A 115343-nucleotide genomic window follows, 5' to 3' on the forward strand; every position below is an offset into this window, starting at 1 on the left:
TTCGCTGCGGCTCCAGCTCTTCACTTTAACCTTGCATGCTAACGTAACTCGCCGGTTCATTCTACAAAAGGCACGCCATCACCCATTAAACGGGCTCTGACTTCTTGTAAGCACACGGTTTCAGGTTCTATTTCACTCCCCTCCCGGGGTCCTTTTCACCTTTCCCTCACGGTACTGCTTCACTATCGGTCGCTAGGGAGTATTTAGCCTTGGCAGATGGTCCTGCCAGATTCATACGGGGTTTCACGTGCCCCGCACTACTCGGGATCCACTCCGGAGAGAATGATTTTTTAGTTACAGGACTTTTACCCTCTTTGGTTCGCCTTTCCAGACGCTTCACCTAAATCATTCCTTTGTAACTCCATGTGGAGTGTCCCACAACCCCAACAGGCAAGCCTGTTGGTTTGGGCTAATCCGCGTTCGCTCGCCGCTACTGACGGAATCACTTTTGTTTTCTCTTCCTCAGGGTACTTAGATGTTTCAGTTCCCCTGGTCTGCCTCCGCTAGACCTATGTATTCAGTCTAGGGTACGTACCTATTACAGTACGTGGGTTCCCCCATTCGGACATCCCCGGATCGAGGTCTGCTTACGACTCCCCGAGGCATTTCGTTGTTCGCCACGTCCTTCTTCGGCTCCTAGCGCCTAGGCATCCTCCGTGTGCTCTTAATAGCTTAACCATTAAGTTCGATGTTTTATATGATCACTCATAATTGAGAATTCCATTTGCTAATTAATGCTTCTTTGCTTTCGCTATCTAGTTTTCAAGGAACATCAGTCGCTTGATCCACCTTTGTGGTGTTTTTTGCGACAAAAAATATCTTACCACATCTGCTTTTCTTCAGTCAACCGTTTTTTCAAACCATTTCTTGAAGTTTTTGCCTCTATGGTGGAGCCAAGCGGGATCGAACCGCTGACCTCCTGCGTGCAAAGCAGGCGCTCTCCCAGCTGAGCTATGGCCCCATACTGAATCCCAAAAAATGGACTACACCGCAGCCAATTTCGTTGGGTTTATTTTGATGGATATAAGCACCATCAAAACTGAACAAAATGAATTCGATATATTCTCCATAGAAAGGAGGTGATCCAGCCGCACCTTCCGATACGGCTACCTTGTTACGACTTCACCCCAATCATCTACCCCACCTTCGGCGGCTGGCTCCCCAAGGGGTTACCTCACCGACTTCGGGTGTTGTAAACTCTCGTGGTGTGACGGGCGGTGTGTACAAGACCCGGGAACGTATTCACCGCGGCATGCTGATCCGCGATTACTAGCAATTCCGACTTCATGCAGGCGAGTTGCAGCCTGCAATCCGAACTGAGATCGGCTTTGTTGGGATTGGCTCCACCTCGCGGCTTCGCTGCCCTTTGTACCGACCATTGTAGTACGTGTGTAGCCCAGGTCATAAGGGGCATGATGATTTGACGTCATCCCCACCTTCCTCCGGTTTGTCACCGGCAGTCACCTTAGAGTGCCCAACTTCACTTGCTGGCAACTAAGATTAAGGGTTGCGCTCGTTGCGGGACTTAACCCAACATCTCACGACACGAGCTGACGACAACCATGCACCACCTGTCTCCTTTGTCCCGAAGGAAAGCCATATCTCTACAGCGTTCAAAGGGATGTCAAGACCTGGTAAGGTTCTTCGCGTTGCTTCGAATTAAACCACATACTCCACTGCTTGTGCGGGTCCCCGTCAATTCCTTTGAGTTTCAGTCTTGCGACCGTACTCCCCAGGCGGAATGCTTAATGTGTTAACTTCGGCACCAAGGGTATCGAAACCCCTAACACCTAGCATTCATCGTTTACGGCGTGGACTACCAGGGTATCTAATCCTGTTCGCTCCCCACGCTTTCGCGCCTCAGCGTCAGTTACAGACCAGAGAGTCGCCTTCGCCACTGGTGTTCCTCCACATCTCTACGCATTTCACCGCTACACGTGGAATTCCACTCTCCTCTTCTGCACTCAAGCTCACCAGTTTCCAGTGCGACTCGGAGTTGAGCTCCGAGTTTAAACACCAGACTTAATGGGCCGCCTGCGCGCCCTTTACGCCCAATAATTCCGGACAACGCTTGCCCCCTACGTATTACCGCGGCTGCTGGCACGTAGTTAGCCGGGGCTTTCTTCTCAGGTACCGTCTAAGCAAATGCAGTTAACATCTGCCTTCTCTTCCCTGGCAACAGAGCTTTACGATCCGAAAACCTTCTTCACTCACGCGGCGTTGCTCCGTCAGACTTTCGTCCATTGCGGAAGATTCCCTACTGCTGCCTCCCGTAGGAGTCTGGGCCGTGTCTCAGTCCCAGTGTGGCCGATCACCCTCTCAGGTCGGCTACGCATCGTCGCCTTGGTGAGCCCTTACCTCACCAACTAGCTAATGCGCCGCAGGTCCATCTCTAAGCGAGAGCTTACACCCTCTTTCTTCATCTCATCATGCGATGAAACGACCTTATCCGGTATTAGCTAATGTTTCCACTAGTTATCCCAGGCTTATAGGCAGGTTACCTACGTGTTACTCACCCGTCCGCCACTAAGAACATTAAAAAGCAAGCTTTTTAATCTCTTCGTTCGACTTGCATGTATTAGGCACGCCGCCAGCGTTCGTCCTGAGCCAGGATCAAACTCTCCATTAAAGGTTGCAATCTCTCGATTACAACTATGTTAGAGCGCTTGGCTCATTCTTGCTGTGCTTCCAAATTATATTTGGAATATATCCGGGTTGAAAAATAATTCTCATTACTTTTCAATGTAATTATCGATTCATTTTGTTCAGTTTTCAAGGAACTTATTTTCGCGACATTTCCACATAAAATCTTTTGTAGAATTTTGTCGTGACAAGAAACAATATACCATGAATGATCTCTTCAATGCAATGAGAAATTATTCCAATAAGAGTTTTTATATTGAACTAAAAAACTTTATTAGTCATTTTTTCTAAAAACATCTTTAAAATTGGCAGTTCTTTCAATATAATAAGTATATGCATAAAAACTTTAAGAATAAGGAAAGTGAATATATATGCTTGAACTCTCACATCATGAAGATGTTGTAGGTGCTAAAACTGTAGTCCCTGCCATAGGTTTTCACGTAAATGTTTATTTTTACATGATAGATGGTTTATTGGTGGATACAGGACCACGCAGAGGAAAAAAAGATACTATTCCTTTTTTAAAGCAAAACAATATAAATCAAGTCATTATTACTCATCATCATGAGGACCATACTGGTTTAGCTCCTTGGATCGCCAAAGACAAACAAATTCCAGTATATGCTCACCAATCAGGACTGAAGCTATGTAGTAAAAAAGGAAAGATGCCATATTACCGAAGATATTTTTGGGGGAAACGAGCGGGATTTAATGCGTCAAAACTTAATTCAACCTTTGAAACAGACAAATATAAATATAAAGTGATTCATACGCCTGGGCATGCTGATGATCATATCGTACTTTTGGATGAGGAAAACGGACGGTTATTTAGTGGAGATATGTATGTATTAGCTAAACCACAAAGTATATGGAACTTTGAAAATATGCCTCTATTAATGGATTCTTTAAGAAAGCTTCTAACATATGACTTTTCTACAGTTTTTTGCGGTCATGCTGGGATATTGAAAGATGGCAAACATAAACTGCAATTAAAACTCAACTATTTAGAAGAATCCCAAGCAAAAATAAAGGAACTGCATAAGGAAGGAAAGAGCAATAAAGAAATAGCCAACGAGCTTTTTCCTCATAAAAATATGTTAAACTATTTTTCCTTTTTTGATACCTCTCCCATGCATTTAGTCAGATCCATGCTTTCCTAAAATACGAACTAAAACCGAATGCAGTGATCTGCATTCGGTTTAAATTTCATATAAACATTATTAGTCATTCGAACACTTATCCTCTTCTTCTAAATGACCTGAACGTTTTATTTTTGTCTCAAGATAGTTCTCATTAAACTCCGAAACATCTCCCCATAGCGGTTTCCTTGCTGAAACCTCTAGACCAGCATTTCTCAACGCCTCTAGTTTTTTAGGATTGTTTGTCATTAGTGTAACGGGTTTTGATCTTAACGCTTTAAGTACTAGTATAGCATCATCATAATTTCTTGAGTCATCAACAAAACCTAAACTTTCATTCGCATCAACAGTATCGTATTCATTTTCTTGCAAAATATAAGCCATGGCCTTACTGAATAAACCAATTCCTCTTCCTTCATGATTAGCTAAATAAAATAAAGCACCTGTTCCATTATCTACAATCAATTTCATAGACTGTTTTAATTGAAATCCACAGTCACATCTTTTACTTCCAAATATATCTCCAGTATGGCAAATTGAATGCAATCTTACCATTGCATCATCACCATATGAAAAGTCACCATAGACCAAAACACTTGATTGCTGAAACTCAGCTAAATTAACAGAAGATAATTTCTCAATAATTCGCTCATAGCTTTCCGTTGCTTCTTCACAATTTAGCCAGCAATACCATTGAAACGTCACTGTCTCTCCATAAAGATTAATAGGCAACTGAATTGGACCGACTAAATAAACAGCCCCTTTTTTAGTTTTGATCATTTGAATTTTATCTTCAAGTATAGATAGAACTTTAGATTGCAATTTTGATTGCACTTTCGTTTGTGTCATAAGTTACCCTCTTTCTACACATTGTGTTTAAATGTCTTATCTGATGTTTACATTTAATAAGAGTAATGTAATATTGTTTACACGAATTTAGGATTTATGTTCATATTTTATCTGTTCCAAAAACTCTATTTCATTTAGGATTTGAATGCCTAGATCCGTTGCTTTCTTTAGCTTACTTCCAGCTTTCTCACCTGCAATTAAAAAGTCTGTATTTTTAGAAACACTTCCTGTAACTTTAGCTCCAAGCTTCTCTAATTCCTCTGCTGCTTCTTTACGACCTAACTCATGTAATGTTCCTGTGATGACAATCGTTTTGTCTTTAAAAATGTTATCTATAATCTCTCCCGTTTGTTCCACTTCTAATTCAGGATTTACGCCTGAATCAAGCATTCTCTCAATACTTGATTTAATAATTGGATTTTGAAAAAACGAAACAATACTATCTGCTACAATATCACCTATATCATGCAGTTCCACCAACTGTTCTTGTGTAGCACTCATTACATTTTCTAAACTTTTATAATGCTCAGCAATTAATTTGGTCGTCGTAATCCCCGTGTTTGGAATCCCTAATGCATATAAAAAATGTATTAAATTTTTTGTTTTACTATCTTCAATCGCTTCTAATAAATTATTAGCTTTCTTTTCCCCAAATCGTTCTAAATCAATTAAATCATCAAATGACAAATCATATAAATCTGCTGGGTCACGAACTTCACGTTCCTCATATAACTGAGTGATTGTTTTTATGCTTAATGTATCGATGTCCATTGCATCTCTTGAAGCAAAATGTCTCATTCGTCCAATTAACTGTGGTTTACAACCTAATTGATTCTCACAAAACAAATGAGCTCCTTTCTTCACCAATAAAGTACCACACGAAGGACAATGTTCTGGGATGATGATTTCAGCACCGTCATTTTCTTCTGATACTTTGCCTAGAATTTCAGGAATGACATCGTTAGATCTTCGAATATACACTTCAGATCCAAGAGCATATTTCAATCCTTTTCTTTCTATATCACCTTCATTGTTTAAAGTTGCCCTTTGTACCGTCACTCCTCCAATATCTACAGCACTTACTTTTGCAACGGGAGTAATTTTACCTGTACGTCCAACCTCCCACATCACTTCTTCAAGTGTAGTAGTTGCTTCCTCAGCTTTAAATTTATATGCAATTGCCCATCGAGGAAACTTCTCAGTATATCCCAACACTTCTCTTGTTCTCATATCCGCTATTTTAATTACGGCACCATCAATTAAATAATCTAATGTAGATTTCAATTGATCGATATTTTCTAATTCATTAATCACATCATCCAAACGATCTATAAAATGAATATATGGGTTTACCTTAAATTGATTTTCTTTTAAAAAGCTAACCATCTCTTGGTGGTCCTCAAACTGAATTTGTTCCGCATAACCTACATTATATATAAACGCATCTAAATTACGCCTTGCAGTGACCTGTGGATTTAAGTTTCTTAATGCACCTGCTGCTGCATTTCTTGCATTTTTTAAAGGCTCATCCGCTGTTTCATTATATTTTTCCAACACAGAGAGATACATTAGTCCTTCCCCTTGAATTTCTAGACGCCCGTCTCTATAAGGAATTTGTAATGGAATTGTTTTTATTGTTTTTACTTGTGCAAGTATACTCTCACCAACCACACCATTTCCTCTCGTTGAAGCTTGAACTAATTGTCCTTGATCATAAGTTAGGTTTAATGTGAGTCCATCAAATTTCAACTCCAAAACAAATGAAGGCTCAGGAAGTAATTGATCAGAATTTTTTTCATTATATTCATTTACAAGTTTCATCACTCGTTTATACCATGCTTGTAAATCCTCGTGGGTTTGTGCTTTATCCAAACTCCACAATCGATTGATATGTCGATGTTCACTAAATCCCTTTAGAATTTCTCCTCCCACTCGTTGTGTTGGAGAGTAAGGATAGACAACGCCTAACTCTTTTTCTAAAGCAACAAGCTGATCATATAGTCGATCATATTCCTGATCACTTATTAGTGGTTGATCTAATGTATAGTAGTGAACATTATATTTATTAATTTCATCGATGAGTTTTTCCATCTTTTTTAATTGATCAGCCATTGAATTGAATTCCCTCGTTTCATTTATATGGAATAAATACTTAGTAGCTAAATCTTAGTAATAGGTGCGAACTTAGCTAGTAATCTTTTCACACCTACTGGAGCAGGGAATGCGATTTGCAATTCCGTATCATCCCCAGTTCCTTTAATAGCAACTACTGTACCTGTACCCCACTTTTTATGTGATACTTTATCCCCAATGCTAAAATTGCCAACAGGTTTTTCTGATGCAATGACATGTGAAGACTGTTTTTGGCGCTGAAAAGTAGTTGATCCTGAATTTTGAAATGAATTCGTTCGATATTGTGACTGCGTACCATAAGAGGACTGGCTAAATGAATTATATTCTCTTATAGGTGATTGATCTACAATTAACTCTTCAGGTATTTCCTGCAAAAATCTTGAAGGTGCATTTGAGTTCGTTCTACCGTATAACATTCTCATTTTCGCACATGTCAAAAACAGTTGTTTTTCCGCTCTAGTAATTCCCACATAAGCTAAACGTCTTTCCTCCTCCAGCTCTTCATCGTCTTCAAAAGTACGACTATGTGGAAATACACCTTCCTCCATACCTGCTACAAATACATAAGGAAATTCCAGACCTTTTGCACTATGCATTGTCATTAAAGTGACGGCAGAGACATCTTCGTTATCTGATGGACTTTCATCTAACGTATCAATATCAGCAATCAAGGCTAAATCTGTTAAAAAAGCAACTAATGAATGGTCATCATTTCGTTTTTCAAATTCCATCGTTACAGAAAGAAACTCATCTATGTTTTCCAATCTGGATTTAGATTCAATGGTGTTCTCACGTATAAAAGGTTCTCTATACTGAGTCATTTCCAACATCTTTTCAGTTAATTCAGTTACAGATAAATAATCCGTCATAGAACTTAAGTTATCTATTAGTATTTTAAACTGTTGCAATGCATTTTTGGCTCTTGAACTAAGATCTACAGCACTTAAATCTTCCAGCAATGTAAAAATGGATTTGCCCTCCATCGCTGCTTGTGCTTCCAGTTTGTCCAGCGAAGCGGCACCTATACCCCGTTTTGGTACATTTACAATTCTCTGAAAACTTATATCATCATTGGGGTTGGATATTAAGCGAAGATAAGCTAATATGTCCTTAATTTCTTTTCGATCATAGAATTTAATTCCACCAATAATCTGGTATTGAATATCTGATTTAATTAATATTTCCTCAATCACACGTGATTGAGCATTTGTACGATATAAAATAGCGTGATCTTTATATTTGATGCCTTTTTCATGATTTTGTTTAATTTCATTTGCAATAAAATAACCTTCGTCATGCTCAGAATCTGCCTTATACAGGTGGATTTTTTCACCTTCGCCTTGATCTGTCCAAAGCTTTTTAGGTTTACGTCCTTTATTGTTGTTAATGACTTCATTCGCTGCATTTAAAATATTGGCTGTAGAGCGATAATTCTGCTCTAATAATATGACTTTTGCATCTGGATAATCTTTTTCAAAGTTTAAAATATTCGTAATATCTGCACCTCTCCATCTATAAATGGATTGGTCGCTATCTCCAACAACACATATCCGTTGATGCAGATCTGCAATCATTTGACATAACAAATATTGCGCACGGTTTGTATCCTGATACTCGTCCACATGAATATATTGAAATTTATATTGATAGTACTCTAGTACTTCCTTTTCCTTTTGAAATAACTCAATGGTTTTCATGATTAAATCATCAAAATCTAGAGAGTTATTCTTTTTTAATTTTTTCTGGTATAACGTATACACATTTGAAATTACACCTTGATAATAATCTCCAATTGTACTCTCATATCTTTCAGGTGAAATGAGTTCATTTTTAGCTGTACTAATAGCAGATAAAACTGCTCTAGGTTCATATTTTTTGCTATCTATATTTAATTCCTTCATACAACTTTTCACTGCGGATAACTGATCTGTAGAATCTAAAATTGTAAAATTAGAAGTGAAACCGATCTTTTCTATATCCTTGCGTAAAATTCTTACACACATTGAATGGAAAGTGGAAACCCAAATGTCATTGGCTGTAGGGCCTACCAAACTTTCTACCCTATCTTTCATTTCTCTAGCAGCTTTATTAGTAAATGTGATGGCAAGGATGTTCCAAGGTGCTACTTTTGTTGAGGCAATTAAATAGGCAATGCGGTGAGTAAGCACTCTTGTTTTACCACTCCCAGCGCCTGCCATAATTAATAATGGTTCTTCTATTGTTTCAACTGCTTTTTTTTGCTGTTCATTTAAACTTTCTATCGATTTAAATATATCAAAAGTTTCATTCATTTATATATTCAGACCTTCCTAATTGGATATTTAACGTCCAAATTGGACTTTCTCCCTTATACTGTTTGTGTTCATTTTTAAGACGGACGTATCTATATTTATTATAACACATGCAAGCGAATGCACGTTCTTGTATTTTTGAAGGTATTACTTTGAACTTTCCTCTTTAATTTTCACAGTTTCTATCGCTAACTCTATATCTTGATAAATGACATTTCCAACAATGATCGTATCCGCAGCTTCGGCTGCCTTTTGTGCTTTTTGTACAGTATTTATTCCGCCACCATAAAAAAACTGTGTTTTGTTTAAAACCCTCTTTACTTTTTTCAACATCTCTATATTTCCAAATACACCACTATATTCAGCATAAAAAATAGGCATATGAAGTAATTGCTCTGCACATCTAGCGTAAGCGAGTACATCCTCTTCATCTAAATCTGTAGAGGCATTTGTTACTTTTGTAACTGTAGCGTCTGGATTTAAAGAAACATAGGCTTCTGTCAAAATATCTTCCCATGGAATGATATCTCCGTACTTTTTAATTGCTTTTTGATGATTGCCAATAATCCAATCTGGATCAGAAGCATTTAAAACAATAGGAATCATATAAAGATCAAAACCTATAACAATTGCATCTTGATTTGAAATTTCTAATATAGAAGGTATAGGATACTGCTGAATTCTAGAAAATAGGTCATATGTATTATCGTAAGTGATTCCAGTTGACCCCCCAACGATGATTGCATCGGTTCCAGAAAAGCATATTTTTTCCAAATGATCATCAGATATTTTTTTATCAGGATCTAATTTAAAAATGTGTTTCCAATTTTTAATTGTGTCTATCAAAATGAACCTCCAAAAGTGAAGATTTGTTTGTTTTTCCCTAAAATTCAGTCTAAAGTACCCGCTCTACCGTGTCAAACACATACATCATGAGTGAAAGATTAAGATACATTTAATGTGTTAAAGGAAGAGTCGTTGATTGAGGAACGTACAAAAAACACCCTGAAATGAAAAAAATTCAGAGTGTTTAAAAATCACGATTTATTTAAAAATACAAAGGTTAAATTAAGTATTTTTTATTGCCTACTCTCATTTGAGGACTTTCTGATTGATTAATATTTGCACTTGTTGTACTTATTGTGGATGAAGCAGCTCCTGGTGGCATCGTACCCATTGCTCCGAAGTTTGAAGTGTTTTGTTCCATACGCATTTGGGTCGATGGTTGATAAGGCTGATTTGAAGAAGCCATCATACCAGATGACTGTCCGCCGCCTAAATATTGCTGCATAAACTGTTGTGTTTCATAACCACATTGATTAAATTTTTGCTGCTCTTTTTCAATTTCCTGCATGGATGCTGGAGTCGCATTATACATACCCTGTTGACTCATAATTTGGAATAATTGTGCCTGATCTGCAAGTGTCTTCTGAAGTAATTGGTTAAAATTTTGATGAACCATTGGATTTGCAGATTCCAGACATGCTGTCGTATATTCTCTTGCCATTCTTTTAAGTTCTGACAAAGCTAGATTTGCCATATCTTTATCTGGTAAAGCAACATGTTGCTGTCCCATTTGTTGACTCATATTCGTTGTAGGTTGATGATACATTTAATAGTCCTCCTTTTCTTTTGATTTATGAATATTGGTTATGATTTAATACATTCATTAATTGTCCAAAATCCTGAAAACGTTCATGTGATAGATTATTAAAGAACTGTTTCAACTGTGGGTTTTGACATTCTATCGCTCCATGTACACTAAGTTTCACAATTGATTCCTCATTCTTCAAAGAATCGCATATGTAAGATAGCTCTTTGGTTGAAATGGATCCAGTATGCACTGACTTCCCCCCTTTCCCCTCATTGATCCATATTAGCTTGCCACATTTTTTTGTTTTTATTTATCCCGTATTTTTTAGGGAGTATTTTATTTTTGATATTTACCATTTACAATTGCAATTATCTTTATTTTTTAGATAAATTCTTTTTGCACTCATGTCACTCAGTCCATTATACTTAAAATATTAGTGCGTTTTACCCCTATTAACAGTGAACTCGTTTAAGCTTTGCTTAAACATCGAGAAATGAGATGGAGACTCTACTCCACCTGATTTGGAGATCCCACACATATAGAGGTGGGCGTACGTACGCAAAATATTTTTGGATCAAGAATAATTGCTTGTAATGAACCTGACATTACATTGATATGTAAGGACGTGAAATGAATGGTAAACGAAAAAAACATACAAAAATTAACGACATTAAAGGTCATTTTACAAACGATAAATCAAGTAACCGATCTTAATAAGATGCTGCAATCCGTCTTAAAAGAACTTATTCATATAATGGACTTAAAAACAGGCTGGATCTATTTCATTGATGCGGATGGAAATTTTAAACTAGTGACAGATTATGACCTCCCACCTGCTTTATGTCACGAAGATAAAAAGCATATGTGTGAAGGTAGCTGCTGGTGTATTGATCGATATCATGATGGAAGATTGGATAAAGCAGCCAATATTATAGAATGTAAAAGAATTGATGACGCGATAAAATATGAGTGGGGAGATACTGAAGACGTCACCCATCACGCTACAGTTCCTTTAAAAGCGGGCAACGAAAAATTCGGGTTATTAAATGTTGCATCACCTAACAAATTGGAATTTAATGAAGAAGAGTTAGCATTATTAGAATCCGTAGCCATTCAAATCGGAACTGCGATAAAACGATTAAACTTTATGAATCGAGATCAAAAAAGAGCCTCTATGTTCCAGAAATTAGGAGAAGTCACTACCGCCTTACATGGAGACCGTAATGAAAATTATAGATTAGAATATTCCGCTTCATTAATACAAATTAAATTTCAATATAACCGGGTCCAGATTGAATGCAATGAAAAAAAACATGAGGAAAAAATAGGTTCCAGTAAAAAAATGACAACCATTACTCAGCCCTTTAATCTTGGAGAAACTTCAGGGAGTGTTAGTATTTCAAACCCCTCTTTAGACGATATTGATCGAGATATTATTGAACAGCTCAGCCAACATTTAGCCATTGTATTCGAACATGCACGTTTAAACCAAAAAGGGCACGAACTTGCATTAATACAAGAACGTAATAGATTAGCTAGAGACTTACATGATTCAGTCAATCAACTTCTATTTTCTTTAGTACTGACGGTCAGGGGAACAAAAGAAATGACTGAGGATCAAGACATTCATGAAATGTTAAATTACATGCAGGAGCTTTCCCAAGATGCGTTAAAGGAAATGCGTGCACTAATATGGCAACTCCGTCCTCAAGATTTAGAGGAAGGTATTGTTTGCGCACTAATGGCATATGGGAAAGTATTAGATTTAAATGTATCTGCTGATGTTCATGGTGTAGGAGAGCTTCCTAGTATAATGGAAGAATGTTTATGGCGGATCGGTCAAGAAGCATTGAACAATATTAAAAAACATGCTGAAACGACTGAAGTATGGATTGAATTTAACCGTGATAATAAAAACGTTGAGATGAATATTCGTGATGAAGGTATCGGATTTAATTTAAACAACGAACAGCATAGTCCATCTCTTGGTCTAAAAAGTATGTGTGAAAGAGCTGAATTGTTTGGAGGAACAGTGATCATTCAAAGTGTCTCAGGAAAAGGAACACTGCTAAAGGTGAGGCTTCCTATGACAAAAACCTATATCGATACACATTCAGTAAAATGAAGAAACGAAAGGTTGGGGAACAACTTGGGTATTAAAGTATTAATCGCTGATGACCATAAAGTCGTAAGAAGAGGGTTATATTTTTTTCTACGCACACAAGAAGATATCGAAATTCTAGGGGAAGCAGAAAATGGGAAAGAAGCTGTTGAACTAGCAAATGAATTGCAGCCAGATATTATTTTAATGGATGTGATGATGCCCGTTATGAACGGTATTGAAGCAACAAAGGCCATCAAAGAACAAAATCCACATATGAAAATTATAATTTTAACAAGCTTTTCAGATCAAGACCATGTCATTCCAGCCATTAAATCTGGTGCAACTGGTTATCAATTAAAAGACGTTGAGCCAGACGAACTTGTAAGAACGATTCGCAATGTGCATCTTGGACAAAACCATGTCCATCCTAAAGCAATGTCACACATGATGTCCCATATGACAGATCAAAAAAAAGAGAATAACTTGGTTGAGCAGTTAACTAAACGAGAAAGGGAAGTTTTATCTGAAATTACGAATGGTAAAAGCAATAAGGAGATTGCAGACTGTTTAAATATCACAGAAAAAACAGTCAAAACACACGTATCCAACATTTTGTCAAAACTTCATTTAGCGGATCGAACACAAGCTGCTCTATTTGCGGTAAAGCATAAACTTTAATAACCCACAATCTACTACGACTAAAGTCGTAGAATAATATAAACCATTATAATGAGGTTAAAATATACAGAATGATTTATAATAGTTAATACAATGAGATCCTTTTTAAGATGTCGTTATAAAAAAATTATTTTAAAGTTAATTTAAGGAGAGAAATGAATATGAAAATATTAGTCATTAATGGAACCCCTAGAAAGTTTGGTAGAACTGGTGTGATAGGGAAGTACATTTCTCAAAAATACAATGCGGATTTGATAGATTTAAGCGATGGTAGTATTCCAATGTATAACGGTGAGGAAGATCAGGATGAAATCAACTCTGTAAAACAATTAAGAAAATTAGCTTATGACGCTGATGGTGTCGTACTAACATCCCCTGAGTATCATAGTGGTATGAGTGGTGCATTGAAAAACGCTATTGATTTCTTGGGAAGTTCACAATTCGAACATAAACCAGTCGCACTCATTGCAGTTGGTGGCGGAGGAAAAGGCGGAATTAATGCATTAAGTAATATGCGTACTGTTGCAAGGGGTATATATGCAAATGTTATTCCTAAACAATTAGTTTTAGATCCAGATCGATTTGATATGGAAAACAAACAATTGACAGCACAAGGTATGAATCAAGTGGATGATGTGATGAAAGAACTCCAAGTATATATGCAGCATAGTGTACAAAGAAGTACTAGACAATGAGTTTGATTGTTCAAGATAAACGTTTCCTGAAAATATTAACTGCGAATATTTTTTCATCCATAGGATCAGGCATTACTGTGATTGCGATCCCGTGGATGATTGTTACTGGAGAAAATGGGGCTAGTACCTTTGGACTTGTATCACTGTCACTAACCATTTTTTAGAAATAATAACAATATTACTTAGTTTCCTAGCACTACTCCCCTCTTAATTGTTTGCTTGTTTTCATTTCCATTAAAGATGTAATGAGTGCACTAATCATACATAGGGCATAACCAGTACCAGCCACAAACCCTAAGAATATATAATCTTGTCCAAAAGTTACTCCAAGTGCAATGAATAGAATGGAAATGATCAATAACCCGTTTGTAAAAATACGACATTTTCTTCCAACATGATGTTCTTTTTTACCAGACTTGTACTTTTTCATACGGTATTTTTTCCTTTTAGAAATAATAAATAATAGGGTCAAGATAGGAATTTGTACAACAATAGCAATAGAAAATGAACTCATATTAAAAGAAAAAATTTCTGTAATATTTTCAAAAGATACAACCGTTGTAGCGAGCACAAACCAACCAATAGAGAATGAATATACACTATAATCACCGCGTTTGGAAAAGCTGCTTAAACCAATGAGTACAGAAATAAACATGACTACCATACTGATCATATAAGAAAACGTATATACACTTTCCACAATAACTTCCATCCGTTCCAGAAAATCTATAATTTCGATTTGTCCAGCTAACATATAAAATGGAAACGTTAATTTACCTGCGACTGATGGACCTAATACAACAATTTCTAACACTGTAATTAATGTAATCATAACAAAGGAAAGAATCCCCCCAAAACGAATAGCTGAATGAATTTGTCTTGGTACGGAAAGAGCATGTAACAATGCCCCTAAGATAAAGATTTCAGAGAACCCTCCGATAAATAAAAAATTTGATTTTATTAAAGGCATTGCTCCATCTGTTAATATCGGTGTCAAGCGAGAAAAGTCAATTTTATTTGAAAGTAAGATAGGTAATGCCATAGTTACAATTAAAGTCATTGGAAATAGAATATCATTCACTCTGAGAATTGCCTCAAAACTCGTTCTCCCAAAGTATATAAATACTAAAATGACTAATAAATAAATCATGATTTGAGGAGTAAGTTCAAGTAAGGAGGAATCAATAAAAGCTGATTGAAAAGCCACATGACGAATTAACATTAACCAAATATATATGATGATAATTACATTAATGATACCTCCTCCTATATTACCCAATACTTCAAAGGATATATGAAATATATTTTTACCTGGGAATGCTTTTGCTAATTCATAAAATATAAATGTAATGAAAAATACGTAAATTAGAGGGAGTATGTATGTGAACCAAGCGTTTTGATGTGTAATAAAAAAAGTGAGTCGCGGATGACTGCTAGTAATTATGATAGTTGCAACGATCCACGCTAATTGTCTCATATTAATAATTTGTTGATAATTCATTATTCTCCCTCCTTTTATTTTATTCCATCCAAGACGAAATCCATGGCGAAACGATATAGATAAAAAAATCAGTTAGAGCTGGAATCTCAATATTAAAATATTGAGTCACAAATATAATCATAATCGTTACATGTATGCCAATAAAAATGTATCTTTCAATTTTTTGAAGCTGTTTAAAAAACTTTATTTCGAAAATGATAGTAATCAAATAAAAAATTGTAATTAGTAGTACTACATTTGAACTGTTCATTAAAATTCTTCCTTTTGAGTAATATCTTCAGTTACATGCCCTGTTTCTATAACATTTGCTTGAACATTTATAGAAAATTCTAATTTGGGAATCTTTTCATTCCAATATTTACTATATTTTTCTTTCCATTCTCTAGGATATTTTCTTTTTAATTTTAAACCCAGTTCTGCTGAATCTGCTTTGTTTTTTTTAATGATGTCAATGGATTCTTGAATAGCAACTTTAATATGATTCCCTAGCTTTTGATTTAACCTGTTTATATTTTTAGTCTTTGTAATATCTGCTCCTGAAGAATCTTCAATTAAACTCGCATTGCACCAAACATCTACTTTATAGTGGATTTTCTCATTTCTAATTATTGGTTCGATATTCGTTGTCCCATTTTTTATAGAATAAGTTACATAATCATCTTCGGATATTTTAAGTATGACACTATAAGATGAAATCTTATTTTTAAGCCATATTAATCCATGTGCTGCTTCCGCTTCAAATTTGCCTACCATTTTATCATCACGAAATTGAGCATAACCTAATATCTGAACTTCTTCTGATTGTGAAAATTTTATTTTCTTTGTTCCCATATAAGGTAAAACAAGATCACTGCCAACTAAACTTATTGCTTGTGCTGCTCCTAGGAAATTTAATGAGAAGATATCATTCACTTCATCTAAACGATCTAAAGTCTCTCCAGAATAACTCTCAAACATTGGTTTTGCGTTTAATAGGTTGTAAGCCTTTCCTTTTGTTACTATTAGAGATGCTGATAATTGGTTTCTAGGTCTTCGGGTCGGTCCATCAAGTACATCTCTAATGCCTTTATTTTTTGCTAATTCTTCACCGATTAACAATACACGGCGGTGTGCAAAAGTGAGTTTTTGTGACAATCTTCTTTGTGTCTTGGATTCGGTTTCTCTAAGTATTCGACCTGTGTCAGACTCGATGTATGATGTATCACTAGAACTTTGACTTGTATTTGGCTCTCTTATGAATTTTGGAACTGCTATTTGTATAGATGATCGGTACATATTGTTCTCTTCTAAATCAATTGCAGATCCTAGTACAATGGCAAGGTCATTAAGATCAGTTACATCCCAACACCCAATAAGGAAAAAAAGCTGAGAAAATATAAAAAAAATAAGGGTTATTTTTTTAAATTTATGGTGTTTCTTTGTATTATTCATTCTTTTTTTTGATTCCACCTTGTTTCTTGATGATTTCTGTTAGTTGATCCCCCATTCTTTTTTCATCTTGTACCGTTAAATATTGTGGCCGGGTTTTCATGAATGGCCACGGTGAAGCAATATAGGTATCTTTTAAGTCTTTAAAAGATAAGGGAGCTGCAGGAGCAAGGTAAGGAATACCTAGTGAACGTAACTGGGCTAAATGACCAAGTAAAATTAATATACATAAATAAATTCCAAACAAACCAAATAATGCTGCAACAAACATAATTGGAAAACGTAGAATTCGCAATGAGACACTAGCATTATACGCGGGAATCATAAAGGAGGAAATTCCTGTTAAAGATACAACAATTACTATAGGTGCTGAAACAATCCCAGCACTAACAGCAGCTTCACCTACAACTAGAGCACCTATAATACTAACAGCCTGACCAATGGTTTTAGGCAAACGTACACTCGCTTCTCTTAAAGCTTCAAAAGTAATTTCCATGATCAATGCTTCTATGACTATGGGAAATGGAATAGCTTCACGTGCAGCTACAATACTTAGTAATAAACTAGTAGGAATAACATCTTCATGAAATGTTGTTAGTGCAATATAAAAAGCAGGTAATGTTAATGCAAAGAATAGAAATAAATATCTTAACCAACGAACTAAAGTGGACATAATAAATGGTTGATAATAATCTTCACTCGCTTGTATAAAATTCATAAAAACTTCAGGAGCAATAATCACATTTGGAGATCCATCGACTATACAGGCAATTTTGCCTTCTAATAATGCTCCTGCAACAGTATCTGGTCTCTCAGTAACCTTAAATTGAGGAAATGGAGAGTATGTATGATCTTGAATCATTTCCTCTATATAATGGCTGTCTAATATCCCATCAATATCTATTAAATTTAATCTTCGATCCATTTCCTTAACTAAACTTGGATCAATAATATCATCTATATAAATTAATGCTACATCAGTGTTCGTGCGACGACCAATTTGATATTTCTTTACTTTTAAGTGAGGGTTTTTAATCTTTCTAGTTATCATGGATGTATTAATTCTTAAATCTTCAATAAAACCTTCACGTGGTCCGCGTATAGTAGCTTCATTTACTGGTTCACTGATGGTTCTAATTTCCGCATCACCAACTCCTAGAGTTATTCCAGAATTTTGATTTTCAATCAAAATCCCCATATCTCCGCTTAAGATTTGTAGTATAAAATCACCCATATTTTCACTTTCATGAACTGGACAGAAAGGAAGTACTGATGATTTCAGTTCTTTTATATTGGAACAATTAGAGTTCATTATAGATGACATCGTATTATATACTAATTCAGGGTTTGCCAACCCAGAGATCATCACAACAAACGCTCTAATTTTGCTATTCATTTGGAATTCTTCTAGGGTTATGTCTGAACGATCACTTAGAATGGTCTTTAATTTTTTTTTATTTTCATCAAATGAAATGGAGATAAGTTCATTTTGTAATTCACTCATAAACGTATAGTTTAAGTATGATATCTTCTCATTTTTTTTATTTTTTGAATATACCATTATACCCTCCAGTGTATTTTACAAGTTAAAAGGATCATAGTACGAAATATTGTCTCCAAATGTAAACATATTATGTATTATTTGGATACTGATAAGCTGAAAAAATCACCTTCTATTAATACAGTTAGGTAAAATATTACTATGTAATACTTTGTCAAATGTTTTCAGGAAAAGTCCTTTATAAGAGGGAAATAAAACGAGGATACCTGCTGCTCCATCTATATTCTTGCTAAGCTGGATCATTCCACCAACCGTCGCCTGATAGTTTTCAGACACTGCATTCTGATCGGGAAGCATGAAGGTCGGCATGACACTTCCAATTCCAAATCCCGTTAGGAAAGCAAAGAAATAAATGAAAATTACTCCAATATCAGTAAAGATTAAGCTGATAGAAAAAAGGGCGACAGAAGTAAGAAGCCACCCTCTTACCGCCAACTTCTTATAAGGATGCTTTTGCATCATTCTACCCGAGAGGATGACGCCGATGCTTATCCCAATCATTAGTGGCAACAGTAGACGCAAGCTGTTCTCCGTTCCTTCAAATAAAGCGACAGATAATAGTGGAAAAATGGAATCGCACCATAGTTGATAGTACCCAATAGAAAAGCGCTTATATTGGTAAGGAAAACATTTTTTATTTTAATCGGTTGCTGTGGCAAAATAGCCTCCGGATGACGCCTGTCCTGATGGATGAACAACAATATTAGACAAAGGCTTCCTCTTATGAATGATCCATAAACCTTTCTTCTTGCTGAACTTTGTCACCTCTTACATTTATACCTGTTATAGAAATGTTAATCCCACTCGCCTGTACCGCCGGGAACTATTTTTATTTTCAACCGCTATCAATCTGTCCAAAAAAATTACCATTTCCATTCGAAGCTTTATTCAAAATGATTTCTTGTGTATAATTAAAATAATTTTAAATAATTTATTATAATTATATTGATGATGAAAAATATTAATGATAGGAAGGATGTGACAATAAATGGATCATCATTTACATATCTTTATTGCTGTAGCTGAAAAAAAGAATTTTACCCGTGCGGCTGAAGAACTACATCTAACTCAGTCTGCAGTAAGTATCCATATAAAAACACTAGAAGAAAAGTTCGAAATTAAATTATTTGAACGAACAAATAAATTCGTAAGGTTAACTAAAGCAGGAGAAATTTTATATTTCCATGCTAAAAATATTATAAATCAATATGCTCATGTCCAGAGATTAATAGATGATTTAAAACTTATCCCTAGCGGTCCCCTTCATATTGGTTCTGGTTATACTTTTGGAGAGTATCACTTGCCTAAAATCATTTCACGATTCACAGAAAAACACACTATGGTTACACCTCATATTACAATTAAAAACTCACAAGACATTGTTAACCATGTCATTAATCATGAAATAGAGCTTGGTATCGTTGAAGATCATATTGATTTTACTGAGTTAGAATCATTTACATTATCAAAAGATGAATTAGTTGTTATCGTTTCCTCTAAACATCCATTAGCTCAACAAAAGGAAGTTGAATTTGAGCAGCTGCATAATGAACAATGGATTTTAAGAAAGCCAGGTTCAGGGACTAGAAATACAGTAGATAAGGTATTTAATGATTTTCAATTCTCACCAAAATCAGTCATGGAATTCGGCACATCCCAAATCATAAAAGAATCGGTAGAAGCAGGTTTAGGAATTTCGATCATTTCAAAATCAGCAATTCAAAAAGAAATCATTTTAAACACAATCACACCAATCAAACTCAAAAACTATCCTATCGAGAGAGAGTTTATATGCATAACACACTCGACTATTTTGAAAACAAGAACAGCAGAGTTATTTTTACAATTTCTCCATGATCAAAATTAAATCTAATACTGATTGTAGGGATCTCGGTTTCTCTAATGTCGGTAGGGCTATGACCACCAAAAGAACTTTAAGGGGCAACATATGTAAAAAATCCATGGAAGGTATATATCCACAAAACTCCTATAAACCGTTTGTTTGAAGATTACTTTCATATTCTTTAATTAATTTATAGAAAGTAGTTTTTTTAATTTAAGATTTTAAATGCTTCTACGGCAGTGATCTCACCACTTTTCCATTCACGATAAATGTTTTCAAAGTTTTTTGGAAATTGCACTTTTAGTCTACCGAAACATTTATAAAATAGTTCAAAAAGGTCAAGATTACGAACGTTCAGTAATAACCTTATTAGAAAGAATGACATTGAATTTAGCCACTGACTGAAGTCATGAGAGTGCGTAGCGGGACTTCAACAAAATGCCCTGTTTGTTAGTAGATGAGAGTAACGGAGACATAACATTAAAAAGGATAGATAAGACTAATAATTCTACTTTATTTATCCTTTAACTTATTGTGTTTATAAAGTTAATAAAAGATAAATAGACTCGCATTTATTTTAACTGTTTCAATAAAATGCCAAGGATATACACGTTCTATCTTCTATTGAGACTAAAACCTACAGCTTAATGCGACTATTGTACAAAATCCATTGTGACGTCTGGTCTACCAATCGATAATATTAACAGATTGTTTCACATTTTCTTATATTGGGTCAATAAATTTTGCTTGCTTCAATTTTCGCCTGTATTTCTTCAAACTCTTTTTCATATCCATATTTTAGTTATCACCATGATATGATGCAGTTGAAAGTATTAAAGATTATTTGGTTATTAAGCTACTCAATGCGTATAATGTGATGTTCTTTCTTTAAATTCACAATCTATGGAGTAAGCTGGATTTAATATAAGTGTACTATTTATTTAATTCGTCTCTTTATTCTTACATTCTTTAATTAATTTCCTTCATAGTTTACTAAGTTCATCCTGTATTTCTTCAATCGTTTTACCATCGGTTTCAATACCTGCTGCTCCTGCATCTTCTAGTAATGTTTCAGTAAACCTAGGGTCAAGAGAATTTTCATCAATGACTGCCAGTTAATTCTTCAAGCGTTTTACCATCGGTTTCAATACCTAACTCTTCTGCTTGTTTTACTAATTGTAATTTGCGAACTTCTTCATCTAATTGTCCAGCCGTTTTACCTGCTGTATCTATACCTAGCTCTTTTGCCTGCTTAAGAAATAATGCATCATTTACTTCTTGCATTACTTGGTTCAACGTTTTACCTACTGTATCTATATCTAGCTCTTTTGCCTGCTTAAGTGCTTGTGCTTCTGCTTCCATTTTTCTTGCTTCTGCTTCTGTTGCTCTTGCCGCGTCAGTAATTGCTTCAATTTCTACATTTATTTCTTCAAGCGTTTTACCATCGGTTTCAATACCTAATTCTTCTGCTTGTTTAAGTATTATTTCTTCGTTAAATATTTGTGGACCTGCTAAAGCACTCGTTAACCCCACTAAACCCATTCCTACGGTTAATGCAGTAGTCGCAACAGATTTTTTAAATGATGTTTTTTTAAACATTGCAATTCTCATTATTCTTCTTTGTATTGTTGTTTTATTGTTTGCTATTCCCATCGTTACAGGCATCAAATTTGGTTTTGATAATTTTGTTAAGAAATTAAGAATTGTTTTCCCATATTCAACATGCTCGGATTTCTTAAGATGAGCTAAAACAGATGCATCACATGACTCTTCTGCCTCTTCACGCATTTTATAAAAAGCATACCAAACCAAAGGGTTGAACCAGTTAATCACTTGAACGTATAAAGCAATCCAGTTAATAAAAATATCTTTCCTTTTTAAATGTGCAAGCTCATGTAGAAAGACATATCTTTTCTCTTCATATGATAATTGATGCATGATTTCTTTTGGCAGTAATAATTTGGGACGAATCAATCCCGTGATGGAAGGAGTGTTTGTTGTATCAACATAAATCATGGTAATCTTATTTCTCAACTTCATTTCATTTTTGCAATTCTCTAAAAGTTGAATGAATTCAACCTCTTTGCATCTTGGTTGTTTTCTAAGTTTCCAATGAAAACGTATATTTACAATGAGAATTGTTAACATTAAAGTGACTACACCTATAATCCAAATGATGCCTAATATCTCGTAATTCAATTTAAAGGCTCCATTTTCTTGATCTATATGAAAAGGTTGTGGGTCATGTACTTGAATAATTTCATTCGTATCTGGTATTATAGAATTTGTGACTCCATCATCGTATACATTTGCTGTATTACTTATATCTTGTATGGAATCAATCTCTTGGGGTACTTGCGGAAATAAATTGAAAATACTCATTGAACTTTCTGGTGTATACGGAATGATGAGTCTTAAAATAACAAGAAACCAAATATAGTAATGCCAATGGGGATTCAGCTTATCTTTAAAAATTAATTTAACCAATAATATGATTCCTATGACAACACTGCCCATCAAAGATAAGTTTAAAATGGTTTTAAATAATAATGTTATATCCATTGGTTAGCCTCCCTTTAATGGGGATGTTACCTCTTTTTTTCTTCCAGTATGCGTTCTAATTCTTCAATCTCTTCTTGAGATAGTTTTTCATCTTTTATGAAGTTAGCAATAAACATTTTAACGGAGCCAGAATATACCTTTTCCAAAAATGATTTTGCTTCTAAACTCTTACACTCCTCTTCAGTAACAAGAGGGGAAAATAACTTGAATCGGGAACCTTTTTTCACGCCAATCGCTTCTTTTTTGACTAATCGACTAATGAGTGTATGAATTGTTTTAGGGCTCCAACTCGTATCTTTTTTTAATGCTTCGATGATTTCAGCTGAAGTTAATGGTGAAACTCTCCATAATACTTTCATGATTTTCCATTCAGCTTCTGATATTTTTATAAAATCTTTCATTGAAATCACCTCCTTATATTGTTTACAGCAATGGTTTACAGAGCTAAATACTACATCTATAGTATGTGATAACATCTTACAATAATAGTACGTATTAATCAATAGAAATAAATGGTTTTAAGATTAGGGTGTTTTTGTCCATCCCCTTTTTAATAAACGGTACAGAAATATTTGAGTTCATTCCTCTTTTAACAGTTGCACCTGAAAAGAATTGTTCTGTATGAAAAGTTTTGAATGTCTGTTGATGTATAAAAATCTATTGTTTGGTGTATCAATTTATAATTCTGATAAAATTAAATTGATATAAGAAAAAGGACAGACTCACCAATATTAGGTGAAGTCTGCCCAAACTCATGATAATATATTCTGTTCGTATAGCATAATTCGTAAAATCAAAGCGATCTCTGGTTATTAGATTCTATTCCATTATTGAATATTGAACCAGTTCGTTACGGTGCCATAATAACGGGTGCTCGATCTTTATATACCCTTATAGAAGATAATGTATTATCCCTTATTGGCTCACCATCATCACCAATGTAACCATGAATAATATTTTTATCAATCTCATGAGCTGAACTTGTATCAAAGTTATAATTTTCGAACCAATCATACTTATAATCAGGTGTTAGAAACATTGAAGATGCTCTGTTATTAAAGCTATGATCCATTAAATTATCATAGTCTCCAACTCCAAGTCTCACCATATCTCCTTTCCACGCTCTGTCATCAAATAAAAATAATCCATCTTTGAAAACTTTAATAGACGATACTCTATTGTGCATGGGGTAGTCAGGTAGATCGGCTAATTCATTGAAGTTGTTACTGGTAGCAAAACGAGTTCCGTTGTAATCATGCGCATCATATAATGCAGCTCCATAATCTTCACCAATGAACAGGATAGAACTCAACGTATCATTAGGGATAGTATTTAACCTTGGAATTTGTTTAATATGTTGACCTGGATCGACGGCTATATGACCAAAATCATAGGAATGATCATAATGACTACCATTAAATAGCCACACCCCTTCCCCTTTCCATAACATTATACCATCTGCAAAGTTATCGCAAGTACCACTGCTGCAAGTTTCCGCCGATAGATCTTCTACAGAATGTGAGAATGCTTTTCGAGTTGTTATATCATTTCCTTTCTGAAGTATGGGTGCTAAGTCCCCTACAATTTTGAATGAAGATAATGCATCATCAGGTATACCAAAATCAGTTATCCATCTATGACCATCATATGGAGTGTAAATAAGATTATAATATCCAGTATAAGACGGTCCCGTGAATAGATACACCCCATCTAATTTTTCTCTTACAATAAGAGAGGACACCGCATTATCTCCTGGACCTAAAACGTCTTCCAAAAATTGATGTGCCTTAAAAATAGTCTTAATTCTACTAGGAGGACTGTCCTGATCGATATCATCGTAAACTGTAACATAATAATCACCAGCTATGAGTATAGAAGATAACTCATCATTTGGAAAATCTAGATCAGATACGTTATAAATTCCTACATCAGCTCTGATACATTCACCTGTAAAATCTCCATTGGTGAATAAATATGCTCCATCTGGTATATTAACTGTAATACGATTTGTACTAGATGCTAATGTAGATGTGAGAGAGTCCCCGGCGTATATGACTTCTTTTATTACCCAAAATTCTGAATTGGGTGAATTCATTATGGTTTGATCAACGTAATTGATACCCGTTTCACTCGCCGTTTTAAGAATTAGAGTTTCAGTTTCTGTGTCTAAGTCTCTATGCCATAACTGATATAAGGTTTGCTCCCCTACTTTTCTAGTTGCAGGATCAGTCCAAGAAAAATTTATACCGCAAGAACCTTGCACTGATGTGAAATTTACTACTCTATTTACTTTAAGATTTGCTGGATCTATTAAACTTTTATTGGACATTTTATTTCCTAATACAGGATCATCTTTGTAAGTTCTAACATAATAATTAGTATTATACGAATTAGGTCTTATTCCATAATCTTTCCACTTTGTTTTACCTTGACTAATAATTAAATCTGAACTATTTTTATCTACAATGGCTATTAAGTGATCAGCACCCCCCGGCACTTCTTTAAAAATCTTATATCCATCAATTCGATTTAAATCACCTTCAACAAGTGTATCCCATTTAAGTGTTACACTTACTTGATCGCGATATCCTGTTGCTGAAAAATCATGTACTATTGGTAAGCTTGGATCTATTGCAGGCTGTTCTGGTATTTCCACCGCAGCCAAAGTTCCAGTTTGATAAGTCATATTAAAGTCCTGTACATCTTCTTGGTGAATAAAATAATCAATATCTTGTCCCAATTCTACAAAATTGTACGAAGTATTATAATTCGTATAATATCTAGTTATCCATTCATAAAGTCCAAAAACATAAGGAGTACCTCCAGATATTTCTCCAAAATTAAAATGCTTACTTAATGAGGTTGACTGGGTTAATGTCTGTTCCCATGTTCGACTCCCCTGGTGGCCAACACTAAGGGTGAATGTAGTCCCAGAACCAAACATTTGTGTTTTCACTGCTGCTTCTAACCCTACTGACCAACCCAACTCTAAACTATAACCTTCGGTTATTCCTCGTGTTTCCATAAAACGATATTGCGATCTACCACCATGTGTTGCAAAATCCTGGGTATATAAATCCCACCAGTTTTCAACCTTTACAGTAATACCTTGAGCATAATATGAGTTTTTATTTAATAGAAGTATCAATGTATCAGGAGGGTTAGGAGGGAAAGTTTGAACAACATTTCCTGTATCTGGGTCATAAATGCCAATAAAAGTGTCTATACTAGGATCTTTTTTATTAAGCCTATCATTTATTTTAAACAAATCCTCTGTATCTAAATAGGTAGCATACTCACTATCTTCGACTTTAAATTTGACAGGTATAAAGTCAACATGATCTAGCCCTTGCAACGTAGTTCTAGAATTATAGGTATTAGAAGGAAAACCTTCTTCATAGGAATTAAGTGGGAGAAAATCCTCTAGTGGGGGTCTGCTTGAAATTGACTCCGACATGATTCCACTTTCGCTTTCGACAGTCTCAACTAATTCTCCAGTGTTAAAGTCAGGTTCAAAATATTTTATTCTAAGATCTTGATCTGGATTTGTTTCAGCTAAACCTGTTCCAGATTGAATGAAAAATAAACCAACAGCAATCATCAACATAATAAATAGATAAAAAAGTGGTTTATTCAAAGTTTTCACATTAGTCATTTTTGTTTCTCCTCTCTTATTGGATTCTTTCAATTTAGAACATTTTTAATTCTGATAATTTAGGTCATGCTTAGAGATATTTCATAGATTATTCTCCTGTAAACTTGTTAAAAGAAAAAGACAAAAATAGATGCTGTTCATAACATTGATAAAATTGGGCTCTTTATGTCAGGTTCATTGAGCGAGTTTATCTGCTTCTTTTAAAATAGTATTAATTAGATCGTCCTGTTTCATTATTTTGATACTAGGAAAATGAGAGCGTGTTCGATAAACCTTGACTTGTGCTGCATGTACTAGTAGTTATCTAAAAATTCTTGTGTCATAATCTATATCTTGTAAGTGTACATTCTATGATTCTAGTTACAATAAATCTAGTTCGTTTAAACTAAAACTCACCATTTTAATCACCTCCTTGTTTTAATATGATGATGAAAATACATTTTAATAACATCGTGTGACAGACAAAGACAAATCATTATTGATGTCAATAGAATGAAAAAAGAATAGGTGTTGATTCATCAGAAACACATGTTACATTTCCTTATTTATTGCTGTTATTAACCACCTGATCTAGTTTCTTTTCTAATTCTCGAAAGCGTCCTTCTGAATATAACTTTTTAAAATAGGTTCGATGTTTCTTTTTCTGCCTTTTGATGAATCGAATCTGCTTCTTCTTAATAGAACCCTCCATTTTACACACCTCCTTAAAGCGTTTACATTACTTTGGTAAATTTGTTTAAAAAACTCAAATTGAAAGGATAATTGGAACAATTAATAGATCTGATAGTTAATTATTTACAACTAACTTACTATAAATAGCGAACATATTCTTTATTGATTGGAACAGTGGAGTAGACTGTTTCTGTATTCTCTTCCTAACGATTATTATTGGTGATGGCTTGTTCATATTTTAATGGAAGGTCTCATAAAGAATCTGAATGAAAAATAATGGGAATTTTACTAGTTCGATTAAAATCGTGACTGAAACATGCTAAAGGAAAGACTTATAAAGAAGTATATTTAAACACATCCTACATATATAGTACATCCTACATATATAGTACATCCTACATATATAGTACATGTTAGTCAATAGTAAATAATGGCAAGTTCTTATTTCTCATTAACCAGAATGAGAACATGACTATAAGGAGTAACTCTATTCATGACTTATGCACTTCGTTTAATAAATTGGGAATTACGAGATTTAATGTGTGAGTGAATTCACCACCAAGACATTTAAAGAGGTGATTTTATGTCATTAACAAAAAAATATTCGGTATGGGGTTAGGAAGTATAGTTGGTATATTATTAATTTTGTCGTTCCACAATGGTTTGGTGTTGCAAAAATATACTTCTCACAATTCAATGATGTTGAAAAATATTGAACAAGCTTAATTGTCAGTTATTTCTATTGACTACCACGTACTATAACTGTAATATTGAATTTCATACTATAGTTGTAGTATTCAATAATATAGATATAAATGAGATATGTAGGTGATTTCATTAAAGATTTCATAAAAGTTCATAAGCTGAAAGGCATAGACACAAGAAGGGAAAACAATTCTTAATTTCTTAACAATTATCAAAACCAAATTTGATGCCTTTGAGGATCTACGATATGTTCTAAGTTTTCAACTTGGAATCAGAAAAGTTTCGTAGTAGTGGATGAGATGGTAACCTAAATAATTAAATTTACAATTATTACTATTGATAAACAAAGACTACATATGTAGGATGTAATTGTAGACTACAGTTGTATGTTGCAACACAAAAAAAATGAAGAAAGAGGATGATTATAATGCTAAAAAAACCATCATTAAAAAAATCTGTTACGGCTACTGTATTAGCTGTAGGAATTGGCTTAGTAGGAGTATCGAGTGTTTTAGCAGGTTCACAAATATCTAATAACAATCTTAAACAAGCAGAAGAATTAGGTATTGATACCAATGGAAAAACAGTTGAAGAAATAAATGTAGAAATTGAAGCAATTACTGACGCGGCAAGAGCAAACGCAGCAGCAGTAACAGCAGTAGCAGCAGATAAAGAGGCTGCAACACTTAAACAAGCAAAAGAATTAGATATTGATACCAATGGAAAAACAGTTGAAGAAATAAATGTAGAAATTGAAGCAATTACTGACGCGGCAAGAAAATGAAGCAGCAGTAGCAGCTGACAATGAGGCTGCAACACTTAAACAAGCAAAAGAATTAGATATTAATACCGATGGTAAAACGATTGAAGAAATACAGGATGAACTAAAAATCAAGAAGATTTGAATCAAAAGTTAGAGATTCACATTACAGAACTCAACTCAAGATGTTAAAAAACATGAACAAATTGAAATTAAAATATCCATTTTCAACTCATATAAAGATAAAGATGGTTCAATTTACACTTATTCTTGGTACTTACTAACTTAGTAAGTACTTCTTTTTTTATAATCTAGTGAGTAAAAGACTACAGATTTTAAATAGAGATCAGTAGTTCTATACTTGTTTGGGTTCAGTGCCTTGATTAGAGGTGTAGTTTGTACTAGTTCTTCTTTTCTGGTTAAAATTAAAGTGAAACAATGAGTATTGAAAATCAAATTTTCTGTTGGAAACTCATTGTTAAGAAAACGAGGATCATAGTAAACTTCACCTTCATAAACAGAATACCAGTTTCTATCTTCTTTTATATACCAAGTTTTTAATTTTAATTCTCCCACCTGTTCTGTAGTCAATCCTTTCACAAAGATTGTCTTTTAAAATTACCTTTTTATGGAATTATTACTTAGTATTTAATTATTTAACTCAGATTTTTCAATAACAATAACTTCACCGTTTGAATCTACACCAAAATATGTGAATTCTTCAAAATCTTCATTACTTAATATAGAGATTAGTGACATCCTATAGTTAAAAAAGCTAACCGTACACTTACGGTTAGCTTAAGAGTACTATTAAGGAGTTTGCCTAAAAAGGTAGTGTACTCATGGTCTAAATATTCTAAAAGACCTTGTATTATATTGAATAGCCTCATGATTTAGATCTGGTGCACTTGCATCCGACCATACTTTATAATCGATAATGGCCCCGGTCATTGCATCTTCAGATAGTTCTAGTGAATAAGATCTTATCGTATAATTATGGGATTCATAAGGTACAACTCCGTATTCTATAAATTCAGTTTGGTTTCTTCCGTGTATTTTCCCTAATATCTCACCGTCCTTCAAGATAAAGTACCCGTCAATATCTTCATCAACTGAAGCATCCCAAGTGAATGTTAGGGTTAAGTTAATTGCACTTCTTGATACTTGAAAATTTGTTGGTGTATTTATTGTTGGATAATATGAAGCATACAAATCATCGGCGACATGAGACATTTCGACAGCCTCAATATAGTTTACCTCCAAATTTGCTACATTGACATAAGTCTTATTTAAGGTTAAACCAAACTCAGGTATATCAGATGAAAAAACATCATCGAGTAATTTGAAGTTGGTTGAAGTTGCATAATCTGTTTTTATTATGCCAACTAATTTATAAAATCCCCAGTAATATGAATCATAAGGGTGTGGGTGTTGTCCAAAAAAATGTGTGTCTGTTACCGATACAGCATTAGTAAATTCTCTTGACCATGTACGACCTTCCATGATGCTAGAAGATAATTCATGGGTGTATGACGCTTCAACACCAATTCCGAAAGGCTCTGCACTAATTGTTGCTGTTCCACTTTGGATAGTTCCAGTTGTTGTAGCTATTTCGGTTGCTTCAGCCGTGGATGTTTCAGTAGAAGTATTATATTCTCTTGAACGAGCAACATTTTTGATGGTTATACTCGTGCTTGAGGCTACTCGAAGAATTTTGGGGCTGCCCCTTATGATCCTTGCGCATATATTTATGGGTTACGCATTAATTGGATATAAATCCACACCTTTTTTAGATGGCATTATTCCTGAGGCTATTATTCATGCAGGTTATGATATTCAGGCTTTAGTGACAAAACTGAATACAAACCTTGGAATTTTCGGCATACCGATTTACGTTTCTTCAACGTATGTCATCATTTTTGTTTTGTTCGGTGCTTTTTTTGATGTTACAGGTGCTGGTCGTATGTTTATTAATGCGGCGTTGTCAATTTTAGGACCATTTCGTGGTGGGCCTGCTAAAGCGGCCGTTATCGGCAGTGGTGTCATGGGGTCTATTTCAGGCAGTTCTGTTGCAAATGTAGTTACTACAGGTACGTTTACGATACCTCTAATGAAAAGAGTAGGATTTAGATCAAAAACAGCAGGAGGGATCGAGGTTGCAGCTTCCTCAAGTGGACAACTTCTTCCACCGATCATGGGTGCTGCAGCTTTTATTATGGCGGAAACAACAGGAATTCCTTATTGTACATCGCCAAGTCTGCTTTAATTCCTTCAATTCTTGCATATACAGCGATTCTATTGCTGGTTCTTATTGAAGCTTTGAAGCAAAAAACTTTTGGAATTCCTAAAAAAGAGCTTATTCCTATCAAAGTTGTTTTGATGGAACGAGGTTATATGATATTACCTATTTTGGGTTTAATTTATTACCTTTCCCAAGGTAGCACTCCAACTAAAGCAGCATTCATTGCGGTATTGATGATTATTGGAATTACCATATTTTCTTCCTTTATGGAAAATATGCAACGTTATTCGGGGTATATCCTGTCATTTATTATCGTAGCATTAGCCTGGGGTATTAACCAATTCGGTTTATTTGGATTGTTTGGCATTAACTGTATGCCGTTAGAATTTGTTTACATCGGCTTAATATGTGCGGGCATTGCTCTCATTGGTGTTGCGCTCAGATCAAAAGTGAAAGAGAAGGCAAAAATCCAGTTTGGTGGAAAAGAGTTTGTACAGGCATTAGAATTAGGTGCTAAAAATGGAATCAGTGTAGCCATTGCTTGTGCAACGGCTGAGATTTTAGTTGGGGTAGTTACAATGACAGGATTAGGCTCTAATCTTTCTTCTATTATATTAAATTTATCTGAATCCGGAATATTTTTCGGTATCAATCCGATTTACCCTGTGCTACTTGCAGCGATGATAGCTTCTATGATTATGGGTATGGGGCTTCCAACGACAGCTACTTATATCGTGCTCGCAGCAGTCATGGCACCTCCATTAGTAGAAGTTGGACTGTCATTGATGGCGGCTCATTTATTTGTATTTTATTATGGAATTTTGGTAGATGATACGCCTCCTATTAACTTGCCAGCATATGCTGCATCTGGAATAGCAAAGTCTGAACCAGTTCAGACGGGGCTGCAGGGTTTTAAATATGATGCTGGAGCATTGCTCCTTCCATTTGCATTTGCTACTAATCCATATTTATTATTGATGGCGGAGGGTGGATCTGTATTACAAACAATTTGGGTGATATTCACTGCACTTGTGGGAATCATAGCCTTCTCAACTTTCATCCAAAATTATATGATAGATCACTATCGCTGGTATGAACGGTTGATGGCTTTAATATCTGCTCTATTATTGATTCATTCCAGTACGTTAACAGATGTATTAGGTATTGGGATGAGTTCGATCAGATAAGGTGTGGCTTTTGCTGCATCAAGTAACTGAAAATATGCTAACCTCATCGTATAAACAAGAACAAGTCTCTAAAAGGATTATGTGTTCATTGAAAATTGGATATATATATCATTTATTTTTTTAATGATCATTATATTTATAATTAATTTTACAAATTTATACGAGTGGCATATGATAATAAATGTATACTCATAATACTTTGCATTGGAGGTGCGTTCATGGACTTAACAGCATACCCTCGACGTATTTATACAGATTTTGCAACCCCTATACAACACCTTGAAAAACTATCTAATATGTTAGGTGGGCCTAATATTTATGTAAAAAGAGATGATTTACTTGGTTTAACAGGTGGTGGAAATAAAACAAGAAAACTTGAATTTTTAGTAGCAGATGCTTTAAAACAAGATGTTGATACACTAATTACTACTGGGGGAGTTCAATCGAACCACTGTCGAATGACTTTGGCAGCTGCGGTTAAGGAAGGGTTAAAATGTCGTCTGGTCATTGAAGAGAGAAATCACTTATACAATCCAAAGGAAAATGGAAATGTCTTTTTATACAATTTGCTGGGTGCAGAACAAATAAAGGTTGTTCCAGACGGTACAGATGTTGTGAAAGAGATGGAAATAGTTAATGAAGAGTTAAACAAAGAAGGAAGAAAAGGTTATATCGTTGCTGAAGGCGGTGGTAATGACCTCGGAGCTCTTGGTTATGTTAGCGGTTCTCAAGAAATTTTAAAACAAACTTCTGAAATGGGAATTTCGCTAGACCATATCATTTCACCGAGTGGTAGTGGTGGGACTCATGCTGGTTTAGTGACTGGATTTTGTGCTAGTGGAATTGGAATTCCTGTCACAGGAATTAATGTCCGAAGAGATAAAGCTGCTCAAGAAGAAAAGGTTTATAACATTGTGAATCTAGCTAGGCAGCGTATAGGTTTTAATGAAGAAATTCCTAAAGAAACAGTTAAAAATTTTGATGACTACTTAGGTCCTGGATATGCAATACCAACTGATAAAACCTTTGAAGCTATTCAACTGCTGGCACAAACAGAAGGAATTTTACTTGATCCCGTCTATACTGGCAAAACAATGGCAGGATTAATAGATCTAGTGCAAAAAGGCTATTTTGAAGGACAGAAAAATATTTTATTTCTTCATACAGGAGGAACACCATCAATTTACGCCAATGCATCAAATATTTTAGAGCATAGTAATCTTTATTTAGACGTAAATTAACTGATGTTTCAACTGGTATTTCAATTAAAGTACACCCAGTAGAAAATGCATAATTAACTCGAAAGCGAGAGAGATAATGGACAATTGGATGATTTTGATCTTTATCGTTTTTTTTACTTCACTTTTACAATCTAGTACGGGATTTGGTTTTTCAATAGTAGGTACACCGTTTCTATTATTGATTTACCCCCCCCAAAGCGCAATTCAAATTAACATTATACTATCACTTTGTCTATCCATCATAATGATCTATAAGATAAAAAATGAAGTGAATTATCCCTTACTAAAGAAACTAGTATTAGGAAGCCTCATTGGAATTGTTCCTGGTTTGTTAATGTATCTGTTTTTAAATATGGACATCTTTAAAGTAATAGTTGGAGTGCTGATTATTATATTAACCATACTCCTTTTTGCAAAAGTAACAATCAGACAAACAGACAAAAGGGACTTTGCTGCAGGTACTATGTCCGGACTACTAACAACAAGTATCGGGGTGCCAGGTCCACCGCTTCTGCTTTATTTTTCAAGTACAAGCATGGATAAAATGACACTGCGAAGTACTACATTAGCTTATTATTTATTTATCTATTTGGTTAGTTTGATCATGCAAGTTTCTTTTGGTGGGAGTTATTTAGAAGTTTGGACTTCGTCCCTCATTGCTCTTATTCCTTTGTTAGCTGGTATCATACTAGGACAACTTTTATTTAAAAGGATTAACCAAAGAGTTTTTAGAATGATCACTTATGTGATACTTCTTTTTACAGGCTTTTATATGTTAGTCGCTTCGTAAGATAGTTATCAAGTTTTAAATATAAAATTATAAAATATTAGAGGATTAGAGAGGAGTAGATCATCATATGAACATCATTAATACTAAAAAATGCACCTCAAGCTATAGGTCCATACTCACAAAGAATGATAGTTAACAATTTATTTTACAGCTCAGGACAATTTCCATTAACAGCTGGTGGAGATTTGGTTGAAGGTGGGGTTGTAGAACAAACCCATCAAGTTTTTAAAAACTTAAAAACTGTTTTAGAAGAAGCAACTGCTTCATTAGACACAGTAGTGTATACCTATTAATAAATCATTGAATAATAAGTTTATTTGTCATTATTTACTATTGACAATAATGTACTATAGATGTAGTATACATGTACTATAGATGTAGTATCTATTTAAATATACTTTATATAAGTCTTTCCTTTAACATGTTTCAGTCTCGACAGATTCTGATATTTTTATGAAACCTTTCATTAAAATATGAACAAGCCTTCACCAATAATAATCGTTAAGAAGAGAATACAGAAACAGGTCTACTCCACTGTTCCAATCAATAAAGAATGATGTTCACTATTTATAGTAAGTTAGTTGTAAATAATTAACTATCACATCTATAAATCGTTTCATTATCCGTTCATTTTGAGTTTTTTTCAACAAATGTACCAAAGTAATGTAAACGCTTTAAGAAATAGCAGATGCAGAAGGATTTTATGACATCGAGTGGGTTCAAGCCAATATTGGTAATGATAACATTAAGTCTGTCAGGATAGTCGGTGATTATGGAGTTACCTTGTTCAATGGTGGTACTCCAAGTTATCATCCATAGAGATCAACATATTCAAGTAATGTTAATAATGGTTATGACAGGGACTTAGGTAATAATGAAATTGCTATAATACCTCATCTTTACAAATATATGAAGCAGGTGTCCATTTATTTCCTGTGAAGAAAGATATTTTGGCGAGCCTGCATCAGTGAATACTAAAGGATTCTATGGTAACGAATCGGTTGAGACAAATATTAGACAAATTAATTCTGTCTTGATAGTTGGAGATTATGGAGTTACATTATCTGAGTCAGGTCATATGTCTAGTTCCATTGATACAAGGTTCACATATACTAGTAATGAAAATTCAAGCACTGCGACTACTCCGGATATGGGTCAAGTTAACTCTCTTCGAGTTTATGAAGCAGGTGTCCATTTATTATCTATGAATAATTTCGGTGGGAGATATGCCTTAATGGATACTATGGGAGATTATGACGGTACTTGGGTTAATGATCATATTGGAAATAATAACACTAACTCTATCCTTGTAATCGGGAAATATAATGCTACAATATACGATAATGGAGACTTTACTGGGAATAACAAATCATTTGAATTCGATAGCGATCCATCCAGTCCTAATTTATCATCAGAAATTAACTGGGGAGTCTCTACAATTAGATTATTTCCTTAAAGAAAAGAGGAATTTAACAGAAATTAGTATATCAACTAAATATGTTTAGGCTAATCGTACACTTACGGTTAGCTTTTTTTCTTATCCTCACATTCAGGTATGTTTAAAAATCATCTATCGCCCCACCAGCTACCTAAGCCAATGTAGCACACTCAATTCTGTACTATATTCTTTGCACCACTCCATAACCCACAAGCTGCTAACCCCAACACAATACCACTAAAATAGCTTGTTTTGGATCACCTGGAGCCACATAAAAAATACCAGTTGCTATCCCCAATACGAGAGAAAAAACTGGTAATAATTTAGCCCCTAATCCTAATTGTTTTGCTAAGTGAATAAATGCAACATTGGGATGAGAAATATAACTTGTAGTGAATTTTGGTATTATTAACAGTCCATTAATTCCCTCAAATAATGGACTGTTTTTAAAGGAGTATAGTAATTAAAGTTGGTGATTACTATACAATATTATGCTATCAGAATAGTTAATGAATTGACAATTAAAAATAATCATTCTTACTATTGGAAAAATTCATAATAAGAAGACCCGTTACATAAGCCTATGGAGATTAATTCTCTATATCAATTTATTTTTATAGACTTATAAACTGATACATCAAACAATAGGGACGTGATAACATCAACAGACAATCAAGACTTTTCATACAGAACAATCCTTTTCAGGTCCTCTGTACATTTTTTTACACCTGCATGGCGTATTTTTGAAGTTATCTGCCATCTGAAATTGATGATAAATTGAAAAACATACAGATAAATCGAGGGGATCTTGCTGTACTTTTTACAAACACACTTGGTCAATATATATCTAATGTAGATGAAGCTATCCAATATTTGCTGGATAATGGGATTTCGCAAGGAAAAACGGATGTACTCTGGTTCATGAATGATACATATCCATTTGAAAATTTTTAAATTATAACAACAAAAAAACACCCTTTAAAGGGTGTTTTTTTATGTATTTTCAATTTTTAATGGATTTAAGCTTACAAACCACCAGTCCAAGCTATAACAATTAATACATCCATAATAACAAATACACCTAAACAAACAAGTGCAAAACCAATTGCAAATAAATTTTTTTCCTTAGCTAATACTAATCGAACAAAACCTATTGCAATGATTACTGAGAACAAAATCATAATAAGGTCAAAATAAGAGAATTGACCTACTTTTTCAACAGCTTCTTCTGCAAGAAACATGAAGGTACCCCCTTTTACGCATAACACATTAATTATATAATACTTTTGTTCTGAACTGAATACAAGTCATTATATAATAAGTTAACAACTTTGTCACGATTAAGCGAACAAATGAAATTAACTTAATGAGACTCTAACATTGTATAATCTTTCCCTATGTTATTTATAATTATTATTTATAATTAATTATTTCTTTTATGATTTACGATTATTCTTTAATATGTTACTATCAAAATAGATTATTCATACTAAATTTATCGGAATTATACAGTTAGGAGGAATTAAGCATGGCTTATGAAGCTAAGTGGGCTGATGATCCATCTAAACTAAATAAAACAGAGCTAATGAAATTAGAAAAAGATGGTTTAGATATTATTAGAACGATTATTGAGAAATATGCCAATGAAGGTTATGAATCGATTCCAGAGGATGAATTGCTTCGATTTAAATGGGCAGGCGTATACGAGCAGAAACCAAAGGACGGACACTTCATGATGCGGGTTAGAATCAATTCCGGGATTATGACCGCTGACCAAGTTAGAGCCCTAGCAAGCATTGCTCATGATTATGGAAGAGATTTAGTAGATGTTACAACTCGACAAGCGATCCAATTTCACTGGTTAAAGGTTGAAAACTTACCGGATATTTTTAAACGTTTAGAGGACGTAGGATTGTATTCATTCGAAGCATGTGGAGATTGCCCTAGAACGATTGTAGGTAATCCCTTGGCTGGAATTGATCCTAATGAATTAATGGATACAACAGATATTGTCAATGAGGTTAATGACTTTTTCTTAATGAATAAAGATTTTTCAAACTTACCTCGAAAATATAAAATGTCCATCTCATCCAATATTTATAATACAGCACATGCTCAAATAAACTGTTTGGCCTTTACTCCTGCTACGAAAATCATTGATGGAAAAGAAGTTATTGGTTTCCATGTATGGGTAGGTGGAGGATTATCTGCAAAACCTTTCTTAGCACAACAACTAGATATTTTTGTTCGTCCTGAAGAAGTGTTAAAAGTTTCAGAGGCGATCACGATTATTTATCGAGATCATGGGTTCCGTGCAAAACGTCATCAATCAAGGATTAAATTCTTAGTAGCAGATTGGGGTGTGGAAAAATTTCGTGAAGAACTAGTAAAGCAATATGGGGAACTGCCAACAAGAGGAGAAGATAAAACGAAAGCTTGGAATGCAGCATATTTTGACGGTGTTCATCCTCAAAAACAGGAAGGTTATAGCTTTGTTGGGTTAAACTTACCTGTAGGAAGGTTAAATGCACAAGAATTTACTGAGCTAGCTCGGTTAGCAGATGAATATGGGGATGGAACACTTCGCTCAACTATGGCACAAAACTTGATTCTCACTGGTGTGAAAAATGAAAAAGTTGAGGGATTATTGCAAGAAAAAGTGTTAGAAAGACTGACTCCAAACCCAAAACGTTTTATGAGCCGCACCGTTTCTTGTACTGGAAATGAATTTTGTAATCTGGCTATTGTAGAAACGAAAAAAAGAGCGGTGGATGTAGCTCAATATTTAGATGATCACATCGACATGGAAGAGCCTGTTCGCATTCATTTTATCGGATGTCCTAACTCTTGTGGTCAGAAACACATTGCAGATATCGGCCTTCAAGGTTCACTTGTAAAAACACCTGAAGGTATGGTTGATGCGTTTGACATTGCTGTAGGTGGAACACTTGAAGGCAATGGTGAGTTTAACCATAAATTAAAAGGAAGAGTTAAAGGGGACGATGTCGCTCCTGTGTTACAACAACTTATTGAATTCTATAACGATAATCGTTCTGATGAAGAAACATTCCATCAATATGTTCATCGTGTTGGTGTTCCTGCATTCCAGGAAAAATTAAATGGGCTTTTAGCTTAAAAATAATTTGAATTAGAAAAGAAAAAGGAGGGGATAATCATTCCTCTCCTTTTTCATTTGTTATACAATCGTTATTGGGACATTCCTATTATTTTAATTGATCTAAAGGGTAAAAAATAAGATCGATTGGGAACGCAGAACCTGCAGGAGGCGTAAATTCAATTTCTAATGTTTTCTCTTCGCCTGTAGTTCTTTTAATTATATGAACACCACTTAAATGTGTAAGCGTTCCAGAGTTTGGTACCATAACTAATTCCCCGTTTATTTTTATAGGACCTTTAAAAATACCTGCTCTTGCACGTAATAATATGACAACTTCCCCAGGATTATCAATAGATATATGATAAACCATACCATAATGTCCTTTATTTAAAGCCACACTATCATTGTCAAAAACGTCAACACCTTGAATAGAAGGATAAATCGTCTGATCACCAATGGATAGTCGGTACGGTTGTGTGAAAGGTATTCCACTTTGATTTGCTTCTATATAAATCTCTGAAGATGGAAAGGTCCCACGAACATGCCCATCACCCTCAAGAGGAGCGTAAACTCCTTTTTCAAAGTCATCAATATTTACATCATCCATGGCAACAAATGAAAAAGTTAGTTCCCCATCCGTTTCAACATCGTAAAATGTATTTACACCATATTGAGGCAGAAAATCAGGATAGATTTTATAAAAAATAGTTTCATTTGGTTTCACAATACTTTGTGAGTCAGCAGCTTCATCTAATAAAAAGTCCACAGAAGCAATATGTCCCATCAAATTAACTAGAGGGGTAGGCTTCACCTCACCACTGTTCGTCGTTTTAATTTTAATATCCTCATCAGTATCATTCGTTGCTAGTATAGCAAAAGTTACATTTTGATCCATCACATTTAAATGATTTGCATATAAACGACCTTTCCCATTGATCGTATCTTGATATAAAATACCAAATTCTTTTATCATCTCAGGGCTATCACTTATCAGCAGTTTTCTTTCAAAATCATATTCCATTTCATGCGGAATCTGGTCTAATGTCAACAAACTCAAATTCGTATGAAAAGAGGTCCCTTCTTCTTGAAAGTATAAAGGATAGTGTTGTCTTGTTAAATATACATCATCTACAATCGTTATATATTTTGTATAAGGTTCACTTTCAATCCCACTACCATCTGTAACTGTTAAAGTAATAGGATACGTCCCAGCTGTAAAATAGGCTTCTTCTTTCCCCATCCAACTTCTTGCTAAATTTTCTCCATCTGGGTCATAACTTAAATCAACTAATTTGATGGGTTCACCAATTCGATAATGAGATTTTGATGATGTAAATCTAGCCACAGGTTTGGCATGATTCCCATCCGTAAATGTATAAGGCAGGTTTGAATAATTAATCTCAATTTTTTTATTTATACTATCATATTGATAATGAGCACCCACTGTATCAAGAATCCAGCCCATATGTATTAATGAGTTCCCTTTGTCAATAAATACTTTATCATCAAAAGGAATCTTAGTACCGTTCTCTGTAATGGTCATTTCTTTTAAATTAACTTCAATATAAGCGTCGGACGGTTCCAAAATGATCGTTTTACTCTCAGCAATCCACTGAACATTAAACCCCAAAGCTTCTCCTAAAAATTTAGCAGGTAAAAATGTTCTTCCATGAACAGCAACAGGAGCTGTATCTAATGTTACAGTTTCAAAATTTACAAAGGCATCTGTTTCATTTAAATATAAAATAATTTGTTTTGTCGCTGGTGAAGCTGCATTTGTGCTTACAGGAGTAGAAATAACTAACAACGCTGCGACTAAAAACATAGCTAACGATTTCTTTAACATTTTCATTTCATCCTCTCAGTTGTACTTATTTTATGATTTCACTTATCCCACAGTATTATTAGACCCGCTTTTCTATAAAAAGTTTCATATAATTTAAAAAAAGGAAGAAATAACGTTTAATCAATTAAAAGTATTATCTTACTCAAAATATGAAAAAACTATTTGACATAGTTCGCTTAAGTTAGAAAAAAGGAAATGGATTAACCTCAAATGGTTAATCCATTTCCTTCATATACGTCATTGTAGAGCTATAAAATTAAATCTGGCATTTCATCAAAAATCATTTAAGTGTCTGTAGTTGATAATTTGAGGATTCTCGAACTAACAAAGTTGAAGAAACTTTAAAAGTTCTTGAAGAAGTATATTTATTTTCGTTCATTTGATCAATAAGCTTTTCTGTCATCAATGCTCCCATAGAATACTTTGGTTGCGCTACCGTACTTAATTTAGGACTGACATAACTACATACTCTTATGTTATCAACTCCTACTACAGCAACCTGGTCTGGGATTTTGATATTTATTTCTTTGAAAGCATGATAAACTCCTAATGCCATTTCATCATTTGCTGCGAAAACTGCAGTAAACTTTTTATCTCTTTTTATGATTCTCTTTATGGCTTCATATCCCCCATACTCTGAAAAGTCTCCATTATCAACAAGTTCAGGGACAAATGGAATACCATGCCTTTTTAAAGCATCCACATAACCTTCTAAACGTTCATGACTATCTACTGCATCTTTCAAACCACTTATAAACGCAATCTCTTTATGACCATTCTGTACTAGATGATCTATTACTTCTTGGACTGCTTTAATGTTATCGTTATATACACAGGATACTAGATCATTGTCTATATTCCTTCCAATTACACCAATGTTATATCCTTGTTCCGCAATTTTAATGATCTCTTGATCTGTTAACGTAGACGTCACAAGGATCATCCCATCAATAGTACGATTATATAATAAATTTAAGTAATCAATTTCTTTTTCTTTCTGATCTTGTGCATCACAAATGATAATTTTATAGTTCAGGGAATTTGCCATATTTTCTATGCCTTTAATAATATCCGCATTATATGAAACCAAAATGTCTGTGACAATAACACCAATGGTCATCGTTTTTTTTGAGCGCAGGTTTTTAGCAGAGGCATTTGGAATGTATCCCATTTCTTCTATTACTCTTAATACTTTTCTTTTTGTTTTTTCATTTACTAATTTACTATTATTTAGCACTCTAGAAACGGTTGTGGGAGACACTCCTGCTTTTGCGGATACATCTTTTATTTTGTTCGTCATTGATATCTACCTCTTCCCATTGATACTCTCTAAACATTTTAGACATTATGATCAATTAATGCGTTTTATTGTCACATTTATTTTAACACATCTATAAAAAATGTGTACTTTTTGTTGAACAAGTGAAAAAAATGGGAGATAATAGGAAACTTATAAACACTTGTTAAAAAAATAACCCTCCATGCTCTGCATAGAGGGTTTACTTATAGCATTAGTTTAAAACTGTTCTGTTAGAATTATTATTTTAAAAGCTTTACCAATTCTTTATTAACTAGTTTCACATACTTAGCTTGATCAAAGTTCTTTTTATTAGGTTTATTCAAGTCTTTCAACATACGATCTAAATCTCTTTCAATATGGTCTGTTGTATTTTCTACATGTTTAATGACCTTATGATCTGAAACATTAGTTAAAAAGACTTCTTTTAGTAAAGTAGTTATTTCATTTGAACTAAATTCTCCAGAAACAACTTTAGAAACGATTAGTTCAGCAACTTCTTGAGTTGAAACTGCTTTATTCTTTAATTTATCAAACACATTTGTTAAATCTCTTACTGGATCATTAAAGTCAATTTGAATCATTACTGGATCATGATCACTAGTACGGCCATGCTCTTCAGTAAAGTCCGCATTCATGTTTACAATGTCAGCCACTGTTTGATCTAGTAAATTGTTGCTTACCAAAATGTGGTCTAATACTTGAGAATTTCCTTGATAATTGTACGTGTATCTTTCTTCAACTGGAAGCTGATCAATCATATTAACTAGTTCATTACCTTTTAATACATTTAAAGGATTAGAGAATTCAAAGTCGTTCATATCTCCTAAAACAACAATGTTTGCTTCAGGATTTACTGTAAATACGTCTTTAATAAAACCATTAACAGCTTTAGCCATTTCTAAACGTTGTGGTTCACTTCCTAAAACTACTGGTTGTTCACTGCCGAATGGAGCACCATCACCACGTTTTGAATTAAAGTGGTTTGCAATTACGATTACTCTTTCACCATTAAATTCAAATTCTGCTGCTAATGATTTACGAGAACTTGCAAAAGCTTCGTTAGTTGGATCAATACGACCTGGATTTAATGTTAATCCATTTTCATCATATCCTACAGCAGTAGTAGCGTCTCCTGCTTGTTTTTCAACAAGGCTTACACGTTCAGGATTGTAAATATATCCTACACGGATGTTACCACCTGGTTGACCACCGTCTGTTTTATCAATCGGTGCAATTTCAGTAAATTTATACGTTGGACCTCCATGAGCTTCTATCGCTGCAATCAATGCTTCATAGCTCTGGCTAGCATCCGTCACACCACTATCTGTTGGACCATCATTATCTTGTACTTCAACAAGTCCAATAATGTCTGGTGTATTTAAATTTGTAATGATTGATTCTGCTATTGTATTTATTTTCTCTTGTCCACTTTTAATTGAAAAGTTTTCAACATTGTATGATGCTACGGTTAATTTGTCCTCAGTAGGTTGAATCGTTGACACTTCACGTTCAGTACCCCCACCAATCACCTCTGGCAAATCTTCAGTAGCTAGTAACTTATAATTACTGTAATCATAACTAAAAACACCTGTAATGGTTCCATCAAAACGATCTCCCACTTTTACAGTTGGTTCGTTTGATACTTTAACCATAATACGTTCAGGATTTAATTCATCTTCCGAAATTAATATTCCACCAGCTGGAGTGCGGTTTGCATCCACTGATCCTTCAAGTACAACTGGGATCTCATCATATTTAGGTGGAGCAATTACGGAAGCATTACTTATAGTGACTCTCATTCCTTCTAAACTTTCATAGAAGTCAATACCGTCTTCTTCTGGATCAAAAACACTAAATGCATCATTATCAATAACTGAAGTTGGAATCATGCGATCTACACCAAGCTCAATTGGTGTTGATAATGGTTGATCACTTGCAACCACTTCTAAAGAGCTTGCACTAATTTCAGTTGTTAATAAATCAGCTGCATCATCATATCCATCTTCTTGGTATTCAACTACTTCCCCTGTTACAGAAACCAAATCTCCAACTTGCACATTTGAGTTTCGCATATATACTTTGATACCTTCTGATGTACGAATATCATCATCAGCTACAACAGACTCCATGAAAAACACGGACGATCCATCTAAATGTGTCACAATTCCAGGTACATCTTTTACAATTAAACCTTCATATAACGAAGTATGAGATGCTCCTTGTATATCATGAATTTTTAAAGAATCTAAAGGTAAAACTACAGTGTATTCAAATGTAACAACATCACTTACATTGCTATTTTCTACTACAATAGCTTTGATCGTTGTATCTTCATTGATTTGAATTGGTTGATCATATACATTGCTTTCCGAAGTTGGTTCAGATCCATCTAATGTATAATAAATCGTACCATTTTCAACTAAAGTCATTAATGAAACTGCATTTCCTTTTTCAATTTTACCCGCTCCAGGTTGAGCGTATACTGTAAAGTACTCTTCAATAACATCTAATGAAAAACGTGGTACTATTTTATATTCGCTATAATTGTAATTTACAACACCTATAATTTGCTCATAAGTTTTCCCTACTTCTAATAAACTTTCATCTTCAGGATATAATTTAAAAGTTCCATTCCCATCTACTGCTGTAAAATTACCAAAGTTATCTACTTCTTGAATTGTAATGTTTTTAATTGTTACAAGCTCAGCTTCTACTGCTTCACCATTTTCACTTGTAAGATCAGTTGATATCACAATTTGTGGTTCTGGTGTACCTTCATTTTGTGCAGTTATTACAATTTCATCAACTTCAAATTGAGACATGCCATAATATTCACTAACTACACCTTCGGCAGTAATTTTATCGCCAATTGAAGCAGCTAATCCACTACCCCTTACAATAATACCTGCACTATTATCTTGTACATATAGGTTTGTTTTTCCTCCTGCTTCAAAAGAAGCAGTTACAATACCTTCAATTTTGGCTTCCATGCCAACATTACTTCTCACATCTAAAATGTTACTTAATGCTAATGGTGGTTTCACTGTATAATCAAATGAAGCAACCTCACTTGAATCAAGTCCATCTTTCATTGCAATCGCTTTGATGGATAATGATTCTTCAACAACAATTGGATTTTCATACAAAGTACTTTCAACCGTTGGCTCAGAGCCATCTAACGTGTAATAAATTTGTGCATCTGCTGTTGAAGTAGAAAGAGCTACTTCAGTCCCCACTGTTACTTCACCCGCTGCTGGAGAAGATTTCACAGGAGAAACTTGTGTAATATCACCATCAAAACTTGTCCATGTAATGTTGTCAATCACAACTTGTTTCGCAGTTGTGTTAACGATTTTAATTTCTACATCTCCAGCTACATTAATTTCATCCACTGCAAATGTATGAACATCAGTATCATCGAAAGCCTCAGATGTTCCTTTTGACTCCCCATTTATAAATAACTCAACTTGACGATTTCCAGCTCCCGTAAATGCTTTTTTTAGATTCACTGAGAATGAACCAATACCATCTGGAATGACTTCTGAAACGATACTACTGTTTGATTCAGCATTTCTTAACATTAAACCGTTTTCATTAATCTCGTAACCAGACTCGTCACGTGCTGCTACGTAAGACCATGTAATACCGTTGTCACCTACAAAAGATCCGTCAGCATAGGTGTTCCCTGGTGCATCTGAGTTACTTAAGGTTTCAATAAATGTTTGCTGCTCCGCGGAGCTAATGTTCATAATGCTTGTACTGAATAAGCTGATTACTAAAACAAATGCCATGAAAATAGATACACTTTTTTTCATATACATTATGTTTCCTCCCCCATAGTTATAATAGTTTGTGCATTGTTAGAACAAGATAAGCAGTAGCGATACTTCTTTTCAGTAAAAATTATAACCCCATGAAGAAATATCTGAAACAGGGTCTTTCAGACTATAAACAAGGGTAAAGTATATCATTATACTGTATGATTAGTAGCATTAATAATGCTGACTTGTCCAACACTACATAACCATTGTAATACTAAATTCAAAGAAAATACATAGTATCTTATTACAAAATTTACTGTTATTTCCGATCTGTTTGTGGAATCTACTAAAAGGAAAAAAGCACCTCAAAATGAGATGCTTTTTTTCTTGAATAATTATCATTTTTTATTTATAAAACAACACTTTCACTCACATCTATATTATCATTACTTGTTATCCGACCTGTATCTCTTTTCAACACAGGTGCTAAATATTTGCCTGTATATGACTTTTTCACTTTAATAAGTTCTTCAGGTGATCCAGCTGCAATGATTTGTCCTCCGCCTTTTCCACCTTCAGGTCCTAAATCGATAATATAATCCGCTGTTTTTATGACATCTAAGTTGTGTTCAATTACCAATACACTGTCCCCATTATCCACTAATCGATGTAATACCTTTAACAGACGATCTATATCATGTACATGCAAACCTGTAGTTGGTTCATCTAATATATATATGGTTTTGCCAGTACTTCTTCTGTAAAGTTCAGAGGCTAGTTTTACCCTTTGAGCTTCTCCCCCAGAAAGAGTTGTTGCTGGTTGACCTAGATCCATATATCCTAACCCTACATCAAGTAATGTTTGTAATTTTCTTTGGATTCTAGGAATATTTTTAAAGAACTCACAGGCATCCTCTATCGTCAGATCCAAAATGTCAGATATATTTTTCCCTTTGTACTTCACTTCTAAAGTTTCACGATTGTATCGTTTTCCTTTACATATTTCACAAGGTACATAAACGTCAGGTAAAAAGTGCATTTCAATTTTAATAATTCCATCACCGCGACAGGCTTCACAACGTCCACCCTTTACATTAAAACTGAATCTTCCTTTTTTATACCCTCTTACCTTAGCTTCTGAAGTAGCAGCAAACACATCTCTTATATCATCAAATACCCCTGTATAAGTTGCTGGGTTTGATCTCGGTGTTCTGCCAATTGGAGATTGATTAATGTCAACAACCTTTTCCACATGTTCTAAACCATTGATTTCTTTATATTTCCCTGGTCTTACTTTACTCGCTTTGTGTAACTCTCTTGCTAATGTTTTATATAAGATTTCGTTAATTAAAGTACTTTTACCAGATCCTGAAACTCCGGTTACACAGCTGAACACACCTAGTGGAAATTTGGCATTTATATTTCTCAAGTTGTTTTCCTTTGCTCCTTTTACTTCTAACCATTTTCCATTCGGTGTTCTTCTATTTGCGGGAACCGGAATGAACTTTCTACCACTCAAGTAATTACCAGTTAAAGAATTCTCATCTTCCATCACTTGCTCAGGTGTACCTTGAGAAACGATTGTTCCGCCATGTATACCTGCTCCTGGTCCTATATCAATAATGTAATCGGCTTCCTTCATCGTATCTTCATCATGTTCAACAACAACAAGTGTATTCCCTATATCACGCATATGTTTTAAGGTTTGTAATAAACGATCATTATCTCTCTGATGCAATCCAATACTTGGTTCATCTAATATATATAAAACACCCATCAAACTTGATCCGATTTGGGTAGCTAATCGAATTCGTTGTGCTTCACCACCAGATAACGTACCTGCAGCTCTGCTTAAGGTTAAATAATCCAACCCTACATTATTAAGAAAACCTAATCTAGCGTTGATTTCTTTTAAAATCAATTGAGCAATTTTGATTTCTTTTTCCGTCAATGTTAAAGAATCAAAGAAATCACAGGCTTCACTGATGGATAGGCTCGTTGCATAACCAATGTTTTTGTCATTAATCGTAACAGCCAAGCTTTCAGGTTTTAAACGTTGGCCTTTACACTTATTACATTGCTTCGCACTCATAAAACCTTCAATGTGCTCACGAATCCCATTAGAAGCTGTATCTCTATATCTTCGCTCTAAATTATTAATAATCCCTTCAAATGGAACAATCGCTTCCCGACGTTTCCCAAAATCATTTTCATAAACAAATTTAACTTTTTCCTCACCTGTTCCGTATAACAACGTGTTCATTTGCTCTTCTGAAAGCTCTGCAACAGGTACATCCATAGGAATGTTAAAATGTGCACATACAGCAGCTAAAAATTGTGGGTAATAATTAGATGTACTTCCAGTCCATGCTTCAAATGCACCTTCACTTATTGATTTATCTTTATTTGGAACTAATAGGTCTGGATCTACAATCATCTTTAACCCTAATCCATCACATTCAGCACACGCACCATAAGGACTATTAAATGAAAACATACGTGGTGACAATTCCTCTAAACTAAATCCACACTCAGGACAAGCAAGATTCGAATTAAACATCAATTCCTTTTGCCCAATAATATCAATAATGACCTGTCCTTCAGATAATTTCAAAGCTGTTTCAATGGAGTCTGCCAGTCTTGTTTGAATTTGATCTTTAATCACAATGCGGTCAATGACGACCTCAATATGATGTTTTTTATTCTTTTCTAACTTGATGGTTTCAGACAAATCTTTGATATCCCCATCAACACGTACACGGACAAACCCTTGTTTGCGAATATCTTCTAACAACTTCACATGCTCACCTTTACGACCAGAAACAAGAGGTGCTAATACTTGCAGTTTGGTTTTGTGAGGGTATTCTAATATTCGATCTACCATTTGCTCTACAGTCTGAGACGTAATTTCAATTCCATGTTTGGGGCAATGGGGTCTGCCTATACGTGCATATAACAAACGAAGATAATCATAAATTTCAGTAACCGTCCCTACTGTAGACCTCGGATTACGGCTGGTTGTTTTTTGGTCAATAGAAATAGCCGGAGATAATCCTTCAATAGAATCTACATCCGGTTTATCCATCTGTCCTAGAAACTGTCTTGCATAGGCAGACAATGATTCAACGTATCTTCTTTGTCCTTCAGCATATATCGTATCAAAAGCTAGCGAGGATTTCCCTGACCCACTTAATCCAGTAAGTACAACGAAGCTATCTCTAGGAATCGATACATCTATATTTTTTAAATTATGAGCACGTGCCCCTTTAATTACGATATGATCCTTTGACATTGTTTTAAACGCTCCTTTTAATCAATCCTGTGCTTTTAATTCTAATACAGCATCGCGAAGTTCCGCTGCTCTTTCAAACTGCAAGTTTTTTGCAGCCTCTTTCATGTCTGATTCCAAACGTTCAATTAATGTCTTCCGATCTTTCTTGGACATCTTACTTGTTTGTTTATCAGTAATATAATCTGCTTTCTGTTCTGCAACTTTACTCGTTTCAATAACATCTCTAATTTTTTTACGTATCGTTTTTGGCGTTATGCCATGTTTTTCATTATACGCCAATTGAATTTCTCGTCTTCGCTCTGTTTCTTTTATGGCTTTATCCATTGAATCTGTGATCTTATCTCCATACATAATCACCGATCCATCCACATTCCGTGCCGCTCTACCAATCGTCTGAATAAGCGAGCGCTCTGATCTTAAAAAGCCTTCTTTATCTGCATCTAAAATCGTTACTAACGATACTTCTGGTAAATCGAGACCTTCTCTTAGAAGGTTAATTCCTACCAATACATCAAAGGTACCTAAACGTAAATCTCTAATGATTTGCATACGTTCTAGTGTTTTAATATCTGAATGCAAATACCTTACTTTAATTCCTATTTCTTTTAAATAGTCGGTTAAATCTTCCGCCATTTTCTTTGTTAGTGTTGTAACTAGCACCCGCTCTTCCTTTTCAATACGTTCTTGTATCTCATTAATGAGGTCATCCACCTGACCTTTTGTAGGTCTGACTTCAATTTTAGGATCAATCAATCCTGTCGGTCGTATAATTTGTTGGATCATTTCCGGAGTATGTTCCAGTTCATAAGGGCCAGGTGTTGCTGAAACATGAATAATCTGATTAATCTTTTTTTCAAATTCCTCAAATCGTAAAGGACGGTTATCCAAAGCAGATGGAAGACGAAAACCGTGATCTACTAACATGTTTTTCCTAGCTCTATCCCCGTTATACATTCCACGTATTTGCGGCAGGGTAACATGGGACTCATCTACTACAATCAACATGTCTTTAGGGAAATAATCAAATAGAGTATAAGGAGTAGCTCCTCTTTCTCTAAAGGTAAGCGGACCAGAATAGTTTTCGATTCCAGAACAGAAACCCATCTCTGCCATCATTTCAATATCATATCTAGTTCGTTGCTCTAAACGCTGAGCTTCAAGCAATTTACCTTGAGCGCGAAATTCCTCTAATCGCTCCTCTAATTCCCGTTCAATGTTTTTCAAAGCCACTTTCATCGTCTCTTCATGTGTCACAAAGTGAGAAGCTGGGAATATGGCAACATGCTCTCTTTCACCCATTATTTCACCTGTTAATACATCAATTTCCGTTATTTTTTCAATCTCATCTCCGAACATTTCGATTCGAATCGCTTGTTCAATCCCAGATGCAGGGAATATCTCTACTACATCTCCACGCACACGGAAAGTGCCTCGAATGAAGTTGATATCATTCCTTTGATACTGGATGTCTACTAACCTGTGTAAAATTTCATCTCTAGACCTTTCCATGCCTACCTTTAAATCCAAAACTAAATTACGGTATTCTTTTGGAGATCCAAGGCCGTAAATACAAGAAACACTAGCTACAATAATAACATCCCTTCTTTCGAATAAGGAGCTTGTAGCTGAGTGTCGAAGCTGATCTATTTCATCGTTAATGCTCGAATCTTTTTCTATATACGTATCTGAAGCTGGCATATACGCTTCAGGTTGATAATAATCATAATAACTAACAAAATAATCAACAGAGTTGTTAGGAAAAAACTCCTTAAACTCGCTGCACAGTTGGGCTGCAAGTGTCTTATTATGTGCAATGACAAGCGTAGGGCGATTTAATTTAGCAATAGTTTGGGCAATCGTAAATGTTTTACCTGTACCCGTTGCTCCTAATAATGTTTGGTGTTTCTTTCCTGCTTGAATTCCTTCAACAAGCTGTTCAATCGCTTGTGGTTGATCACCTTGTGGAGAATATTCTGAAATCAGCTCAAACTTTTTATCACTTTGAACCATATCACTCATGTAGACACCTGCCTAATTTATATTCATAGGAATATTTGTTCCCATTTCATATTATAACTTGAAATTTATGTTGATGCAAATGGAACTAAAGCCCACTTCATTCATCTAATTTCATTCCAATTGCGCATTATATTTAATATAACATTTAATTACGTCAGGTACTGTCGTAATTAAATGTTCACTGACTCCAGTTCATTCAAGATCGTCGTTACCTGAGAATTATAATGCAAAAAAAGCCTTTGGGTTTAATGCCAAAGACTCAACGAAAGTTACTTAGATTTATTAGTGGTAGCTAATCAGAAAAATCGTTTGGTTCATGGAAAAAGCTTTAGAATACTAGGAAGTAATTAATAACAAAACTCAGTATAACAGATGAAAAAAGCGGATAATGGTGAGGGACCTGTAGGTTCTTTTTTATCTTGATAATAATCGAACAATGAATTATAAATGCAATGTCATTACAGATATAAAGAAATCCATGGGCTTCCCTATTGAAATGATGAGTAATCTGCCAGAACGAAAATAGATCGCATACTACTCTGCCAAGAATGCAAAATAGTATGCGATCTTCTAATGTTTTAATAGTATAAAAATAGGTTTATCTCATTTTTTAAACCCTTAAAAAGGGACTTATCTAATCTGATGAAATAGCCTCTGTTAATTAATGTAATCCTAATAAAATTCTTAAGAATTATTTAAAGGATGATCTATTTTTTTACCTTTTTTCTCTTTTTTATCTTTTAATTCCCATTTTCCATCATTTTTTTCTAATTCATATAGAAAATTAGTTCCGTCTGATTTTTTTTCAAATATATAACCTTTTTTCCCTTTAACATATAAAGAAGGTAAAGTATCTCCAGGGGTTTGTGTATGCATAACTTCAATAAATACATCGAATTCTTCTGAATTACCACCCAAAATTTGATCTATATCAATAAGATCATACCCATTTAAATTAACATTGTGTGTGTTTTTAATATCATTATCAACATCATTTTTGTATTTCTTATTTGCATTATCTATTTTTTCTTTTATCTGTCTTTCAGTTTCATTTGACATCTCTTCAAATGAAAAATAATTTTGGTCTGCAATTAAAGAACCTGCTCCAATAACAAACATTAATACAAGAACTAGAGAGGTTACAAATAATTTTCCTCTTATCATTTCTATATTTCCTCCTTTTAATTGCTACCCCAATATAAGGTTTCATTTTGTTCAGTATGTCTTTCTAATACTCCAGAACTTCCAGCTCTTTTAACTTCATAATCACTAACAAATAACCACTTTCCAGGAGTATTAAATCCTGTGTTTGGAGTATATTTACCTGATTGTTTAATGTAATCATCATTATCAACATTCTCAATAAATTGCGCTTTTCGAACACTATTAAAATATAAGTAGCTATTAATATATAATTCATCTTGAGTACTTTCAGTCTTAAAAGAAGCTATATATTCGATATTATAACTAAAAGGTGCATTGACAGTACCCAATGTAATATCATTATCATGATAAATAATGATTTCACCATCATTGGCATATACCACTGAACTCGTTATAATTAAGCACAGAATGATAATATAAGCAGAAATATTTTTCTTCATATTATTCAACTCCTTCAACTAATTAGCAGGCTGTACATATCTACTTGTGTTTTGATTATCAGAGTAGTACGTTCCATCTTCATACCATACTTCCGCCTTTGAATATACAAGCCAATTTGCTGATTCACCATCTGTGGTCTCATAACTCTTCTTTGCATATCTGGATCCATCAGATTTATAATCTTGTCTTGTCACGACGTGAACCATATTTTTATATACTGATAAGTATACTCCAAGACTATCAATTGAACCTCTAGCAGTCTCATTTGAGTAAGCTGTTGCTGTTAAATTGTAATAATAAGGTACTGGGAAGTCAACATCTATTGAAACATCACTTTGAACATATTGATTTGCTGCAAAAATATTCGTTCCTAGCGCCATGAAAAAAAATAGACACAATAATATAGGCTTAAATGCTTTCATTAAAACTATTCCTCCCTTCTGACAAAATTTTTAAGAAAAATTATACATGTATAATAATACCGTATTTGAATTAATTTCATAATTCCTACTAACTATGGAATACCATTCTAACATTTCCTAATACAAAACATATTAATACTGGCCAGCTTTATTATATAATAATATTTATACATAATTGGAAAAAGGATGAATTTATTTCACCCCCCTAAAATAGTCTTATTAATAATTTTTGTTACAAAAAAATTAGTTAAATACAATAGATATAAGAAATATATTGGTCAATTTTTCATAAAATCCTTATCACAGTTTTGGTCGTACTTAACTGTTCGAGATGGAACAGAACTATAAGGAAATATCGAGAAGTTAGTTGAACACTATAATTACAAAAAGAAAAAAAGTAACCAATTTTAAGGTTACTTTTTCTTAAATTTATTAAGATTCATAATGAGGTGCTTGTTCTGAATAATATATTCAATGTCTTCCAACCCTAAAATACATCTGCTTGTAATAAAATTTCCCAGCCTTTGGGGCTAATTCTACAGGCTTTTAAAGTTTATTTAAATATCTATATTTTTATTGGATGATAAATCCACTCTAAAAATACCAGACAGTTTCATTTTTATATAAGCCCAAATCGGCTTTTCATTTAACTCTAAATAATACATCGCTTGTTCATCTGGGGCCAAGATTAAACCTAAATGGTGATGTTCTCCTGAAAATAGAGCACCCTTGACAAATTTGCTCTCCCCATCAAGGTTCAATATCTCTAACTTACAATATGCTGGGTTCATACGAATAGCCTGATGCAACTCTTCTTTCGTGTGCACTTCCAAGCCGTTCACTTTATGAATGATTTCTCCAACTTCTATGCCCATTTTTTCAGCAGAGCTATTTGGTAAAATACCCAAAATAAACAAACCACGTTGGTCATGTACATATATTGGAACTTGGCTAAATTCTTGTTTTTTACTGTAATATACGATCCCCTCATGAAACAATATGCAAAATAAAACAGCAGAGAAAGTGAAGATAGACCAATAATGAGAAAGAAATGCCAATCCCAATAATGTTACACTATAAATAGTAAGCCACTTTGCACTCCATTTCACCTTGTGCATAGGCAGCTTCACTCTGGTCATTTCAGAAAATCCGATAACAACTGGAAATGCGATCATCATCCAACCGCTTGTGAAAATTTCATTACTTAATATTGGATTCCAAGGCAGCACAATACCAGAGGAGGTTGTTGGAACTAATAAAAACAATGGCACAGGCCAAAACCCCTGAAAATGATAACCACCTACTATTTTACCGCGTTTCCCTTTAACAAATAATGGTGTAGAGGATTTTGCCCCATTCATATAATATAAAAAGGCTTCTAATAAATGTAAAATCGCTACTAAGCTAAGTAAGGAAGGTACATTAACATCTATTAATGTTTTTAAAAACCACGTGGATTTAAGTGAATCAAAAAATGGAAATGAAATCACGAGTACATGTAAAATCCCTACAATACCAACTGAATATGAAAAACATAAAAATCGAACCCGGAACAGTATCAAAATCAATGAAATAACCCAAATAAGAATCAATATATCAAATGATATACTTACCCCTATAAATATGATGAATAAAGAACATACAAAACCACCTACAATCCCCCAGCCAATGGTTTTCCAGGTTTCATTCATAAGTGAATGCAATTTAGTATGGAATAATTTCCTTTCCAAGTAAATTTGCCTACGATATTGGAAGATTACAAATAAAATACCTATGTAATAAAAAGGTTGAATGAGTAACAGCTTTAAAGCTTCTACAAATCCCATCGAAATCTGAATTAATAATTCCATTCACATGTTCTCCTTGTAATCTACTCTGAAATAAAATTTTATTGCTGCATGGACATTAAAAAGTTAAATCTTGTGCTGAAAAAAATAGGAAGACTGAGCACTCTGACCCAATCCTCCTAAAAACAGTTCGACACAAAGTTAATTAAATCCTTCTAAGTCACCCAATTTATGCAATCTGTTGTGGATTAACTCTCACTTAATACTTCAATCGCTTTTTGTAATTGCGAATCATTCTTTGGATCTCTAAATTTATCAATAATTTGCTTTTCAATTTCATTCGCCGTGGTTTCATCTAATTTACCTGTAACAAGTAAACCGTTTTTACCTTGGAAATTTTTAAGGGCAGCTTCTGTTTTTACATCAAAAAATCCATCAGTTCTTTCAGAGTTAAACCCTAAACCTTCAAGCATAATTTGTAAGGTTTTCACACTTTCGCCAACAGATTCAAGAGCTAATACCTTATCTTTTGGCAAAGGGGCAACAGTGAAAAATGCTGGTTGCTCAACCTTATAGTCAGGTTCAATCCCGACCTCGTGTATAAAGGCTCCACTAGAAGTAAGCCATTTGGCAACCGTCACTTTCAACTCACTGCCATCATCTACACCACTGGAAAATGTTTTTTGTACTGTTCCTTTTCCAAATGTAGTTTCACCAACGACAGTTCCATTTTCAGCTTCTATAATAGCACCAGCTAAAATTTCTGAAGCACTAGCGCTTCCACTATTCGTTAGTATGACGATGGAATATGGTTTCCCATCTGACTTGGTAATATGTTCTTTACGATTACCTTCACGATCCTCTTCATATACGAGCACCGATCCTTTTTCTAACAATGGATCTAATAAATCAATTGCTACATTCAAATATCCACCTGGATTATTACGAACATCTATGATTAAAGATGCCATGCCATCACTTTCTAATTGTTCTAAATCCTCATAGAATCGTTCTGCTGTCTGTTCTGCAAATTGCTTGATTTCAATGTATCCTATGTTATTTTCTAACATTTCAGATTGTACCGTTTCTAAATCAATTTTATTACGGACAACAATAATTTCAATCGGCTCGTTGAATCCCGCCCTTAGTATTTTCAACTTTGCTTGCGTCCCTTTTGGTCCTCTAATTTTTAAAACTGCATCATTTAAGCTTAAACCTTCTAGGCTTTCTCCATTCACAGAAATAATCTGATCTTTAGCTCGAATACCAGCCTCATCTGCTGGAGAATCTTTTATCGGAGAAACCACTGTCACCTTATTATCCTCCATTGTCACTTCGGCACCAATCCCAGAAATGGATGAATTAACTGCCTCTCGAAACATTTTAGATTGCTCTGCATCAAAATATACTGAATATGGATCATCAAGAGAAGCAAGCATCCCTCGAATTGCACCATCTATGACTTCAGTTTTATCCATTTCTTTGTAATACGCGTTTTCAATGATTTCAAATACGGTTGACATCTTTTTTAGATCCGTATCTGTAAAACTGGTGGCATTCCCTGTCTCTTCTTGTAACACTTCTTGTCCTGTTTCATCTAGCTCTAGAAAAATGGAATTGCTCCAATTCACAATTGCAATGGATAGTGCAGCTCCAATAATCATCGATAAGATGATTAGTAATATAACCGTACGGCGTTTTAAAACCATCAACTCACCACCCTAACCTTGGATCTTGAAAATCATCTTTTTAGTATATGTCAATTCTAACACAATTAATACAATTAATAGAATTTAACGTATTTATTAGGATCTACACGTGAATCCCACTTACGCACTTCAAAATGTAAATGGTTCCCTGTAGACCTTCCTGTAGTACCTACTTCGCCTATTTTAGCTCCACGGTTCACATTTTGTCCGACTGAAACATTGATCTGACGCATGTGTGCATATAACGTTTTTATACCATCCCCATGCTCTATTACGACAGCATACCCGTAAGAGCTCATATATTCTGCTACGATCACGACACCACCAGCAGATGCTAGAATATTAGTTCCACCTGGTGCTGCAATATCCACACCTGTATGACTTGATGTTCTTCCAGTAAACGGATCCTTTCTCGTTCCGTAATAGGAGGTTATACGATATTTTCTATCCGTAGGGAGTGGATATCCAAACTTTCCATCGTAAGTCAACTCTGCTTTTTTAGCTAATAACTTAGACCTTTGTGATATCATATTCGCCATTGCATCTTCTGCTTCTTTAGATATCTCTTCATGAACCTCTATCTGACCTTTAAAACTCGTAATTGCAACTTCTTTTTCTTTTTCCTGAGTATATAATTCAGTTCGTAATTGTTCTAATTCGTCTAGATTATCATTTAGTGCTACAATTCTAGTTTCTACTTCTTCTTTTGCTTTTTCTATGACTGCTTGATCATGTTTACGTGCTTCTAATAATTCCTTATCCTTATTTAATATTGAGTTTAGAGCTTGGAAACGATCTAAGAAATCTGTAAAACTAGTAGAACTTAATAATACATCCAAATAGGAAACAGAACCGTTTGTATACATAATATGAAGTCTAGATTTCAATAGTTCATTTCGATCTATTACTCGTTGTATTGCGTTATCAAGTTCAAGCTTCGCTGCTTCAAGCTCCTCTTTTGTTTGAGCAATCGTAGCCTCAAGTACTTCTACTTCTTTATTTTTAGTTGCGATTTGAAGTTCAAGCTCTTGTATTTCTTCTTCTGTATTGGCAATCTGAGTTTTTAAATTAGATATTTGATCTAGTGCTACTTGTCTATTTGCTTTGGCTTGAGCTTCTTTAGCTTTTAGCTCTTTCAATTGAGCATCTATTGCTTTTATTTCAGCTGAATTATCCGCTTGTCCTTGCTCTGGCAATATAATTGAGGAAAAAATAAATAAAAATGATATCAATACTAATACAACCTTCTTCAACGTCCGTTCCTCCTATTTATAAATAATTAATAGATTAAACTTTCAAATGTTTTCTTACAGATAAAACACTTCCAAAAACGCCAATGACTATACCGATAACAAACAAAGCAAGTAATATATTTGGAGTAGCCTCATTTTGAGGTATCATTTCCATTCCTAGAATTCCAAGCTGCAGTTGACTTCTTTCAACTAGTTCAGCGTATCCAAAATATAGAATAGCACTTGGAATAAATGAACCAATGAATCCAATCACAGCCCCTTCTACGAAAAATGGCCAGCGAATAAATTGATTTGTTGCTCCTACTAGTTTCATAATCGCGATTTCATTACTTCTTGCCATAATCGTAAGTTTAATCGTATTTGCGATCAAAAACATCGCTGTAAATACTAAACCGATAACAATAATGAAACCAATGTTACGGATCGTACTTGTAATTTTATGTAGATTTTCTACATATCCTTGTCCATATTTCACACTGTCTATGACTGGAATTTGTATTTCTTCTACCAATTGATCTTCTTGAATTCCCTGATCATCTGTTGTGTTTTCTGTTGAGTCTTGTCCTTCAGATGTATTTTCTTCTGGTTGTGCCACTTCTTCAGAAGCTGCTCTCTCAATTGTTAAGAACTCACCTTCATATAACTTTTCAATTTTTTCAGCAGCGGATTTTACTTCTCTTGAATCATATACTTCAACAACGAAGGAATCTGGAAGTGGATTATCTTCCCCATCATATCCTTCCAATGGATCGCCGATCTTTTCTCTCAATTCAGCTATGCCTTGTTCTTTTGTGATATGTGTTACTCTTTTGATTTCTTCAATCGTAGCTATATTGTTTTTAATGGAAATAATTTCTTCTTCCGGCACTTCCGTATTGAGGAAAACTTTGACTTCTACTTGACTTTCTATATCACCTAAAAATTGATTTACATTCGAGGTTAACAATAAAAACACACCTAGTATAAAAAGAGGAATGGCTATAGAACTTATTGATGCAAATGACATCCATGCGTTACGACTGACATTTTTGAACCCTTCACGAAAGTGACGACCGATTGTGCTAATTTTCATAACCGTATTCACCTCGTTCTTGGTCACGTACAACGACTCCGTCTTCGATGGCTATGACTCTTTTTCTCATTTTGTTTACGATATCTTTGTTATGTGTGGCCATGATGATCGTTGTTCCCCTGAAATTAATTTCTTCTAGCAACTCCATAATTCCCCAGGAGGTTTCTGGATCTAGGTTTCCCGTAGGTTCGTCTGCAATAATAAGAGAAGGGTTATTTACAATAGCTCTAGCAATTGCTACTCTTTGTTGTTCCCCCCCTGATAACTGTGAAGGATAGGCGTTTGCTTTCCCTTTTAATCGAACTAAACTTAATACTTCATTTGTTCTTTTTTTGATGAATTTTTTCGGTTCTTCTATAACTTCCATTGCAAAAGCGACATTTTCTGCAACTGTCAGTTTAGGAAGCAAGCGGAAATCTTGGAATACAACACCTATGTTTCTTCTCACATATGGGATTTTTCGTTGTTTTAACTTCCCTATATTAAAGCCGTTTACGACTATTTGTCCTTTGGTAGGTTTTTCTTCTCGATAGATGAGTTTCATAAACGTGGATTTACCAGCACCTGATGGCCCTACTATGTATACAAATTCATTTTGATCAACTTTTAAATTAATTCCTTTTAACGCTTCATTACCGTCTGGATATTTTTTAAAAACACCCTGCATTTCTATCACTTTATCACTTCCCGATTCTTGGTAGTCTTAGAGGTTGTTCAAAAAGTACCCTTTTGATCACGAAGTATCCCGTGAAGTTATATCGACATCGAATATTGCGCTCATATTTGAAGTCCGGTGCTCATGTACAAATCACTACACTCCACTCCGGCTTCTACATATTCGCACAATCTTCTCGGTGCTGAAAATTGAACTTTTTGAACATGCATTAAATTATAAACTTCGACATAAACAATAAAAATCCTTGCATAAAAAGGCTAGTTCATAAAAAAGATGTCGTTTCATCGAAAAATATGTATCTATCTACTCTTAAAATCGTAAAAATAGAATAGATGACACACAAAAACCAGCTTTTTTTACATTATACCATCTATTACGGCAAATTAAGTAGTTTTTTCCACAGAAAATTTAGTATTTTTTAGATGAAATATAAAAAGTATCCTATTTTGAAAAACAGACGTCATGATCCTCATTTTTGAGCGTATAAAATTCAAATTTTTATGTAATTTTAATGTCTGTCTAACTTTTTCTTAAGCAAAGAGGGATATGCTATACAAACACATAACATTTGATTTAAAAGGAATAGGAGGAAGTTAAGATGGCATTTAAAAAATTAGTCTCAACCGTTGCATTATCATCTTATTTATTGGGGGTTTCTGCGATAGGAGGATTTAATGTTTCTGAAATATATAAACCAATTCCTTCCAATTCTGCAGAAATCAATCAAGCGAATGAATTATTAGATAAAAAAGAGAAAAAATCTAAGGAATAACATAGATTTTAAAAGGACTGTCCGAAGAAATCATCGGACGGTTCTTTGATGCGCTCTGCGCTGGGAATAGGTGTTGGCTTCCTAGTTGTTCCCACTTTCAGCTTATAGTTTTCATAAACTCCCATGACATGCCCAAATATTTATATTTTATCTTTATCGTTTGAATCGGTTTTTTATTGGCGATTCTAATTCCATAACCTGTAGATTCATTTCTTTTTATTGCTTCATCAATATTATCTGTTTTAGGATATACTACATTTTCCTTAAAGTTGCGTACAAAAACGATATCATATTCAGGTTCATTTTTTAGTTGAACCATTTTTCCTGAATAACTCATTCCTAACTCCACCGATTTAGTGACTTTATCTCCATTTACAAACACGTCTATAATTTCAACATTTCTTATTCCATCGTTCTTTATATTTAAGGTTACTTTTGTATTATCTATGTTTGAAGTAAGTCCATTTGAATAGAGTGGAGGATGGTTGATGATATATACATATATCCCTATCATTAAAGCAAATAGAAACAATCCTGCGAAGATTAATATTTTATATGTTTTCATTTTTTGAATCATATCAAAACTCCCGGAATACTTTACTTTTGTCATAAATTACAAGAATAAATATAATAATTTCCTTCTTAGGAATAAAGTAGTATGATAGAAATGATACAATAGTTGGAAGGGCGGTAGGCTGATCCCTCATTTTGTAACGTTAGGGGGTGATGTCCCATGACAGTATTTCAAGCTATTTCTTTAATGTTAACCTTCGGGTTATTAATTATAGCTTTGTTATCTGTTAAGAACAAGAAATAGAACCGCCCCTCTCCAAGGTCGCGGTCCGTTTGTACTTAAAACCAAAGCCTACCGTTCTTATTTTAACGACTATTGTATGAAACCGTATGGTGTTAGCCGCACCTGCGGTTTCTTTATTTAGTATATGAATCTGTTAAATACATTATACACTATCATGTTCGATAAAATCCATATAAAGATAGTATCCTCTGCATAATTTCAACTTTTTAATACCTTTTGCTGGTGTATCCAAATACTTTACTTTTGTCATATGTTAAAATGACTTTTTCCATATTGTAACAAAAATTAGATGATTTTATAATGATCTTATGAAACGGATTGATCAATCCCAACGTAAATAAAATAGAAGGGGTGAAACTGAAATGAAAAAAGTATTGATCATTAATGGAAATCCAAATGAAGATAGTTTCGGTACTGCTCTTGCAAGTGCTTACAAAACTGGGGCAAGCAAAAAAGGAGCAGAAGTCAAAAAATTACGAGTGGCTGATTTGATATTTGATCCCATATATAAAGGATATACATACGATAGAAAAGACTTAGAAGATGATTTAATGAAGGCTCAAGAATTAATAACATGGGCGGATCATCTTGTCTTCATCTACCCAAATTGGTGGGGAACGATGCCAGCCCTATTAAAAGGATTTATTGATAGAGTGTTTTTACCTGGATTTGCGTTTAAGTACAAAGAAAATTCTGCAATGGTTGATCAATTATTAACTGAAAAAACAGCAAGACTTATCGTAACTATGGATTCTCCTAAATGGTACTATACTTTATTTCAAGGAAAACCAGGGCATAATTCTATGAAAAAAAGTATTTTAAATTTTTGTGGTATTAAACCTGTTAAAATAACTTCTGTGGATCAGGTTAGGAAATCTACGGTTAAGAGAAAACGGAAATGGTTAAGTAAGATAGAGAAGTTGGGGTATCAGGTGTCTTAGTGTAAATAAAGTCTACAAAATAGTTAAGGAAGCAATGGAATGACAGCTTGCCAGACATCGTCTTCCTCGATTAATATATTACATATTTTTTTATAAACCTTAATTTTTACTAATGCTAACACTTAAACTTCAGTATTTGGATTATTGATAATATTGTAAGATTAATTATTTTTTACCTCAATATACTCCTTAGGCTGGTTATTATAACCATCTGAGAATACCCATAGTCTATTACAATTTGGACATTTCAATACACTTTTCATTTCCATATAAAGTTTTTCTACATCAACAAATTCTTGTAATTTATCAAAATCATTATCAGATATATAGAGAAATTCAATTTCACAAGGAATATCTCCATAAGATAGTACATTACCACAACTACATTTAATTTTTGGCATTCTATACCTCCTAATTTGATATTAAACTACTAGATTTACAGGATAAAATTTCTAGATTCAAGAGAATGTATAGAAAAGTAACCCTACTGAGTGATTATTCTATGAGATTACTACATAATTAATTATTTTCTATAACAAAAGTTTTAATTATAATGTCTCCATCAAAGACATATACTCTTGACAATTCTGACAATGCCACACATCCTATTTAGGAGATGGTATTTCTATTGGATCAAAGATCTCACGATTAGATTCCTTCTCTGATTTCACATTTATATATACCCTTCGTTTTTGAGTAATATTTTATCTACTGGAATAAGTGAATCAATTCTTAGAACGTTATTTCCATTTGACTTTATGGAAAAACATGTTGCACAAGATTTATATATTCCTAAACCTTTAATATCCGTATATATTCTTAAATGATCGCTTTTGCATTGTGGACAAATTTCTGTTGATGTAAAGGTTATTAGATCTTTAATAAAATTAGATAACCTTTTCCAAACCTCTATGTCTGACTTTGGAAATCGGTTAATATAATTAATCGCTATGGATTCAAAATTATCTCCTGTTGAACCTAGTATATACTTCTTAGGATCCATTTTTAAAATGAAATTAAAAAACATTTTTACATCTTCTAAAAAATATACTTTTTGTGTTCGGTGCTCATCATTTAACAATTTGTTAATAGCTTCCTCATGTCTTTTTACAACCTCAATTAAACTACTTAATAAAGTTATATGGTCTATATTCTTGATTTGTAAAAAAACATCCGATATATCTGTCCATAGTAAATCAATTTCCCTTTTTCTATTAGTCATAAACCAATTTCCTTTCTTCATATTTCACTTTTATCTTTTGGAGCAGTATTTTTCTGCCCCTCATTATAAAAAAAGTATGTTAGGGTTCTGGTATTGGATAAGTAGTAATTTTAATCCATGTAGTTTCTTTACCCCCTACTACAGGGATACTTGATTTAGATGTACCAATAACTTGACCAGTATTAACTGTTCTTGAATACTGTCCTGAATCTAGTGCAGTTACAGGACTCTGAATAACATCATTTCGCTGCAAGATACTTTTTGTTTCTTCTTGACTTATATGGCATTTTTTTCGTTATTAAAGTGTTTATCAACAACATGTTCCCAACCTGCTTTTTCAGATGGACTAAATCTTATTGGTCCATTCGATATGTTTATTCTGTTTTGTACTACCCAGGGATATTAACAACGTCATCAGTTTCCTCAATATACTGCTTCCAATACTGATCATTCCCATTTCCGTCTGAATTACAATTGGGTCAATTTTAGTAATTTTTGTAACATTAGAGTTACCTTGAAGTCTCCTCTGAAACCTTTAGGACAGCGTTATCATCATGTCATGATAATAACTTTCTCAACTTCACCTATAATTTAAAATATATTACTACTTTTTCCAAAAAAATACCCTCCAAGTATTAGTATAACTTACTCCATAAAGAGAAGATTCTTTATACTGTTTACTTGAAGGGGGATTTTCTGAAACCAAGAAGTTGTTAATCTATCTAATTAATTATCTAAATGTTATTTAAATTTTTTACCTCTTTTCTCGCCATATTACGTAACTTTTGAGTGGTTCTTTTTGACATTGATAACTTTTCTAAAGTACTCTTCAATGATTTCTTTTTTATTAAAGAAAGATGATTGTACCAATCAAAAGCCAATTTTACCCAATATTCATCTTGCTGCTGGAACCCGAATTTGATTATCTCTGCGAATGGAAATATAGTATCAATATTGGCTGAAATATTTAAACGATAGAAAAATTCAGCTAACTTACTTCGAATTTCATCAATATTTTCTTCAAGTATAATCAATACATACAAATATGAGCGAGGTTCTAATAATTCACATAACCCTGTGGCTATTTCTACTACCCAACACCCCTTTTCTGAAATACCCATTTTCCTACTAGACTTGCCAATAGGAAGGATTGGAATCCATTTTACTACATCTGTATTAATTAATTCGGTAGTAATATGTTTTTCAGAAGATAATTCTGAAAATATGCTTCTTAAATCATCTCTCATTAAGGGTTCACCCATTTCTCATGTTGTACTTCTATACCATAACTTTTCATTACATCCTGATACTGTTGCCTTAATTCAGAAGTCCAATTCGTGCCGTAATGCCCACTATTTTCGGTCGTAATAATTTCACCATTACTCCCTCTACTAAATGTCCCTCCAAGTGTATTTTCCCCACCGTCAGCTCCTATTGTTTGTGCTAACTTTTGATGTGGAGAACCTTCGAATGAACCACTTTTTGGACTGCCGACCACAAACGTATTAGTTTTTGCATCAAAAACAAATTCTACCCCATCGTTCTTAGGGTAATAATTCTTTAAAGCCTCTACAGATTTAGAGTTAGCGTTTACACCAATTACACCTGGTGCTGGACCAGAGCCATTCCATGTAGGACTACAATTATGAACCCAAATCCCAAGGTTAGATACAAAGTAAGAATGATAATCCTCTACTTCAAAATTATACACTGTTGCGTTACGCTGTTCTATTTCTATTTTATCAATGACTTTAATTGAACCATCAGTACTTACAAGATAATCACCCACTTGTAAGTCTTTAACCAACGTCCAACCTTCACCATCAAGCCAGAAAGGATGCTCAGCTGTTACTTCGATGATCTCATCTTCAATATATAGAGAATAGATTTCATTGGCTTCTCTTTGGAAAAGTCCTACAACTTCCTTATATCCCATTTCACCTGTTACATCATCTTTAGCTAGAACTTTATCCCCTACTTGTATCTCTTCTATCGGTTTTTCTCCATCTTCAGTAAGAACTTTCGTTCCAGCAGTAAAACAGTTCATGATGCAGTCAATATCAATATTGCTATCTGTATCATTATTACTTCCACTATCATTATCATTTATTTTTTTACCAATAGATGCCACATCACCAACAGCATCTACTTTCTTAGCCGGGCTAATTAAATCAGCGAGTGAATAACCTATCAATTCTTCAATTTCTTCTTTACTTTTATTCGGAAGATCACTTATCGTTTCTATTGAACCTTCATATGCTTCAATAATTATTACATCTGGATTTGTAATAGCATATACGGCACCATCAAGTGTTTGTTTTGGATGAATAAACATATATACAATACCTTCACCCGAATCATAAACTGAATTAGCTGCACCTTCAAAATAAGTATCTGGAATTGAATTTGCAAATGGAATGAAATTACTACTAAAGTCCATTGAAGTTACAAGATATGATGTAATATCATCCTTCCAATACCCCGAAGGATCAATATATCTCAATGGGTTGTTCGAAACATACACATATAAATTCAATCCATCTCCACGGAAGGTATCTTCTTGTGTAAATCGTCCGATTTGTGGATTGTAGTATCTTGCTCTTAAATAGTATTGATCTGTAATAGCATCAAATTGTTCCCCTGCATAAAGGAATCGATTGGCTACTTGTTCTATGGCGTTGGTTGTATTTCCAAACGCATCATATTCATAAGCATTAAGAATTTTTCCAGTTCCATCTACGATGCTAACAACATCACCATGACCATTTTGCAAGTAATAACCAGAGTTATCCTTGTGATCCTGCTGTGCTAAGATGCTATAACCACGTAGGGTTCTATTTACTACTTCACCTACATTATTTTGCTCAAGAATCACTTGTCCAAAATGTTCTGTGAATTCAGAACGAATTCCATTTTCACTTATCGCATGACGCCATCCTTGTGCATTGTAATCATAATCCATCCATGTTCCATCTGGCATAAACGTTTGGATCAATCGGTTATATCCATCATACGTATACGTTTTTTCTTGTTCACCTGTGATTTCTTTTAACAAGTTTCCGTTTGGATCGTAGGTAAACGTAGTCTGAGTGCCATTGAGAATTTGTTCTAACAGACGATTGTTTGGATCATAACGGTATGTCGTCGTGTCTGTTCCTTTGATTTTTTCTATGCGGTTTCCTATAGCATCATAGGTATAAGTTTCTAACTCGTTATTTCTGAATACGGTATGTAACTGATTTAACTTGTCATACGTGTATTCGGTTAGTTCTCCGTTTTCTATCTCACTTAACAGATTTCCATTGACATCATAGGTATACACATATTGTGATATGATCTCATTTTGAGTATTTTTGTGAGTTAAACCTAAGATGTTTAAATCCTTGTCATAGGTGTAATCGGATTGTATTCCCGTTGAATACTGTGTGTTTGCAATTGTACTATCCTTGTTATAGTTATATGTTGCTAATAGTTCTTCTCCATCAAATACTTTTTGAATTCGATTGTGATCATCATAGGAGTACCGAGTCCAATCTCCGCTGGGCTCCACGAATCCAACAATGTTCCCATTCTGATCATATTCGTATGTCAGGATTTGTTGACCATTTCTCCATTCTGATGCTAAATATCCATTTGCAGTATAGCGATATTCATTCACTCCATTGTCATTAATAGCTGCTAGTATACTTCCGTCCTTATTATAAAGGAACTTTTCTCTGTTTTCGTCACCTTCGATTGAACGAGTGACTAGCTGATGATCACGATTATAAACATAGGCTATTGTTTGATTGTTACGATCTACTTCTGTACGAAGACGACCTTCTAAATCATACACATAACTCACTGTCTGACCTAATGGATCTGTAATCGATTTAAGTAAATGAAACTGGTTGTATTCATAATTCATTGTATTCCCATTACCATCTGTTGATGAAAGTAAATTGCCAGCCAAATCATACTTAAATTCAGATGTATAACCTTCTGCATTCGTGACGGTTAAAGGATTACCCCAAATATCTCTTACATAGGTAGTTGTGTTATTTAATCCGTCTGAATAAGTAAGTACGTGATTTAATGCGTTATATGTGTAATGGCTATTAGTTATACCTTCATTTTTTGTTTCAGGCGTGGTTAATGTCAACAAACGATTTCCAATATCATATGTATATTCCAATCCATACCTTAAGTCATCGCTATCAGATGAATCATATCCATTAGCATCGATCACTTTGATGAGATTACCATTGACATCATAGATATTTTTCTGAATGACATTCCCTAAAACATTCGTAGTCATCTCTAAACGGTTTAAACTATCATAACTATAGGTAACACCTAAATTCTCATCATATTGTTCTGGAAGAACTTCTTTGGTGACATTACCTACTTCATCATATTCAAGTTTTGTTCTTCCATTTTCTCGATCTATTACTTCAATTAAACGATTGTAAGCATCATAGATATAGGTTGTAACATGTCCGTTGGGGTCAATTTCTTTAATCAAATTCCCTGCTTTATCATATTCATATTGAATCGTACGGGTTACTGTTGCAGTATCCACCTTATAGACGCTTGATGTTTGTTTTTCAGCAAAATAAGTTCGTGAAAGATCTTGCATGACATTCGTTTTGTCTGCAAACAACCAATCTTTAATGTAATCTAAGTCAGGTACGTCAATAAGACGATTTCCATTGATGTCATATTTTTCTTCATATTCAGGTTGATTGATTTGGACTTGATCTAACAATGCCGTAAAGGTAAAATCGTTTGTTTCTACTAAGCTGTTATCGTTCATGTCCGGTATTCTTGCTTCTGCAGCCTGTCCAATCACTTCTGTAAACTGATAACTCGTTCCTTCTCCATCCACATAAGTGGAAGTAGGAGAAATCGTAACATAACCTGTCCCTAATGTATTTTCTTTTACTCGGAATACCATAGAACCCAGTATGTTTTCTTCAGTATAATTTGCATTTTCGGCTTGAAAATGTATTTTTCCTAACGTATCACTATTCACACTCGTATTTTCTTCTATGGAACCAATCTCTACTAATTCCAATATACGAGTATCGTACTCTACATCTATTGAGTATGAAGAGATCTCACCATCAGGTTGTAGTTTTAGCTTGTATTCATAAGTTTGTTCAGGATATACTATTTTTCTGCCATCAATGATAGCTTTTGTACTTAGTACATCAATTTGATCTTCTTGTACCTCTTGCCTTTGCTCAATTAATCGATTGGCCTCATTGTAAATAAATTCTGTTACATATCCTTCTGGAGAGGTGACTTTGATGAGATTTCCATTACCGTCATAATCTCTGGTTGTTTGGGATTTAATAGATTCAGTACCACCATGAATGACATCCTCTGCATCAATTTCATTCCATGTATGAATTAATCTGCCTGCAGCATTATACTCATACCCCTTTATCCCCCATTGCTGGTCATCCATTTTAACTTTTTCTAAAATCGTACGACCAAAAGCATCATATACATATTCCATATGAGCACCAGCTGAATCCACTACTGATGTCACTTTACCATTCCCATCATACGTATATTGGATCTCATGCCATGAAGTTGGCTCACTATCTTCTGTGACATATTCTGTTGATTTCTTTTCTTTTTCAATACGACCTAATTTGTCATATTCGTAGGTTGCAATACGATATAATACGGTGTCTCCATCTTGTTTTAAAGGAACTCTTTGCTCTAATAGCCATCCCGTTAAATTATATGTATAGAGGGTTCCATAACGGAAACTATCATCATTCCCGCTTAAATACCCTTTTACATCGATGATTTTTGTTACAAAATTATTTTCATCATACACATAACGCTTGATTACATTTCCTTCAGGATCTCTCTCTTCGATCAAACGATTCATTTCATCGTAAAAATATTGCATCCCTTTTCCATCGTCTGATTGTTCATCATAATGATTCGCATCGATCGTTTTAATAATATTACCGACACCATCATATACAATGCTTGACTGCTGACCGGACGGATAAGTCACATGAGTGATTTGCTTCTTGTCATTATATTTGTAGCTAATTCCAGTTCCATCATCCGTTGCTGCATTATATTGATTCGGATTAATATCTTTTATTTTATTTCCATCGACATCATACTTCATTGCAATGACATTATCCAACGGATCAATCACTTGAATCGGATTGTCTAATGCATCATAAACGTATGAAGTTCCTATGCCATCATCCGTATTTTCATCATACTGTTCTGGAAAAATCGTTTTGATCAAATTCCCTCGCACATCATATTTCATACGAGTGATATGACCTTCAGCGTCTGTTATTTTTTCAATTTTATTGTTGTCATTATATTCAAAACTTATCGTACCATCAACATTGGTGGATGTTTGAATACGCCCTACTTCATCATAAACATAACTTACCATATTCTGTTCCCGATCAATGGCTTCAATGGGCTGATTACTAGTACCATATGTATAGGTTTGAACGTTACCTTCAGCATCAGTGATCGTTTCTAGTCTTCCAGATAAATCATAGGTATAACTTGTGATTGCTTGATTATTATCATCTATTTGTTTCGTTGTTTTAATTAAATTATGGTTATTATCATAACCAAAAGTGGTTTGTTGTCCATTAGGTCTAGTAACGGATACTAGATTATTGAATGCATCATATTCATAAATATTTTGATATGAAAATGGACTCGGAGAAGTACTTAATAATAAGTTTCCTCTTTCGTCATATTCATATTGAGTTATATTTCCATTGCGATCTCTAACAGAAATGCGATTTCCCCATTCGTCATATCCATACTGCTCATAAGTATCATCATCAAAACTCTTTTTAGTGATATACAACCTCTCATTGTACTCATAACTTACACTGCGACCCGTCGCTTGAACAGTATAAGTGTTGATATAATTAACATCATCATAGTCATACGTTATCACATTTTGATCAGCATCTAACTGACGGATGACACGTCCAAATGGATCGTATTCGTTATTTATGAAAGTATTCCCATTTTCGTCTGTTATTGACGTTAAACCGTGTGAGTTGTATGTATAAGTTGTTGTCCCTCCACCTATACCTTTCACTTGTCTAAGTTCGTCGTTTACATACGTATATTCGATCGTTCTTCCTATCGCATCTGTAACAGCATGAATTCGTCCATTTACAATGTTGATGGAAAGATGATTTCCACTCGCACCAATTACTTTACTCAATTGATTTGATTCATCATATTCCAGTGTAACCGTATTGTCATTACGGTCACGAATGGCAATTAACTTACCATCCATATCATAAATATATGTAGCTTTATTAGACTGCCATGTCAATTCGTACGTATCTGTCTTTTTTATTAACGTATCAAAAATTGTTTGAGGTGCAATATATAATCCTGTTTCCTCATCCAACATAAAATATCCCTTACGACCATCAGGATATGTAATGGTGACATTATCTATAGAATCTACTTCTAAGAAGCTTTCATAACTAAACTTCCATGACTTCCCTATTAAACCACTTTCTTGGTCTAATGAATTATAGAATCTATTTACTTCTAAAGCTAGTCCTAAATCAGGAATGGTTAGATCGGATGCGGAAGCGTAGTAATTACCTGTAACGATATTAACGGGTTCATTTACACCTTCTGAATTCACTGGGGTTCCTAGGTTTTGCTCTTTAGTATTTATATGAAATATTAGCCCTTCGTATTTACCGAAATAATAATCTATTAGCTCAGATTCAGTAACCGTCTTAGTTAATAGTCCACTATAATGGGCTGTACAAGTCTTTATCACTTTATATGATCCATCTGAGCTAGTTACCGTTCTAGGGTCAGTACAGGTAGTGTCTACTCTTGGAATACTTCCTGAATAACCATCTTCATTAATTTCGTAAGTATTCCCTATATTATCCGTTCCAGCTGAATATTCTACACCTTTGTAGTTACCGTCTGCATCATAAAAGTTGGTAATTGTATTGGAATCTGTTTCATTAAACGTCTTACTCACATTAAACGTATTCGTTTTTAATTCTGTATCTTTTTCAACGTCTACAAGTTGTTCTATACCACTATAGTCCCCATTCGTAACCTCTCTTTTTTCTTCAAAATCATTCGTATATTGTTTATTTGTAGTACTACTCTGTTCTAAACCCGGTTCTATTTCTACAATTTTTGCACTGATAGAATCTTGAATAAAAAATGATTGTCCTAAAAAAATAAAAGTCGTGATGATAATTAATAAAATATATGAACAAAGTCTTTCCATCTTGTTATTTTTCCAATTCTGACTCAATTGATACTCCTCCTAAGTGTAAATGTCTTCCGAATAGCATTGCATTCTGGTGGATACCAATTCTATTTGGTATCCACACTATATATGCAAATTTCTTTATGGGTTTACTAGTTTACTACCTTCTTTTTTAAAATAATGATAAAGGATGAAATTTAATAGATTCTGCTAGGTTGATAGTGAAAATATCTCCAGAGGATGTCACTAATGTAATTTCAGCCATTTCAATCGTAGCATTTGCACCAATGATTGTATTATTCATTTTAAATAGTTCTATTCTTCCATGCGATCCTTCCACATTACCCATATTCGATAAGATTACTTTTATAATTCCGATCTCTTCGTCAACCTCTATCGCATAATAACTGTTTTCATTTTCATTAAACAAATTGTACAAATTCTCTTCCGTTATATTTAATGTTAGGGTTATAGTTTAAAGTGAATTCAGCTGTATATAAATCAACTAAAGCATTTCCTTGCAATACTATTTCGAAGTTTTGATCTAGTTCATCGTCAACAATCCATTTCTTATTTTCAAAGACGAGAACTGGATCATCATTCCAAGTGATAGTTGAATGAATTTTGGACCACTCACTCTTCTTCTCCTCACTTATTGCTCGAATACGATAGTAATATTGAGTATTTGCTAGAAGATTCTCCTGTATATAAGTTGGATCTAATACTTCTATGATTTCCTCTCCATTAACTTCAATTTGATATCCTGTAGCATTAGTTACATTGTCCCAGATTAGTTCTATTGAAGAATCAGTAGTTATCATTTCAACATATACTGGTGTTTTAAGAGGTCTTACTTTATCTGGTACAGATAATCCCGTTAAATAAGGATACGAGACGCCTTCTTCGATTGACCATGTCGTCTCAAAATCCCAATTCTCGTAATTAATTGCTTTTTGCATAGTTCCTGTTAAACGTCCAATATCATTAGTGTTTTGTGGCATGTATTCAGCTGCTACAATATCATAGTAACTATTGCTACCCTTATATTCACCTGTGTAAAATACCACTAGATAATATTGTGTAACAGTCTTAGTCAATTCTCCACTAAAATAGTGGAAGTTTTTACTTTTTTATACTCTCCATCTGAAAGAGTTATTGTTATAGGATCAGTACATGTAGTATCTACTCTTGGGATACTACCTGAATAATTATCTTCATTAATAGTGTAGCTATTTCCAACATTCGGTTTATCCTGAGAGTAAGTAGTATCCGTGAGATTTCCTTCTGCATCATAATAATTAGTTATTGTATTGGATTTAGTTTTATTAAATGTCTTACTCACATCGTATGTATCAGAACGAGTTTCTGAACCTTCTTCAACATTTACAAGTTGTTCTACTCCTGAATACTGTCCATTTGTAAACTCTCTTTTTTCTTCAAAATCATTAGTATATTGTTTATTTGTAGTACTGCTATGCTCTAATGACTCATCTATATCTATGACTTTAGCTATACTATCCTCGATATAAAATAATTGTCCTATAAAAATTAAAGTCATGATGATGATCAATAAAGTATTTCTCGTAGTAATATATTTTCTATTTAAAAAGTATTTCAAAGTTGGGTACCCCTATTATATCCTTCTACAAGTAAGATATTGTCTATCTATCACGAATCAGCTCATTAACTATTAATGGTTGTGCTGGCTTTATTTCAATAAATTCACCTTGAGATGTGACGAGTATAACCTCTGACATACTTAATGCTGCTTGATTCAATAATAATGTACCGTCAATTTGGAAAAAGTTTATTTCTCCATCTTTACCAATCTGATTCCCTAAATTAGATACGAGAACTTTAATCTTACCTGAACCTTCATTTATTTCATAAGAAAGATAACTCAACTCTTCTAAATTAAATAGATTTTTTACAGTGTTTTCATTTATCTTTATTAATTTTGGATCATAATTTAATTCAAATTGAGCTGTATAAACATCTTGTAAATTGTTTCCTTTTAAAGCAATTTTAGTCTCTTTCCTAATAGAAGTATCAAAAACCCATTCTTCAATACTAAATACCAAAGTAGGTTGATCGCCCCAGTTAATGTAGGAATGAACAGTAGACCACTCACTTTTAAAGTTTTCAGATTTAGAACGAACTCTATAATAGTGTTGCTTGTTTAATGACAGATTCTCATGTATATAAAATGGCTCATCTACCTGTACTATTTCTTGTCCATCAATTTCAATTTCATAACTTAATGAATGAGGCACTTCCATCCAAGATACTTTAATAGCATCATCCATCGTAATGAAGCTAAAATTTTCAGGAGGACCGAGATACTCCTTCACTTCAAACATTAATATCTCATCCAGTCTAAACTGGATTTCATATTCTATCCCAACATTTTCATTTATCTTATTCATTGTATATATCGCTTGATTATTACCTTGCTGAAGGTTATGTTCAAACCAATTTATAAATTCCTCTACTTCTTGCATGTTGAGATCATATTCTTTTTTAAATCCCTCAACACTTGTTATCACTAGAAATGCTCTGTTTTGATTTATTAATTCTCCAACATGAACAATCATCTCACTTAAGTCCGTTCCTTCAACACCATTGATTATAGGTGTAACAACATAATAATATGTACGATTACTTTCTATGTTTAAATCAAAGTAAGAGAGGATATTCGTATTTTCAAGTATTAAGTCATAAGGACCTCCAGAAACCTCAGCCCTTTTCACATGATAACTTTCTGCATTTTCTATACTATCCCAATATAATTGAACTCCTATATCTGTGGAAAACGCTCCTGTCGAAACCCCATCAATTAATCCACCATTCTCTAACTCTGTTGCATATATATTAAAGTTGAACATAGAGTTTATAATGAATATTAAAATTAATGTTTTTACTGAACGATTCCCATTCATTACCTTTTTGATCATTCATTTCTCTCCTTATGCATTTGTATACTAGCCACTTCAAATATGTTAGGTTATATTAACTTTGTACTCTGTCCAATTACCTACAAAAACTCCTTCTTCTATCTACCACCTTATAGTAAATTATGTAATAACTTTTGATAGAATAATATACACTAACTGCTATGTCCATGTAATTAATGGATAATTTGAGTAATTTATGTTGATTTAAGCAGAATTTTTCCTCTTTCACGCTTTTACTAGCGTATGTAAATGGTTCGTATAAACTAAAAAAGAGTCCCATTTCTGAGACCCCTAAAATAAATATCATTTATTGAGTTACTTCATATTGATTCACTTCAAATGTAAGGATATTATCATGTATGATATAGTCTTTTCTATTTAAAAACGGTCCCATGTTACTTGTTTTTTCTATGGCATATGCTACTGATAGATTACTTTGGTACCAGTTAATAAAGTCCTCAACTTCATTCATTGTTATATCATATTCTTTCTCTAGCCCATTTTCCATAACAATGACTAAAATTGCTCTATTTTTGATTTCTACAACTGTTGCTTCTGGTGTTGCTGATGCTTCATTTGAGTTTTCACTTTCACCTGCTGCGTTTACTGCGGATAGCATGTAATAGTAGGTTATTCCGTTTTCTACATCTAAATCTGAATAAGTTGTACCTGTTATACCTTCTGCTATGATGTCATATGGACCACCTTGTGTTGTGGATCTTTTTATTGTATAACTGTCAGCACCTTCTACTAGATCCCATAATAGATTTACTTGTGAGTCTCCTGCTTCTCCTGTTAAGTTTGATGGAGTGTTAGGAATTTGAGGTAGATAGAGATTTAATACTTCTACATTATTTATTAGAGTACCGCTTACACTATATCCTCCTATTGTATAAATATTACCATTATATAATTCAGTTTGAAATCTACCTTTTGAGTAGTTCATATTTGAAAGTTCAGTCCAAGTATCACTTGTTGGATCATATACTTCTACACTATCTAAATATTGTGTTGGACTAAATCGTTGGTCACTTCCACCAAAAACATATATTTTCCCATCAATTACCTTTGCTTCAAATTCACCTCTGTAATTATTCATACTAGCAACTTCTGCCCATATGTTAGTGATAGGATTATATTTTTCAACTGTATTTAATGTATTACTAGCATTCCCACTACTACCAATTGCATAAATTTCTCCATTTAACAGAACTGTCTGGAAATAATTCCTTGCATCATTCATACTAGGTAATTGGGTCCATGTATTGGATATAAGGTCATATACCTCCACACTATTTAAAAATTCACCGTTATATCCACCCATAGCATATATTTTCCCATTTATAACTTCAGTTTGCACATTTACTCTCAAATAATTCATCGGACTAGCTACTTCATCCCAAGTATTTGTTATAGGATCATAAACCTCCATTATTTCAGAATTACCAATGACGTAAATCTTACCATTTACAACTTCTGTTTGAAAATATCTCCTACTATATTTTAATGGTGGAAGTGAAGTCCACGTATCAGTCGCAGGATCGTAAACTTCTGCTGATGTGCCGTTAGGATCTCCACCAATCGCAAAAATCTTCCCATTTAGAGCTTCTGTTTGAAAGTATCTTCTTTTATAATTCATACTTGCGACTTCTACCCATGTATTAGTAATAGGATTGTATTCCTCCACCTTGTTAGTATATAAAACTTCACCAGCTCCTCCGATAGCATATATCTTTCCATTTACAACTTCTGTCTGTAATGCATATACACCTACATTCATACTAGCAACCTCTGTCCAAACCCCTTCTTCTACCGCAAATACAGGAACAGCAGATAATAACATCACCATGGTTAAAACAATTGAAAATAAAACCTTAAATGACTTCTTCATCTTTCTACCACCTTATAGTAAATTATGTAATCACTTTTGATAGAATAATATAGTATAGCTGTAATGTCCATGAAATTAATGCATGATATGTATTTTATCTGTTACTTTACATATTCTTTCTTTTTCATCTTAATTTCCTTCCCTAACACATATGAATGATATTTCCCCAAACAAAAAGAGCCCCATTTCTGAGACTCTTAAGCTAATAATTATTGAGTTACTTCATATTCATTTACTTCAAAGGTAAGTATATTATCATGGATAATGTAGTCTTTTCTATTTAAAAATGGTCCCATGTTACCTGTTTTTTCTATGGCATATGCTACTGATAGATTACTTTGATACCAGTTAATAAAGTCCTCAACCTCATTCATGGTCAAATCATATTCTTTCTCTAGTCCATTCTCCATAACAATGACTAATATTGCTCCATTGTTGATGGCAGCTGTTGATTCTGGTGTTGCTGATGATTCGTTTGAGTTTTCGCTTTCCCCTGCTGCGTTTACTGCGGATATGACGTAGTAATAGGTTGTACCATTCTCTACACTTGTGTCTACAAGTGATGAACCAAATATTTCATTATCTATTACTTCATATGGCCCTCCGGGTGTGGTTGATCTTTTTAAGATGTAGTATTCTGCGTTTTCTACCTCATCCCATGAAAGAGTTACTTGTGAGTCTCCTGCTTCTGTTGTTAGGTTTATTGGAGTATCAGGGCTTGAAAATGAATTTAAATTTAATACTTCTACGCTTGATAAATACAGAGAACCATTTTTACCACCAATTGCATATATTTTTCCATCAATTACTTCTGTTTGAAGGTAGTTTCTTCCTTGATTCATACTCGTAATCTCTGTCCATGTATCTGTTTCTAAATCATATTTTTGTACACTTGAACTATTTAAACCATCACCGATGGCATATATTTTTCCATTAATTACTTCTGTTTGATGAGATTCTCTCATTTGATTCATACTTGCAATCTCTGTCCATGTATCTGTCTCTGGATCATATACTTCTTCTCTTATAGAAGAACTACTAGGTTTATATCCACCAATTGCATATATTTTTCCATCTACTACTTCTGTTTGATGATCTAATCTTCCTTGATTCATACTTGCAACTTCTGTCCATGTGTCTGCCTCTGGATCGTATACTTCTACACTTGTATAAGCTGGGCTACCACTAATTACATAAATTTTTCCATCAATTACTTCTGTTTGATGTCTATATCTTCCTAGATTCATACTTGTAATCTCTGTCCATGTATCTTCCTCTATATCATATACTTCTACACTTGTATAACCTGAGCCTATTTTACCGATTGCATATATCCTTCTATCAATTACTTCTATTTGATGATAATGTCTTCCTTGATTCATATTTGCAACCTCTGTCCATGTATTTCCCTCTGGATCATATACTTCTACACTTGAAAAATCTACTGAACCATCAGTACCACCTACCGCATAGATTTTACCTCCGATTACTTCTGTTTGATGATAATATCTTTCTTGATTCATACTGGCTACTTCTGTCCATGTACTTGATTGTGGATTATATACTTCTACGTTTGATAGAGTTCCATTATTATTTCTACCACCGATTGCATATATCTTTCCATCAATTACTTCTGTTTGAAAGTCAACTCTTGAATGATTCATACTAGCAACTTCTGACCAAGCTGCTTCCTCCGCAAAAACAGGAACAACAGATAACAACATTACCATAGCTAAAATAACTGAAAATAAAACTTTAAATGATTTCTTCATCTTTCTACCACCTTATTGTAAATTATGTAATCACTTTTGATAGAATAATATAGAATTACTGTAATGTCCATGAAATTAATGCATGATATGTATTTTATCTGTTACTCTACATAATATTCTCTTTTCATCCTGTCTCCCTAGCACACATGGGTGATATTTTCCCAAACAAATAGAGCCCCATTTCTGAGACTCCTAAGCTAATATCAATTATTGAGTTACTTTGTATTCATTAACTTCAAATGTAAGTATATTATCATGTATAATATAATCTTTTCTATTAACAAATGGTCCCATGTTACCTGTTTTTTCTATGGCATATGCTACTGATAGATTACTTTGATACCAGTTAATAAAGTCTTCAACCTCATTCATAGTTAAATCATATTCTTTCTCTAGTCCATTTTCCATAACGATGACTAAAATTGCTCTGTTGTTGATTTCTACAACTGTTGATTCTGGTGTTGCTGATACTTCGTTTGAGTTTTCACTTTCCCCCACTATATTTACTGCGGATACTACATAGTAGTATGTTATTCCATTTACCACATCTGAATCTAGGTACGTGGTGTTTATTACATTCTCAGCTATAATGTTATATGGACCACCAGATGTAGTTGACCGTTTTACTGTATAGCTTTCAGCTCCTTCAACAAAATCCCAATTTAGAGTTACTTGTGAGTCTCCTGCTTCAACTGTTAGATTAAGTGGAGTGTTAGGGATCGGATTAGATATTGGAGTGTAAACTTCTACGACTGGTAAACGGGTAACACCATCAGATCCACCTACTGAATAAATATTACCATTAACCACTTCTGTTAGATGACCGTTTATGATTTGATTCATACTTGCAACTTCTGTCCAAGTATTTATTTGTGAATCATATACTTCTACACTTGAAAAACGAACACCAGCATCATCTCGCCCGCCTATAGCATAGATTTTATCATTAATTACTTCTGTTTGATGAATACCCCTTACTTGATTCATATTAGCCAATTCAGTCCAAATGTTTGTTTGTGGATCGTACACCTCTAAACTTGAAAGATATACTCCAGCATCATCTTGCCCACCTATGACATAAATTTTCCCATTAATTACTTCTGTTTGAAAATAACTTACTCTTGTAAGATTCATACTAGCCAATTCAGTCCAAATGTTTGTTTGTGGATCGTACACCTCTAAACTTGAACTTGAACCACCTATAGCATATATTTTACCATCTATGGTCTTTGTTTGATGTCTTGTTCTTGTATGATTCATACTAGTCAATTCAGTCCAAATGTTTGTTTGTGGATTGTACATCTCTACACTTGAAAGACGATTACTAGCATTATCATACCCACCTATTGCGTATATTTTACCATTCAAGACTATCGTTTGATATTTTTCTCTTGTATGATTCATACCAGCCAATTCAGTCCAAATGTTTGTTTGTGGATCGTACGCCTCTACACTTGAAAGACGATTACCAGTAATATCATCTCGTCCACCTATTGCATATATTTTACCATCTAAGACTTCTGTTTGATGATACTGTCTTCCCAATCTCATATTAGATACTTCTGTCCATGCGTTTGTTTGGGGATCAAATACCTCTACACTTGATAATATGTCATCACCTTGTCCACCTATTGCATATATTTTACCATCTAAGACCTCTATTTGATGATCTGTTCTCGCATTACTTAAGCTAGATAATTTAGTCCAAACTCCTTCTTCTGCTGCAAAAACAGGAACAGCAGATAACAACATCATCATAGCTAATACAACTAAAAATAAACCTTAAATGACTTTTTCATCTTTCTACCACCTTCTAGGTAAATTATGTAATAACCTTTGATAGAATAATATAGAATAACTGTAATGTCCATGAAATTAATGCATGATATGTATTTTATCTGTTACTCTACATAATTTTTTCTTTTATTTCCCTCACCTAGCACACTGGATGATATTTCCCCAAACAAAAAGAGCCCCATTTCAGAGACTCCTAAGCTAATATAGTTTTTTCATTTACTTCAAAGGTAAGGATATTATCATGTATGATATAGTCTTTTCTATTTAAAAATGGTCCCATGTTACCTGTTTTTTCTATGGCATATGCTACTGATAGATTACTTTGGTACCAGTTAATAAAGTCCTCAACCTCATTCATGGTTATATCATATTCTTTCTCTAGTCCATTTTCCATAACAATGACTAAAATTGCTCTATTGTTGATTTCTTCAACTGTTGATTCTGGTGTTACTGATGCTTCATTTGAGTTTTCACTTTCTCCTACTGCATTTACTGCTGATACTACATAATAGTAGGTTGTTCCATTTTCAACATTCATATCTACAAGTGTAGAATCAAATATTTCATTATCTATTACTTCATAGGGTCCTCCTGATGTTGTTGATCTTTTTAAGATGTAATATTCTGCGTTTTCTACTTCATCCCATGAAAGAGTTACTTGTGAATCTCCTACTTCTGCTGTTAGGTTTATTGGAGTGTCTAAAGAAGAAATTAAAATTGCCTCCACATTAAAAAGACTTCCATTATTAAATCCACCAGCTACATATATTTTCCCATCGATTACTTCTGTTTGGAAACCAGATCTTTCTACAATTAAACTATCAAGCTCAGTCCAGGTGTTAAATTCCGGATCATACATTTCTACGTTTAATATCTTAACATTTTCTTGATTTATCCCACCTATCACATATAATTTACCATTTAACACTTCCGTTTTAAAATAAGACCTTCCTGTAATCATATTTTTTAACTCAGTCCAGGTATTTAACTGAGGATCATAAACTTCTACACTTGAGATTTTAAGACCTTCTTGAGTTCTTCCACCTATTGCATATAATTTACCATCAATCACTTCTGTTTGATGATCCATTCGTGCTTGATTCATATTTGCTACTTCTGACCAAGTATCCGTTTGAGGGTTATACACTTCTACATGAGGTATTTCAACTCCATTGCTTCTTCCACCTACAGCGTATATTTCTCCATCGATTACTTCTGTTTTAAATAAGTACCTATCTCTGCGCATACTCGCTAATTCTGTCCATATATTTAATTGGGGATCGTATACTTCTGCACTAGTTAAAAAATCTCCACCTACAGCGTATATTTTCCCATCGATTACTTCTGTTTGATGACGTATCCTACTATGATTCAAACTTGTAACTTCTGTCCACAAATTTAATTGGGGATCGTATACTTCTGCAGTTGAGTCACCTCCAAGTGCATATATTTTTCCATTTAACACTTCCGTTTGGAATTGACTCCTGGGTATATTCATATTCGCCACTGATTCCCATGTATCAATTTGCGGATTATATACTTCAACACTTGTACGGTAACCTACTCCATACTCAGTTCCCCCTATAGCATAAATCTCACCATCAATTATTTCCATTTGGTGATCATATCTACCATTAATTAAACTAGCAACCTCAGTCCAAACTCCCTCTTCTGCTGCAAAAACAGGAACAGCAGATAACAACATCACCATGGCTAAAACAACTGAAAATAAAACTTTAAATGATTTCTTCATCTTTCTACCACCTTATAGTAAATTATGTAACCAATTTTGATAGGATAATATAGAATAACTGTAATGTCCATGAAATTAATGCATGATATGTATTTTATCTGTTACTCTACATAATATTTTCTTTTTCATCTTATTTCACTCTTCTAGCTCACATAAATGTTTCCCCAAACAAAAAGAGCCCCATTTCTGAGACTCCTAAGCTAATAATTATTGAGTTACTTCATATTCATTTACTTCAAAGGTAAGTATATTATCATGTATGATATAGTCTTTCCTACTTAAAAATGGTCCCTTGTTACCTGTTTTTTCTATAGCATAAGCTACTGTTAAGTTGCCTTGGTACCAAATAACAAACTCCTCAACTTCACTCATAGTTACATCATATTCTTTCTCTTGTCCGTTTTCTAATACAATTACTAAGATTGCTCTATTATTATTTATGACTACTGATGCTTCTGGTGTAGCTGATGCTTCATTTGAATTTTCACTTTCTCCTCCTGAGTTTACTGCTGATACTACGTAATAGTAAGTTGTTCCATTTTCTACTTGTGAATCTACTAGTGATGAATCAAATATTTCATTATCTATTACTTCATATGGTCCACCTGATGTTGTTGATCTTTTTAAGATGTAATATTCTGCGTTTGCTACCTCATCCCAGGAAAGAGTTACTTGTGAGTCCCCTGCTTCTGCTGTTAGGTTTAATGGAGTGTTAGGGATTGAGTTTATTATTGGAGAATAAGCTTCTACGCTTGATAAGGAATTACCTTCATTACGTCCACCTATCGCATAAATCTTCCCATCGATTACATTCGTTTGATGAGAAAATCTAGTAATATTCATACTAGCTATTTCTGTCCAAGTATTTGTCTGAGGGTCATATATTTCAACGTTTGACAAAGCGGTTCCATTGCTTGCCCCTCCAATTGCATAGATTTCACCTTCAATTGCTTCAGTTTGATATTGAGATCTTGATTGGTTCAAACTTGATAAAATAGCCCAACTATTCGTCTGGGGATCATATACTTCTATAATTGAAGTAGACCCACCCATAACATAAATCTTCCCATCGATTACTTCTGTTTGGAAAGTGTGTCTCCCACTATTCATACCAGCTAGTTCAATCCAACTATTCGTTTGAGGATCATATACTTCTACATTTAAAAGATGACCACTATCATTACGTCCACCTATCGCATAAATTTTCCCATCGACTACTTCCGTTCGAAATTGAGCTCTTTCTTGGTTCATATTAGATAAACTTGTCCAACTATTCGTTTGAAGATTATATTTTTCTAAACTTGGAAGATACTCTCCTCCAGATCCACTATGCCCACCTATTACATATATATTCTCATCAATTACCTCAGTTTGAAAATTATATCTCTCTTGATTCATACTAGTTAATGTTGACCAAGTATTTGTTTGAGGGTCATACACTTCTACAATTGAAGTAGCATCAAAAACAGTATCGTCGTATCCACCAAATAAATAGATTTTTTGGTTAAACACTTCTGTTTGAAAGCTGTGTTTTTCCTGATTCAAACTAGTTATTTCTGTCCAACTATTGGTCTGGGGATCATATACTTCTATAATTGAAGTAGACCCACCCATAACATAAATCTTCCCATCGATTACTTCTGTTTGGAAAGTGTCTCTTACTTGATTCAAACTAGCAACCTCTGTCCAAAATCCCTCTTCTTCTGCAAAAACAGGAACAGCAGATACCAACATCACCATAGTTAAAATAACTGAAAATATAACCTTAAATGTCTTCTTCATCTTTCTACCACCTTATAGTAAATTATGTAACCAATTTTGATAGAATAATATAGAATAACTGTAATGTCCATGAAATTAATGCATAATATGTGTATTTCCTGTTGATCTACATAATATTTTCTTTTCAGGGATTCAACCTTAGGATTTCCTTCTCCAGTTTCCTTTCAGCTATAAGGTGACTTAAATCTTACTTAATAAGACTTTTATTAATTGTAATTAGCTTGGCTAAACGCGCAAAATAAAAAAAGCACCAAAATGGGTGCACTATTTAACCTTTATTTCATACAATTTTAAGATTTTGCCTTATGTCCATACAATTTTTCAAAAACTTCTCTCCACCTTCCTTCTTCATGAAATGCCTGTGTAATATGTTCTGAAAAATGGTAATTTCTTTTAAGTTGTGGACAAATTTCTTCCATTCTCATTTCAAAATTTGAGCTAGTAACATCTTTGCCTTGTTGGATCATATCTCTACACTTATCCATCAACTCCATAATCTTGCCGTTTTGTTTCCTTGTAATTTCAAACTGGAAAAACAGTCGATTTGATGGAGAATTATAAAATAATAACTGCTGTCTAAACTCAATAAAGTCAAGTCTTTCTTCAATATTTTTAATATTCACCCATACCACCTCTAACTATCATATTCAAGAAATACAACACATGTGAATAATTTAATCAGACGGTAACAAATCTAGTATTTTATTTTAGTTCTAGTTCTAGTTCTTCTCAATATACTTGTCAATCCATTGCTCTGTTTCTTGTATTGCTTCTTCCGCGCGATTGATCGCTTCTATTACCTGATTGCAGGCCGTACCCCCGTACACGTTTCTAGCATTTACAACCTGCTCAGGTTGAAGAGTTTCGTATATATCCTTTTCAAACAAGCTAGAAAATTGTTTAAATTCTTCAAGCTCTAAGTTTAATAGGTACTTTTTGTTTTGTATACAGTGTAACACTGCTTTTCCGATCACTTCATGCGCTTGTCGGAATGGTAGACCCTTGTTTACTAAGTAATCCGCAATGTCTGTTGCATTAGAAAAGTCCTCATTTACTGCTTGTCTCATTTGCTCTTTCTTCACAGTCATCGTTTCAATCATTGGAGCAAACAACTGTAACGCACCTTGTAATGTATTCACGGTATCAAACATACCTTCTTTATCTTCTTGCATGTCTTTGTTGTAGGCTAATGGAAGTGATTTTAATAATGTCAATAGGCCTATAAGATGTCCGTATACACGTCCTGTTTTTCCACGAACTAGTTCAGCAACATCCGGATTTTTCTTCTGTGGCATAATGCTGCTTCCTGTACAAAAAGCATCGTCTAATTCTACAAAATTAAATTCATCACTAGACCATAATACCAACTCTTCACACAAACGAGATAGATGCATCATGATCATAGACGCATTAGATAAAAACTCAATAATAAAATCACGATCACTAACAGCATCTAAGCTGTTATTATAAATTCTCTCAAAACCTAATTCCTTTGCTACGAACAGACGATCAATCGGGAATGTTGTTCCCGCTAATGCTCCAGCACCTAGAGGTAAAGTGTTAATTCGTTTATAACTATCCTGTAATCTTTCAATATCTCTTTGAAACATAGAGACATAAGCCATCATATGATGAGCAAACAGAATCGGTTGAGCACGTTGAAGATGTGTATACCCTGGTAAAATGGTTTCGGTATGTTGTTTTGCTTGTCCAATCAATGCTTGTTGCAATTTATTTAATAGCTCTACAAATTCATTCACTCTCTTGCGTAAATATAAATGCATATCTGTAGCAACTTGATCATTCCGACTTCGACCTGTATGTAATTTGCCTCCTACAGAACCAATTTCCTCAATAAGCAGTTTTTCGATATTCATGTGAATATCTTCATCAGCAACGGAGAACTCAACTTCTCCTCGACGAATTTTGCTAAGAACAGCATGTAAACCTTCTGTAATTTTATCTGCATCTTCAGAAGGAATGATACCGCATTTTCCTAACATCTGTACATGAGCCAAACTACCTTGAATATCTTCCTCTGCTAACTCTTGATCAAATGAGATCGATGCAGTGTACGCTTCTACTAATTGGTCTGTTTTTTTTGTAAAACGTCCGCCCCAAAGTTTTGACACGTGAATTCACTCCTACTTTTTATTCACTTTCGCTTGAACCTTAGTAGGTAATCCAAATAGCTCGATAAAACCTACTGCTGAATTATGATCAAATTTGTCGTACGAATTATATGTTGCTAATTCTAGATCATACAATGATTTCTCTGATTTACGCCCAACAACCGTTGCATGTCCTTTAAACAGTTTAATGCGTACTATACCTGAAACATTTTTTTGTGTTTCTTCAATAAATGCCATCAATGCTTCACGAATCGGTGAGAACCATAAAGCTTCATAAATGACCTGTGAAAATTTATGTTCAATGATCGGTTTAAATTGGGCAACTTCACGTGGTAGTGTTAGAAACTCCAGCTCTTTATGTGCATTCATAATCACGACCGCACCTGGTGTTTCATATATTTCACGAGATTTGATACCGACTAAACGATTTTCGACATGATCAATTCTTCCAATTCCATGTCGTCCTGCAATTTCATTTAATTCTAAAATTAATTTATATAATGGTTTTTGCACTCCATTGATCGCAACTGGAACCCCTTGCTCAAAAGTTAATTCAATCTCTTCTGGTGTATCCAATGCCTTTTCTAATGGAACAGTCATATCATAGGCACCTTCAGGTGGCTCAGCCCAAGGATCTTCTAAAATACCACATTCGTTGGCACGCCCCCATAAGTTCTGATCAACACTATATGGATTATCTAAGTCTACCGGGATAGGAATATTATGTTTTTGAGCGTATAAAATCTCTTCGTCTCTAGAAAGTCCCCACTCTCGTACAGGTGCAATGACTTTTAGATCTGGATTTAAAGCCGCAATAGAGACTTCAAAACGAACTTGGTCATTCCCTTTTCCCGTACAGCCATGAGCTACCGCAACTGCCCCTGTTTTTTCAGCAAACTCTACCAAGATTTGTGATATTAAAGGACGTGAAAGAGCAGATACTAGAGGGTACTTCCCTTCATACATTGCATTTGCTTTAATGACAGGCAATACAAACTCGTCAGCAAAACGCTCTCTAGCATCTACCACATAAGATTCTATCGACCCTACTTTTAACGCTTTTTCACGAACAAAATCTAAATCCTTACCTTCTCCTACATCTAGTGCAACTGCAACGACATCATAATTATACTTTTCCTGAATCCATTTAATGGCTACGGAAGTGTCCAAACCTCCTGAATAAGCCAATACGATTTTCTCTTTACTCATGTTTCAATCCCCTTAAAAATTTATAATGATGAAAAATATGATGCAAATTACTTAAAAAGAACAAATCAATATATATCTATTTTCTAAGATCAAAATTAAATTAAAAAACTTATAGTATGGATGCCATAATTGCTTTTTGTGCATGTAAACGATTTTCGGCTTGTTCAAATACAATGGAATGTTTTCCGTCCATGATATCTCCTGTCACTTCTTCACCTCGATGTGCTGGTAGGCAGTGCATAAATAAATAATCGGATTTGGCATATTGAGTTAGGTTTTCATTTACTTGAAAATCCTTAAAGGCTTCTTCTCTTTCACTTTGCTCTTCTTCAAATCCCATGCTTGCCCACACATCTGTATAAATTACATCCGCTTCTTCCACTGCTAGTTTTGGATCGTTATGAACCTCAACATTTGCACCAGTAGCTAATCCATTCTCTTGAGATAATTTTATGACTTCACTGTCTGGTTCATACCCAAAAGGTGTAGCCACAGATATATTCATTCCTACTTTAGCAGCTCCCATCATTAACGAATGAACCATATTATTGCCATCTCCGATATAAGCGATTTTTAAACCACTTAATTTCCCCTTTTGTTCAACAATGGTTTGCAAATCAGCTAATACTTGACAAGGGTGTGACAAATCGGTTAAACCATTGATCACTGGTACGGTTGATCCTCTAGCTAAGTCTACTAATTTACGATGTTCATACGTGCGAAGCATAATTCCGTCCAAATACCCTGACATTACACGCCCTGTATCCCAAATGCTCTCACCACGTCCAATCTGAAGATCATTTTTACTTAAAAATAAAGCTGAGCCTCCTAATTGATACATTCCCACTTCAAAAGAAACTCTAGTACGAGTGGATGATTTTTCAAAAATTAACCCTAAAGTTTTTCCTTTTAGCGGTTGATATAACTTTCCTGATTTTTGTGTTTGTTTCAATTTGTTAGCAAAATCAATTAAATATTGAATTTCCTCTGTTGAATAATCAATAAGGGCTAAGAAGTCTCTTCCTTTTAAATTAAAAATCAGATCTTTCTCTAATACACTCATTGTACCTTCTCCTTCCAAGCTGTTTTATGTTGCTCAAGTTTCGTACAGATGACATCAATGGCTTTTTGTAATTCTTTTTTCTCCACAAGTAAATTTGGTAATAATCGAATGACATTCGGACCTGCTCCTACAACTAACAACCCTGCCTCATGAGCTTCTTTTATAATTTCTGCAACAGGATGGACGCATTCAATTCCAATCATCAGTCCTTTGCCTCGAACTTCTTTTACAATTGGATTATCTTTTAATCGATCAGTTAATTGAGCGATCATCCATTCCCCTAGCTCCATCGCTCTTGCTGGTAAAAATAATTCTGTCATTGTTTCAATGGTTGCTATAGCTGCCGATGTTATCACTGGATTACCACCAAATGTAGTTGCATGACTTCCTGGATTAAAAGCTTCTATTAATTTTCCCTTGCCTAACATCGCACCAATAGGAAGACCACTCCCTAGTCCTTTTGCTAAGCTAATAATGTCTGGTTCAATTCCGTAGTGTTCATACGCAAACCACTTCCCTGTACGTCCCAACCCTGTTTGGATTTCATCAACGATCAATAATAAATCATGTTTTTTACATAAATCAGAAACTTCCTTTACGAAGGTAACATCCGCTGGTATAACTCCACCTTCTCCTTGCACCATTTCCAACATTACAGCACATGTTTTTTCATTTATATGTTTTTTCACATCAGCACTATTGTTATATTCAGCATAAACAAATCCTTCTGGTAAAGGTAAAAAGCCATTTTGAATTTTTTCCTGTCCTGTTGCAGTTAACGTTGCTAAAGTTCTACCATGGAAAGATTGTTTAAATGTAATAATTTCATATTTATCTTCACCTAAAACCTTTTGTTTATATCTTCTAGCAAGTTTAATAGCTGCTTCATTCGCTTCCGCTCCGCTATTACAGAAAAACACTGCGTCAGCACAGCATATATTTGTTAATAGAGAGGCTAGTTTTTCTTGATTCGAAATGGTAAAAAGATTGGATACATGCCACAGCTGATCCAGCTGTTCTTTCACTTTTTGTTTAACAGACCTGGGTGCATGCCCTAAGTTTGTCACCGCAAGACCGCTCATCATATCAAGGTATTCGTTGCCTTGGTCATCCCATAATCGACTTCCCTCCCCCTTAACAAATGTAATTGGAAATCTTGCATAGGTTGGAAATAGACAGCTTTTTTCACTCATTCGTTTTCACCTCTTTATTAAAGTTTAAAAAATTTGGATGTATTTCAAGTACAAGTAGTTTGCTTTCACTCCTTCCATTTGCAAAAACCGCAACAAGTCAGTCGCAAAAGCAAACTACTTGTGAGGAGTCAGTTAATTAGTTACTTTGTAATCCGCGTTCCGATAGTTTCGCCTTTCAGCACTCTCGTTAGTACGTTAGGCTCTGATCCGTTAACAATTATGACTTCTTGTACGTCTCCTTGGAAATCTTGCATAGGTTGGAAATAGACAGCTTTTTTCACTCATTCGTTTTCACCTCTTTATTAAAGTTTAAAAAATTTGGATGTATTTCAAGTACAAGTAGTTTGCTTTCACTCCTTCCATTTGCAAAAACCGCAACAAGTCAGTCGCAAAAGCAAACTACTTGTGAGGAGTCAGTTAATTAGTTACTTTGTAATCCGCGTTCCGATAGTTTCGCCTTTCAGCACTTTCGTTAGTACGTTAGGCTCTGATCCGTTAACAATTATGACTTCTTGTACGTCTCCTTGGATACATTTCATGGCTGCTCGAACTTTTGGGATCATCCCTCCAAAGATTTCACCAAAGTGAATCATCTCTTCAATTTCATTTGTTGTTACGTTAGGTAGCACTTCACTTTGATGGTTGACCTCTTTCAAAATGCCCGGTACGTCTGTGACTACGATCATTTTATGGACCCCTATATGGGAAGCCACTGCACCTGCGGCTGTATCCGCATTCACATTGTATCTTTGTCCGTTGCGATCTATTCCGATAGGAGCAATAACTGGTATATAACCTGAGTTGGTTAAACTTTGGATGAGTTCTGCATTTACCTGTTTAATTTCCCCGACGTAACCAATTTCCTCTGCATTATGAACAGGTTCCGCTTCAAGCAGGTTCCCATCTACACCTGAAATCCCTAAAGTGTTGGCACCATTCATTTGAATTTTTCGAACGATTTCTTTGTTCATTTTTCCTGAAAGAACCATTTCAACAACGTCTAATACTTCATTTGTTGTTTTTCGCAGTCCATTGATAAATTCTGTTTCAATATTTAATTTAGTTAGTGTGTTTGAGATCGCTGGACCTCCACCATGGACTATCACGGGTGAGTATCCTTCATCTTGAAGAATTTTTAACTCTTGGAAAAAGGTTTTGGGCAGTTCCTCTAACGTACTGCCTCCACATTTAAGCACAAAACTTTTGGGATTCATGATACACCGCATGATGCACCTCCTTTATAATCTAGTAAGCTATGAAATAGCCTCTCATTTTTAGAGGTTATTCACTTAGGTTCGATAGGAAGCATTGATTCGTACATATTCATAAGTCAGATCACATCCCCAACCTTTTGCACATCCATTAGAAATATTCAGATTGACATGAATGTGAATTTCATTTGCTTTCTTCAAGTAAAATTCAGCCTGATGCTCGTCAAATGTAATCGGCGTTGATTGTTCCATCATCTTAATTTCACCTAGTCGGATATCGATGGTATCTGGATTAACTGGAATATCTGCTCTACCTACTGCTGCAATAATCCTTCCCCAGTTAGCATCTGCACCAAAAATCGCTGATTTTACTAAGCTAGAACCTATGATTGTTTTTACTGCTTTCCTAGCGTCCTCATCTGTTTCTGCTCCCACGACTTCAACTTCTACTAGTTTGGTAGCTCCTTCACCATCTCTAGCAATTTCTTTGGCTAAAACTTCGCATACATATTGAAAAGCGGTCTTAAAAACGAACCAATCTGGATGATTTTGATGTAAAGAGTCATTATTCACTAACCCACTTGCCATGACCATCACGGTGTCATTCGTACTTGTATCTCCGTCAACCGTAATCATATTAAAGCTAAGATCTGTCACTTCATTTAATAGAGATTGGAGCTGAGCACTTTGTATGTTTGCATCTGTAGTAATGAATCCAAGCATCGTTGCCATGTTCGGATGTATCATACCTGAACCTTTAGCTGCTCCACTGATGTATACCGGTTTTCCGTTAATTTCTACTTCTACACATACATTTTTCTCTGTTAAATCTGTTGTTAAAATAGATTGGCCGAAACCTCTACCACCTTCAGTACTTACGTTGGAGGGCAAGCTTCTGATTCCATCTAAAATTTTATCCATTGGCAAACATTCTCCTATAACACCAGTCGATGAAACGGCAACATAGTGCTCTGGCAGTCCTAACACATTTGCAGCTTCAGTTCTCATATGAAGTGCATCTGCTTCCCCTTGTTTTCCAGTACAAGCATTTGCATTCCCACTATTCACAACGATGACTTGTAGTTTGCCCTCTTTTTGCAAACTGTTTTTAGTGATTCCTAAAGGTGCAGCTTGAATTTTATTTAATGTATATACAGCTGCTGCTTCTGCTGGAACTTCACAAACGATAGAACCAAGATCATATCGCTTAGATCTTTTTATTCCACAATGTAGTCCACAAGCTTTAAAACCTTTTGGGGTCGTAATAGAACCGTCTCGTATGATTTTAAATGTCTGTTCAGAAATCATCTGTCTCTTCTCCTCATTATGGGTACACTGGTATCATTTCCAATCCAGCAGTTTCGTCCCATCCCATCATTAAATTCAAATTTTGTATCGCTTGACCAGCAGCACCTTTCACTACATTGTCTATGACTGAAATTATCGTCAGTCTGCCAGTACGTTCATCAATTGAAAAACCAATATCACAATAATTTGATCCTGCTACTTCTTTCGTAGACGGCCAATTCCCTTTGTTTCGAATTCGCACAAAAGGTCGACCATTATAATACGTTCGATATTGATCTATCAATTGTTGTTCGTCACAAGGTTCTACTAAATTTGCATACATCGTGCACATAATTCCACGAGTCATCGGAACTAAGTGGGTAGTAAATGTAATGGTTGTTTGTTCTCCCACAAACCTGCTTAATGTCTGTTCTATTTCTGGAATATGTTGATGGTGATTCACTTTATAAGGTTTTAAATTTTCATTTAATTCCGCATAATGTACAGATAATCCTAGTTTTCTTCCCGCACCTGAAGCACCTGATTTAGCGTCGATAATGATGGATTCGGGGTCAATCTTTTTCATAAACAAAGCAGGAATTAAACCTAAACTAGCAGCTGTTGGATAACAACCTGGATTAGAAAGAAGCTCCGCTGTTCGTATGTCCTCTGTAAATACTTCAGATAAACCATACACGGCTTGATTTAAATGAGAGGTTAAAGGTGGTTTGTGGTGATACCACTTTTCATATATTTCCCCAGACTTCAATCGGTAGTCTCCTGATAAATCAATGACCTTGAGCCCTGCTTCTAGTAAATCAGGAATTAACGCCGAGCTAACTCCTGAAGGTGTTGCTGTAAATGCAATGTCTGATTTCTGTTTGATTAAATCTATATTTACTTGATCTAAATCCAATTCCATCACATGATTCAAATGAGGAAAATGGGCAACTATCGATTCCCCTGCACTGGAGGAAGAGATAACTGAAGTAATCTCTACATATGGATGGTTGATTAAAAAACGAATCAGCTCAACACCACCATAACCTGTTGAACCAATGATCGCTGCTCTGATTGCATTATTCATCCGTGTTTCCCCCGTCTATTTATTCAAAGATATGTATTATTATACATTCATGGTTATAAAAATTCAATGGTCTTTTTTTCTAAATTTTTAAGACGTAAATTTAAATCCTTGCCCCAATACCTCGTTCGTGTCACTCAGGATAATAAACGCATTAGGGTCAATGGTTTTAACAAGTGTTTTAAGTTTAGTAACTTCTGTTTGCCCAACTACGACCATAAATACTAATTTTTCTTCCTCTGTGTATCCACCGTATCCTGAAAGCTTTGTTAAACCACGGTCTAACTCTTGTATAATCGCCTCTTGTACGGCTTCTGTTTCGTTCGTTATAATATATGCAACTTTAGAATATGATAATCCAATTTGTACAGCATTGATCGTTTTGCTAGTGACAAATAACCCGATTAAAGCATACATCGCATTTTCTGGAGAAATGACAATACCTGCTGTCAAAATCACTAATCCATCTAAAACAGCAAGGGATAATCCTAGGCTTAATCCTGTATATTTATGTATGATTTGAGCAGCTAGATCCATTCCACCTGTAGAACCGCGACCTCGAAAAACGATGCCTAATCCTAGACCTAAACCAACTCCACCAAAAATGGTGGCTAATAATAAATTATTGGTTGGAGGTGTTAAATCGTTTGTTAGTAAAATAAATAGCGGTGTAATAATGGAGCCAATTGCTGTTTTTACACCAAACTTCTTTCCTACTAAAATCACACCTGCTATAAATAAAGGAATATTAATAATCCATTGTGTTATTGCGGGTTCCCAGTTAAATAAAGAATCTAAGATAGTGGATACCCCAACGACTCCACCTGTAGCTATTTCATTCGGATTTAGTAACAAGTTAAAGCTGAAAGCAACAATAAAAGTACCTATAAACAATTGAAGATATTCTATAATATGATAAACTGTAGTCCCGTATTGAATGAATGGTTCTTTTCTGCGTGAACGTTTCGTTTGTGTTTTGTTTTGCATTTGAATGTATTTCTCCTTTAATAATATACCCACAATAATGAGATCATGATTTAAAAATTTGTTTTTTTCATTTACTTATGAGGACATGCCCTTATTATAAGTATAAGAGCCCTCCCTTATTACACAAAAAAACACCCTACATATATAGATATGCAGGATATCTTTCTGTTATCTGATGATGTTTTCATTAGTCTTGATCTATTTGTTTTCTTAAATAACCATCAATAAATGAATCAAGTTCTCCATCCATCACCGCGTCAGTATTCCCTGTTTCCACATTTGTACGGTGATCTTTCACCATACTGTATGGATGAAACACATAAGAGCGAATTTGACTGCCCCAACCAATTTCCTGTTGTTCCCCACGTATTTCCGCAAGTTCTTTCTGTTGTTCTTCAATTTTCTTCTCATATAACTTGGATCTTAACATTTTCATCGCTTGCTCTCTGTTTTTAATTTGTGAACGCTCATTTTGGCAAGTCACGACGACTCCAGAAGGAATATGAGTGATTCTTACGGCGGAATCCGTTGTATTAATGTGCTGTCCGCCTGCACCACTAGCTCGGTACGTGTCTATTTTAAGATCCTCAGTATTGATTTCAATTTCTACATCGTCATCAATTTCTGGTACAACATCACAGGACACAAATGATGTATGCCTGCGACCAGACGAATCAAAGGGTGAAATTCGGACTAATCGATGGACACCTTTTTCTGCTTTTAAATATCCATATGCATTATGGCCTTTAATTAATAAAGTAACACTTTTCACTCCTGCTTCATCACCAGGTAAATAATCAATAGTATCTACTTTAAAGTCTTTTTTATCCGCCCATCTTCGATACATACGAAGCAGCATTTCTGCCCAATCCTGAGATTCTGTACCGCCTGCCCCTGGATGAAGCTCTAAATATGCATTGAATTTATCATAAGGTTCATTTAATAATAATTGCAATTCATATCTTTCTAGTTTTTGCTGAAGCTGTTTGATACTTGCTATAATGTCACTTACTAAGCTTTCATCGTTTTCTTCTTCAGCAAGCTCCAGCATCAACATTGTATCTTCAGACTCTGTCGCGAGACCTTCAAACTGCTCAACTACAGATTTAATAGCATTTACCTCTGAGATGACTTTTTGTGCTTTATTCTGATCATCCCAAAAATCAGGGGCTGACATTTTTTCTTCATAATTGGCAATCTGCTCTTGTTTTAGATCTAAGTCAAAGAGACCCCCGTAATTGTGTAATTCGGTTTGCGATTTCTCGCATGTCTTGTTTCACTTCAGGTTCTATCATATTAAAACTCTCCTATCTGTTTGTAGCTTTCTCTTTCGCTTATTTATGCTTGTTCTTTCCCATGACACTGTTTATATTTCTTACCGCTGCCACATGGGCAAGGTTGGTTTCTTCCAATTTTTTCTTCTGTACGACGTTGCGTTTTTGGCTTCTGTCTTTCTCGTGCTGCTTTTGGATCTTGAGCTTGACCTTCTGCAACGGCTTCACGTTGAACATTTGCCTGTACGTTTGCTTTCATGATGTAAGTGGAAACCTCTTCTTGGACACTTGCGATCATACTTTCAAACATCTCAAAGCCTTCAAACTGATACTCACGCAATGGATCTGTACCCCCATAAGCACGAAGATGAATCCCTTGTCGCATGTGATCCATCATATCGATGTGATCCATCCATTTACGGTCTACTGCACGCAACACGACTACTTTTTCAAACTCACGCATGATTTGTTCGCCTAATTGCACTTCGCGTTCGTCATACAATCGTTTCACTAAATCTTTCATTAATTCAACAATTTCTTCTTTTTCTTTACCTTTTAGCTCTTTTTCTGTCAGCTGGCCTTCATGTAAGAAGGTTCCATTTGCATAGTCGATAATGGCTTTTAAATCCCATTCCTCTGGAACTTGCTCTGAAGGACAATGAGCATCTGTAATGCGATCAATGACGGAATAAATCATCTCAATGGATACATCACGAATGTTTTCAGATTCAAGTACTTCTCTACGCTGCTTATAGATGATTAAACGCTGTTGATTCATAACGTCATCATACTGCAATACGATTTTACGCACGTCAAAGTTATTTCCTTCAACACGTTTTTGTGCAGATTCAACGGCTTTAGAAATCATCTTGCTTTCTAAAGGTTGATCCTCTTCAAATCCTAATCGATCCATCATACTCATAATGTTCTCAGCACCAAATCGACGCATAAGTTCATCTTCAAGAGACAGATAAAACTGAGTAGACCCTGGATCTCCTTGTCGTCCTGAACGTCCACGAAGCTGATTATCTATACGTCTACTTTCATGACGTTCTGTACCTATAATATGCAAACCACCTTTTTCTGCTACTCCTGAACCTAACATGATATCCGTACCACGACCTGCCATATTGGTAGCTATTGTAACGGCTCCATCTTGACCTGCACGAGATACAATTTCGGCTTCTTCTTCATGGTGTTTTGCATTTAATACTTGGTGAGGAACTCCTTTTTTCTTAAGCAGCTTAGATATAAGTTCTGAATTTTCAATGGATACGGTTCCCACAAGTACTGGTTGACCGGTTTGATGACGGTTCATGATTTCTTCCACGGCCATTTTGTACTTACTTTCTTCCGTTTTATAAATCACATCAGGCATATCTTTACGAATCATCGGTTTGTTCGTAGGGATCACGATGACATTTAAACCGTAAATTTTGCTGAATTCTTCTTCTTCAGTTTTTGCTGTCCCTGTCATCCCTGATAACTTCTGATACATTCTAAAGAAGTTTTGCAATGTAATCGTCGCTAAGGTCATACTTTCTTTTTGAATCTCCATATGTTCCTTTGCTTCAATGGCTTGATGCAACCCTTCACTATATCTTCTTCCCGCCATTAAACGACCTGTAAATTCATCAACAATGACTACTTCGCCATCTTGTACAACATAATCTGTATCTCGTTTCATAATGGCATGAGCTTTTAATGCTTGTGTAATGTGATGATTTAAAGTGACATGCTGGTGATCAAATAAGTTATCAACACCGTAAGCTTTTTCAACCTTTGATACTCCGTTTTCTGTTAATGTAACAGAACGAACTTTAATGTCTACTGTAAAATCTTCTTCTATTTTAAATGTACGAACTAAACGATCTGCAGTGATATACAATTCAGTCGATTTTGCTGCTTGTCCTGAAATAATCAATGGAGTACGTGCTTCATCAACTAGAATTGAATCGACTTCATCTATGATGGCATAAGATAATGGACGCTGTACCATTTGATTTTGATATAACACCATATTATCACGCAAGTAATCAAATCCAAATTCATTGTTGGTACCATAAGTAATATCACAACCGTATGCTGCTCTTTTTTCATCGTGTGACATTCCATTTAAGTTAACACCAACAGTTAAACCAAGAAACTCATGAATTTGAGACATTTCTTCACTTTGGGTTGTTGCTAAGTAATCATTCACTGTGATGACGTGAACGCCATTTCCAGTCAAAGCATTTAAGTATGCCGGAAGTGTTCCAACTAGGGTTTTACCTTCCCCTGTTTTCATTTCAGCGATTTCACCCTCGTGAAGTACGATTCCACCAATCATCTGTACATCAAAATGACGTTTGCCTAATTTTCGTTTTGAAGCCTCTCTGACGGTAGCAAACGCTTCAGGTAATAAATCATCTAAAGTTTCACCTTTAGCCAATCTTTCTTTATATTCAATTGTTTTATTCGCTAATTCGGTATCTGACAAGCTTTCAAATTTCGGTTCTAATTCGTTAATTTGATTAACCTTTTTTGTGATACGCTTGAGTTCGCGCTCATTTGGATCCCCTAATATTTTTTTAACGAGTCCTATCATCGTCGAAGAACCCCTTTCCCTAAAATTACATAATGACGTTATTTAAAAAGTCCCCTTTTGATCACGAAGTAAATTGTAGAGTTAATACAACATCGGTGCTGAAAACGGAACTTTTTAAATTTGTATTAATGTATAAATTGTATCAGTTTGTAGTATTGCGTTCAAGAATATGAATGATTCATATGAGTAATGTTTGAAAATTTGAACTATTTTAAGTGAAATGTAGCTGGATAAAAGTAGAAAACTCGCCTTGGGAGAGGGCGAGTCTTCTTAATAAAAGGTGGTTGATTCAGGGAATGGTTGTTATTGTTCACAAGTTCATTATACAAATTGAAGATGAAACGTTCCTTAATAAAAGATTAAAATAAGATTAAGAAAAGCATACAAATTGTATATTGCCATTCGTTCCACTTGCTAAGCCCGCAAAAGTCACTCACAACAATATACAATTTATATGCAGGCGGGGAAGAGAGAGAAAAGAATACAAAGAAAGAAAAACAGTTTCCGAGACTCCATTGCAATTTCTAATTTATTTAAATGATCTTTGCAAAAGTCGCTTCTACACCATGTCTACTGTTTTTCAAGTGAGTATGTAAAAAGCTTGATCCAAAGGATCAAGCTTCTTAGTCATGTATATTATTTAGTTTTTATTTTGCTGGTTCAATTAGACCGTATTTACCATCGTCTCTTTTATATACTACATTAACATCTTGTGTGTCCATATTTGAGAAAACGAAAAAATTATGTCCTACCATATTCATTTGTAAAATTGCTTCTTCTAAATCCATCGGTTTCAAAGTGAATTTTTTGTTTCTTACAACTTCGAGGTCATCTTCTTCCTCTAAATTTGTTTGAGAAAATAAGTTTCCATTTTCCTTAAATAGTGTTCTCAAACTACCTTCTTGACGGAATTTACGATTTACTTTTGTTTTATGCTTTCTGATTTGTCTCTCCAATTTGTCTAATACCAAATCAATAGAAGCATACATGTCCTCGTTTTTTTCCTCTGCTCGTAAAATCACACCCGTTAAAGGAATGGTCACCTCAACGTTCTGTAAACCTTTTAAAACACTTAATGTTACATGTACATCTGATGTAGGGGGAGCATCAAAATATCTTTCCAATTTACCTATCTTTTTCTCTACATAATCTCTTAATGCGCTTGTCACTTCAATGTTTTCTCCACGGATATTATATTTCATAATGTAACTCCTCCTTCCTAATCTTATTTTATCATATTCATATAATCTGTTCAAAATCCCTGGAGCTTAAAATTGTTAATGTTTTTTGAAAATTTGGATATAAACAATTAGTTATATAAATGAAAGCTTGTTTTCATTGGTTATTCACATATTTGTCCACATAATCCACAGGTTTTTATATAGGTTTTGTGGATAATGTGGATTATTTTATGACACACTTAATGTTAAAGGGATATTAATTATGTGGTTAATTCAACAAAAAAAAGCCCCTTGTAGAGCTTCCATTCGTCTCGCGTAAATATTGTTATTCTTGAAATTAACGAGCTTTTAATAATTCTATTTCCATTTCATGTTGTCCTGATTTTCCTGCTAAATAATCAACGCTTTTTTCAAGACGTTCAAATCCTTCTCTCATCTCTTTTCGTATTAAACCTGATTCATGTGCAAGTTTTAACTCAAGACTGTCTAATTTAGCTTTTACTTCTCTTTGTCCATCCACTAACGCTTTTAATAATTGTTTACTCTCTTGGTCCATTTCAGAACTCCTTACAAATTCATCTATATTATTATTATTTTATTACAAGATTAAAATAAACGAAAGACATTATTTCTTTCTGTCAAAAAACACACTGTCTGCAGTATACGTATTTTGATATGCTGTTTTTTGTTTTTTCCCAGATTGTATTTTATGAAGTTCTTGTGATGCTTCGTCTTTTAACCTTTTCATTTTTTCTAAAATTTGTTGATCATACTGCGTAATGTTTTGAATCAGTTTCTGATATTTTTGTATATGTTCATCTGTAATTTTAATATTCTTTATTTGGTTGATGATTTCTTCCCGTTTTTGTACAAACTGTGCTAACTGTTCGTAGTTCATGGAACTAAGTTGATCATACGTTTGTTTTGTTAAACTCTCTAGTTGTGAGATCAAACTATCCATATTGAACCTCTTTAGATTTTGTATTCAGCGACTTATTAGCTTCAACCCATGTTTCTCTTAATTCTTGAAGAAATCCAATCACTTCCTCCATAGCTTGCACGTCTTTTTTCATGTTCGCTTCTGTTATGCGATGCATCATATATTCATATAATTTCATTAAGTCTTTTGCAATATCTGCTTTTTGATCCAAGGTCACCATAAATTCATTGATAATATTTTGTACTTTCACAATGTTTGTATTCGCAGCTTCATAATTTTTGTCTTCAATCGCTACGATGGCTAATTTACTAAATTTAATGGCCCCATCGTATAACATGATTAATAATTTTGCTGGTGATGCGGTTTGAATCGATGTTTGTAAGTATTTGTTTTGTTGGTTTTGGTACATTTTAACTCCCCCAATCTATTATGCTTGTTGTCCTCCAAATGCGCCTAATATATACTCGAGTTGACTATTATAAGTTTGCATGGCCATTTCCATAGCAGTAAATTGATCATAATATCGATCTTCAATTAGAATCAATCGATCTTCCCATTCCTCTATTTCTTTATCTAATTCTCTCATTTCTTTCCCTAAGATACTCTCATCAAACGAAGTAGTTGATGAGCCAGCTACTTCTGTTATTTGACTTAATGTATTCCCTAAAGATTCATAAATAATTTCTGCTACTCCTGCACCAGACATACTATCATCTGAGGAAGGTGATGCAGTAAACATATTTACAACAGAATCTGGTTCAGCTTCTATTGCTTCACGAAGTTTGTCCTCATCCAAATGCAGTATCCCGTTTTCATCATAAGACCCTGTTGTAATACCAATAGAACTTAAGGTTTTATATATGTCACTTCCAGTATCTACTCCTATACTTGCTACTGATCTCATAGAATCTATTGCACCCGTGATATAATCATCATTTTTTAACAAACCACTTCTTGCTTTATCTTCCCATAGTTCAATTTCCGTCTCGGTTAATTCATCTTTTTCATCTTCAGTGAGAGGAGCATAATCACGATATTGTTCTTCTCGCACTTCTTCATTTAAAGATGTTAATATTTCATTATAGTCTTCTATAAATTGCTTTATTGAATCTACCATTGCATCCACATCACTAGATACCTCAATAGTAGTTGGAGATCCGACATTTTGTAAAGTAATCTCTACTCCATTCACATCAAATTTATTACTGCTTTGATGTGTCTCTAGTCCATTAATTTTCACTACAGCATTGGTACCAGCAAGTTCATTAGATGTATCTTGACTATTCGGATCACCTGGATCAGTCAGTGGGTTTATACTCAATATATTTGAAAGAAAATCTCCATTCAAATCATCAAACTGAATAGTCGAAGCACCAGTATTTTTAGCAATAAATGATACTTTTTTTTCTGTATCACTATAAAAAGCACTTACATCTGTATTATCATTAATTTTTTTAATAATGTCATCTAAAGAATCTTCAGCTGTATTAACCTCTATTTCAGTACCATTAATAGAAAAAGTATATGTACCTGGTAATGTTGCTCCATCATTCAAATTAGATTCTTGACTTTGTAATGATTGGCCTGAATCGAAATCATCGTTAGCAATAGAATCTCTACTATAATTACTTGCAGCCGTTGCTAAACCCATTACTTCAATTTGTATCGTCCCATTAAAAGCATTGTTATTTGTATTTACACTTATAGAACTTGTATCCCCATATAGCTGGGTCTTTTTACTCGATAATGTTCCTTGTAATGTATAATTAAAAACTTTATTGTTTCGATAATCTAATATTTTCGAATTAAGATCCAAATAATCTTCTCTTTTCCATTCTGTAATCTGATTTTTTTGTTCTACTTTTGTTAATTTTAATCGTTCTACATTCATTAAGTCCCGTACAATTGACTCAGTGTCTATTCCTGATGCAATCCCTGTAAATCTAATTGCCATAAGTATCTCTCCTCTCTATCTACGTTCGTCTATAATGATGCCAGCCAATTCTAAACTTTTAGCTAATAAATCCACTATTATTTCAGGAGGTACCTCTCGAATCAGTTCTCCTGTTTCTTTGTTCATTACTTTTACCATAATATCATTTGTTTTTTCGTGTACTGATATATCTAATGATGTTGGCGCTAATGACATCGCTTTATTTGCTAGTTTCACTAAATTAACTAATTGCTTTTCACTAACAGATAGTATATCCCCATCAGCTTCATCTTTTTTTAATTGTGAAACCGTTTTAGCAAGTTGTTCTGATTCAGATGTTGGACCGACCTTTAAAGAGTTTATCTGATTTATTCCTTCATCAGTGGATTGAGATAACTTTGGCGAATTTGAATCAAGTGATAGCTCCATACTCATCAAAAAACCTCCTCGATCATTCTATATATCTATATATCGGAACTTTTGTTGAATTTTATTAACATATTTATTAGAAGGTTAATCAAAATAAATAAGTCAATTCAAAATGCAAATAGAACAAAAAATCCTATTGGAGTCTCTCGGAGATGTCTTCAAATCCTTCTTAGTTTTTGTTAAAACTTTGAATTTGTTAAAACTTATAAATTCTTATGTTATAAGAAAAAGACCCTAGAAAATAATTCTAAGGTCTCGATATGTTTTATTTTAATTAACCTAAAAGTTGAAGTACCCCTTGAGGTAATTGATTTGCTTGTGCTAACATCGCAGTGGAAGCCTGACTTAAGATGTTGTCTTTAGTAAATGACATCATTTCTTTTGCCATATCTACGTCACGAATACGTGATTCAGCCGCAGTTAAATTTTCAGAAGATGTATTCAAATTATTAATTGTGTGTTCCAAGCGATTTTGCCAAGCACCTAAACTGGAACGTTGTGCAGACACTTGAGATATTGCTTCATCAATCGCTTGTAATTGATCATTAAAGTCAGTGTTATCAAAATCAGTTACATTAATTTGTGACATGTTTAATATGTTTCCTAAGTCAGTAGCACCCATACTATCTATACTTACTGATAATGTTTGGGATTGATTAGCTCCGATTTGGAATTGTGTACCGTTTGTACCAACTGTGAAAGACCCATCTAAAGCAGGTGTTGCCCCTGCCAAATCTGATAAATCTTGATGTTTTGCTTCTATTGTAATACCAAATTTTTCAAAATTTAAAACTTGCTCGTCAGCAGTTAATGCAGTATGGTCAGCAACATTAATAGTATCTGACTCACCAGTATTAACATTTGTTAAAATGATTTCATCTGGCGCAGGAGCTGCACCATCAGCCGCAGAAATTATAAAGTCATCAAGGTCAGCACCATTCAAGTTCGTTATTTCTAATATTCCACCATTTTCAAAATCAAATGCATCTCCAGATGCAGTTGTTTCCGCACCTAATGAACCATCAAGAAGGTTCTGTTTATTAAACTGTGCTCTTTCAGAAATTCCGTCTAATTCGTCTACTAATTCATCAATTTCATCCTGTATTTTTTGTAAATCTTCATCAGCATTTGTTCCATTGTTTGCTTGTACTGTTAGTTCTCTCATACGTTGTAAAATTGATTGGGATTCTTGTAATGCTCCCTCTGCTGTTTGAATCATTGAAATTCCATCTTGAGCGTTACGAGAAGCTTGATCCAAACCTCGAATCTGCCCTCTCATTTTTTCGGAGATTGCAAGACCTGCTGCATCGTCCCCTGCACGGTTAATACGAAGACCAGAAGATAATTTCTCCATGGATTTACCCGCACTGGTGTTTGCTGAACTTAATTGGTTGTACGTGTTTAAAGCTGTAATATTGTGATTAATAATCATAATATTCTTCCTCCTTGAAATGTAATGTTTTCCCACATCCGTGTGGTTTGCTATTTTGTTGGGTAAAATTACCTAGTAAAATAAGCTTATTATATATATCGAACGAACTAGTTAAAAACTTTATAGTAAAATTAAAAATTTTAAAAAAAAGTTTGATTTATGTCTTTTTTTGAAACAACGTATGTAATTTTGTCGGATCAACCTTCAAATTCGCAGCTTCTTGGTTCGAAAGTTTGATGGCCTCATATACTTCAGACCTATAAACTTGTACCTCTTTAGGGGCCGAAATTCCTACTTTAACGGTTTCCCCTTCTGTTTCAATGATGGTTAGCTCAATTTCATCTCCGATCATGATGGATTGTCCTTTTTTTCTTGTCAGCACTAACATGTTTATCCACCCTCCACTTCAACTTTTTTAGGAATAAAGGTATGTTTTGTAGTATAACTAGAATTGTGAAGGATGATTTGTTTACCTTGTTTTGTTCTTATGTTCATCACAATAGGAGCAATTAAATTACATGTAGCGTTTTCTAAGTTATCTTGTATGGATACAAGTGACCAAATCGCAACTTCCGAAGGTTCTTTAATATCCAGCTCTTTTTGTATTTCATTTGATAACTCTACATTGTAATCCTTAAAAAATTGAAATGGATCTAATATAATAAAATTTAAATCCTGTTCCTCGACTGCTTGCATATAGGTTAATGGGATTTCTTGATCTAGTTGAAGCAATGCATAGCTTTTTACATCTTCAAAACCTAGTAACCCTTGAGTAAATGTCATAATCTTGCTCTCATCAATTTCAATTTCTCCAAAATGTTTCGTACTTATTTTCATTTAAAACACGCTCCTATCCCATTTTCATTCATTCTATTATAACAAAAGCTCTATTGGAGGATTAGTGGTAGCTTTTATTGAAACTTAGAATTTGGAAAATTTATAAATTATTAAGTCATAAAAAAACTATAGGAAAATTACACCTACAGTTTTCAAATTATATTTGCATATCCACTTGTGGAGGTTGTACATTTAGAGAATTCTTTTGTAATAAATATAAATTCACCTTACTCCGATCACGAGATATTTCAAACGGTATTTGCTGTGATTGAAGTTCTACTGAACCTCGTTCTAAACCGATCTCTGTTTTGGTTGGGTTCACTTGAACGTCCACATTTAGTCTTGAGGCAGGTCCTGTAGTGTATACAGGTACTTCAGCAAATGCTTGTTGTTTGGCAATTTCCCCAATGGGATTTCCACCTAAATGAATGGCGGCTAATCTATCCCCATTTTGTACCCTTCGTTCTATTCCCTGCAACGAAATCTGTTTTCCTTGTTGGTATACATTTTGCATATAGGCTAAATGGTCTCCAATAGCCATTGCATCCCAAGCTCTATCTTGATTAATTCTTAATTCAGCTTTTCCGCTGGAAGTAACCAACATCTTGGGATTGTTCGATTTCATTTCAAATGTAGCTCGTGGCATCTTCATCTCGGTTTTACCTTGTGTAATGTCTAAACCAATCTGAGCATATTGCTGGAATATTTGAATACGAGGAATGGAAGCCATGTGAACCTACCACCTTTTTATCTTAGAAAATCTACTAAACTTACAGAGATCATATTAGCGCCCACAGAAAGTGCCGCTTGATATACGTACTCACTCTCCGTTAATTTCGTCATAACATATGCCAAATCGGCATCTTCTGTTTTAGAAAGTACAGTTTGCAGATTAATATCGTTGTCCTCTAATCTAGATTTAGTCAGCTCCACTCGATTCGTTCTTGCTCCAACCTCCGCACGAACACTCAACAGCTTATCTATTCGAGAGTCAAGTGTTCCTAAGCTATTTGAAAGAGCGTCAAAATCACCAATTTCCAATTGAGTCATAATATCATCGATTACTTTAAATGCGTTATCTGCTTGTGGTGTACCATCCGGGTTTAATCCACCAAATACTTGATCGCCTGTTACGTTTACAGCCATCTTCGTTCCTTCTCCAATTGCATATAGGATCTGGCCTGTATCCGTGGACTCATTTTTTGCATTGCCTTCAGTATACGGTTTTATGTTTGTTTGTTGTCCGTTAAATACATACTTTCCATTAAACTCACTGTTTCCTATCGTTACTAATTGCCCATACAGCTCTTCCATTTCTTCTTTAATGGAATTAAGAGCAGAATCATCATTCGTTCCGTTGGAGGCTTGTACTGTTAGTTCTCGTACACGATCTAATACATCGTTTGTTTGATCTAAGATCGAATCTGAATACTCTAACCAAGAAAGTGCTGAGCTTACATTTTCAGTAAACTGTTCGTTTGCTGATAGATCAGATCGGTATCTTAGTGCATAAGTAACACCAACTGGGTCATCTGAAGGTTTATTTAATTTTTTTGTAGATGATAATTGCTCTTGATATTTCGTCATTCTTTCAAGGTTATTATTTAAATTCGTTAATAATTGTGCATTCATCATTCCTGAAGTAACTCTCATCTTCAACGACTCCTTCAATCAGCTTTCTATAGTCCTACTCGACCTGTTCCGTTGATTAATTTATTTAACAATTCATCAATCGTTGTCATCATCCGTGCGGAAGCGTTATATGCTTGTTCAAATTTGATCATATCCGCTAATTCCTCATCTAAAGATACTCCACTAACTGATAAACGGTTGATTTCTACTTGCTGTACCAACACTAGTTGATTATCTACTTGTCGACTCGCTTCTTGTGACTGAACACCTAATTGTCCAATCATGGATCGGAAAAATTCATCAAAGGTTCCGTTTGACAGCACTGGATCTCCTGCTGTACCTGAGGTGTAACTTAAATCTACATTTTTCAATCCCGCAATTAACAATGAAATATCATTATTCCCAAAAATTACTTTTCCACTTTCGTCAACTCGTGACGATGAAGCAATTTTGGAAGGGTTATCCTGAATCTCTGGATTTACAGTAATGCTGCTCGCATCCCATTCCGTAGCACCCTCTTTTAAAGTAAAAAATGGAATGCCCGATTGTGGAGGATCTTCAAGAGAATAACCTAATTCATGTATTCCATTCAAACCTTTAACGGTTACGGTTGTATCTGCTCCTAATGTTCTTTCTTCTATTGTTCCAGTATAAGTAATCCCATTTAAAGTTGTCCCTTCAGGAATTACCGAACCCTCTGGAAGTGTCACTTCTACGTCACCTTCTACCAAAGCTTTTACCATAGCATCTATTTGAAAAGCATATTCTGACACGTATTCATCCCTTGATTGAACCATACCGTATAGTTCACCGCTATTTAAATCTCCAGAAGAAATACTGCTGTTTAAAGAGGCTTCATCAAATGTAAATTCTTTATTAATCCCATTTACTAAACTAATATTACCCATAGTGATTGAGTAGCCATTTTCTGTTTCAGAAACATCGATATTTACGATATTGGAAAGCTTGTCCACGAGAAAATCTCTCTGATCTCTTAGATCATTTGCATTATCGCCCATTCCTTCTATTCTAAAAATCTCGTTATTTAAATTTGTAATTTGCGTCAGTATATTATCTGCTTCTGTCATTTTTACGTTCATATTTTCGGTTAAATCTTTCGCAAAATCATTGAGCTGTTTATCTAATTGATTCAAAGTATCTGTTAATGCCAGTGCATTTTCTTTTAATGCAGTACGTGCTGTAACATTTTCTGGATCATTACTAACATCCTGCCATGCGTTCCAAAACTTCTCGAGAACTTGCGTTAATCCTGTTTCAGAAGGTTCGTTAAATATGGCTTCTAATTTTTGTAATGTATCTTCTTTTATAGACCATTCCCCGAGATATTTTTGCTCATTTCGATACTGATCGTCTAAAAATCTGTCTCTAATTCTATTAATGGAATCGAAATCTACCCCTTGTCCAATTTGACCTGGGTTTGTACTTCTCATGAAACCTGGAGCTTCCATAGGTTTAGAAGCGACAAGATTTACGGATTGTCTAGTATACCCCACTGTATTTGCATTTGCTATATTATGTCCAATCGTATTCATTACCGTTTGCTGTGCAGTTAAAGAACGTTTGGCGATTTCTATTCCTCCGAATGTAGATCCCATATGTACCCTCCTTCGCTAGCTTTTTTAACCTTTCACATCAAATATTCCTTTACGAGAACCATGCTGATTCTTTAATGGATTTTGATAGGTCACATTGTCGTCTGCTGTACCCAATACCGTTTCTAATGTCACATTAATATAAGATAAAGATTGTTCGATTAATTGTTGATTCAATTTATTCACATGGTTCATTTCATCCATAGTTTTCAAAAGTTTATTCTGTGCAGCCTCCAAAGCTTTTTGTTCCTCTGGATCAATGATGAATCTTGTTAACTGCGTAATGGTAAGGTTTGGATTCGGCTGCATTCCTTTTTGTTTTACGGTAGTTTCAACAGTCTTCACCCGTTTAGAATCTATTTCTGTAATTTGTTTTAACAACATTGATTCCTGATTCATGATTTTCGTAAGTTCTTCTATATTATTATCAATTATGATTTGTTTTTTCTGTTTACCAAGCTCTATTAATTTGAAGTGAAGCTGATCCAACATTTCTAAATGTTGTACTATGTCATAAACTGACATGCTCTCTCACCTTTTTCATTGTTTTTTGAAATACGGTAATAGTTTCTCTGCGATTTTGTTGGGCTCTACTTGATACGTTCCATTAGAAACGCTTTGTTTTAAGTCTTCTATTTTCTCTTCTCGTTCCGTTGGTTTTGTATCCAGCAATTCTTTCGCTTCAGGTGAAATTTGCACTTCATCCCGCTGCATAGCTTTTTTACTTGCTTTCTTTTCTTGGTTTATATCCTGCTGTTGACGATAGTTTTGAATCGCGTTTACTGGATTGATTTTATTAATTTTCATGTGAATCACCTCACAAATCTCTTTACATACAAATAAGCCGATCGTCATTTACTGTTATTATCGGCGAGTTTGTTGAGAAACTTTATAGTTATTCATCATTTTATAATTTCTTTTTCATGTTGCTGTTCTTATGTAGATAAGAAGCCTTTGCTTCCTCTTGCTCTTCTTCAGCATTTCTACTTGTTACATCACGAACCTCTCTCGCAATTCTAAGGCTGCAGTTATCACATATTTTTCCTACTTTTATTAATTGCCCGCATGAATTACAAGGATAACCTAAGTTTACCAATTCACCAATTAAAATACGACCTTCATGAATAAATTGTGTGATTTGACGCACGGATACATCTGTTTCTTCACTTAATTCATAAATCGTACACGCGCGGTTCTCTTTTATATATTCCGTACATCTTTCATATTGTTGATTGATATCTTCCACACATCTTGGACAGATGTTACTAACGTTCTTCACAAATAAACGACCGCAATTTATACAATTATTTAATTGATCTATAGACATAATATACACCTCGGATTTCTATATATCCTACCAAAATAAACTATTTTTTATTAATATATCATACCTGAAGAAGGTTAGTGTGTATACTACTATATTGTCAATTATTGCATTAAAATGTAGAAAATTATGGTATACTATTCCTTGTACAACTTCAACTTGAGTGGGAAAGCTCCTTCCTGAAAAGGAGGTGATGCTTATGAACATTTCCTTTGTCGATGTGATCATGTTCGGAATATTTCTTCTGGCACTGTTGACATATATTGAAAAAAGGAAATAACCCCACTCTATGGTTGACGCCTAGTGGGTTATTCCCTTCACTTTTTACTTTGGAAGGAGTTCCTACCAAAATGAGTTGTACACGGAGTCGGCTGGCACCCGACTCTTTTTTATTGTATCAATTAATATACATATTATACCACTCAGTAATTGAAAATGCACTATTTAATCTATTAGCTGATCTCTTACAGCTTGGTGTTCCTCAGAACCTACAACCTCAAGACCTGCTTCAGATAAAGGAGCATCATTTATGCGATATTTTTCCTTTAACCTTAATATCCTCTCTACACCTTCGTTTAACTGGTGTAAAGAAATCTCTCCAGCTTCAACAGCCACTTCAATTGATTGTATTGCCTCTAATTGCAAATCATATTGATGTGAATAAAGTAAAAGATCCATCCCAGCTTGGACAGCATATACCGCAGCTTCTCCTGCTCTGTAATGTTTTTTAATCGCTCCCATTTCCATATCATCCGTGATAACAACACCTTGAAAATCCATTTCATTTCGTAATAACTCCGTAATGAGTATTTTTGATAATGATGCAGGTCTTCCACTCCCATCTAGGTTAGGGTATTGAATATGGGCAGCCATCACTACATCTGCACCTTCCTGTATTGCTTCTTGAAATGGTTGAAGTTCTAGTTCTTTCAGTTGCTCTACCGTTTTATAAACTACAGGTAAACCTATATGTGAATCAACAATAGTATCACCATGTCCAGGGAAGTGTTTCACTACAGGTATGACATTCGATTTTTGCAAACCGAACATAAATGCGGTTCCGTGTTCTTTAACTATTTCTGGTGTTGTTCCATAAGCACGGTCTCCGATAACTGTATTTTGGGGATTACTGAAAATATCAAAAACAGGTGCGTAATCCATATTAATACCATGTGCTGCCAATTCTTTACCAATCACTAGCCCGATATCATGAGTTAGGAGAGGATTATCCTTTCCCCCTATAAATAAATTGGATGGGAATTTGGTCGCGTTGCTTGGCAAACGAGACACTCTACCGCCTTCCTCATCTACAGAGATAAATAATGGGACTTGATTGGACTGATTTAGTTGCTTTAAATCATTGGTTAGCTGTATAAGCTGCTTACTTGTTTCAATATTTCTACTAAATAAAATAATGCCACCAACATGGTGATTTTGAATCAAGGTTTTAATTTGATCATTTGGTACCAAACCATCAAAACCTACTACAAAAAGTTGACCGATTTTTTGTTTTAATGTCATTTGTTCAAGTTGTTGAATGATTGGATCTTGTTCTTGTTCATCTTCTATGAAAGAAGATTGATCCTCATTTGGTGGAGCTGAATCTTTTGCATCTATTCCCACCGAAGGATTAGACTTTGGGATTCCTGTGGGTGGGGTATCTCTTAAATCTATGGGATCAGCACTCTGACAGGCTGTTAGAAAACTAATTATGATAATGAAGGGTACTAAAACCCATTTGTTCATGTCATTCATTCCTTCCTCAAGGATAACTCCTCATCACTTTATTTTTCGATGGATGGACCACATTTCTGCTTCTACTTCTTGTGGAAGAAGCCCTGCATGTCCGATAAAAGATTGATTTGATTTTCTAATGGCTAACATTAAACTAATATGACCGTTGCCAAAACCTTATAAAACTCTATAAAGTCATGTTTATTTCCCTGTTCATCGTGTCCGATTTTGCCATGGCTACTCTCGTTTGATATAACACATCCAAGGGCGTAAATTCCCATACAACGAATGGTACACATCAACGATATCTTTTAAAGTGATATTACGCTGATTTGTTGATAGTTTGATAGATTCAGACTTGCATTATAGTCTCGATCTATCACCAAACCACATGAATTACATTGGTATGTACGATCTGATAGTTTAAGGTCTTTTTTTACTTCTCCACAACAACTACATGTCTTAGAAGATGGATACCATTTATCAGCGAGTATTAATTCAATTCCATAAAACTTACATTTGTACTCCATTTGTTTTTTAAACTCATGTAAACATTGTTTTGCAATCGCTTTGGATAAATGTTTGTTTTTCATCATGCCTTTAATATTCAAATCTTCCATAACAACTTTAGATGGCTTGGTTTTCACGATCTCATTCGTTGTTTGATGCAAATAATTGTTTCTTATATTTGCTAATTTACGGTGTACTAACTTTATTTTCTTTTCGAGTTTTATAATGTTGCATGTTTTGACGAAACGGTTTCCCTCCTTATTCATTTCATATTTTTTTGATAGGGTGCGTTGCAACCTACGCAACTTCTTTTCCATCTTTTTGATTCTTTTTGTTTTGTTTATATTTTTAAACGTCATTCCATTACTACATACAGCTAAATCTTTAATACCTACATCAACACCGATAACTTCATCTGTTAATTCAATTTTCGATTGTTCTTCTTCCACTCCAACGGATAAATACCAGTACTTTCCGTCAAAACTTACTCTAGGGTTCATGTATTTCACTTCCATCGGAATTTGTTCAGTTGTGTTAACCCATCCTACCTTTTCGATCAACACTTTCATTGGCTTTACTTTCAACTTTTCCGTGTCATTGTAAAACGATGGTTTACTTTTACGTCTGCTCTTAAACTTTGGTTTGTCAGCCAGACCTTTAAAGAAACGTTTATAAGCATTACAAGCATCTTTAACAGCTTGTTTAGCCACGTTATTTGACACTTCATTTAGCCATTGCAACTCAGTTTTCTTTAATTGGGTTAGTTCTTTCCTCAACGTACCATCTAAGATAAACTTCCCACCGTTGTTGTAGTTTTCTTCTTGTCTTGCCAATGTCCAGTTGTAGATGAATCTTGCTGTACCAACGGATTGCCAAAGCTTCTGCTCTTGCTCTTCATTCGGCTTGATTCTAATTTTCTTGGCTAGGATCATCTTCAACTAACTCCTTAATCATTTTCTTAGCTTTGTTGGCTCTTTTACCTTGAAGTCTGCAACTAAACACAGTCACAATTTGAATTAAATCCTCAACTAATTCTTGTTCTTCGGTTTTTTCCGTGTGATCTATAATTTCAATTGTTGTTCCATATTTGTCACATAGATTTTCTATTAATTCAAAACCAAATCGAATTAAACGATCTTTATAAAGGATGACTACTTTCTCTACTTCTGAATTCGTAATCTTATCTATGAGTTGATTTAATCCCTTTTTATTGTAGTTAATCCCACTGCCAATATCAGAAATGATTTCAAATTGATAACCTTTTGCTAACATATAGGTTCTTACGTTTTCTATCTGTCTTTCAAGATCATCTTTTTGCTTATGGGAGGACACTCTACAATAACCTATGACTTTTTTGTTTAATTGCTTTTCTCCTTTAATACCTAAGAAGTGATTAAGTTGTTCTTGAGAATAATATCGATAACCACTAACTGACACGTGATCAGGCTTAAATTTTCCTTGTTTATCCCAATTTCGCAATGTATCCTTTGTTTTTCCAATTAACTTTGCAAATTGGCCTATTGAGTAGTATTTCAAATCTATCAACTCCTTATCCTAATTATACCAACTATAGTATAAAAAAGATAAAAAGTTTTATAGACTTTCATAATTGTTATTTAACTGTTATTACCCTTCTTCATATTTGTTCATCCATAATTTCATTCGTTCTTTAGTAAAATCCTCGGTCCAAATTGTCCCTTTACCAATATATTTCATCACATCTGGGTCAGAGGTCATTGAAATTAAGAAGTTCAAATATTTCAATGTGTATTTTCGAAAGATGAGACGATCAGTTTCTATCATTTTATATTTCTCCTTTTATTTTATAAAACAATGATGCTGTAAATATGCCTAATAACGTTCCAGAAATGGGTGAAACAACTAAGATTCCAATAGTATTATTGCTTGATGTGAATACAAGTTTTAAAATAGTAACTATCAAAGCAATGGATAGAACTATACTCCAGTATTTTAGTTTTTGATTTTGGCTAATGATTCTTTTTCTATGTACAATATTTTGTTTACGCAATAATTGGAAACATAGGAGGGTTAACAACACAAGACCCGATATAGATAATGTGTGCTGTAGTAACTTATATACAGACATCTCATTTATTATATTTGATAAGAAAGAAAATTTTAAAACAAAATACCCACTTGTATGTGTAAAAGCATCTATAAAAATATGAGAAAAGAAGCCAATAACTACTGAGGTTAAAAAAACAAGCCATTTTCGAAACGTATTTAACTGCCATGAATGGAACACTTGATAGGACCTCATATCTAAGTTATAGAAACTGGGTAAATGTAATGATAGGGTTTTAACTATTATTTTATGAAAAATGAAAGCAAATAAAATACTTAGAGGAATAGCCTGCACAATCAATCCTGTTAATGAGTGACCTATTGTTCGATAGGGTTCCAATGCTATGAAATACTCAAAATCAGGGGACATACTTCCTAGGACGAGACCCGTAACACAAAAATACTTTGGTTGAATCCATTTTAGTGGAATGGCATATAGTGGATGTGAGAAAGTGAATGGCATATTGATTCTCCTTTATTGGTATCTCCATTCCATCTAAGACATAAAGCTTTCTATAATCAGGTTTAATATTTTACCTATTTTTATGTGTGTTGTAAATGATTTTTACTATTATCCACATTATAACACTATAGAGTTTGTGAAAATTCATTTACTTATATTTCGTATGTTTCGAATATTCAAAAAAAGGGAAATATGCGATATAATAGGAGGTGAAAGAGAGGTGATCATTTTGATTCAATACGTACCAAAAGAACAAATTCAAATGGTTAGAGAGCAGAGCGCTTCATTTAATCCGAATCAACAATTGTTTTTAGATACCCTTGCTACTTTTTTAACAGCTCAAACTACTTTAACAAAAAAAGATATTATTGATTTAATAGACCAAGCTAATGATGCAGGTGCACCTGATTTTGCAAATTTATTAAATTCATTAGTTGATAAACCCTATTCAGAGATTGCAAAAATCCCTTTAAATACTAGTGAAAAATTTTACAGTGCTAATGAATTTGCTGATATTTGTGGTGTCTCAGTGCAATTAGTTCGCAGGGAGTGTGACAAAAAAAACATTCAAGCAACTAAAGGGAAAAAAAATTCTTGGATTATTTCTGAAAAACAATTTGGAAATCCACTTTGTCAGCGCTGGTTAAAAAACAAACAAATGATGTGGTCAAATATTAAAGATGCAAAGGAAGTTTTAAAAGAAAGTGATGCATTTATTCAAAACATGAAAAAAATTGAAGAAGACAGAAAGAAATAGGAGAAAATAAATGAAACGATATTTAATTGATACTAACATCGTCCGCTTCTATATTCAAGGTAATACTCAAGTAGAAACTTTTATGAAACAGTGTGAAGTGAATGATGATATTCTTCTCATTTCTATGGTAACCGTAGGAGAGTTAAGATCTCAACTCATTGAGATTAATAGTAAACATCGACCAGCATTGCGACGGTTAATTAAAACATTCCCTAAAATCGAAGTCACAGACCCAGAAGATAAAAAAGCACACGCATATAGAAGAATGGCTAGGAAGATAAGAGCACAGCACCAAAAAGAAAAGAAACCCTATCAACCTAAGTTACCTGGACTAGCAGATTCTAAAATTGCCGTGGATGCAATCAACGAGCAATTAGATATCATTACTAACAATACAAAAGACTTCCAAATTGCTCGTTTCTTTGGTATTTCTCTTTATGATCCTATCAGAAATTTATGGTATTATCCTATTAAAAGAAGATTAGAGAATCATACTAGATTTATACTCCCTAACGAAAAATATACTTAAACATCACCTCGCCCAAGTTACCCCATACACCTTAGCAGGCAAGTAAGACGTAATCACTTTCGCACACTCATTTAACGTACTGCCCGTTGTATATACATCATCAATCACAATGATACGCATAACTCTCCCTTTATTTATTCGTTTCAATTCTTTTTCATTGATAACAAAGGCTCCTTGTATATTAGAAAAACGATTTGACCAAGAGCCTACACTTTGTTTTTCGGTATGTCGAACTCTTTGCAAGAGTTTAACGACAGGAATTTGATGTAGTCTACTCAGACCTTTCGCAAATCGTTCTGCTTGATTAAAACCTCTCTCTTGTAATCTTTGCTCACTTAACGGGATATAAGTAAAGCAGTTTATAGGGTAATTCTTTAATGGAGTGGACGTT

General features: G+C 34.3%; 98 protein-coding genes, 1 tRNA gene, 2 rRNA genes and 2 pseudogenes (2 of these 103 running past the window's edge). 21 read left to right on the top strand and 82 right to left on the bottom strand.

Going from position 1 to position 115343, the window contains the following annotated elements:
• The 3 genes from VQL36_RS20130 to VQL36_RS20140 all read right to left on the bottom strand — a co-directional run.
• Window positions 1-678 (bottom strand): 23S ribosomal RNA (locus tag VQL36_RS20130); it reaches 2257 nt to the left of the window's first position.
• A gap of 207 nt (window positions 679-885) precedes the next feature.
• Window positions 886-961 (bottom strand) — tRNA-Ala (locus VQL36_RS20135).
• A gap of 111 nt (window positions 962-1072) precedes the next feature.
• Window positions 1073-2629, bottom strand: a 16S ribosomal RNA gene (locus VQL36_RS20140).
• Together the 16S and 23S rRNA genes with 1 tRNA gene alongside form the textbook arrangement of a ribosomal RNA operon.
• A gap of 385 nt (window positions 2630-3014) precedes the next feature.
• Between VQL36_RS20140 and VQL36_RS20145 the strand changes: the two genes are divergently transcribed.
• Window positions 3015-3803 (top strand): MBL fold metallo-hydrolase, encoded by a 789-nt coding sequence (locus tag VQL36_RS20145; protein WP_349250991.1) that lies wholly within the window; start codon window positions 3015-3017, stop codon window positions 3801-3803.
• Window positions 3804-3863: 60 nt separating this feature from the next.
• On the opposite strand, the gene VQL36_RS20150 is transcribed toward VQL36_RS20145, so the two are convergent.
• From VQL36_RS20150 to VQL36_RS20175, 6 genes are all read right to left on the bottom strand, one after another.
• Entirely contained in the window at window positions 3864-4631 is a 768-nt protein-coding gene (locus VQL36_RS20150; protein ID WP_349250992.1) for a GTP cyclohydrolase II, read from the bottom strand.
• Between the two features lie 87 nt (window positions 4632-4718).
• On the bottom strand, window positions 4719-6743 hold the full coding sequence (gene ligA, locus VQL36_RS20155) for an NAD-dependent DNA ligase LigA (RefSeq protein WP_349250993.1): 2025 nt from the start codon (window positions 6741-6743) through the stop codon (window positions 4719-4721).
• Between the two features lie 47 nt (window positions 6744-6790).
• Window positions 6791-9055, bottom strand: coding sequence for a DNA helicase PcrA (gene pcrA / locus VQL36_RS20160; RefSeq protein ID WP_349250994.1), 2265 nt, complete (start codon window positions 9053-9055; stop codon window positions 6791-6793).
• A 147-nt stretch (window positions 9056-9202) separates the two neighbouring features.
• Window positions 9203-9901, bottom strand: coding sequence for a heptaprenylglyceryl phosphate synthase (locus tag VQL36_RS20165; RefSeq protein WP_349250995.1), 699 nt, complete (start codon window positions 9899-9901; stop codon window positions 9203-9205).
• Between the two features lie 217 nt (window positions 9902-10118).
• Window positions 10119-10667 carry a spore coat protein gene (locus tag VQL36_RS20170; RefSeq protein WP_349250996.1) on the bottom strand — a complete coding sequence of 183 codons (549 nt, stop codon included), beginning with the start codon at window positions 10665-10667 and terminating at the stop codon, window positions 10119-10121.
• A gap of 25 nt (window positions 10668-10692) precedes the next feature.
• Window positions 10693-10899 carry a hypothetical protein gene (locus VQL36_RS20175; protein WP_349250997.1) on the bottom strand — a complete coding sequence of 69 codons (207 nt, stop codon included), beginning with the start codon at window positions 10897-10899 and terminating at the stop codon, window positions 10693-10695.
• Between the two features lie 384 nt (window positions 10900-11283).
• Here VQL36_RS20175 and VQL36_RS20180 point away from each other — a divergent pair, with 384 nt between their 5' ends.
• The 4 genes from VQL36_RS20180 (at window position 11284) to VQL36_RS20195 (ending at window position 14290) form a co-directional block, all read left to right on the top strand.
• Window positions 11284-12774, top strand: coding sequence for a GAF domain-containing sensor histidine kinase (locus VQL36_RS20180; RefSeq protein ID WP_349250998.1), 1491 nt, complete (start codon window positions 11284-11286; stop codon window positions 12772-12774).
• Between the two features lie 24 nt (window positions 12775-12798).
• A complete protein-coding gene (locus VQL36_RS20185) occupies window positions 12799-13431 on the top strand; it encodes a response regulator transcription factor (RefSeq protein WP_349250999.1) in 633 nt (210 codons plus the stop codon).
• A 161-nt stretch (window positions 13432-13592) separates the two neighbouring features.
• The gene (locus tag VQL36_RS20190) at window positions 13593-14126 is read left to right on the top strand and encodes an NADPH-dependent FMN reductase (RefSeq protein ID WP_349251000.1); all 534 of its coding nucleotides are present in this window, start codon (window positions 13593-13595) and stop codon (window positions 14124-14126) included.
• Entirely contained in the window at window positions 14123-14290 is a 168-nt protein-coding gene (locus VQL36_RS20195) for a hypothetical protein (protein WP_349251001.1), read from the top strand. Before VQL36_RS20190 ends, VQL36_RS20195 begins: the two co-directional genes overlap by 4 nt.
• Window positions 14291-14322: 32 nt before the next feature.
• Here the strand turns inward: VQL36_RS20195 and VQL36_RS20200 are convergent, their stop codons facing one another.
• The 5 genes from VQL36_RS20200 to VQL36_RS20220 all read right to left on the bottom strand — a co-directional run bounded on the left by VQL36_RS20200 (window position 14323) and on the right by VQL36_RS20220 (window position 19117).
• Window positions 14323-15627 carry an endospore germination permease gene (locus tag VQL36_RS20200; protein ID WP_349251002.1) on the bottom strand — a complete coding sequence of 435 codons (1305 nt, stop codon included), beginning with the start codon at window positions 15625-15627 and terminating at the stop codon, window positions 14323-14325.
• A 19-nt stretch (window positions 15628-15646) separates the two neighbouring features.
• A complete protein-coding gene (locus VQL36_RS20205; protein WP_349251003.1) occupies window positions 15647-15877 on the bottom strand; it encodes a hypothetical protein in 231 nt (76 codons plus the stop codon).
• The gene (locus VQL36_RS20210; protein ID WP_349251004.1) at window positions 15877-17058 is read right to left on the bottom strand and encodes a Ger(x)C family spore germination protein; all 1182 of its coding nucleotides are present in this window, start codon (window positions 17056-17058) and stop codon (window positions 15877-15879) included. Before VQL36_RS20210 ends, VQL36_RS20205 begins: the two co-directional genes overlap by 1 nt.
• The gene (locus VQL36_RS20215) at window positions 17051-18616 is read right to left on the bottom strand and encodes a spore germination protein (protein ID WP_349251005.1); all 1566 of its coding nucleotides are present in this window, start codon (window positions 18614-18616) and stop codon (window positions 17051-17053) included. Before VQL36_RS20215 ends, VQL36_RS20210 begins: the two co-directional genes overlap by 8 nt.
• A gap of 105 nt (window positions 18617-18721) precedes the next feature.
• Window positions 18722-19117: a hypothetical protein gene (locus VQL36_RS20220; RefSeq protein WP_349251006.1), complete on the bottom strand. Its 396-nt coding sequence runs from the start codon at window positions 19115-19117 to the stop codon at window positions 18722-18724.
• Between the two features lie 487 nt (window positions 19118-19604).
• On the opposite strand from VQL36_RS20220, the gene VQL36_RS20225 reads away from it, so the two are divergent.
• A complete protein-coding gene (locus tag VQL36_RS20225; RefSeq protein ID WP_349251007.1) occupies window positions 19605-20483 on the top strand; it encodes a LysR family transcriptional regulator in 879 nt (292 codons plus the stop codon).
• A gap of 1077 nt (window positions 20484-21560) precedes the next feature.
• On the opposite strand, the gene VQL36_RS20230 is transcribed toward VQL36_RS20225, so the two are convergent.
• The 4 genes from VQL36_RS20230 to VQL36_RS20245 all read right to left on the bottom strand — a co-directional run bounded on the left by VQL36_RS20230 (window position 21561) and on the right by VQL36_RS20245 (window position 27367).
• Entirely contained in the window at window positions 21561-23021 is a 1461-nt protein-coding gene (locus VQL36_RS20230) for a M56 family metallopeptidase (protein ID WP_349251008.1), read from the bottom strand.
• A 26-nt stretch (window positions 23022-23047) separates the two neighbouring features.
• Window positions 23048-23422 (bottom strand): BlaI/MecI/CopY family transcriptional regulator, encoded by a 375-nt coding sequence (locus VQL36_RS20235; RefSeq protein ID WP_349251009.1) that lies wholly within the window; start codon window positions 23420-23422, stop codon window positions 23048-23050.
• Between the two features lie 449 nt (window positions 23423-23871).
• On the bottom strand, window positions 23872-26676 hold the full coding sequence (locus VQL36_RS20240; protein ID WP_349251010.1) for a hypothetical protein: 2805 nt from the start codon (window positions 26674-26676) through the stop codon (window positions 23872-23874).
• Between the two features lie 541 nt (window positions 26677-27217).
• Window positions 27218-27367, bottom strand: coding sequence for a hypothetical protein (locus VQL36_RS20245; RefSeq protein WP_349251011.1), 150 nt, complete (start codon window positions 27365-27367; stop codon window positions 27218-27220).
• Between the two features lie 1113 nt (window positions 27368-28480).
• On the opposite strand from VQL36_RS20245, the gene VQL36_RS20250 reads away from it, so the two are divergent.
• Both VQL36_RS20250 and VQL36_RS20255 read left to right on the top strand, forming a co-directional pair.
• On the top strand, window positions 28481-28837 hold the full coding sequence (locus VQL36_RS20250) for a hypothetical protein (RefSeq protein ID WP_349251012.1): 357 nt from the start codon (window positions 28481-28483) through the stop codon (window positions 28835-28837).
• Window positions 28806-28958, top strand: coding sequence for a hypothetical protein (locus VQL36_RS20255; RefSeq protein WP_349251013.1), 153 nt, complete (start codon window positions 28806-28808; stop codon window positions 28956-28958). The genes VQL36_RS20250 and VQL36_RS20255 overlap by 32 nt, the downstream gene beginning before the upstream one ends.
• Window positions 28959-29098: 140 nt before the next feature.
• Here VQL36_RS20255 and VQL36_RS20260 read toward each other — a convergent pair whose 3' ends face one another.
• A complete protein-coding gene (locus VQL36_RS20260; protein ID WP_349251014.1) occupies window positions 29099-29404 on the bottom strand; it encodes a hypothetical protein in 306 nt (101 codons plus the stop codon).
• 249 nt (window positions 29405-29653) lie between these two features.
• Entirely contained in the window at window positions 29654-30316 is a 663-nt protein-coding gene (locus tag VQL36_RS20265) for a hypothetical protein (RefSeq protein WP_349251015.1), read from the bottom strand.
• 1 nt (window position 30317) lies between these two features.
• On the opposite strand from VQL36_RS20265, the gene VQL36_RS20270 reads away from it, so the two are divergent.
• The 7 genes and pseudogenes from VQL36_RS20270 (at window position 30318) to VQL36_RS20300 (ending at window position 36665) form a co-directional block, all read left to right on the top strand.
• The gene (locus VQL36_RS20270) at window positions 30318-31079 is read left to right on the top strand and encodes a TRAP transporter large permease subunit (RefSeq protein ID WP_349251016.1); all 762 of its coding nucleotides are present in this window, start codon (window positions 30318-30320) and stop codon (window positions 31077-31079) included.
• Complete coding sequence (locus VQL36_RS20275) at window positions 31055-32242, top strand: TRAP transporter large permease subunit (RefSeq protein WP_349251017.1); 1188 nt, start codon at window positions 31055-31057, stop codon at window positions 32240-32242. The genes VQL36_RS20270 and VQL36_RS20275 overlap by 25 nt, the downstream gene beginning before the upstream one ends.
• Before the next feature lie 218 nt (window positions 32243-32460).
• Window positions 32461-33483 carry a D-cysteine desulfhydrase gene (locus VQL36_RS20280; RefSeq protein ID WP_349251018.1) on the top strand — a complete coding sequence of 341 codons (1023 nt, stop codon included), beginning with the start codon at window positions 32461-32463 and terminating at the stop codon, window positions 33481-33483.
• 76 nt (window positions 33484-33559) lie between these two features.
• A complete protein-coding gene (locus VQL36_RS20285) occupies window positions 33560-34273 on the top strand; it encodes a sulfite exporter TauE/SafE family protein (protein ID WP_349251019.1) in 714 nt (237 codons plus the stop codon).
• 125 nt (window positions 34274-34398) lie between these two features.
• Window positions 34399-34554, top strand: a pseudogene (locus VQL36_RS20290) (Rid family hydrolase); the annotation flags it as partial.
• Between the two features lie 686 nt (window positions 34555-35240).
• Entirely contained in the window at window positions 35241-35729 is a 489-nt protein-coding gene (locus tag VQL36_RS20295) for a hypothetical protein (RefSeq protein ID WP_349251020.1), read from the top strand.
• Window positions 35730-36488: 759 nt separating this feature from the next.
• Window positions 36489-36665 (top strand): hypothetical protein, encoded by a 177-nt coding sequence (locus VQL36_RS20300; protein ID WP_349251021.1) that lies wholly within the window; start codon window positions 36489-36491, stop codon window positions 36663-36665.
• Between the two features lie 71 nt (window positions 36666-36736).
• Here VQL36_RS20300 and VQL36_RS20305 read toward each other — a convergent pair whose 3' ends face one another.
• Window positions 36737-36952, bottom strand: a complete 216-nt coding sequence (locus VQL36_RS20305; protein WP_349251022.1) for a hypothetical protein — start codon at window positions 36950-36952, stop codon at window positions 36737-36739.
• A gap of 287 nt (window positions 36953-37239) precedes the next feature.
• Here VQL36_RS20305 and VQL36_RS20310 point away from each other — a divergent pair, with 287 nt between their 5' ends.
• On the top strand, window positions 37240-38847 hold the full coding sequence (locus VQL36_RS20310; RefSeq protein WP_349251023.1) for a nitrite/sulfite reductase: 1608 nt from the start codon (window positions 37240-37242) through the stop codon (window positions 38845-38847).
• 88 nt (window positions 38848-38935) lie between these two features.
• Here the strand turns inward: VQL36_RS20310 and VQL36_RS20315 are convergent, their stop codons facing one another.
• The 13 genes from VQL36_RS20315 to ftsE all read right to left on the bottom strand — a co-directional run bounded on the left by VQL36_RS20315 (window position 38936) and on the right by ftsE (window position 59571).
• Window positions 38936-40675: a stalk domain-containing protein gene (locus VQL36_RS20315; RefSeq protein ID WP_349251024.1), complete on the bottom strand. Its 1740-nt coding sequence runs from the start codon at window positions 40673-40675 to the stop codon at window positions 38936-38938.
• A gap of 280 nt (window positions 40676-40955) precedes the next feature.
• Window positions 40956-41975: a LacI family DNA-binding transcriptional regulator gene (locus tag VQL36_RS20320; RefSeq protein WP_349251025.1), complete on the bottom strand. Its 1020-nt coding sequence runs from the start codon at window positions 41973-41975 to the stop codon at window positions 40956-40958.
• 239 nt (window positions 41976-42214) lie between these two features.
• On the bottom strand, window positions 42215-45796 hold the full coding sequence (locus VQL36_RS20325) for a chitobiase/beta-hexosaminidase C-terminal domain-containing protein (protein ID WP_349251026.1): 3582 nt from the start codon (window positions 45794-45796) through the stop codon (window positions 42215-42217).
• Window positions 45797-46145: 349 nt separating this feature from the next.
• The gene (uvrA, locus tag VQL36_RS20330) at window positions 46146-49028 is read right to left on the bottom strand and encodes an excinuclease ABC subunit UvrA (RefSeq protein WP_349251027.1); all 2883 of its coding nucleotides are present in this window, start codon (window positions 49026-49028) and stop codon (window positions 46146-46148) included.
• Window positions 49029-49049: 21 nt separating this feature from the next.
• A complete protein-coding gene (gene uvrB, locus VQL36_RS20335; protein ID WP_349251028.1) occupies window positions 49050-51047 on the bottom strand; it encodes an excinuclease ABC subunit UvrB in 1998 nt (665 codons plus the stop codon).
• A gap of 684 nt (window positions 51048-51731) precedes the next feature.
• Complete coding sequence (locus VQL36_RS20340; RefSeq protein WP_349251029.1) at window positions 51732-52211, bottom strand: hypothetical protein; 480 nt, start codon at window positions 52209-52211, stop codon at window positions 51732-51734.
• Window positions 52212-52228: 17 nt separating this feature from the next.
• The gene (locus VQL36_RS20345) at window positions 52229-52651 is read right to left on the bottom strand and encodes a hypothetical protein (protein WP_349251030.1); all 423 of its coding nucleotides are present in this window, start codon (window positions 52649-52651) and stop codon (window positions 52229-52231) included.
• An 18-nt stretch (window positions 52652-52669) separates the two neighbouring features.
• Window positions 52670-53074, bottom strand: coding sequence for a hypothetical protein (locus tag VQL36_RS20350; RefSeq protein WP_349251031.1), 405 nt, complete (start codon window positions 53072-53074; stop codon window positions 52670-52672).
• 557 nt (window positions 53075-53631) lie between these two features.
• Window positions 53632-54924, bottom strand: a complete 1293-nt coding sequence (locus VQL36_RS20355; protein ID WP_349251032.1) for a PDZ domain-containing protein — start codon at window positions 54922-54924, stop codon at window positions 53632-53634.
• Between the two features lie 185 nt (window positions 54925-55109).
• Window positions 55110-56570, bottom strand: a complete 1461-nt coding sequence (locus VQL36_RS20360) for a S41 family peptidase (RefSeq protein WP_349251033.1) — start codon at window positions 56568-56570, stop codon at window positions 55110-55112.
• Between the two features lie 74 nt (window positions 56571-56644).
• Window positions 56645-57823 (bottom strand): murein hydrolase activator EnvC family protein, encoded by a 1179-nt coding sequence (locus tag VQL36_RS20365; RefSeq protein ID WP_349251034.1) that lies wholly within the window; start codon window positions 57821-57823, stop codon window positions 56645-56647.
• 34 nt (window positions 57824-57857) lie between these two features.
• Window positions 57858-58895 carry a permease-like cell division protein FtsX gene (locus VQL36_RS20370; RefSeq protein WP_349251035.1) on the bottom strand — a complete coding sequence of 346 codons (1038 nt, stop codon included), beginning with the start codon at window positions 58893-58895 and terminating at the stop codon, window positions 57858-57860.
• The gene (ftsE, locus tag VQL36_RS20375; protein ID WP_349251036.1) at window positions 58885-59571 is read right to left on the bottom strand and encodes a cell division ATP-binding protein FtsE; all 687 of its coding nucleotides are present in this window, start codon (window positions 59569-59571) and stop codon (window positions 58885-58887) included. The genes VQL36_RS20370 and ftsE overlap by 11 nt, the downstream gene beginning before the upstream one ends.
• A 598-nt stretch (window positions 59572-60169) precedes the next feature.
• Here ftsE and VQL36_RS20380 point away from each other — a divergent pair.
• Window positions 60170-60343 carry a hypothetical protein gene (locus VQL36_RS20380; RefSeq protein ID WP_349251037.1) on the top strand — a complete coding sequence of 58 codons (174 nt, stop codon included), beginning with the start codon at window positions 60170-60172 and terminating at the stop codon, window positions 60341-60343.
• A gap of 97 nt (window positions 60344-60440) precedes the next feature.
• Here the strand turns inward: VQL36_RS20380 and VQL36_RS20385 are convergent, their stop codons facing one another.
• Window positions 60441-60920 (bottom strand): hypothetical protein, encoded by a 480-nt coding sequence (locus VQL36_RS20385; protein ID WP_349251038.1) that lies wholly within the window; start codon window positions 60918-60920, stop codon window positions 60441-60443.
• Window positions 60921-61076: 156 nt separating this feature from the next.
• Here VQL36_RS20385 and VQL36_RS21215 point away from each other — a divergent pair, with 156 nt between their 5' ends.
• Entirely contained in the window at window positions 61077-61160 is an 84-nt protein-coding gene (locus VQL36_RS21215; protein WP_413789584.1) for a putative holin-like toxin, read from the top strand.
• A 362-nt stretch (window positions 61161-61522) separates the two neighbouring features.
• Entirely contained in the window at window positions 61523-62101 is a 579-nt protein-coding gene (locus VQL36_RS20390) for an NAD(P)H-dependent oxidoreductase (protein WP_349251039.1), read from the top strand.
• Between the two features lie 161 nt (window positions 62102-62262).
• On the opposite strand, the gene VQL36_RS20395 is transcribed toward VQL36_RS20390, so the two are convergent.
• From VQL36_RS20395 to VQL36_RS20620, 46 genes and pseudogenes are all read right to left on the bottom strand, one after another.
• A complete protein-coding gene (locus tag VQL36_RS20395; protein ID WP_349251040.1) occupies window positions 62263-62502 on the bottom strand; it encodes a hypothetical protein in 240 nt (79 codons plus the stop codon).
• A 272-nt stretch (window positions 62503-62774) separates the two neighbouring features.
• On the bottom strand, window positions 62775-63323 hold the full coding sequence (locus VQL36_RS20400) for a hypothetical protein (RefSeq protein ID WP_349251041.1): 549 nt from the start codon (window positions 63321-63323) through the stop codon (window positions 62775-62777).
• A gap of 79 nt (window positions 63324-63402) precedes the next feature.
• Complete coding sequence (locus VQL36_RS20405) at window positions 63403-63576, bottom strand: hypothetical protein (RefSeq protein ID WP_349251042.1); 174 nt, start codon at window positions 63574-63576, stop codon at window positions 63403-63405.
• Window positions 63577-64057: 481 nt separating this feature from the next.
• Window positions 64058-64570, bottom strand: coding sequence for a hypothetical protein (locus tag VQL36_RS20410; protein ID WP_349251043.1), 513 nt, complete (start codon window positions 64568-64570; stop codon window positions 64058-64060).
• Window positions 64570-71622 carry a polymorphic toxin-type HINT domain-containing protein gene (locus tag VQL36_RS20415; protein ID WP_349251044.1) on the bottom strand — a complete coding sequence of 2351 codons (7053 nt, stop codon included), beginning with the start codon at window positions 71620-71622 and terminating at the stop codon, window positions 64570-64572. The genes VQL36_RS20410 and VQL36_RS20415 overlap by 1 nt, the downstream gene beginning before the upstream one ends.
• 127 nt (window positions 71623-71749) lie before the next feature.
• The gene (locus VQL36_RS20420) at window positions 71750-72007 is read right to left on the bottom strand and encodes a hypothetical protein (RefSeq protein ID WP_349251045.1); all 258 of its coding nucleotides are present in this window, start codon (window positions 72005-72007) and stop codon (window positions 71750-71752) included.
• Window positions 72000-72674 (bottom strand): fibronectin type III domain-containing protein, encoded by a 675-nt coding sequence (locus tag VQL36_RS20425; protein ID WP_349251046.1) that lies wholly within the window; start codon window positions 72672-72674, stop codon window positions 72000-72002. The genes VQL36_RS20420 and VQL36_RS20425 overlap by 8 nt, the downstream gene beginning before the upstream one ends.
• On the bottom strand, window positions 72671-73195 hold the full coding sequence (locus VQL36_RS20430) for a hypothetical protein (RefSeq protein WP_349251047.1): 525 nt from the start codon (window positions 73193-73195) through the stop codon (window positions 72671-72673). The genes VQL36_RS20425 and VQL36_RS20430 overlap by 4 nt, the downstream gene beginning before the upstream one ends.
• A gap of 43 nt (window positions 73196-73238) precedes the next feature.
• Entirely contained in the window at window positions 73239-74531 is a 1293-nt protein-coding gene (locus tag VQL36_RS20435; protein ID WP_349251048.1) for a cohesin domain-containing protein, read from the bottom strand.
• A 307-nt stretch (window positions 74532-74838) separates the two neighbouring features.
• On the bottom strand, window positions 74839-76422 hold the full coding sequence (locus VQL36_RS20440; protein WP_349251049.1) for a Kelch repeat-containing protein: 1584 nt from the start codon (window positions 76420-76422) through the stop codon (window positions 74839-74841).
• Between the two features lie 209 nt (window positions 76423-76631).
• Window positions 76632-78194 (bottom strand): Kelch repeat-containing protein, encoded by a 1563-nt coding sequence (locus tag VQL36_RS20445; RefSeq protein ID WP_349251050.1) that lies wholly within the window; start codon window positions 78192-78194, stop codon window positions 76632-76634.
• A 207-nt stretch (window positions 78195-78401) separates the two neighbouring features.
• Window positions 78402-79952, bottom strand: coding sequence for a Kelch repeat-containing protein (locus VQL36_RS20450; protein WP_349251051.1), 1551 nt, complete (start codon window positions 79950-79952; stop codon window positions 78402-78404).
• 232 nt (window positions 79953-80184) lie between these two features.
• The gene (locus VQL36_RS20455) at window positions 80185-81744 is read right to left on the bottom strand and encodes a Kelch repeat-containing protein (protein ID WP_349251052.1); all 1560 of its coding nucleotides are present in this window, start codon (window positions 81742-81744) and stop codon (window positions 80185-80187) included.
• A 207-nt stretch (window positions 81745-81951) separates the two neighbouring features.
• On the bottom strand, window positions 81952-83526 hold the full coding sequence (locus tag VQL36_RS20460) for a kelch repeat-containing protein (RefSeq protein ID WP_349251053.1): 1575 nt from the start codon (window positions 83524-83526) through the stop codon (window positions 81952-81954).
• A gap of 290 nt (window positions 83527-83816) precedes the next feature.
• Window positions 83817-84149 carry a DUF1878 domain-containing protein gene (locus VQL36_RS20465; RefSeq protein WP_349251054.1) on the bottom strand — a complete coding sequence of 111 codons (333 nt, stop codon included), beginning with the start codon at window positions 84147-84149 and terminating at the stop codon, window positions 83817-83819.
• A gap of 96 nt (window positions 84150-84245) precedes the next feature.
• Complete coding sequence (gene argH / locus VQL36_RS20470) at window positions 84246-85658, bottom strand: argininosuccinate lyase (RefSeq protein WP_349251055.1); 1413 nt, start codon at window positions 85656-85658, stop codon at window positions 84246-84248.
• Window positions 85659-85670: 12 nt separating this feature from the next.
• Complete coding sequence (locus tag VQL36_RS20475) at window positions 85671-86867, bottom strand: argininosuccinate synthase (RefSeq protein ID WP_349251056.1); 1197 nt, start codon at window positions 86865-86867, stop codon at window positions 85671-85673.
• Window positions 86868-86976: 109 nt separating this feature from the next.
• Entirely contained in the window at window positions 86977-87930 is a 954-nt protein-coding gene (gene argF / locus VQL36_RS20480) for an ornithine carbamoyltransferase (protein WP_349251057.1), read from the bottom strand.
• On the bottom strand, window positions 87927-89123 hold the full coding sequence (locus tag VQL36_RS20485; RefSeq protein WP_349251058.1) for an acetylornithine transaminase: 1197 nt from the start codon (window positions 89121-89123) through the stop codon (window positions 87927-87929). The genes argF and VQL36_RS20485 overlap by 4 nt, the downstream gene beginning before the upstream one ends.
• 140 nt (window positions 89124-89263) lie before the next feature.
• Window positions 89264-89362, bottom strand: a pseudogene (locus VQL36_RS20490) (acetylglutamate kinase); the annotation flags it as partial.
• Between the two features lie 186 nt (window positions 89363-89548).
• Complete coding sequence (gene argB / locus VQL36_RS20495; RefSeq protein ID WP_349251059.1) at window positions 89549-90349, bottom strand: acetylglutamate kinase; 801 nt, start codon at window positions 90347-90349, stop codon at window positions 89549-89551.
• A gap of 63 nt (window positions 90350-90412) precedes the next feature.
• Complete coding sequence (gene argJ / locus VQL36_RS20500) at window positions 90413-91642, bottom strand: bifunctional glutamate N-acetyltransferase/amino-acid acetyltransferase ArgJ (RefSeq protein WP_349251060.1); 1230 nt, start codon at window positions 91640-91642, stop codon at window positions 90413-90415.
• 16 nt (window positions 91643-91658) lie between these two features.
• The gene (argC, locus tag VQL36_RS20505) at window positions 91659-92708 is read right to left on the bottom strand and encodes an N-acetyl-gamma-glutamyl-phosphate reductase (protein ID WP_349251061.1); all 1050 of its coding nucleotides are present in this window, start codon (window positions 92706-92708) and stop codon (window positions 91659-91661) included.
• Between the two features lie 87 nt (window positions 92709-92795).
• Window positions 92796-93692 (bottom strand): YitT family protein, encoded by an 897-nt coding sequence (locus VQL36_RS20510; protein WP_349251062.1) that lies wholly within the window; start codon window positions 93690-93692, stop codon window positions 92796-92798.
• 187 nt (window positions 93693-93879) lie between these two features.
• Window positions 93880-94987, bottom strand: a protein-coding gene (gene prfB, locus VQL36_RS20515; RefSeq protein ID WP_349251063.1) for a peptide chain release factor 2 whose coding sequence is annotated in 2 segments (ribosomal slippage) — window positions 93880-94914 and window positions 94916-94987 — 1107 coding nt in all. Because the reading frame shifts where the segments join, the coding sequence is not laid out codon by codon here.
• A gap of 43 nt (window positions 94988-95030) precedes the next feature.
• Window positions 95031-97553, bottom strand: a complete 2523-nt coding sequence (gene secA, locus VQL36_RS20520) for a preprotein translocase subunit SecA (RefSeq protein ID WP_349251064.1) — start codon at window positions 97551-97553, stop codon at window positions 95031-95033.
• Window positions 97554-98200: 647 nt separating this feature from the next.
• On the bottom strand, window positions 98201-98755 hold the full coding sequence (gene hpf / locus VQL36_RS20525) for a ribosome hibernation-promoting factor, HPF/YfiA family (protein WP_160643983.1): 555 nt from the start codon (window positions 98753-98755) through the stop codon (window positions 98201-98203).
• Window positions 98756-99071: 316 nt separating this feature from the next.
• Complete coding sequence (locus VQL36_RS20530) at window positions 99072-99290, bottom strand: hypothetical protein (protein ID WP_349251065.1); 219 nt, start codon at window positions 99288-99290, stop codon at window positions 99072-99074.
• Window positions 99291-99359: 69 nt separating this feature from the next.
• The gene (gene fliT, locus VQL36_RS20535; RefSeq protein WP_349251066.1) at window positions 99360-99695 is read right to left on the bottom strand and encodes a flagellar protein FliT; all 336 of its coding nucleotides are present in this window, start codon (window positions 99693-99695) and stop codon (window positions 99360-99362) included.
• Window positions 99688-100083, bottom strand: a complete 396-nt coding sequence (gene fliS, locus VQL36_RS20540; protein WP_349251067.1) for a flagellar export chaperone FliS — start codon at window positions 100081-100083, stop codon at window positions 99688-99690. Before fliS ends, fliT begins: the two co-directional genes overlap by 8 nt.
• 18 nt (window positions 100084-100101) lie before the next feature.
• The gene (fliD, locus tag VQL36_RS20545; RefSeq protein ID WP_349251068.1) at window positions 100102-101628 is read right to left on the bottom strand and encodes a flagellar filament capping protein FliD; all 1527 of its coding nucleotides are present in this window, start codon (window positions 101626-101628) and stop codon (window positions 100102-100104) included.
• Between the two features lie 15 nt (window positions 101629-101643).
• Window positions 101644-102042 carry a flagellar protein FlaG gene (locus tag VQL36_RS20550; RefSeq protein ID WP_349251069.1) on the bottom strand — a complete coding sequence of 133 codons (399 nt, stop codon included), beginning with the start codon at window positions 102040-102042 and terminating at the stop codon, window positions 101644-101646.
• Between the two features lie 268 nt (window positions 102043-102310).
• A complete protein-coding gene (locus VQL36_RS20555) occupies window positions 102311-103468 on the bottom strand; it encodes a flagellin (protein ID WP_349251070.1) in 1158 nt (385 codons plus the stop codon).
• Between the two features lie 157 nt (window positions 103469-103625).
• Complete coding sequence (gene csrA / locus VQL36_RS20560; RefSeq protein WP_349251071.1) at window positions 103626-103856, bottom strand: carbon storage regulator CsrA; 231 nt, start codon at window positions 103854-103856, stop codon at window positions 103626-103628.
• 2 nt (window positions 103857-103858) lie between these two features.
• Window positions 103859-104305, bottom strand: a complete 447-nt coding sequence (gene fliW, locus VQL36_RS20565; RefSeq protein ID WP_349251072.1) for a flagellar assembly protein FliW — start codon at window positions 104303-104305, stop codon at window positions 103859-103861.
• A 157-nt stretch (window positions 104306-104462) separates the two neighbouring features.
• Window positions 104463-105035, bottom strand: a complete 573-nt coding sequence (locus VQL36_RS20570) for a DUF6470 family protein (RefSeq protein ID WP_349251073.1) — start codon at window positions 105033-105035, stop codon at window positions 104463-104465.
• Between the two features lie 17 nt (window positions 105036-105052).
• Window positions 105053-105958: a flagellar hook-associated protein FlgL gene (flgL, locus tag VQL36_RS20575; RefSeq protein ID WP_349251074.1), complete on the bottom strand. Its 906-nt coding sequence runs from the start codon at window positions 105956-105958 to the stop codon at window positions 105053-105055.
• 26 nt (window positions 105959-105984) lie between these two features.
• On the bottom strand, window positions 105985-107553 hold the full coding sequence (gene flgK, locus VQL36_RS20580; RefSeq protein ID WP_349251075.1) for a flagellar hook-associated protein FlgK: 1569 nt from the start codon (window positions 107551-107553) through the stop codon (window positions 105985-105987).
• A gap of 24 nt (window positions 107554-107577) precedes the next feature.
• Complete coding sequence (locus VQL36_RS20585; protein WP_349251076.1) at window positions 107578-108075, bottom strand: flagellar protein FlgN; 498 nt, start codon at window positions 108073-108075, stop codon at window positions 107578-107580.
• 15 nt (window positions 108076-108090) lie between these two features.
• Entirely contained in the window at window positions 108091-108405 is a 315-nt protein-coding gene (gene flgM, locus VQL36_RS20590) for a flagellar biosynthesis anti-sigma factor FlgM (protein ID WP_349251077.1), read from the bottom strand.
• Between the two features lie 52 nt (window positions 108406-108457).
• On the bottom strand, window positions 108458-108877 hold the full coding sequence (locus VQL36_RS20595) for a flagellar protein (RefSeq protein ID WP_349251078.1): 420 nt from the start codon (window positions 108875-108877) through the stop codon (window positions 108458-108460).
• Between the two features lie 441 nt (window positions 108878-109318).
• Window positions 109319-110620, bottom strand: a complete 1302-nt coding sequence (gene nagZ, locus VQL36_RS20600; protein ID WP_349251079.1) for a beta-N-acetylhexosaminidase — start codon at window positions 110618-110620, stop codon at window positions 109319-109321.
• Window positions 110621-110919: 299 nt separating this feature from the next.
• Window positions 110920-112050, bottom strand: a complete 1131-nt coding sequence (locus VQL36_RS20605) for an RNA-guided endonuclease TnpB family protein (RefSeq protein ID WP_349247502.1) — start codon at window positions 112048-112050, stop codon at window positions 110920-110922.
• Complete coding sequence (locus VQL36_RS20610) at window positions 112028-112654, bottom strand: IS607 family transposase (protein ID WP_349247501.1); 627 nt, start codon at window positions 112652-112654, stop codon at window positions 112028-112030. Before VQL36_RS20610 ends, VQL36_RS20605 begins: the two co-directional genes overlap by 23 nt.
• A gap of 90 nt (window positions 112655-112744) precedes the next feature.
• A complete protein-coding gene (locus VQL36_RS20615; RefSeq protein WP_349251080.1) occupies window positions 112745-112921 on the bottom strand; it encodes a hypothetical protein in 177 nt (58 codons plus the stop codon).
• Between the two features lies 1 nt (window position 112922).
• Window positions 112923-113666, bottom strand: coding sequence for a DUF4184 family protein (locus VQL36_RS20620; protein WP_349251081.1), 744 nt, complete (start codon window positions 113664-113666; stop codon window positions 112923-112925).
• 220 nt (window positions 113667-113886) lie between these two features.
• Between VQL36_RS20620 and VQL36_RS20625 the strand changes: the two genes are divergently transcribed.
• Together VQL36_RS20625 and VQL36_RS20630 are read left to right on the top strand one after the other, a co-directional pair.
• Window positions 113887-114423: a hypothetical protein gene (locus VQL36_RS20625; RefSeq protein ID WP_349251082.1), complete on the top strand. Its 537-nt coding sequence runs from the start codon at window positions 113887-113889 to the stop codon at window positions 114421-114423.
• A gap of 10 nt (window positions 114424-114433) precedes the next feature.
• Window positions 114434-114952, top strand: a complete 519-nt coding sequence (locus tag VQL36_RS20630) for a type II toxin-antitoxin system VapC family toxin (protein WP_349251083.1) — start codon at window positions 114434-114436, stop codon at window positions 114950-114952.
• Between the two features lie 3 nt (window positions 114953-114955).
• Here VQL36_RS20630 and VQL36_RS20635 read toward each other — a convergent pair.
• On the bottom strand, window positions 114956-115343 hold part of the coding region annotated (locus VQL36_RS20635) for a ComF family protein (protein ID WP_349251084.1) (this coding region is incomplete at its 5' end). The annotated region continues 376 nt past the right edge of the window; 388 of 764 annotated nt are visible.

Origin of the sequence: Chengkuizengella sp. SCS-71B (genome assembly GCF_040100845.1) — a bacterium.
Taxonomy (GTDB): domain Bacteria; phylum Bacillota; class Bacilli; order Paenibacillales; family KCTC-33759; genus Chengkuizengella.

Excerpts from the sequence above, each read along its gene's own strand:
- VQL36_RS20145 (WP_349250991.1), top strand. The coding sequence starts at position 3,015 with ATGCTTGAACTCTCACATCATGAAGATGTTGTAGGTGCTAAAACTGTA.
- VQL36_RS20150 (WP_349250992.1), bottom strand. The coding sequence starts at position 4,631 with ATGACACAAACGAAAGTGCAATCAAAATTGCAATCTAAAGTTCTATCT.
- ligA (WP_349250993.1), bottom strand. The coding sequence starts at position 6,743 with ATGGCTGATCAATTAAAAAAGATGGAAAAACTCATCGATGAAATTAAT.
- pcrA (WP_349250994.1), bottom strand. The coding sequence starts at position 9,055 with ATGAATGAAACTTTTGATATATTTAAATCGATAGAAAGTTTAAATGAA.
- VQL36_RS20170 (WP_349250996.1), bottom strand. The coding sequence starts at position 10,667 with ATGTATCATCAACCTACAACGAATATGAGTCAACAAATGGGACAGCAA.
- VQL36_RS20180 (WP_349250998.1), top strand. The coding sequence starts at position 11,284 with ATGGTAAACGAAAAAAACATACAAAAATTAACGACATTAAAGGTCATT.
- VQL36_RS20190 (WP_349251000.1), top strand. The coding sequence starts at position 13,593 with ATGAAAATATTAGTCATTAATGGAACCCCTAGAAAGTTTGGTAGAACT.
- VQL36_RS20195 (WP_349251001.1), top strand. The coding sequence starts at position 14,123 with ATGAGTTTGATTGTTCAAGATAAACGTTTCCTGAAAATATTAACTGCG.
- VQL36_RS20200 (WP_349251002.1), bottom strand. The coding sequence starts at position 15,627 with ATGAATTATCAACAAATTATTAATATGAGACAATTAGCGTGGATCGTT.
- VQL36_RS20205 (WP_349251003.1), bottom strand. The coding sequence starts at position 15,877 with ATGAACAGTTCAAATGTAGTACTACTAATTACAATTTTTTATTTGATT.
- VQL36_RS20210 (WP_349251004.1), bottom strand. The coding sequence starts at position 17,058 with ATGAATAATACAAAGAAACACCATAAATTTAAAAAAATAACCCTTATT.
- VQL36_RS20215 (WP_349251005.1), bottom strand. The coding sequence starts at position 18,616 with ATGGTATATTCAAAAAATAAAAAAAATGAGAAGATATCATACTTAAAC.
- VQL36_RS20220 (WP_349251006.1), bottom strand. The coding sequence starts at position 19,117 with ATGATTGGGATAAGCATCGGCGTCATCCTCTCGGGTAGAATGATGCAA.
- VQL36_RS20225 (WP_349251007.1), top strand. The coding sequence starts at position 19,605 with ATGGATCATCATTTACATATCTTTATTGCTGTAGCTGAAAAAAAGAAT.
- VQL36_RS20230 (WP_349251008.1), bottom strand. The coding sequence starts at position 23,021 with ATGGATATAACATTATTATTTAAAACCATTTTAAACTTATCTTTGATG.
- VQL36_RS20235 (WP_349251009.1), bottom strand. The coding sequence starts at position 23,422 with ATGAAAGATTTTATAAAAATATCAGAAGCTGAATGGAAAATCATGAAA.
- VQL36_RS20240 (WP_349251010.1), bottom strand. The coding sequence starts at position 26,676 with ATGACTAATGTGAAAACTTTGAATAAACCACTTTTTTATCTATTTATT.
- VQL36_RS20245 (WP_349251011.1), bottom strand. The coding sequence starts at position 27,367 with ATGGAGGGTTCTATTAAGAAGAAGCAGATTCGATTCATCAAAAGGCAG.
- VQL36_RS20250 (WP_349251012.1), top strand. The coding sequence starts at position 28,481 with ATGCTAAAAAAACCATCATTAAAAAAATCTGTTACGGCTACTGTATTA.
- VQL36_RS20265 (WP_349251015.1), bottom strand. The coding sequence starts at position 30,316 with ATGGAAGGTCGTACATGGTCAAGAGAATTTACTAATGCTGTATCGGTA.
- VQL36_RS20270 (WP_349251016.1), top strand. The coding sequence starts at position 30,318 with ATGCTAGAAGATAATTCATGGGTGTATGACGCTTCAACACCAATTCCG.
- VQL36_RS20280 (WP_349251018.1), top strand. The coding sequence starts at position 32,461 with ATGGACTTAACAGCATACCCTCGACGTATTTATACAGATTTTGCAACC.
- VQL36_RS20285 (WP_349251019.1), top strand. The coding sequence starts at position 33,560 with ATGGACAATTGGATGATTTTGATCTTTATCGTTTTTTTTACTTCACTT.
- VQL36_RS20305 (WP_349251022.1), bottom strand. The coding sequence starts at position 36,952 with ATGTTTCTTGCAGAAGAAGCTGTTGAAAAAGTAGGTCAATTCTCTTAT.
- VQL36_RS20310 (WP_349251023.1), top strand. The coding sequence starts at position 37,240 with ATGGCTTATGAAGCTAAGTGGGCTGATGATCCATCTAAACTAAATAAA.
- VQL36_RS20315 (WP_349251024.1), bottom strand. The coding sequence starts at position 40,675 with ATGTTAAAGAAATCGTTAGCTATGTTTTTAGTCGCAGCGTTGTTAGTT.
- VQL36_RS20320 (WP_349251025.1), bottom strand. The coding sequence starts at position 41,975 with ATGACGAACAAAATAAAAGATGTATCCGCAAAAGCAGGAGTGTCTCCC.
- VQL36_RS20325 (WP_349251026.1), bottom strand. The coding sequence starts at position 45,796 with ATGTATATGAAAAAAAGTGTATCTATTTTCATGGCATTTGTTTTAGTA.
- uvrA (WP_349251027.1), bottom strand. The coding sequence starts at position 49,028 with ATGTCAAAGGATCATATCGTAATTAAAGGGGCACGTGCTCATAATTTA.
- uvrB (WP_349251028.1), bottom strand. The coding sequence starts at position 51,047 with ATGAGTGATATGGTTCAAAGTGATAAAAAGTTTGAGCTGATTTCAGAA.
- VQL36_RS20340 (WP_349251029.1), bottom strand. The coding sequence starts at position 52,211 with ATGATAAGAGGAAAATTATTTGTAACCTCTCTAGTTCTTGTATTAATG.
- VQL36_RS20345 (WP_349251030.1), bottom strand. The coding sequence starts at position 52,651 with ATGAAGAAAAATATTTCTGCTTATATTATCATTCTGTGCTTAATTATA.
- VQL36_RS20350 (WP_349251031.1), bottom strand. The coding sequence starts at position 53,074 with ATGAAAGCATTTAAGCCTATATTATTGTGTCTATTTTTTTTCATGGCG.
- VQL36_RS20355 (WP_349251032.1), bottom strand. The coding sequence starts at position 54,924 with ATGGAATTATTAATTCAGATTTCGATGGGATTTGTAGAAGCTTTAAAG.
- VQL36_RS20360 (WP_349251033.1), bottom strand. The coding sequence starts at position 56,570 with ATGGTTTTAAAACGCCGTACGGTTATATTACTAATCATCTTATCGATG.
- VQL36_RS20370 (WP_349251035.1), bottom strand. The coding sequence starts at position 58,895 with ATGAAAATTAGCACAATCGGTCGTCACTTTCGTGAAGGGTTCAAAAAT.
- VQL36_RS20380 (WP_349251037.1), top strand. The coding sequence starts at position 60,170 with ATGGCATTTAAAAAATTAGTCTCAACCGTTGCATTATCATCTTATTTA.
- VQL36_RS20385 (WP_349251038.1), bottom strand. The coding sequence starts at position 60,920 with ATGATTCAAAAAATGAAAACATATAAAATATTAATCTTCGCAGGATTG.
- VQL36_RS21215 (WP_413789584.1), top strand. The coding sequence starts at position 61,077 with ATGACAGTATTTCAAGCTATTTCTTTAATGTTAACCTTCGGGTTATTA.
- VQL36_RS20390 (WP_349251039.1), top strand. The coding sequence starts at position 61,523 with ATGAAAAAAGTATTGATCATTAATGGAAATCCAAATGAAGATAGTTTC.
- VQL36_RS20395 (WP_349251040.1), bottom strand. The coding sequence starts at position 62,502 with ATGCCAAAAATTAAATGTAGTTGTGGTAATGTACTATCTTATGGAGAT.
- VQL36_RS20400 (WP_349251041.1), bottom strand. The coding sequence starts at position 63,323 with ATGACTAATAGAAAAAGGGAAATTGATTTACTATGGACAGATATATCG.
- VQL36_RS20410 (WP_349251043.1), bottom strand. The coding sequence starts at position 64,570 with ATGAGAGATGATTTAAGAAGCATATTTTCAGAATTATCTTCTGAAAAA.
- VQL36_RS20435 (WP_349251048.1), bottom strand. The coding sequence starts at position 74,531 with ATGATCAAAAAGGTAATGAATGGGAATCGTTCAGTAAAAACATTAATT.
- VQL36_RS20440 (WP_349251049.1), bottom strand. The coding sequence starts at position 76,422 with ATGAAGAAGTCATTTAAGGTTTTATTTTCAATTGTTTTAACCATGGTG.
- VQL36_RS20445 (WP_349251050.1), bottom strand. The coding sequence starts at position 78,194 with ATGAAGAAATCATTTAAAGTTTTATTTTCAGTTATTTTAGCTATGGTA.
- VQL36_RS20450 (WP_349251051.1), bottom strand. The coding sequence starts at position 79,952 with ATGATGATGTTGTTATCTGCTGTTCCTGTTTTTGCAGCAGAAGAAGGA.
- VQL36_RS20455 (WP_349251052.1), bottom strand. The coding sequence starts at position 81,744 with ATGAAGAAATCATTTAAAGTTTTATTTTCAGTTGTTTTAGCCATGGTG.
- VQL36_RS20460 (WP_349251053.1), bottom strand. The coding sequence starts at position 83,526 with ATGAAGAAGACATTTAAGGTTATATTTTCAGTTATTTTAACTATGGTG.
- VQL36_RS20475 (WP_349251056.1), bottom strand. The coding sequence starts at position 86,867 with ATGAGTAAAGAGAAAATCGTATTGGCTTATTCAGGAGGTTTGGACACT.
- argF (WP_349251057.1), bottom strand. The coding sequence starts at position 87,930 with ATGAGTGTATTAGAGAAAGATCTGATTTTTAATTTAAAAGGAAGAGAC.
- VQL36_RS20485 (WP_349251058.1), bottom strand. The coding sequence starts at position 89,123 with ATGAGTGAAAAAAGCTGTCTATTTCCAACCTATGCAAGATTTCCAATT.
- argB (WP_349251059.1), bottom strand. The coding sequence starts at position 90,349 with ATGCGGTGTATCATGAATCCCAAAAGTTTTGTGCTTAAATGTGGAGGC.
- argJ (WP_349251060.1), bottom strand. The coding sequence starts at position 91,642 with ATGATTTCTGAACAGACATTTAAAATCATACGAGACGGTTCTATTACG.
- argC (WP_349251061.1), bottom strand. The coding sequence starts at position 92,708 with ATGAATAATGCAATCAGAGCAGCGATCATTGGTTCAACAGGTTATGGT.
- VQL36_RS20510 (WP_349251062.1), bottom strand. The coding sequence starts at position 93,692 with ATGCAAAACAAAACACAAACGAAACGTTCACGCAGAAAAGAACCATTC.
- secA (WP_349251064.1), bottom strand. The coding sequence starts at position 97,553 with ATGATAGGACTCGTTAAAAAAATATTAGGGGATCCAAATGAGCGCGAA.
- hpf (WP_160643983.1), bottom strand. The coding sequence starts at position 98,755 with ATGAAATATAATATCCGTGGAGAAAACATTGAAGTGACAAGCGCATTA.
- VQL36_RS20530 (WP_349251065.1), bottom strand. The coding sequence starts at position 99,290 with ATGGACCAAGAGAGTAAACAATTATTAAAAGCGTTAGTGGATGGACAA.
- fliT (WP_349251066.1), bottom strand. The coding sequence starts at position 99,695 with ATGGATAGTTTGATCTCACAACTAGAGAGTTTAACAAAACAAACGTAT.
- fliS (WP_349251067.1), bottom strand. The coding sequence starts at position 100,083 with ATGTACCAAAACCAACAAAACAAATACTTACAAACATCGATTCAAACC.
- fliD (WP_349251068.1), bottom strand. The coding sequence starts at position 101,628 with ATGGCAATTAGATTTACAGGGATTGCATCAGGAATAGACACTGAGTCA.
- VQL36_RS20550 (WP_349251069.1), bottom strand. The coding sequence starts at position 102,042 with ATGAGTATGGAGCTATCACTTGATTCAAATTCGCCAAAGTTATCTCAA.
- VQL36_RS20555 (WP_349251070.1), bottom strand. The coding sequence starts at position 103,468 with ATGATTATTAATCACAATATTACAGCTTTAAACACGTACAACCAATTA.
- csrA (WP_349251071.1), bottom strand. The coding sequence starts at position 103,856 with ATGTTAGTGCTGACAAGAAAAAAAGGACAATCCATCATGATCGGAGAT.
- fliW (WP_349251072.1), bottom strand. The coding sequence starts at position 104,305 with ATGAAAATAAGTACGAAACATTTTGGAGAAATTGAAATTGATGAGAGC.
- VQL36_RS20570 (WP_349251073.1), bottom strand. The coding sequence starts at position 105,035 with ATGGCTTCCATTCCTCGTATTCAAATATTCCAGCAATATGCTCAGATT.
- flgL (WP_349251074.1), bottom strand. The coding sequence starts at position 105,958 with ATGAGAGTTACTTCAGGAATGATGAATGCACAATTATTAACGAATTTA.
- flgK (WP_349251075.1), bottom strand. The coding sequence starts at position 107,553 with ATGGGATCTACATTCGGAGGAATAGAAATCGCCAAACGTTCTTTAACT.
- VQL36_RS20585 (WP_349251076.1), bottom strand. The coding sequence starts at position 108,075 with ATGTCAGTTTATGACATAGTACAACATTTAGAAATGTTGGATCAGCTT.
- flgM (WP_349251077.1), bottom strand. The coding sequence starts at position 108,405 with ATGACGATCGGCTTATTTGTATGTAAAGAGATTTGTGAGGTGATTCAC.
- VQL36_RS20595 (WP_349251078.1), bottom strand. The coding sequence starts at position 108,877 with ATGTCTATAGATCAATTAAATAATTGTATAAATTGCGGTCGTTTATTT.
- nagZ (WP_349251079.1), bottom strand. The coding sequence starts at position 110,620 with ATGAACAAATGGGTTTTAGTACCCTTCATTATCATAATTAGTTTTCTA.
- VQL36_RS20605 (WP_349247502.1), bottom strand. The coding sequence starts at position 112,050 with ATGATCCTAGCCAAGAAAATTAGAATCAAGCCGAATGAAGAGCAAGAG.
- VQL36_RS20615 (WP_349251080.1), bottom strand. The coding sequence starts at position 112,921 with ATGATAGAAACTGATCGTCTCATCTTTCGAAAATACACATTGAAATAT.
- VQL36_RS20620 (WP_349251081.1), bottom strand. The coding sequence starts at position 113,666 with ATGCCATTCACTTTCTCACATCCACTATATGCCATTCCACTAAAATGG.
- VQL36_RS20630 (WP_349251083.1), top strand. The coding sequence starts at position 114,434 with ATGAAACGATATTTAATTGATACTAACATCGTCCGCTTCTATATTCAA.